The organism is Luteimonas terricola (genome assembly GCF_004352845.1).
GTDB classification, from domain to species: Bacteria; Pseudomonadota; Gammaproteobacteria; order Xanthomonadales; family Xanthomonadaceae; genus Luteimonas; species Luteimonas terricola.
On the sequence record NZ_SJRX01000001.1, the window covers coordinates 564253 to 679595 of the forward strand.

The following is a 115343-nucleotide window of genomic DNA, read 5'->3' on the forward strand; positions in this document are numbered from 1 at the left end:
CCGCAGATCCTCTGCAATTCAGAGGAACACGCACTCACCAGCCCAGCGAGACGAGGCCTGCCAAACCCCGCCAACAGACAACAAACCAAAATTCAGTCGCCTTAAGCTAGTTCTTCTGCAACCGGCAATTCATCAACACGCGGCGATATGAACGCCACGAGGTCCGTCGCAAGACCGTCGGAGATCCAAGCGCTCTCGTGATCACACGGCGAAAGGAGCCGATACCTGTCAAGGAACACCCCGCCGACAGGCACCGACTCCCGCCGAAAATCCCGCTGCTCCGCAAACGCGTAGGGCATGGCAAATCCCTTCATAGGCTTGGAACTAAAGCTAATTATCTTGGTCCACTTGAGCAGATCTGGCGTGTGTCGCTTATTAATCCAATCCGCACCCGAAGCACACTGAACCATTAAGACCGGTAGCGCAGCCTGCGCGTCTCCATACGGCCGATACGCGAGAACATCTAGCCCTATCTCATTCGCGTAAGAATCGACAAACAAATCAATCTCGCTGCTAGCGACTTCACGTAGATCGCTTATAATGCCGTCAATACTATCCTTTAATTTCACAGGATTAGTTGGAGACCAACCCACGGAGCGAACGCTCCACCCGGAGAGCATTGCGCGCATGGACTCTACGGCCAGGTGCTCAAATAGCGCGCCTTGGGCGTTGATATTTCTATAGGGCTTTAATCTTTCTGGGTAAAGATATGTGATGCAAGTTAATAGCATACAGAAGGCATATGCAGGAAATTCCCGCCAATTGCCCTCCTTGCTAAGACGACTGCCAGTTACTCTCAAACCAAGGGGAAAGCCCAAGTTTCTGTATCTACGCTTGACCACGCCCCAAGCAGTGGCTACGCGTTCAGAAGCAAAGTCTTGATCCTCGTACACCTGATGCTCGATAAGGAGATCGATCACATCGGTTGTGGACAGAGAGTCGTCCTGGAAAAGTAGTGAAGCCTCAATCCAGTCACAAAGATGATTCAGATTTACGTTGTGGACGTTCTTTGAGAACGCCATCCCTTTTTCAGGAAGCGCTAGCATCTTCGCCCCACTCCGCCAGAATCTGCTTCTTAATGGCAGGAAAGATACTAATTAGCTGCATAGCGTCAGCCCCGAGACGGGACACAGCCTTATTCAACTCATCCGACCGCCGGAACACATGAGCCTCTGCGAGAGCCTGCTGAATGTTATCAGAAGCGCGCATCACGTAATCCACGATTTGCGACTCAGCCGCCCCGGATTTGCGAAGCGCCACTTCGAAACGCGGAGTTTCGGTCCGCTCTAGATACTCAATTGCCTCAGCACTTTGAAGCACTTTTCCAAAATCATCGACGTACCGCGAATCAGTAAAGAGCGGATCAGTGTCCGCGTTTCCAAAGAGCCACTTAGCATAGTTTTCCAACTTTGGAAGGGCCGCCTCTGGAACGGGCCGCCTCGCTCGATCTGGCGACGCATCCATATCAATTTCGAGATAGGACCGCACTCCCGCGGTGCGCAAGGAAAGGTACATTACGCTAAACTTCTGTTCGACCGCATCGACGTCAATAGAGTCGTGAGCATCCATTTGGGTCAGGAGACGAAATGCAATGTAGTGCTGTCGCACAACTGGCATTTTGCTTCCGATCTTCCTACGAACCTCGTCGTAACCGAGCCCTTCGTCTTCGATCAGTTTTGCGATGTACTCAGCCTTCTCGGCTGGCTTCCACTCCTTTATCCCGGTTACGTGCCGATACCCAAGATAAGCCGAAACCTTGGCGCGGTTTTCCACCTTAATGTACGGGATAGAATCGAAAAACTCGGCTTGCAAATCCCCTGACGCAGCAATTTCTCGCCACTTTGGCGAGATGGGTTGCCCGTCCTTAGCGAGTTGTAACAGCTTGATCGCAGCGAGGCGACGATTGCCTTCAATGACTACAAGCTTGTTAGCACCGTATCGCTCCTCCTCTACTACGATAAGAGCTTCTTGCGGCCAGAAGCCACTTTCCAGAAAGGACGTTGCGAGTTCCTCGGGCGTCCAGTCCTTCATCACCTCGAGAATGGCAGCTTGACTCAAGTTCTCGCTAGCAACTCGACGGCCCAGGCGGGGATTCGCGGGGTCCAAAAAGAGTTCGTCAGCGGGGGCGTACTCAATCGGCGGGGGTGTGGGCATATTCAACTCGACCTGTTTAGAGACCAATCTAACCTAGGATTACAATTACATATTCCGCCGATACTCCCCACCCACATCGTAAAGCGCATGGCTGATCTGCCCCAGGCTATGCGTCTTCACCGCCTCCATCAGCGCCTCGAACACATTGCGCCTCTCCCGCGCCGTGTTCTGAAGGTACGCGAGGCCACGGCCGTCGTGCACCATCTCCGGCTCTTCATCCGCCGCCGCCTGATGCGCGTGTGACGTTTCGCCGGCCGGCGCCAGGGCGTTGCGCCCCTGCTGCCACAGCTCCACGTTGGCGATCTGCTGCCCCTTCTCTTCTTCCGTTGAGCGGATCAGCTCGATCTCGGTGGTCACCTCGCCCGCGTGCTCCTTTGGCAGGAAGGTGTTCACGCCCACCAGCGGCAGGCTGCCGTCGTGCTTCTTGTGTTCGTAGTACAGGCTCTCTTCCTGGATCTTTCCGCGCTGGTACATGGTGTCCATGGCGCCCAGCACGCCGCCGCGCTCGCTGATGGCTTCGAACTCCTTGTACACGGCCTCTTCCACCATGCCGGTCAGGTAGTCGACGGCAAAGCTGCCCTGCCAGGGGTTCTCGATGAAGTTGAGCCCCAGTTCCTTGTTGATGATCATCTGGATGGCCACGGCGCGGCGCACGCTCTCTTCGGTCGGCGTGGTGATGGCTTCGTCGTAGGCGTTGGTGTGCAGGCTGTTGGCGTTGTCGAACAGGGCATACAGCGCCTGTAGCGTGGTGCGGATGTCGTTGAACTGGATCTCCTGCGCGTGCAGGGATCGGCCGCTGGTCTGGATGTGGTACTTCATCATCTGGCTGCGGTCGTTGGCGCCGTAGCGCTCGCGCATGGCGCGCGCCCAGATGCGGCGGGCCACGCGGCCGATCACGGTGTACTCGGGGTCCATGCCGTTGGAGAAGAAGAACGACAGGTTGGGCGCAAAGTCGTCGATCTTCATGCCGCGCGCCAGGTAGTACTCGACGATGGTGAAGCCGTTGCTGAGGGTGAAGGCGAGCTGGCTGATCGGGTTCGCGCCGGCTTCGGCGATGTGGTACCCAGAGATAGACACCGAGTAGAAATTGCGCACGCCGTTGTCGACGAAGTACTGCTGGATGTCGCCCATCATGCGCAGGGCGAACTCGGTGCTGAAGATGCAGGTGTTCTGCGCCTGGTCCTCTTTCAGGATGTCGGCCTGCACGGTGCCGCGCACGGTCTTGAGCGTCTCGGCCTTGATGCGCGCGTAGGTCTCGGCATCCACCATCTCGTTGCCGGTCACGCCCAGCAGGCCCAGGCCCAGGCCGTCGTTGGTTGGCGGCAGGTCGCCGTGGTAGCGCGGGCGCTGCTTGCCTTCGAATACCTGGGCGAGCTTCTGTTCGGCGGCGGCCCAGCGGGCGGGGTCGGCCTTGAGGTACTTCTCCACCTGCTGGTCGACGGCGCAGTTCATGAACATCGCCAGGATCATCGGCGCTGGGCCGTTGATGGTCATCGACACGCTGGTGGTGGGCGCGCACAGGTTGAAGCCGGAGTACAGCTTCTTCATGTCGTCGAGCGTGGGCACGTTGACGCCGGAGTTGCCGATCTTGCCGTAGATGTCCGGGCGCGGCGCGGGGTCTTCGCCGTACAGTGTGACGCTGTCGAAGGCGGTGGACAGGCGCGCGGCGGGCTGGCCGACGGAGAGGTAATGGAAGCGGCGGTTGGTGCGCTCGGGCGTGCCTTCGCCGGCGAACATGCGGATCGGGTCCTCGCCGGTGCGTCGGTAGGGGTAGACGCCGCCGGTGTACGGATAGGAGCCGGGCAGGTTTTCCTTGCCGAGGAAGGTGAGCAGCTCGCCCCAGGACTTGTAGGTGGGGGCGGCGATCTTGGGGATCTTCTGGTGGCTCAGGGATTCGCGGTAGTTCTCGACGCGGATCGCCTTGCCGCGCACTTCGTATTCGGTGACGTCGTCGGTGATCGACTTCAGGCGCTGCGGCCAGGCGCGCAGCAGGTTGAGCGAATCCGGGGTGAGCGACTGGAGGGCGTCGTTGTAGCGCTGGCGCAGCGTGAGGAGTGTGCGGTCGATCTGGGTGGGAACGGCTTTTGTGGGAGCGGCTATAGCCGCGATGGGGTTCTGCGCTCCGTCAGGGATCGCGGCTGTAGCCGCTCCCACAGGAGGAACCGCGGCAGCTCCCACAGAGGTGGCAGGACCGGGCCCGAGGAGGTCTTCGCTGTTGTAGAGATCAAGGGCTTTGGGGAGCTTGTCGTCGCCGAGTTCGTGCAGGGACTGCCAGAAAGATTGGGCGCGGTCGGCGGCTTCGGCCTGCTTTTCGATGCTGGCGTTGAGGGCCCTGCCCTGCTCGGCGATCTCGGCCAGGTAGCGGACGCGGGCGCCGGGGATCAGCACGGTGGCGCGCGGCTCTTTCAGCGTGGTGTCGACGTTCGGGGTCCAGCGCTCGGCCGGCAGTGACAGCTTCTCGCGCAACAGGCGGCACAGGTTGGCGAACATCCAGCTGATGCCGGGGTCGTTGAACTGGCTGGCGATGGTGGGATAGACCGGGACGTCCTCGTCGGCGGCCTTGAACGCGACGCGGTTGCGCTTCCACTGCTTGCGGATGTCGCGCAGGGCGTCTTCGGCGCCACGCTTGTCGTACTTGTTGAGCACGATCAGCTCGGCAAAGTCGATCATGTCGATCTTCTCGAGCTGGCTGGCGGCGCCGTAGTCGCTGGTCATGACGTACATCGGGAAGTCGACCATGTCGACGATCTCCGAGTCCGACTGGCCGATGCCGGCGGTCTCCACGATCACCAGGCCAAAGCCCAGGCCGCGCAGGTAGGCGATGCAGTCCTTCAGCACCACGTTGGTGGCCACGTTCTGCCGGCGCGTGGCCATGGAGCGCATGTACACGCGGTGGCTGCGCAGCGAATTCATGCGGATGCGGTCGCCGAGCAGCGCGCCGCCGGTGCGGCGGCGGGTGGGATCCACTGAGACCACGGCGATGCGCAGCTCGGGGAAGCTGGCCAGGAACCGGTTCAGCAGTTCATCCGTCACCGACGACTTGCCGGCGCCGCCGGTGCCGGTGATGCCGATCACCGGGGCGTGCGTGCCGACGTCCCACTGCTTGCGCAGGGCGGTCAATTCGGACTCGCTGTAGGTGCCGGCCTCGATCGCCGACAGCGCGTGGCCGATGGCGACCTGGTCCGGATCCACCCGCGACGGACCGATGCGGGCGACAACGTCGCTTACCGGCGGCAGGTGCGCCTGGCCGCGCTGCTCGCGGGCGGCGGTGACGCGGGCGACCACGTCCTCGATCATCTCCACCAGGCCCAGCTTCATGCCGTCGTTGGGGTGGTAGATGCGCTCGACGCCGTAGTCCTGCAGCTCGCGGATCTCCTCGGGCGTGATGGTGCCGCCGCCGCCGGCGACCACGCGGATATGCCCGGCGTTGTGCTCGCGGAGCATGTCGACCATGTACTTCATGTACTCGACGTGCCCGCCCTGGTAGCTGGACAGCGCGATGGCGTCGGCGTCCTCCTGCAGCGCGGCGCGCACCACGTCCTCCACCGAGCGGTTGTGGCCGAGGTGGATCACCTCCGCGCCCTGCGACTGGATCAGCCGCCGCATGATGTTGATGGCGGCGTCGTGGCCGTCGAACAGGCTGGCGGCGGTGACGAAACGCAGGGGGGTGGCTTCGGCACGGGCGGTGTCGATCGGGTGGCTGGCGGGGACGCTCATCGGGCAGTTCCAGGGGCGAAAACGGAATCTGGTCGATTGTAACCCGGGTGTTTGCGGCCTCTTGGGGGGGCGGCGCGCGGGCCGCCGGGAAAAGCAACGGCGCGACGCTTTCCCTTCACCCCACCTCAGCGGTGGCAGCGGAGGGTGTGCGGGTGCGTAGCCGGCATTGGGAGCGGCTTCACCGCGACGCCGGCGGAGCACCCGCATACCCTCCGCCCCCGCCTCCGCGAAAAAATCCCCGCCACGGTGACGCTCATGCCGGACGAACCACAGGCGCCGGCTGGTCCGCCGCAGGCGCCGGCAGCAGCTGCGTGTAGACGGGCGACATGATCTGCACGCCGTGCTCGTTGAACACATCCTGGATGCTCGCATGCAGGGCGGAGTACAGGGACAGCATGCGCAGGGCGTCATCGCAGTAGGCATTGACCTCGTAGTTGGCCGAGAAATCACCGAACGAAACCTGGAGCACGAACGGTTTCGGCTCGGCCTTGAGGCCTTCGGTGCGTGCCACGGCCAGCAGCAGCATGGCTTCAACATCCCGCCACGGAACGTCGTATCCGATGCCGACCACCGTGTGCAGCACCAGGCCCTGCGAGGCCGCCAGCGTCGAGTAATTGACGACGTTGGTATTGAGGATGCTGGAATTCGGAATGACGGCGATTTCGTTCTTGGCCGTGCGGATCCGCGTGGTCATCAGCTTGATGTCATCGACCGTGCCCACGACCTCGCCGATCTTGACCAGTTCGCCCTGCTTGAACGCTCCGCGGTAGGTCATGGACAGGCCGGCGACCATGTTGGCGATGAAAGAAGAGGATCCGAGGGAGAAGATCACGCCCAGGAACAGCGATACGCCCTTGAACGCCATGGAATCCGAACCGGGTATGTAGGGATAGGCGACGACCACCGCCAAGGCAAGGATCAGGAAGCGCAGGATCTTGAAGGTGGGCGCGGCCCAGTCCCGATCGAAGTTCTCGAGGCGGATGCGCCCCAGTTCCACGCCTTTGAAGAACAGGCGGGTCAGCCTGATGATGTAACGCACCACCATGAACAGGACCGCCAGGAACACCAGGTCCGGAATCGAGGACAAAAAGCCCCGCCACAGGCTTTGCAGCGGGTCGAGCACCAGGTCGAACAGCACAGGGACGCAGGACGCGTCCAGGGAAACAGCCCCAGCACCGCGTTCAGATAGAAATAGACCAGCAGCACGACGAGCAGCAGACGGACGGCCCGCAGCAGGCCGGCAAACACGGTCCAGACCTGTTCGGCACGGATCAGCCGGTGCGCCTTGTCCTCCAGGGTCTGGATCTTTTTCCGGACCCTGCGCTGCGCCAGGCCCGTCGCCCAGCGGGACAGGCGGCCGATGGCCCAGAGCACAAGCGCCAAGACCGCTGTGGCGGCCAGCGCAAACGCGGCGTTCCGGATCAGTACCGGGCGGCTGCGGTCGCTGCGGTACTCGGCGATGGCCCGGGCGATTTTCCTGGTGAACGTGGCCGCCAGGACCTTCCTGTCGATCCCCTCGAATTCACCGTCGAGATCGACCACGCCCAGCATCAGCATCCTGCCGGCGAACACCTGCGTCTGGCCGGCCGCCTCGACCGTGTGCATGTCGGTGACCGCGATGGTCCCGTCCCTGGCCGCGGCGATGATGTTCCCGCGCACGAGGGCAGCCCGCTCCTGCGCCGGATACGACGGACTCCCGCGCACCGGGAACAGGTGGTTTCCATCGACGATGACCGGGGCGACATCCACCGGCTGGCGTGGGCCGGCGTGGTCGGACGGGGCGGACTGGGCCAAGGCCGGCTGACCGCAGCCCAGCAGCAGGGCGAGCCCCAGCAGGGCACCCCCCGCCATGAGGAAGAATCCTTTCACAAGCCCCTCGAGCGCTGCCCGGACCGGTTCAGGATACTGTGGATCCGCTGCAGGCATCGCGGCGGATCCGGTCCCTTCAGGCGATGGCGGCGCGGAAGCTCTCACGCTGCTCGCGCAGTCCCGATTCGGAGCGATGCAGCCCCACCTCCGCCGGCACCATCTTGCGGCCAAGGATCCGGGCCACCAGCGCCTGCACCGTTTCGGGATCGTCGTCGAACCCGCCGTGGGTCGAGGCGCGCGAGGCCGTGGCATCACCGGCGGGCCGGTCGTTCGGCGCCTGCACCCAGTCCAGGCGCCCGGACTTCAGCGCCTTCTGCACCCGCTCGTAGCCGAAGGCCTGGTCGGCGACGTCCTTCGCCTCGATGAAGCGCGCCATCCCCGCCAGCGGCGTGCCCTGTCGCAGGCGGCGGTCGATCCAGTTGCGCGGCTGCTGCTCGAAGGCGCGCGCCACCAGGTACAGCAGCGACTTGTTGTAGACGCGGGCGCAGTGGTCGTCCTGCTCGGCGGCGTCGGTCAGCGTGAACAGCGCCGCGCGCTCCACCGCGCGCGACTCGATCGCCGGCATGCAGGCCTGGATGAAGCTGTCCATGTCGATCGCCGGCGCCCAGAAGGTCAGGCTGGACACCTTGCCGCCCATGCCCAGCATCGCGTGCGCGGGGCCGCCGATGATCTGGCCGGGATGGGTGAGCAACTGCAGCAGCGGCGCCATCAGGATCGAACCGGCGCTGTGCCCGGCCAGGTGGATCTCGACGTCGGGATCCTCGCGCCGCCATTCGTCCACCAGCCGCGCGACCTGGGCCGCGCCGCCGTTCTCCACGAAGCCGCCGCCGACTGCCGCCGACACCGCGGTGGTGGCCAACGTGGCGTTCTCCTTCATCTCGTTCCACATCGCCCGGCCGCCGATGGCGCGGGCCAGCGGTTCGATGGTGTCGTCGATGCGGTCGAGCAGCAGGTCCTTGGCGCGTTCCACCAGGCCCTCGCTGCGCGGCCGCGCGGCGTCCTTCAGGATGTTGCCGAGCGTGGTCCAGAAGTCGGTCTTCCAGACGAAGCACAGCGGGTAGATCCCGTGGCCGAGCATGGCCTCGCGGTAGTCGGCCACGCGCTGGATGGCGGCGTCCTCCGACACCAGGCCGCCGTGGGCGTACAGCAGGATGCGCTTCTTCTTCCAGCCGGCGGTGATCGCGCGCATGTCGCGGCGGACGATGTTGCGCACGTCGTCCTTCGTGCAGGCGAAGCGGCCCTCGCAGCGCAGGGCGCCGTTGTTGCCCAGGCTGATGACGTGCGGGCGCAGGTCGGCCTGCGAATAGCCCACCGACTGCCGGCCCAGCGGCGAGTTGCTGGTCGCGGCGGATTCGGCGTTGGCCAGTTCCACCGGCACTGCCAGGCGCGCCACCCAGACGTCGGTGCCGCGTTCGAGCCATTCGTCGTAGCTCATCCAGCCGTAGCCGCCCTGCCCCCAGCCTTCGCCCCAGGAGTTCTGGATCCAGAAGCCGCCGCGGTCGTAGCCGACGACGGCGAAGGCGTGCCAGCCGATCACCGGCTGCCGCGTCCAGGGAATGCGTCCGCTGGGCGGCGGTGCGTGCCAGCCCTCGTGCACGCCGGCCGAGGCGTAGAGCACGCCGGTCTCGGCGAAAGCGGCGTGCATCGCCACCAGGTCCTTGTGGTTCACGCGGGCGTAGGCGCCCAGCGGATTGCGCAGGGCGTCGCGGGCGCGTGCGTCGGTGTAGGGCTCGAGCTGCATGCCGGGCGTGTACGGCCACAGCTCCTCGGCGCAGACGCCGTGGCGGTGCCAGGCCTTCATCGCGCCGCGGCAGCTGGAGCCGGCATAGCCCTCGCCCTCCCACTCGTCATAGCGGCGGGCCATGTCGTAGAACATGCGCGTGCTGACCCGGCCGGTGTCGGGCTCGGGGCGGCGCCGGCGCAGCAGGGCGTGGGCGACGGTGGCCAGGGCGAAGGCGGTGCAGGCGCCGTCGCTGCCCTGGTCGAGCACGGGCACGCGCTGGGCGAGGAAGTGCTCCAGCGGGGATTCGGTGGGCACGTCGACCAGGGTCGGTTCGAACATGCGGTCGCGGAAGTCGGCGGTGTCGGGGCGGGCGTCGAACAGGCGGCGGACGCCGACCTTGAAGCCGGCGATCGCGGGGGGCGGTGCGGGGCGGGTAGCGGCCATGCCGGGTTTCTCCTTGTGTATTGGAGGAAGGAACGCCGTGGCGGTGCGGGGCGGGACAGGGGGAGTCGCGAGCATCGCGCAGTCCGGGCGCGGGAACAGCGACGCAGGCTGCAAAGCCGGAGGCTACCGCCGCACGGGCGCAGCCACTACAGTGCCGCCACGTCATTCAAGCGAGGGGATCGGATGGTCGGCAGGGCGCGGCGCATCATGCTGTGGGGTGCGTTCTCGGTGCTGGTGCTGGTCGCCAGCGGCCTGCTGCTGGCCGATCACCTGACGCCGCCCAGCACCGGCGCGCCGTCGTACGCGCTGCCGCTGGCCGCCGACCACACCGCGCTCGACCGCGAGCTGGCGCCGCTGCTGGCGCGCAATCCGGGCAAGACCGGCGCGCTGACGCTGATCGACGGCATCGACGCCTTCGCCGCGCGCGCGATGTCGGCGCGGCAGGCGGGGCGCAGCCTGGACCTGCAGTACTACATCTGGCACGACGACCTCACCGGCCGCCTGCTGGCGCGCGAGGCCTGGACCGCCGCCGAGCGCGGGGTGCGCGTGCGCCTGCTGCTCGACGACATCAACTCCGGCGGCAAGGACACGGCGCTGCTGGTGCTCGACGGCCACCCCAACATCGAGGTGCGCCTGTACAACCCCTTCCGCAACCGCAGCGGCATCGCGCGGCTGCTGGAGATGCTGCAGCGCGGCTTCAGCCTCAACCACCGCATGCACAACAAGGCCTGGATCGCCGACGGCCGGGTGGCGATCGTGGGCGGGCGCAACGTCGGGCTGGAGTACTTCAGCGCCTCGAAAAGCAGCAACTTCCACGACCTCGACCTGCTGCTGTTCGGGCCGGAGGTGGCGCAGGCGAGCGCGATCTTCGATGCGTTCTGGAATTCCGAAGCGGTGGTCCCGCTGTCCGACCTCGGCGGCCTGGGCATGGACGACATCCGCGCCGTGCTCGAGGCCATCGGCGACGAGGCCCGCACGCCGGCGGCGCAGCGCTACCTGCAGCGGGTGGAGAGTTCCCCCACCGTGCGCGCCTATCTTGACGATGCGCTGGCGCCGCACTGGAGCGGGCGCATCCGCGTCATCTCCGACCCGCCGGTGAAGCGTCCCGGTGATGACAGCTCGGGCTGGCTGGTGGAGCACGTGGACGCCAGCCTCCGCAGTGCGCAGCGCGCGGCGCTGCTGGTATCGCCGTACTTCGTGCCGGGCGAGGACACCTCCGCCGTGCTCACCGGCCTGGCCGCGGACGGCGCGCACGTGGGCGTGATCACCAATTCTCTGGCCGCCAACGACGTGGTGGCCGTGCACGGCGGCTATGCGAAGTACCGCAAGCGGCTGCTGGCCGGCGGCGTGCACCTGTACGAGCTGCGCCCCGAGGCCGCCGGCGATGGCGGGACCGACACCGCCGCGGATCGCCCGCGCAGCGGCCCGATGGGCAGCAGCAGCGGCGCCAGCCTGCACACCAAGGCCTTCCTGGTGGACGAGACCCGCGGCTTCATCGGGTCCTACAACCTCGACCCGCGCTCGGCCTGGCTCAACACCGAGATGGGCGTGTTCTTCGACGACCCCGGCCTGGCGGCCGACCTGCGCGCGGAATACCTGCACCTGGCAGGGCCCGCCATCAGCTGGAAAGTGGGCCTGGACGCCGATGGGGACCTGGCCTGGCTGGACGCCGCGGGGCCGGAGCCGCGCCTGCTGCAGAGCGAGCCCGAGGCCAGCCGCTGGCGGCGCCTGCAGGCCCTGGTCTTCCGCCACCTTCCCCTCGAATCCCAGCTGTAGGAGCAGCTATAGCTGCGACCTGCCCTGTGGGAGCAGCTATAGCTGCTCCTGCAATGCTGCGCTGCCGCATGGATTCCGGCGCCCCGCCGCGGGCAATCGGACCGGGGGCGGCGTAGAATGCCGCGCCAGTCGTCCGCGCCTCGTGCCGCCGGGCGCTTCAGCAACAGAAAACCAGCCACCAATCATCAATCGCCGGCCAGACACGCGCTCCTGCGCGTGCCGATGTGCCGGCCGCGGAGTCCGGAATGATCTTCGAGCATCTCGATACCTACGGCCACGAGCAGGTCGTGTTCTGCCACAACAAGGACGCGGGCCTGAAGGCCATCATCGCGATCCACAACACCGTGCTGGGTCCGGCGCTGGGCGGCACCCGCATGTGGCCGTACAAGACCGAGGCCGACGCGCTCAACGACGTGCTGCGCCTGTCGCGCGGCATGACCTACAAGAACGCGGTCGCCGGCCTCGACATCGGCGGCGGCAAGGCCGTGATCATCGGCAACCCGGCCACCGACAAGTCCGAGGCCCTGTTCCGCGCCTTTGGCAAGGCCGTGCAGTCGCTGGGCGGCCGCTACATCACCGCCGAGGACGTCGGCATCGACGTCAACGACATGGAGCACGTCTACAAGGAGACCGAGTACGTCACCGGCGTGCACCAGGTCCACGGCGGTTCGGGCGATCCTTCGCCGTTCACCGCCTACGGCACCCTGCAGGGCCTGATGGCCGCGCTGCACGCGAAGTTCGGCAACGAAGAAGTCGGCAACTACAGCTACAGCGTGCAGGGCCTGGGCCATGTCGGCATGGAGTACGTGAAGCTGCTCAAGGAGCGCGGCGCGAAGATCTTCGTCACCGACATCAACCAGGCGCTGGTGGACAAGGCCGTGAACGAATACGGCTGCGAGGCCGTGGGCCTGGACGAGATCTACGACGTCGACGCCGACGTGTACTCGCCCTGCGCGCTGGGCGGCACCATCAACGAAGAGACCCTGCCGCGCCTCAAGGCCAAGATCATCTGCGGCTCCGCCAACAACCAGCTGGCCAACAACGCCATCGGCGACGAGGTCGAGAAGCGCGGCATCCTGTATGCCCCGGACTACGCCGTGAACGCCGGCGGCGTGATGAACGTGGCACTGGAGATCACCGGCTACAACCGCGAGCGCGCGATGCGCCAGATGCGCACGATCTACCACAACGTCAGCCGCATCTTCGAGATCGCCAAGCGCGACAGCATCCCGACCTACAAGGCCGCCGACCGCATGGCCGAGGAGCGCATCGAGGTGATGGGCAAGCTCAAGCTGCCGCTGGGCCGCACCGCGCCGCGCTTCCAGGGTCGCATCCGCGGCGGCGCGTAAACTGGCGCCACGCTGAAGACGACGGGGCCTGGCGCCCCGTCGTTGTTTCTGGACACCGCGCCGGCGCAGGACGCGCCGGTTGCCACGATGGGAGACACCGACATGCGCAGCTTCCCGCTGGGTGAAGAACTCGACGCGTTGCGCGATGCCGTGCGCCGCTTCGCGGACGCCGAGATCGCGCCGCTGGCCGAAGCCGTGGACCGCGACAACGCTTTCCCGCAGGCGCTGTGGCCGAAGCTCGGCGAGATGGGCCTGCTCGGCCTGACCGTGCCCGGCGAATACGGCGGCAGCGAGATGGGCTACCTGGCCCACCTGGTGGCGATGGAGGAGATCTCGCGCGCGTCGGGTTCGATCGGCCTGAGCTACGGCGCGCACTCCAACCTGTGCGTCAACAACCTGTACGCCAACGGCAGCGAGGCGCAGCGGGCGAAATACCTGCCGAAGCTGTGCAGCGGCGAATGGAAGGGCGCGCTGGCGATGAGCGAGTCCGGCGCCGGCTCCGACGTGGTCGGCTCGATGGCCTGCCGCGCCGAGCTGCGCGGCGATGTCTGGATCGCCAACGGCAGCAAGATGTGGATCACCAACGGCCCCGAGGCCGACGTGCTGGTGGTCTATATGCGCACCGCGGGCAAGGACGCCGGCAGCCGCTGCATGACCGCCTTCATCGTCGAGCGCGGCATGAAGGGCTTTTCCACCGCGCAGAAGCTGGACAAGCTTGGCATGCGCGGTTCCAACACCTGCGAGCTGGTGTTCGAAGACTGCGAGATCCCTGCCGAGAACGTGCTGGGCGAGGTCAACCAGGGCGTCAAGGTGCTGATGTCCGGCCTCGACACCGAGCGCCTGGTACTGAGCGGCGGCCCGCTGGGCCTGATGCAGGCCGCGCTCGACGCCGCCCTGCCCTACGTGCGCGAGCGCCGGCAGTTCGACGCCGCCATCGGCACCTTCGGGATCATGCAGGCCAAGATCGCCGACATGTACACCGCGCTGCAGTCGTCACGCGCCTACGCCTACCAGGTGGCGCGCGACTACGACGCCGGGCACAGGTCGCGCATCGATCCGGCGAGCTGCCTGCTGCATGCGTCCGAGGCGGCGGTGCAGGTGGCGCTGGAGGGGATCCAGGCGCTGGGTGGGAACGGGTATATCAACGAGTACCCGACGGGGCGGATCCTGCGGGATGCCAAGCTGTACGCGATTGGCGCCGGCACCAACGAGATCCGCCGGATGCTGATCGGCCGGGAGTTGTTCGAAGGCCGCGGCTGAGGCGCTGACGATGGGGGCTTCCCGCTGGACTGCCCCCATCGCCCCCTTAAGGGGGCAACCTCGTCGTAACGCTTCCTAGAACCCCACCGCGTACCGCAGCGAAGCCATCCGCTCGTCCCCACGCGGCCCGAAGCGCTGGTCATACCCGAACCCCAGCACCGCATTGCGGCCCACCCCGGCCTGCACGCCCACGCCGAACACGCCGCCCGAGCGCAGCGCGTCGTTCCCCGCCATCGGCGCCCAGGCATCGACGCCGACGAAGCTCGCCTGCACGTCGAAGCCGCGGGCCGACAGCGTCTGCTGCCATTCGCCGTAGCCATGCAGGTCCAGGCCCTTCCAGTCGCGCTGGAACCGCAGGCCCGCAATGGCCTGGCTGCGCTCGGCCTCCCAGGCATCGGCGCGCAGGCCGAAGCCTTCGGCGCCGCCTTCACTGAAGCCGTCGCTGCCCAGGCGCACGTGCTCGGCGCCCAGATAGGGCGACAGCGCGAAGCCGGCAAGATCCAAGCGATAGCCGGCCTCGACGCTGGCCATCGTGTAGTCGCCCGAGTAGCGGCTGGCGACGCCCGAGCTCCGGTCGCCGGCGAACAGCCGGCGCTCGATGTCGCGCTGGAAGCGGCCGGTGCCGGCCTGGCCGAGCAGGTAGGCATCGCCCTGTACCCAGCCGGCATAGGCCGTGCCCGAGGTCTGCCGGTCGTGCGAGCGGTCGCCCAGGCCGTCGACGCGGCCGTGCGCACGCGCCTCGCCGAAGGCGAAGCCGGCCACCCGCCCGTTGCCCAGCGCGCTGTCGCTGCCGATCACCCAGCCGTCGAGTGCGAAGCCGTTGCCGGCAAAGCCGCCCTCGCCGCCCCGGCCCAGGCTGCGCTTCCAGACGCCCGCGCCGTGCGTGCCGCCATCAAAGGCGTCGAAACGCGCCGACAGCGCGCGCCGGCCCATGTCGATGGTGTCGAGCGTCATCGCCACCGAATTCGCGTGCAGCTCTCCCGACAGGCTCGACAGCGCCTGGCTTGCACGCGACTGGGTATCGATGCGCTGCAGGTCGCCGGCGATGCGGATGAAGCCTTCGGTCACCGCGCCGCCGCCCCCGCGCTGCAGCCTGTCGAGCACCTGGAATGCGCGCTCCACGCGCTCGGCCGAGGCCAGCGCCGCCGGCCGGATAGCGCCGAAGCCCGCCGCGGTGGCGGCAACGTCGAGGCGGGCGATGGTGAGCCAGACCTCCTGGCTGCCGTAGCTGAGTTCGCCGGCCAGGAAGATGCTGTCGGCCCAGGTGAGCGTGTCGAAGCTGCCGTTGACGCCGCCCTCGGCCTGGATGAGCTGCTCGACGCGCTCGGTCGTGTAGCCGCTCTTGACCCCGGACACGTGCGCGTCGCCACCTTCGATGTCGACGCGACCGGAGACATCCAGCCGCTGGCCAAGCTCGATCGCGAACGTGGCGTCGTTGCGGTGCCGGTAGTCGCCGCCGAGGGTGGTGACGGTGAGCTCGCTGCCGCTTTCGGTGCCGCGCACGTCCACCCGGCCGGCATTGTCGACGTCGCCGTCGACGCCGGTGCCGAAGGCGAAGCGGCCATTCGCGTTCACCAGCACATCGCCGCTCACGCCGCCGCTCACCTCCAGTGAGCCGCCCACCACCTGCAGGCCGCCGGCGTTGCCCGCGTCCGCGTCAAGCACCAGGGTGCCGCTGCCACGCTTGACCAGGCCGCCTTCGCCGGACAGGTCGTTGCCCCAGATCGACGTGATGGCGTTGAAGCTGACGCTGAGGTCGCCCCAGTCCAGCCGTGCCGGCCCGGACACCGCCTTGCCGGCGTCGAGCGCACCGTGGCCGAAAACCTCGTCCAGGCCCGGCGCGCCAAGGTCGGTCGCGGTGCCGAGCAGGGTCTGGCGCACGGCATCGTTGTCGAAGTAGGGAAAGGCTTCCCACACCAGCGCCGCTGCACCCGACACCAGCGGCGCGGCCAGCGAGGTGCCCGCCCAGCGCCAGTACTCGGGCGCGTCGGGTGCGTCGTCGGTCCCGGTCACCACCACCGAGCCCGGCGCCACCATGCAGTAGTCCATGGCGAGGCCGCAGGCGTTCGAGTATTCGGCCAGCTGCGTCGGGTCGTCGCGGTCGAGCGCGCCGACCGTGATCCAGCCGCGCTCGAGGTCGGCCGCCGGACGGCTGCCGTTGGCGCCCGGCTGGCTGGGCAGCGCCGCCATGTCCGACGGGTCGTCGAAGCCGGAGTTGCCGCTCGCGAACACCACGAGCCCGTCGTGCTCCAGGATGAAGGGGCGGTACTCCGAAGCAATGCCATCGGTGGCGTTGGGGTTGGTCCAGTACAGGCCGCCCCAGGAGTTGTTCATGATGCGGACGCCGCGACTGATCAGGTCCTCGTGGATCGGCATGAACCCCAGCGGGCCGTCGACCTCGTTGCCCTCGCCCGAGCCATCGTCCTCCGGCGGTTCGTCGCTGATGATGCGCGCCGAGACGATCTCCGCGCCGGGCGCGATGCCCCCGGGCCACGAGCCGAAGGGCTGGCCGGCCGCCGCCTGCGCCACCGCGGTGCCGTGGCCGACCACGTCGTCCACCGACAGGTCGTTCCGTGAGCCGCTGATGTAGACCAGGTTCGACACCACGCGGTCGCCGAAGGCCGGGTGGCTGCTGTTGACGCCGCTGTCCACGATGCCGATGCGGATTCCGGCGCCGGTGAAGCCGGCGTCGTGGGCGATGTCGGCGCCGGTGAGGAGCAGATGTTCGCTGTAGGCCGGATCCGGCGCATTCACCACCGGCGGCGGAGGCGGTGGCGCCAGCGGCGGCGGGTCCGGACGGACGTTGCCCCCGCCGCCGCCCCCGCCACATGCCGCGAGAAGGGTGGCAGCCAGCGCGGCGGCCGCGAAGGCAAGGGGTTTGCGATGCGCGTGGCGCGCGGTGATCGGCGACATTCCAGCCCTCCCCGACTGGTGGTGCAAGGGGGTTGATTACGCGAAAAACGGAGCGAAGCCAAGTAGGGATGCCCCCAGAACCCCCCCGACGAACGTCCGCTGGCGCCGCCATGTTGCAGTGCGATAATGCCGGGACACATCCACTGGAGTCCTTCCCATGACCGACGTCGTCATCGTGGGTGCCAAGCGCACCGCCATCGGTTCCATGCTCGGCCAGTTCACAGGCGTGCCGACCCCCACCCTAGGCGCTGCGGCGATCGAAGGCGCGCTCGGCCACGGCGGCGTGAGCGCCGACCAGGTCGACGAAGTGATCATGGGCTGCGTGCTCCCGGCCGGCCTCGGCCAGGCGCCGGCGCGCCAGGCCTCGCGCGCGGCGGGCATCCCCGATGCCGCGGGCGCGACCACCATCAACAAGGTCTGCGGCTCGGGCATGAAGGCGATCATGTTCGCCACCGACATCATCAAGGCCGGCTCGGCCAAGGTGGTCGTGGCAGGCGGCATGGAGTCGATGACCAACGCGCCGCACCTGCTCAACGGTTCGCGCACCGGCATCCGCTACGGCAGCGCCGAGTTCCTCGACCACATGGCCTGGGACGGCCTGACCAATCCCTACGACGGCCAGTCCATGGGCGTGTTCGGCGACGCCACCTGCGCGAAGTACGACATGACCCGCGAAGCCGTGGACGCGTTCTCGGCCGAAAGCGCGCGCCGCGCGCAGCAGGCGATCGCCGACGGTGCGTTCAAGGACGAGATCGTCCCGGTGACGGTCAAGACCCGCAAGGGCGACGTGGTCTCCGACACCGACGAGGAGCCCGGCAAGATCGCGCTCGACAGGATCCCCACCCTGCGCGCGGCCTTCGGCAAGGACGGCGTGCTGACCGCCGCGTCGTCGTCGAAGATCTCCGACGGCGCCGCCGCCACGGTGCTGATGTCGGCCGACGAGGCCACCAGCCGCGGCCTGCAGCCGCTGGCCCGCATCGTGGCCCATGCCACCCACGCCCAGGCCCCCGAGTGGTTCACTACCGCGCCGGTCAAGGCGATCTCGAACGTGCTGGAGAAGGCCGGCTGGAAGGTGGAGGATGTCGATCTGTTCGAGATCAACGAAGCCTTCGCATGCGTGGCCATGGCGCCCATGCAGGACCTCGGCATTCCCCACGACAGGCTGAACGTCAACGGCGGTGCGTGCGCGCTGGGCCATCCGATCGGCGCCAGCGGTGCGCGTCTGGTGGTGACCCTGCTGCACGCGCTGAAGGCGCGCGGCGGCAAGCGCGGCGTGGCTTCGCTGTGCATCGGCGGCGGCGAGGCGACCGCGATCGCGGTCGAGCTGGCCTGAACGTTTGCCGGAGCCGTTAACGCGGCCTTTACAAGTTCGACTTCAAACTACCGCTTGACAGTCGATCGAGGCTTGTCATCATGATATCCGGCGCACTTGTGTGCGTTGACCTGATACCACGACGAGGATAAGAAACAATGAGCATGAACAAGCTGCTGATCGCGCTGGCGCTGGGCCTTGGCCTGGCCGCCTGCTCGAACCAGGACCAGGCTGCAAACGCCGCCGCCGACGCTGCCGAGGCCGCCGACCAGGCTGCCGCTGACGCCGCGCTGGCCGGTACTTCCGCTGCCGACGCCGCTGCCGAAAGCGCCGCTGCCGCTGCTGACGCCGCTGCCGATGCGGCTGCCGACGCCGCCACGGCGATCGACGGCTCGGCCGCCGACGCTGCCGCGGACGTGGCCGAAGAGGCTGCCGACGCTGCCGACGAGGCCGCCGACGCGACCGAAGAGGCTGCCGACGAAGCCGTGGACCAGTAATCACTGGGTTCCACAGGTTCGAGAGCAACAAAGCAATATCGGAGGGCCGCTGGTTTCCAGCGGCCTTTCCGTTCCTACCCCGGGCCGAGAACACGGTCCCTTCGATGACGAGGAACCACCCATGAAGATCAAGACCGCCCTCCTGGCCACCGCCTGCATCTTTGTCCTGGCCGCCTGCCAGAACGACACCACCACCGCGCAGCAGGAAGCCGCCGAGGCCGAAGCCGCCATGGAGCAGGCCGGTGACGCCGCCCGCGACGCCGCCGTTGCCGCCGGCAATGCCGCCGAGGCCGGCTGGGACGCCACTGCCGCCGCCACCGAGGAGGCTGCCGCCGAAGCCGGCGCCGCCGCTGACGCGGCTGCTACCGACGCCGAAGTCGCCGCGCAGAACGCCGCCGACGAAGTGGGCGCCGCTGCCGCCGACGCCGAGGCCCGCGCCCGCGAGGCCAGCGCCGACGCGCTGCAGAAGGCCGCCGACGCCGCCGACCGCGCCGCGGAAGACGTTCGCAACTGATCCACGCAAGCCGTACTTCAAGGGCCCGCTCCGGCGGGCCCTTTTTTTGGCTCATCTCCGAACTCCGGGGAACCGGTTCGACGAGGAGTGTCTGCTTCCTTCGCTATCCGTCGCCGTGACCTGGAGGGGCCCCGCCGCGGCCGTGAAGCCTTCGCGGCTCATGTCCCCCGGCATCCGCCTGGCGGCGGATGCCTCCTCCTTGACTTCCCCGCGAAGGCCTCACGGCCACGGCGGGGCTCGGCGTTGCTGCGGCCTCGCGGGATACCGGCTTTGCTCCTGGGGCCACCGCGTACTGCTGCGCACCGGGTGCCAAGGCCCTTGAGAGCGAAGTCAAGGAGGAGGCGATGGCCGCAGGCCAGCGCCGGGGGACATGAGCACTCAAGGGCCTTGGCACCCGGCGCCCGAGAGCATCAATGGCGCGCCATTCCCTCAGTAGGGAGATGAACCTTTTTTCGTGCCCGGCCACCCGCGGGAACGCTCCCGGTATGCTGTTGCGCCTTCCCACGCACCTGACCGGCCACCGCATGCCCGCACTTGCTTCCAGCCTCGATCCGCGCTCGCAGGACTTCCAGGACAACGTCGCCTGGCATCGCGCCCTGGTGGACGAACTCGATGCCCGCCTGGCGCGCGCCGCCGACGGCGGCGGCGACAAGGCGCGCGACAGGCACGTTGCCCGCGGCAAGCTGCTCCCGCGCGAGCGCATCGCCGCACTGCTCGATCCCGGCTCGCCCTTCCTCGAGATCGCGCCGCTGGCGGCCGAGGAGATGTACGACGGCGCGGCGCCCGCCGCCGGCATGGTCTGCGGCATCGGCCGGGTGATGGGACAGGAAGTGGTGATCGTGGCCAACGACGCCACGGTCAAGGGCGGCACCTACTTCCCGATGACGGTGAAGAAGCACCTGCGCGCGCAGGAGATCGCGCGCGAGAACCACCTGCCCTGCGTGTACCTGGTCGACTCCGGCGGCGCCTTCCTGCCGCTGCAGGACGAGGTATTCCCGGACCGCGAGCACTTCGGCCGCATCTTCTACAACCAGGCGCGGATGAGCGCGGAGAACATCCCGCAGGTCGCGGTGGTGATGGGCAGCTGCACCGCCGGCGGCGCCTACGTGCCGGCGATGTGCGACGAGTCGGTGATCGTGAAGGAACAGGGCACGATCTTCCTCGGCGGCCCGCCGCTGGTGAAGGCGGCCACCGGCGAAGTGGTGGATGCCGAATCGCTGGGCGGGGCCGACGTGCACACTGCGGTGTCCGGCGTCGCCGACCACTTCGCCGAGGACGACCGGCACGCGCTGCAGATCGCGCGCGACATCGTCGGCACCTTCAACCGCCGCAAGGTGCTGCCGGTGGCCACGCGCCCGGTCGCCGAACCGCTGTTCGCGGCCGAAGAGCTGTACGGCATCGTGCCGAAGGACACGCGGCGGCCCTTCGACATCCGCGAAGTGATCGCGCGCATCGTCGACGGCAGCGAGTTCCAGGAATTCAAGGCGCGCTACGGCAAGACCCTGGTCACCGGCTTCGCGCACCTGCACGGCTATCCGGTCGGCATCGTCGCCAACAACGGCATCCTGTTCTCGGAGTCGGCGCTCAAGGGCGCGCACTTCATCGAGCTGTGCAACCAGCGCGGCATCCCGCTGGTGTTCCTGCAGAACATCACCGGCTTCATGGTCGGCCGCAAGTACGAGAACGCCGGCATCGCCAAGGACGGGGCGAAGATGGTCACGGCGGTCGCGTGCTCGTCCGTGCCCAAGTTCACCGTGGTCATCGGCGGCAGCTTCGGCGCCGGCAACTATGCGATGTGCGGCCGCGCCTACGGCGCCCGCTTCCTGTGGATGTGGCCGAACGCGCGCATCAGCGTCATGGGCGGCGAACAGGCCGCGAGCGTACTGGCCACGGTCAGGCGCGACGGCATCGAGGCCCGCGGCGACGAATGGAGCGCGGACGAGGAAGAGGCGTTCAAGGCGCCGATCCGCGACCAGTACGAACACCAGGGCAGCCCGTGGTATTCCACCGCGCGGCTGTGGGACGACGGCATCATCGATCCGGCCGATACCCGCCGGGTGCTGGGACTGGCGGTTTCGGCTTCGCTGAATGCGCCCGTCGAGTCTGCCCGCTTCGGCGTGTTCCGCATGTAGGAGCGGCTGAAGCCGCGACCCGCGCCCTCGGCCCCGCGCTACAGCCCGGCCGCTAAGTCCTTGTCGGGCTTCGGATTTGGTGAGCCACGTCACAGGCGTGTGAAGGCGGCTGCGTGCTAATGTCGGAGTTCCCTGATCCCCCGACCGCACCGAGGAAACACCGCGACATGGCCATCTTCCCGCAAGGCTCCGCCAAGAAAGACAGCTCCCTGCCCTTCGGCAAGGATTCCACTCCGCCCGCGCGCGAGCCGAGCCCTGCCGCCGCCGACTTCCAGCCGGCCGAGGCCCCCTTCCAGACCAGCCGCCCGGCGGCCGCACCCGCGCCGGTCCCGCAGGCCAAGGAATCCGTGATCGCCTCCGACCTCACCATCGAAGGCAAGATCTCCGGCAGCGGCCATGTCCGCATCGCCGGCAAGTTCAAGGGCGACGTCAACGTCGAGGGCGACCTCACCATCGACAGCGGCGCCCGCCTCAACGGCGGCGTGCGCGCCAAGCGCGTGACCGTGGCCGGCGAGCTCGAGGGCAACATCGAGTCCGCCGACCGCGTCGAACTGCAGCCGTCCGCCGTGCTGATCGGCGACGTCAAGGCCGGCACCCTCACCGTCGCCTCCGGCTCGCGCATCCGCGGCCACGTCGAGTGCGGCTGGGACGACGGCGCCGCCCCCGGCAAGGGCAAGGACGACAAGGCGCAGAAGGACAAGGACAAGGCCGGCCTCGACCTCGTCTCGTGAGCGCACGACCCGGTGCGGCAGGTGCCACGCGCACCTGCCCGCACTGCAAGACCACGATCCTGGAGAGCGCGACGGTCTGTCCGTCGTGCCGCCACTACCTGCGCTTCGACGACAAGTCGGAGCCGGGCCAGGTCACCCGCGCGCTGCAGGTGGAGGGCGAGATCCGCCACCCCTCCGAAGGCGGCGCCTGGGAATACTCGGTGGTGCTGACCATCCGCGACGATGAAGGCACCGAGGTCTCGCACCAGGTGGTTGGCGTCGGCGCCATCCACCCCGGCGACGCCCGCACCTTCACCCTGGCCGTCGAACTGATGCCGACCAACGACATGCGACGCATGCCGAAGAAGCCGACGTCGCGGCACTGAACCGCGCCCCCGTAGGAGCAGCTATAGCTGCTCCTACGGGGTGCGCGGCTATCATCGGGTTTTCGCTGCCGGAATCGCCGATGTCCTCCAAGCTCACCGTTACCCGGCAAGGTGCGATCGCGCGCCTGTGCTTGCATCGGCCCTCCGTCCACAACGCCTTCGATGATGCGCTGATCGCCGAGCTGACCGCGGCGCTTGACGCCCTGGCCGGCGATGACGCGGTGCGCGCAGTGGTGCTGGAAGGCGCCGGCGCATCGTTCTCGGCCGGTGCCGACCTCAACTGGATGCGCGCGATGGCTTCGGCCAGCGAAGACGCCAACCGCGAGGACTCGCTGCGCCTGGCGAAGCTGATGCGCACGCTCGACGAGCTGCCCAAGCCGACCATCGCCCGCGTCCACGGCGCGGCCTTCGGCGGCGGCGTGGGCCTGGTGGCCTGCTGCGACATCGCCATCGGCGTGCCGGAGGCGAAGTTCGGCCTGACCGAAAGCCGCCTGGGCCTGCTGCCGGCGGTGATCTCGCCCTACGTCATCGCCGCCATCGGCGCGCGCAATGCACGCCGCTACTTCGCGACCGCGGAGATCTTCGACGCGGCCGAAGCCTTGCGCATCGGCCTGCTGCACGAAGTCGTGGCCGCGGATGCGCTGGATGCAGCGCTCGACCGCCAGCTCGACCTCCTCCTGAAGGCCGCGCCCCGCGCCTCGGCCGACGCCAAGCGCCTCGTCCGCACCGTTGCCGCCGCGACCGACCGCGACCGCCTCGACCACGACAACGCCGCACTCATCGCCGGCCTGCGCGTTTCCGCAGAGGGCCAGGAGGGGCTGGGGGCGTTTCTCGACAAGCGCAGGCCAGGGTGGGTGGAGTAAGGGCAAAAGCTTCTTTGGCCACGGATTTGCGCGGATTACGCGGATCAGGCTGAGGCAAGAACAGACTGGATCAGGAGGAACGCATGGATGCGGACTTGGTGGGGCTGATGCATCGGCGGGTCAGCAAGCAGGTGATCGGGACTTTTTTTGATACGTACAACGAGTTGGGGCATGGGTTCCTGGAGAGTGTGTATGAGGGGGCGCTAGCAATCAGGCTGCATGAGTGCGGACTGCGGGTAGAGCGGCAGGTACCTGTGGCAGTGCGGTTCCACAACCACGTTGTCGGCGAATTCCGTACCGATCTGCTCGTGGAGGATTGCCTCCTCGTCGAGATCAAGGCCACCCGCGCGTTGACCGACGCCCACGAAGCCCAGCTCCTCAACTATCTGAAGGCAACCGGGATCCGCGTCGGCCTTCTGCTCAACTTCGGTCCCCGTCCCGACTTCCGTCGCCGCGTTTTCTCATAGACTCCTCAGCCTGATCCGCGTAATCCGCGCAAATCCGTGGCCAAAAAAATGCTCTCCAAAATCCTCATCGCCAACCGCGGCGAAATCGCCTGCCGCGTCATCCGCACCGCGCGCCGGCTCGGCATTGCCACGGTGGCCGTGTACTCGGAGGCCGACGCCAGCGCGCAGCACGTGCGCCTGGCCGACGAGGCATGCCCGATCGGGGGGCCGCGGCCGCAGGACAGTTACCTGCGCGGGGACGCGATCATCGCGGCGGCGCTGGCCAGCGGCGCGCAGGCGATCCATCCGGGCTACGGCTTCCTGAGCGAGAACGCGGACTTCGCCGATGCGGTCGAGGCCGCGGGGATGGTGTTCATCGGGCCGAAGGCGGAGTCGATGCGGCGCATGGGCAGCAAGGCCGGGGCCAAGGACCTGATGGCCGCTGCCGGGGTGCCGGTGGTGCCGGGCTATACAGGCGAGGAGCAGGCGCCGGAGCTGCTCGCGCGCGAGGCGGAGCGCATCGGCTTCCCGCTGATGATCAAGGCCGCGCACGGCGGCGGCGGCAAGGGCATGCGCATCGCGCGCTCGGCCGAGGAGTTCCTGCCGGCGCTGGAAAGCTGCCAGCGCGAGGCGCGCAACGCGTTCGGGCGTGACCGGGTGCTGCTTGAGCGTTATATCGAGTCGCCGCGGCACATCGAGATCCAGGTGTTCGCGGATTCGCAAGGCAACACCATCCACTTGAACGAGCGCGAGTGTTCGGCGCAGCGCCGCTACCAGAAGGTGCTGGAAGAGGCGCCCTCGACCTTCCTGACGCCGGAGCTGCGCACGCGCATGGGCGACGCGGCGGTGCTGGCCGCGCGCACGATCGGCTATGCCAACGCCGGCACGGTGGAGTTCATCGTGGCGCCGTCGGGCGAGTTTTTCTTCATGGAGATCAACACGCGGCTGCAGGTGGAGCATCCGGTGACCGAGATGGTGACCGGTCTCGACCTGGTCGAGTGGCAGCTGCGGGTGGCCTCGGGCGAGCCCTTGCCGCTGGCGCAGGACGCGGTCCCGCAGCGTGGGCACGCCATCGAGGTGCGCCTGTACGCGGAGGATCCGGATGCCGGTTTCCTGCCCGGCTCCGGCCGCCTGCAGCGCCTGCGCCTGCCGGCCGCAGCCGAGGGCGTGCGCGTCGATTCGGGCGTGGTCGAGGGCGACGTGGTCTCGATTTTCTACGACCCGATGATCGCCAAGCTCATCGTCCATGCCGCCGACCGCGACGCCGCGCTGGCGCGCCTGCGCTCGGCGCTGGCCGGCTGCGTGGTGGAAGGACCGAAGTCGAACATCGCCTTCCTCGAACGCCTCGCCCGCCACCCCGCCGTGGTGGAAGGCCGCATCGACACCGGCTATCTCGATCGCCATCTCGACGAGTTCATCGGCGACAGCGATGCGCATGCGCAGGGCCATGCCGAAGCGCGCGCGGCGGCGGCGGTGGCGATGCTGCTCGGCGCCGAGGCCGAAGCCCGCTGCGCGGCCGCCGGCAGCAGCGACCCGGGCTCGCCCTGGGCGATCGCCGATGGCTGGCGACTGGGCCACGCCGGCCTGCGCCGGGTGGTGCTGGGCGAGGGCGACGCGCGTCACGTCGCGGTCGCGCACGGCGCCGGTGGCGACTACCGCATCGGCTTCGAGGACGGGGCGCCGCTGTCGGTCGAGGGCGCGACGATGGCCTCCGGAATCCTGCAAGCACGTTTCAACGGCCGGGGAATGCGCTTTCCGATCGACGCCGATGGCGGTGCCGTGCTGGTCCACGACGGTCGCCGCCGCTGGCGTTTCGAGCGCATCGCCGCCTACGAACCCACGCGCAGCGGCGAGGCCGGGGGCGGCAACCGGGTTGCGGCGCCGATGCCGGGGCGTATCGTGGTCACCCGGGTCAAGCCCGGCGACCGCGTCAGCGAGGGACAGGAATTGCTGGTCATGGAAGCGATGAAGATGGAACTCGCGCTCAAGGCGCCGCGCGACGGCGTGGTCGCTGAGGTGCTTGCCCGCGAGGGCGACTTCGTCGATGCCGACGCCGTACTGGTCATCCTGGAGGACTGAGGTGGCGCTTCCGCGGCAGGTGCGCATCGTCGAGGTCGGCCCACGCGACGGGCTCCAGAACGAATCCACGATCGTGCCCACCGCGGCCAAGATCGAGCTGATCGACCGGCTGTCCGCCACCGGTCTGCAGACAGTGGAGGCCACCAGCTTCGTCAGCCCGAAGTGGGTGCCGCAGCTGGCCGACGCCGCCGAGGTCTATGCCGGCATCGCGCGCCGCGCCGAGGTGCGCTACCCGGTGCTGGTGCCCAACCTGCAGGGCTACGAGCGCGCCCGCGCGGTGGGCGCCGACGAGGTGGCCGTGTTCACCGCGGCGTCCGAAACCTTCAACCGCCGCAACACCAACGCCGGCATCGACGAGTCGCTGGAGCGCTTCGCGCCGGTGCTCGAACGCGCGCAGGCCGACGGCGTGCGCGTGCGCGGCTACGTGTCCACCGTGCTCGGCTGCCCCTACCAGGGCGAGGTGCCGCTGGCCGACGTGGTGCGGGTGGCGAGCGCGCTGCATGCGATGGGCTGCTACGAGATCTCGCTGGGCGACACCATCGGCGTCGGCACGCCCGGCAAGGCGCGCGACATGCTGCTGGCGGTGGCCGCCGAGGTGCCGATGCCGGCACTGGCGGTGCATTTCCATGACACCTTCGGCCAGGCGCTGGCCAACGTGCTGGCCTGCCTGGGCGAAGGCGTGGCGGTGGTCGACGCCGCGGTCTCCGGCACCGGCGGCTGCCCCTACGCCCGGGGCGCCAGCGGCAACCTCGCCACCGAGGACCTGGTCTACATGCTGCACGGCCTGGGCGTGGAGACCGGCGTCGACCTCGACGCCCTGGTCGACACCGGCGCCTGGCTGGCGGGCATCCTCGGACGCGACACGGGCAGCAAGGTCACCCGGGCGCGGGCCGCGGGGTGAGCAGGTCGCTGCCGCCGGATCCACCGCTGCGGCCGTCAAGCGACGGCGACGGCGAGCGGATCCTGACGGAACTCGACGCGGCCGGCCGCGACCCCGCGTTCCCCGCATCCATGCGCGGCCTGTTGCACCAGGCCGCCGAGGCCCTGCGCACGGCGAGCGCCGACGTGCAGGACGCGCAGATGCGCTACCAGGCCCTGTTCCACGCCGTGCCCGACCCGGTGAGCGTGATCGCCGCCGACGGCACCGTGCTCGACCTCAACACGGCCGGCATGGCGGCCTATCGCCGCCCGCGCAGCGAGGTCATCGGCCAGCCCATCCACGTGCTCAATCCCGACCTGCCCTGCGACCACATGGCACCGGTGCTCGAGGCGGTCGATCGCGGCGAGACCTATGTCATCGAGGTCAGCAACATGCGCGTCGACGGCACGCGCTTCCCGGTGGAAGTGCACTCGGCCGGATTCGAGCACGAGGGCCGGCGCTGCGTCGTTGCCGTGGCCCGCGACCTGAGCCGCCGCCGCGAGGCCGAAGCGCGCTATCGCGACCTGCTCGAAGTGATCGACAAGGGCATCCTGATCCAGGACGCGGACGGTTCGCTGGTGCATGCCAACACCGCGGCGCTGCGCATGATCGGCGCCCAGCAGGGCGAACCCTCGCCGCACGGCGACGGCCTGTTCGAACACTGGATGCTGCTGCACGCGGACGGCAGTGAAATGCCGATGTCCGCCTTCCCGGCCATGCGCGCGCTGCACGAGGGCCACCAGGTGGGCGGCACCCTGGTCGGGCTGTATCACCGGGCCCGCAGGCAGCTGCTGTGGCTGTCGGTGACCTCCATCCCCCACTACGCCGCCGGAGCCGACCGTCCGGAACAAGTGCTGTCGCTGCTGTCCGATGTCACCGAGCTCAAGCGCGACAGCGCCCTGTTCGACCGCGTGCAGCTGCTGGCCAGCATCGGCGGCTGGGAGTGGGACCGCGCCAGCGGCAAGCTCTACCTCACCGACGAGGCCGCGCGGATCCTGTCCGGCGCGCAGCCGCCGGCCTCGATGGACAGCATGGCCGACTACCTGCTTCCCGCCGACCGCGCGCGCCTGCGGCAGGCGCTGGACGCGGTCGCCGGCGGCACCGGCTTCGAGCTCGACCTGCAGGGCCTGCGTGGCGACGGCCGGCCGTTCTGGGTGCGCGTGATCGGCGAGAGCGGCACCGGCGTGGCCGGCGCCGCGCGGATCACCGGCACCCTGCAGGACATCACCGTCAGCAAGCACGGCGAGCAGAGCCTGCGCGTGCTCGCGCGCAGCGATCCGCTCACCGGCCTGCTCAACCGCGACGCCATGCTGGAGGAGATCGCCAGCCGGCTCGACGCCGCGGGGGCGGCGCCGGTGGCGGTGCTGTACATCGATCTGGACCGCTTCAAGCTGGTCAACGACGTGCTTGGCCACGCCGCCGGCGACAGCCTGCTCTCGGTCGCGGCCGACCGCCTGCGCGCGTCGGTGGGCGACCAGGGGTTGATCGCGCGCTTCGGCGGCGACGAGTTCCTGGTCGCCTGCGTCTGCGGCGACGATCCCGGGCGTCCCGAGCGGCTCGCCGATGCGATCCTGGATGCCTTCTCGGTCGGCTTCGGCTTCGACAAGGACGAGTTCGTGGTGACCGCCAGCATCGGCATCGCGCGCTCGCCGCAGGACGGCTCGGACACGCAGACGCTGATCCAGCACGCCGACGCCGCCATGTACGAGAGCAAGCGGCGCACCCGCAACGGCCGCCTGGCCTACACCCCGGCGCTGGCGCAGTCGCAGCGCGAGCGGCTGCAGTTCGAGACCCAGCTGCGCCACGCCACCGACAACGGCGAGTTCCACCTCGTCTACCAGCCGCAGGTCGAGCTCGCCAGCGGCCGGGTGCTCGGCGCCGAAGCCCTGATCCGCTGGAACAACGAGCGCCTGGGCGAGATGCGCCCGGACCACTTCATCGCCCAGGCCGAGGGTACCGGCGACATCGTGCGCATCGGCGGCTGGGTGCTGCGGGAAGCCTGCCGCCAGGCCGCCGCCTGGCGCGAGCAGGGCCTGGGCATCGTGCGCGTGGCGGTGAACGTGTCCTACCGGCAGCTGCTGGGCAGCGACCTGACGGCGTCCGTGTGCAGCCTGCTGCAGGAATTCGACCTGCCCGGCGCGGCGCTGGAGCTGGAGTTCACCGAACGCGTGCTGATCGAGGACGCGCCGGAGACGCTGGGCAACTTCGCGGCGCTGCGCGCGCTCGGGGTGACGCTCGCCATCGACGACTTCGGCGAAGGCTACAGCGCGCTGAACTACCTGCGCCGGCTGCCGATCCAGGGGCTGAAGCTCAGCCAGCTGTTCGTGGCCGGCGTGCCCGGCAACCAGTCCGACGTGGCCGTCTGCCAGGCGGTGGCGGGCATCGCGCGCAGCCTCGGCCTGGGACTGGTGGCCGAAGGCATCGAAACCGAGGAGCAGCGGCGCTTCCTGCTCGAACTCGACGTGCCGGTGGGCCAGGGCTTCCTGTTCGCGCCCGGCCTGGCGCCCGACGAACTGGCGCGCCGGCTGCGATCACCCCCACCCCTGTAGGAGCAGCTACAGTTGCTCCTACGATACCGACACGGTGGCGGCGGAAAGGCGGGGCGGGGGGAAATCGGTAAAATCGCGGCTTTCCGCACTCCCGGGACCACCATGCAAGCAGACTCCATCCGCGCCCTTGTCACCGGCGGCGTGTCCGGACTCGGACTCGCCGTCGCCACCCGCATCGTCGCCGATGGCGGCCGGGTCGCCCTGTTCGACGTCAATGACGACAAGGGCGCAGCCGCCGTCGCTGCGCTGGGCGATGCCAGGGCGCGCTACTTCGCCACCGACGTCACCAGCGAGGACGCCGTGGCCACGAACGTCGCGGCCGCGAAGGAGTTCCTGGGCGGCCTGAACATGGTGGTCAACTGCGCCGGCATCCTCGGCGCCGGGCGCGTGCTCGGGCGCGAGGGCGCGATGCCGCTGGCACGCTTCCAGTCCACGGTGATGGTGAACCTGGTGGGCAGCTTCAACGTCGCCAAGGCCGGCGCCGCGCTGATGCAGGACAACGCGCCCGGCGAGGATGGCGAGCGCGGGCTGATCGTCAACACCGCGTCGGTCGCGGCCTACGAAGGGCAGATCGGCCAGGCGGCGTATTCCGCATCCAAGGGCGGTGTCGTCGCCATGACGCTTCCGATGGCGCGTGAGCTGGCCCGCTTCGGCATCCGCGTCAACACCATCGCCCCGGGCATCTTCTGGACACCGATGGTCGACGGCATGCCCGAGGACGTGCAGCAGTCGCTGTCGGCCTCGATCCCCTTCCCGTCGCGCCTGGGTCGCCCCGAGGAATTCGCCGACGTGGTCGCCTACATCGCCGGCAACCGCTACATCAACGGCGAAACCATCCGCCTGGACGGCGCCGTGCGCCTGGCACCCCGCTGAGGAACATCCGATGAAGGCTTACGACGTCAAGAAGGGCAACGTGGTCGAGCACAACGGCACCGTTTTCCAGGTGCGCGACATCGAGCGCAGCTCGCCGCAGGGCCGCGGCGGCAACGTGCGCTTCCGCTTCACCATGTACAGCGTGCCCGGCGGCAACAAGGTCGATGCCTCCTTCGACGGCGACGACGAGCTGAAGGAAGTCGAGCTGCTGCGCCGCCAGGCCAGCTATTCGTACCGGGACGGCGAGGCCTTCGTGTTCATGGACGACGAGGACTACACGCCCTACACCCTCGACGCCGACGTGGTCGGCGACGACGCGGATTACATCACCGATGGTCTGTCCGGCTGCTTCGTGCAGGTCATCGACGACATGCCGGTAGGGGTGCAGCTGCCGCAGACCGTCGCACTGGACGTGGTGGAGACGCCGCCCGAGCTCAAGGGCGGCACCGCGACCAAGCGTCCGAAGCCTGCACGGCTGTCGACGGGGCTCGAGATCCTGGTCCCGGAGTACATCGCCAACGGCGAGCGCGTGCTGGTGAACACCACCAGCGGCGAGTTCTCCGGCCGCGCGGACTGATCGCCCCAAGCGACGACACCACATACCTTCTCGCCTGGCCGCGCCGAACATCGCGTTGCTCCGTTCGATGCGCTACAGCGCCAGGCCACCCCCGGCTTCGTGCAGCTCGCGCAGGCGGGCGCCGAGGGCGGCGATATTGGCCTCGGCCTGCTCCAGCGAGGCTCTGTCCGCAGGCGGCAGCCAGTCGCGCGCGGTCGCGTGCAGGCGCGCATCCAGCGCCCGCAGGCGCGCCGCGCGTTCGCCGGCTCCGGAGCGCGCCTGCTCGCGCTCCGCGGCCTGCGGCAAGCCGTAGCCTGGCAGCGACAGCAGCCCGGATGGGCTCGCAAGTGCGCCGCCTTCGCGCAGCGCCTCTGCAAGCAGTGGCAGCAAGCCGCCGTCCGCGGCGGCAGTGACAGCGGCAGCCGAACCGCCTTCGCTGCCCTCATCGCGGGCGCTGCCGGCACCGCCGGCGCGGAACGCCAGCCGCTTGAGCGCGTCGCGCGCGTGCTGCTCCTCGCGGCGCAGCGCGGCCTCTTCCAGCAGCAGCAAGGCGGCGGATGCGCGCATGTCGGCGCGCTGCAGCCAGGGCGCACGATCCACCGCCGCCATGCGCAGCCACTCCTCGACGTCCACGGGTCCTAGCGCAAGGCGTTCGCGCGCGGTGTCGTACAGCGACTGGTAGTACGTGCTCCAGGGCTCGAAGCGATAGCCCAGGCGGAGCGCTTCGTCGGCGTCCGCCGGCACCCGGGCGTCGTCCACCAGGCCCGCGCGGCGCAGGCGCCGCAGCAATCCCTTCGGCGTGATGCTCGCCAGGCCCGCATCCGCAACGCGCGGCAGGCCGTCGTGCAGCAGCTTCCAGGTCTCGACCGCACAGTTGTTGCCGATGAAGCGATAGCGGCCGTCATAGCTCCAGTGCACCCGCGCGGCGCGCTCCAGCAACCCCCTGATCTCGCCCGCCGACAGCCGCAGCGGGATCGAGTCCAGCGGCCGCAGCTCGACGCGCGCGTACTCGTCGACCACCTGCTGCAGCGGCAGCACGAACAGCCGCGACGGATACCCGCCCGTCAGCCCGTGCCAGCTCGACAGCTGCAGGTCGTCGACGAAGGCGCGGAAGGACAGCACGCGGTGGTGCTCGAGATCGAGGCGACAGTCCGGCCCCGGCGCGCGGCCGGGCGCGCAGATCACCAGGCGCAGCATGGAGTGGCCCCACCGGCTCATCATCGCCTCGCCGTCGCCGGCCAGCAGGTAGTCGACGGCGACCACGCGCGCCGGATCGATCTCGAGCAGCGACGGCGCGTCGGCATCGGCCAGCACGCCGGCATCGACGTAAGGCAGCGTGGCGGCGCAGTCCGTCGCGTCCGGCGCCCAGCCGAAGTGCGCCGCGAAATGCGCATGCAGCGCCGGCCGCCGGCAGGCATAGCCGGGATCGAGCAGGAAGTGCTCCAGGTTCACCGCCACGAACTCGGCCGGCGAATGCAACTCGTACGCATCCGGGCTGCGCGCACTGAACGCGTTGTCGCGGCCGCGCCCGGGCCACAGCGGCCGCACCTGCCAGCCGGCGAGGTCGAGCAGCCGCGGATCGCGCGACAGGCCATGCGTGCGATCCCGGTGGTGGGCCAGTTCATGCAGCAGCGCCGCGACCGCCGCGCGCGGCGGCATGTCGGTGCCCTGCCCGCCCGCAACGTCCACGTGCTCCGTGGAGCGCCCGTCGGCGATTGCAGGCGCCTGGTCCGCGGGCAGGATTCCTTGCAGCAACACCCGCGACAGCGCGATCCGGTCGCCGCGGATGCGCCCATGCACATGCCCGGGCAAGTCGTCCCGCCACGCCAGCCGCAGCGATGCCTCCTGCGCCTGCCAGCGCGGCGGCAGGCGCGACAGCGTGTCGTCGATCAGCGCGCGGGTCGCTGCGGCTTCGCTCTCCGACAGCGCATCCGCAAGCTCGATCCGCAAGGCCACATCCGTGCGCGGATCCGCATGCACGTCCCCACCGCGAAGCCCGCTTTCAGGATCTCCGTCCGCCAGGCGAATGCCCGACTCATGCGTGAACGCCGCCTGCGCCGCCATGGCTGGCGCCATCGCCAACACGACCGTCAGCGCGATCGCGGTCGCGCGCAGCCAGGGAACGGGGCGCGTCGTCACCCGGCCCTTCCCATCCGCGTTCGGCAGAGTGCTGTGAATCGGAACCTCCTGTGTTCACGATGTCGGAGGACGCCGGGATATCGAGGGCGGAGGATGCATGGGTACGCAGCACGCATAAAGAGCAGCGCAGCTGCTCAGCGTGCGGAGTACCCAAACACCCCGCCGCACGCCGCACGCCAGGATCAACGCGCCAGGATCGCCTGTGCCAGCGCGAGATCACTGGCGTCACGCGCCTCCACCGAGTGTTCGCGCAGGTGGCGCAGTGCCGCCTCGAGCCGCGCACCGCGGATGCGGCCGTCGCTGGCGACGAAGCCCGCGGCGTCCTCGCGTGCGTTCAGCACGACCTTGTCGTTGCCGGACGTCGAACCCGACGAAGCCCCGCTGGACGCGGAACCCGCACCGGCGCTGGTGCCTGCGAAGCTGGAGGCGTGGACGGGGGCGGAGATGGCGAGCGCGAAGGCGCAGGCGATTGCAATACGGATCATGCGTGGCTACCAGGTGGGGGATCGAAGAGTTTTCCGGGGTTGAGGATACCGGCGGGATCGAGCGCCGTGCGAACCGCCCGCATGACCGCGATCTCGGCCGCGCTGCGCGTGGAGCCGAGGTAGGCCTTCTTGACCAGGCCGATGCCGTGCTCAGCGGAGATGGTGCCCGCGTGGCGCTGAACCAGGCCCGCCAGATGGGCCGTGACATCACCACAGCGCGCGACGAAGTCGTCCTGGCCGAGAGCCGCCGGCTTCAGCACGTTGATGTGCAGGTTGCCGTCGCCGATGTGCCCGAACCAGGCGACCTCGAACTCCGGGTATTCCGCGGCCAGCAGCGCCTGCGCTTCGCCCAGGAAGGCCGGCATCGCCGACACCCGCACGGCGACGTCGTTCTTGTAGGGCAGGTGCGGCGCCAGCGCCTCGGTGATGCCCTCGCGCAGGCGCCACAGCTGCGCCGCCTGCGCCTGCGACTGCGCGACCACGCCGTCCTCGACCCAGCCCTGTCCTGCGCAATGTTCGAACGCCTCGAGCAGGCGGGCGTCGTCGGGGCCGTCGGCCGCGGCCTCCACGACCACGTAGTAGGGATATGCGCGCTCGAACGGCGCCTGTGCACCGTGCGCGAGCACGTGGCGCAGGGCGACATCGGTGAAGAACTCGAAGGCTTCCAGCGACAGCCGCGTGCGCAGCGCCTGGAACACCTGCATCAGCACCTCGAACGAGGGCAGCGCGAGCAGCAGGGTGGCAGTGGGCGGCGGCGGCGGGGCCAGCTTCAGCGTGGCTTCGACCACCACGCCCAGCGTGCCTTCGGAGGCGATGGCGAGGTGGCGCAGGTCGTAGCCGCTGGAGTTCTTGACCAGGCCGCGGTTGAGGTCGAGCAGTTCGCCGGTGGCGGTGACCAGCTTCAGGCCCGCGACCCACTCGCGGGTGTTGCCGTAGCGCAGCACGCGGATGCCGCCGGCATTGGTGGCGATGTTGCCGCCGATGGTGCAGGAGCCGCGCGCGGCGAAGTCGACCGGGTATTGCAGGCCGTGGCCGCGTGCGGCGTCCTGCACGGCTTCCAGCGGCGCGCCGGCTTCGACAGTGAGCGTGCGGTCGACGGGATCGAAGGCGAGCACGCGGCGCATGCGCTCCAGGCTCAGCACGAGCTCGCCGTTCGCCGCCACGGCGCCGCCCGACAGCCCCGTGCGGCCGCCGGACGGCACCACCGCCACGCCTTCGGCGCTCGCCCAGCGCAGCACCGCCTGCACTTCGTCGACGCTGCCGGGCAGCGCGATGGCCAGCGGCGCCGGCGTCCAGCGGCGCGTCCAGTCGCGGCCGTAGTGCAGCAGCTCGTCGGGCGCGGTGGCCAGGCGCAGGCCGGGCGCTGCCAGGCGCAGGGATTCGAGTCTCGGGTCGCTCATCGCGTGGCCGCCGGGGTGGAGGCTGCAGCCTGCCAGCGGCGCCGGCCAGCGTCCAGCGCTGCAGTGCAACAACGCGCCTCCGCTGGCACACTGCGGGTCTTCCCGACTGTCGGCCGACGATGAAAACCTCCTACCCCCGCAAGGACATCCGCGTGCTGCTGCTGGAAGGCGTCAGCCCGAGCGCGGTGGCCGTGTTCCGCGACGCCGGCTATTCCAGCATCGAGACCCACGCCGGCTCGCTGACCGGGGATGCGCTGGTCGAACGCATCCGCGAGGCGCATATCGTCGGCATCCGCTCGCGCACGCAGCTGAGCGCCGGGGTGCTGGCCGAAGCGCGGCGACTGATGGCGGTGGGCTGCTTCTGCATCGGCACCAACCAGGTCGACCTCGAGGCCGCGGTGCGCGCCGGCGTGCCGGTGTTCAACGCGCCCTATTCCAATACCCGCAGCGTGGCCGAGCTGGTGCTGGCCGAGGTCATCATGCTGATGCGCGGCGTGCCTGCGCGCCACGCCGCCTGCCTGCGCGGCGGATGGCTGAAGTCGGCCACCGGCAGCCACGAGGTGCGCGGCAAGACCCTGGGCATCGTCGGCTACGGCCACATCGGCACCCAGGTCGGGCTGCTGGCGGAGGGCCTGGGCATGCAGGTGCTGTTCCACGACATCGAGGCCAAGCTGTCGCTGGGCAACGCGCGCGCGGCCACCGGGCTCGACGACCTGCTCGCACGGGCCGACGTGGTCACGCTGCACGTGCCGGAGACCGCGGCCACGCAGATGATGATCGGCGCGGCGGAACTCGCCGCGATGAAGTCCGGCGCGCACCTGGTCAATGCCTCGCGCGGCACCGTGGTCGACATCGACGCGCTGGCCGCGGCGCTTGAAAGCGGCCACGTCGGCGGCGCCGCGATCGACGTGTTCCCGGTCGAGCCCAAGGGCAACGACGAGGCCTTCGAATCGCCGCTGACCCGCTTCGACAACGTGCTGCTGACCCCGCACGTCGGCGGCAGCACGCTGGAGGCGCAGGACAACATCGGCCTGGAGGTCGCGGCCAAGCTGGTGCGCTACAGCGACAACGGCGGCACGCTGTCGGCGGTCAACTTCCCCGAAGTCGCGCTGCCCGGCCACGAGGGCAGCCAGCGCATCCTGCACATCCACCGCAACGTGCCGGGCGTGCTGTCGCGGATCAACGAATTGTTTTCGGCGGCCGGCCTCAACATCGACGGCCAGTACCTGCGCACCGACGCCAACGTCGGCTACGTGGTGATCGACGTCGGCGCCACGCCGGAGCAGGCGCGGGCGCTGCGCGCGCAGCTGGCCGAGGTGCCGGACACCCTGCGCACGCGCATCCTCTATTAGCGTTGCAGCCACTTGCGCGCCATGCGGCGCAGTGACGGGTCCATCGCGTCATCGGCAGCGATCGCCTCGACGTCGAGCCAGGCGAGGTCGTGCGATTCTTCGCCGACCACGAAGGCCTCGTCGGCGCCGGCGCGCACCACGTAGCGCACGTCGTAATGCCAGTGCCCCTGGATACCCTTGCGCTCGGGAATCCAGTGGCGGTCGAGGTCGAAGATGCCGCCTTCCAGGCGCAGGCCGGTCAGGCCGCTTTCCTCGCCGGCCTCGCGCAGCGCCACCCGCGCCAGGTCCGTGTCGCCATCGGCATGGCCGCCGGGCTGCAGCCAGCGGTCGAGCTTGCGGTGGTGGGTGAGCAGCGCGCGCCGGCCATCGGCGCCGACCAGCCACGAGGACGCGGTGAAATGGCCGTCCAGCCGCGTGCGTGCGAAGGGATCGATGCTGTCGCGCAGCAGCTCGACGCACTGCCGCGCCACGTCCGCCTCCTGCGGCCATGCCGAGGCATGGGCAGTGAATGCGGATTCGAGGGCGGCCAGCGGATCCTGTGTCATATCGCCTTGCCGCATCGCGGGCATTCCGGTCGGGGGCCACCATTATCGCTGTGTCCGCGCTGCACTGCCGCTTGTGCGCACGCAAGCGCTTTGGCAAGGTACGGCAGCGTTGCCATCGTCCGACAGGGGGCCCATTGAGCCGTAGCGACCGTCTTCACCCCCGCGGGCATCCGCACGGGGTCTTTCCGCGCACGCGTGCCTGGCCGGGTTTCCTGCCTGCCCCCATGGCCCGTCGTGCCTCGACGCCTGCGCTCGCCTCGAACGGCTCCGGCGGCCTCGACGTCAGCAACGACCGCAAGGCGCCCCAACCCGCATGAATGCACGTCCCTTGCGCGAGCCGTCGCTGTGGCAGGCGCTGCTACCGCTGTTGTTCCTGTCGGTCGCGCTGGGGCTGGCGGTGTACCTGTACAAGGACGATGCCTCCTACGGCGCCAACCAGATTTCCCTGCTGCTGGCGGCCGGCATCGCGGCGATCATCGGCCTGCGCAACGGCGTGCAATGGGACGATATCCAGGGGACCCTGGTGCACGGCGTGTCGCTGGCAGTCGTGCCGATCTTCATCCTGCTGGCGGTGGGCGCACTGATCGGGACCTGGATCCTCAGCGGCACGGTGCCGATGATGATCGTCTACGGCATGAAGCTGCTGCACCCGACGTATTTCTACCCGGCCACGTGCCTGGTCTGCGCGATCGTCGCGTTGACGATCGGCAGTTCCTGGACGGTCGCCGGCACGCTGGGCGTGGCATTGATCGGCGTGGCGCAGGGTCTCGACATGTCGTTGCCGGTCACCGCAGGCGCGGTGATATCCGGCGCCTACTTCGGCGACAAGATGTCGCCGCTGTCGGACACCACGAACATCGCCCCGGCCGCCGCGGGCAGCGAGCTGTTCGCGCACATCCGGCACATGGTCTGGACCACGGGCCCGAGCATCGTCATTGCCCTGCTGCTGTTCACCGTGCTCGGCTTTGGCGTGCGCGGCGATGGCGAAGGCGCTGCCTTCGGCGACCTGCCCGCCCTGCTCGATGCGCAGTTCACGCTGGGCTGGTACCTGCTGCTGCCGATGCTGGTGGTCTTCGCACTGGCCATCATGCGCTTCCCGGCGTTCCCGACGATCATGATCGGCGCGCTGCTGGGCGCGGTGTTCGCGGTGGTCTTCCAGCCCGACATCGTCATCGCGCTGGCGGGAAACGAGGCGCTGGCGCGGCCGATGGCGCTGCTGTCGGGCGCGTGGAAGGCGATGTTCGACGGCTACCAGGCCGCGAGCGGCAATGCCGCGCTCGATGAGCTGCTGAGCCGCGGCGGCATGTCGAGCATGCTCAACACGGTGTGGCTGGTGGTCTGCGCGATGGGCTTCGGTGCGGTCATGGAGCGTACCGGGCTTCTGGAGCGGATGATCCGCAGCGTGCTGAAGGCGGCGCGTTCGACCGGGTCGCTGATCGCCGCCACCCTGGCCACGGCATTCGGCGCCAACGTGGTGACGGCCGACCAGTACATGTCGATCGTGCTGACCGGGCGTCTGTTCCAGCCTGAATACCGCAGGCGCGGGCTGGATCCGGTGAACCTGTCGCGCGCGCTCGAAGACGCGGGCACGATGACCTCGCCACTGATTCCCTGGAACACCTGCGGCGCCTACATGGCTGCGACGCTCGGCGTCGCCACGCTCGACTACCTGCCCTACGCGTTCTTCAACCTGGTCAGTCCGCTGGTCGCCCTGGTCCTGGCCTATGCGGGGTTCAAGATCCTGCGGCTGCCGGACGCCACCCAGGCCGCGACGCCCGCGGCGGCGACGCCAGACACCTCCCCGACGCGCGGCTGACCAGGCCGCGCGCGCCCTTCGACTTTTCCGGATTCGCCCATGGACAAGACAACCTCCATCCACGGCATGTGGTCTTCCCGCCTGACGTTCATCCTTGCCGCCACCGGCTCTGCGGTCGGCCTCGGCAACATCTGGCGGTTCCCGTACATGACCTCCGACAACGGCGGCGGCGCGTTCGTCCTGGTCTATCTGGGATGCATCGCCATGGTGGGGCTGCCGATCCTGATGGCGGAAGTGCTGATCGGCCGCCACGGCCGCATGAGCCCGATCAATACGCTGCGCGGGCTGGTCCGCGACAGCGGTGTCGGCAAGGCCTGGGTCGGCATCGGCTGGATCGGCATCATCGCCGGCATCCTGATCCTGAGCTTCTACAGCGTGGTCGCGGGCTGGACGCTGCACTACGCCTGGCTCTATCTCAAGCAGCTGTTCGGTGGCGCCGGCATCACCGATCCGGCTGCGACATTCACGGCCCTGCTCGCCAGCCCGCTGGAGCTGACGTTCTGGCACGGGCTGTTCATGCTGCTGACCGTCGTGGTCGTGGCGATGGGCGTGGAGAAGGGCCTGGAGCGCGCGGTGCGCTTCCTGATGCCGGCGCTGTTCCTGCTGCTGCTGGTGCTGGTGGGCTACGGCATGAGCACGGGCTACATGGGCCAGTCGCTGACCTTCCTGTTCCGGCCCGACTGGTCCGAGATCGACGGCAACGTGTTCCTGCGCGCCATGGGCCAGGCGTTCTTCTCGCTGAGCCTGGGCATGTGCACGATGATGACCTATGGCGCCTACCTGCCCCGCGAGGGCATCTCGATCCCACGCGTCGGCATCGCGGTGGCGCTGACCGATACCACCGTCGCGCTGCTGGCCGGCATGGCCATCTTCCCGATCGTGCTGTCGTTCGGGCTCGAACCCGCCGGCGGCGGTCCCGGCCTGATCTTCACCTCGCTGCCGCTGGCATTCGAGGCCATGTCGGTGGGCGTGGTCTACGGCCTGCTGTTCTTCGGCCTGCTGGCGGTGGCGGCGTGGACGTCATCGATCTCGCTGCTGGAGCCCGCCACCGCGTTCATGGTGGAGAAGTTCGGGATCAGGCGTCGCAAGCTGGCCGCGTTGGCGATGGCCGGCCTGTGCTGGCTGCTGGGCCTGCTTTCCGTGCTGTCGCTCAACGTCTGGTCGGAGGTCCGCATCTTCGACCGCAGCATCATGGATTTCATCGAGCTGGTGGCCAATGACCTGATGCTGCCGCTCGGCGGCCTGCTGATCGCGCTGTTCACGGGCTGGGCGCTGAACCTGACCATCCTGCGCGAGCAGCTGTCGGAAATGCCCGACGGCCTGTTCACCGCCTGGCGCTGGCTGCTGCGCATCGTCGCACCGCTGCTGGTGCTGGCGGTGCTGGCAAGCGCAGTGCTCTGACCCACACCGGCATCGGGCGCGGGCGCCGGCCGGAAGGTCGGCTAGAATCGCCACATGAGCCAGCACGCCATGCCCTATGACAGCCATCGCCTGCGCGAACTCGCAGGCGAGCTCATCGTCAATATCCGCGAGCTGGCCCGGGCTGGCTGGACGCCGGCGACCAGCAGCAACTTCTCGCACCGGCTCGACGACCGCCATGCGGCGATCACGGTGTCCGGGCGCGACAAGGGCAAGCTGCGCGAGGACGACATCATGGTCGTCGACTTCGACGGCCGCGCCGTGGGCAGCGACCACCGGCCCTCGGCGGAGACGCTGTTGCACACGCAGCTGTATGCCCGCTTCCCCGATATCGGCTGCGTGCTGCATACGCACTCGCGCGCGCAGACGATCGCGTCGCGGCTGTTTGCCGGCAGCGGCCACGTCCGCCTGGAAGGCTACGAGCTGCTGAAGGCCTTCCGCGGCAACGCCACGCACGAAACGGCGATCGACGTGCCGGTGCTGCCCAACTCGCAGGACATGTCGACGCTGGCGGCCCAGGTCGACGCGCTGCTCGACGGCGGGCCGATGTGGGGCTACCTGATCGACGGCCATGGCCTGTACGCCTGGGGCAGCGACATGGCCGAGGCCCGCCGCCACCTGGACGCCTTCGAATTCCTGCTCGACTGCGAGCTGGAACTGCGCCGGCTGACCGCCGGGCATTGACCCCGCACTGGCGGACGCACTGCGTTCCGCGGGCGCAACCACAGGGCCGACGGCGGCTGCTACGCTGATCCGCCCCCACTGGAGATCCGCCATGAGCCGCCTGCGCATCTTCGCCGACGACGCCCCCGACACCGCCCTGCTCGACACCAGCGAAGGCGACACCATCGCGAGCGAACTGGGAAAGATCGGCGTCACCTTCGAACGCTGGCAGGCCAGCCGGCCGATCGCCGCAGGCGCCCCGCAGGACGAGGTCCTGTCCGCCTACCGCGAGGACATCGACCGCATCAGCGCCGAGCGCGGCTTCACCGCGGTCGACGTGGTCAGCATCGCCCCGGACAATCCGAAGCGCGAGCAGATGCGCGCGACCTTCCTCGACGAGCACTTCCACAAGGAAGACGAGGTCCGCTTCTTCGTCGCCGGCTCGGGCCTGTTCACCCTGCACGTCGACGACCGCGTGTACGAGATCGAATGCGTCAAGGACGACCTGATCGCCGTCCCCGACGGCACCACCCACTGGTTCGACATGGGCCCCGAACCCGAGTTCGTCGCCATCCGCTTCTTCCAGCAGCCCGACGGCTGGATCGGCCACTTCACCGGCACCGACATCGCAACAAAGTTCCCGCGCTACGAAAAGGGTGCGCGCTGAAGCGGGAAGCTTTAGAAGCTTTTTGCCACGGATTACGCGGATAAGAGCAGATGGGGATATGCAACACCGCCTCTTCGACTTACCTGCTTTTATCCGCGTAATCCGTGGCAAAAGCTCTTGCTCTTCGTGTTCTGTTCTTGACTCTTTATCCGCGTCCATCCGCGCAAATCCGTGGCAGAAAGGCTCTTATGAAAACCACCATCCTGACCGACATCGAAGGCACCGCAGGCAGCATCTCGTTCGTGCGCGAGGTGCTGTTTCCGTATGCGCGGCGGGCGTTGCCGCGGTTCGTGCGGGAGCACGGCAAGGAGCCGGACGTGCGGCGCTGGCTGGACCAGGTCGCGACCGAGCACGGGGCGGTGTGCGATGACGCGGTGATCGTCGAAGTGCTGCAGGGATGGATCGACGAGGATCGCAAGCACACGGCGCTCAAGGCGCTGCAGGGGCTGATGTGGTCCGAGGGCTATCGACGCGAGGACTTCACCGCGCACGTGTATCCCGATGCCGTCGAGGGCCTGCGCCGCTGGCATGCCGGGGGACATCCCCTGGCGGTGTATTCCTCGGGATCGGTGCCGGCGCAGAAGATGTTCTTCGGGCACTCCGACGCCGGCGACCTGCTGCCGCTGTTCGAGGCCTTCTTCGATACCGAGGTCGGTGGCAAGCGCGAGGCGGCGAGCTATGCGCGCATCGCCACCCGGCTGGGCCACGAGCCTGGCTCCATCCTGTTCCTGTCCGACGTGGTCGCCGAGCTCGACGCCGCGCGCGAAGCCGGCCTGCGCACGGTGCTGGTGGACCGGCTCGAGGACTATCCGCAGCCGCGCACCGGCAATGCATGCAACGGCCACCTGCGCGTGGAAAGCTTCGACGCGATCACCCCCTGACGCGGCAAGCCATGGCCGCTTCCACAGGGAGGGCCAACTCAGGGTGTATCCGGCCACTCCGCCAGCCGGTAGCTGGTCATGGCGCGCTGTTCGCCATGCCAGCGGTCGAAGACGCGCACGTCCACGCGATGTTCGCCCACATCGAGGTCCGTCGGCAGTGCGCCACGCCAGAGATGCACGGAGGGTTCGGCCTCCGGCGAGCGGTCGTAGCCGCGCAGCGCGGTGGCGGCGTCGTCGCGCGCGTTCTCGGCCAGGAGCCAGGGGTCCGGGCGCTCGACGCGCAGCATCGGCGTCCACCCGCCATCGCCCACGCGGTACTCGACGCGTGTGTCGGCCTCGCCCGTGTAGACGTTGGCGTATACCGCCCAGGCGGGATAGGCGCCGCGGCGCAGCACGCGCGGAGCATGCAGGTGCATGGCCTGCGTGCGCGCGGGATCGTCTGCCGGCAGGCGCGCGGGATGCCAGGACAGGCGATAGCCACCGTCGGCGTCGACCTGCAGCAAGGCGTGGCCATTGGGCGTGCCGTCGGCCATCGTCGCGTCGGGGATGCCCTCGGCGTCGGGCGCGCCTGACCAGAAGGCGCCGCTGGCGGCGCCGACGTTGAACTCGTGCAGCGGAGTGTCGCCATGCCAGCCCTCATCCGGCCCGTGGCGATGGTGGCGCTGCGTGTGGCGGTGGCCGCTGAGCACGAGCAGCTTCGGGACGTCCTTCAGCAGGGCGAACAGGCGCTCGCGGTCGGCGCTGCGGAAGGTTTCCGGCCGCCCCGGCGCCGCAGTGTCGAACAGCGGGATATGCACGCCCAGCACCAGCAGGCGGTCCTTGGGCACGGTCGGCAGCCAGGCTTCGAGGAAGGCGAACTGGTCCTCGCGCAGGCCACCGACGTAGGCGGGGCGCTGGCCCGGCAGCTGCACCACGTCATCGAGTACGAGGAAGGTCGCGGCGCCCGCGTGCCAGGCGAAGGTGTCGGGGCCGTAGCTGGCGCGGAAGGCGGACAGCGACGTGGCGTCGGCCGCTGCATCGGGATCGATGTCGTGGTTGCCCGGCACGTGCAGCCAGGGCACGCCGAGGCGCGTGGTGACGGCGTTGATGTGCGGGTACAGGTCGACCACGTCGTCGACGATGTCGCCCAGGCTGATCCCGAGGTCGGCGGCGGCGCCATCGGCGAGCAGCGGCGCGACGATGTCGCGCGCGTAGTAGTCGATGTCGGCCATCGACTTCACCTGGGGATCGGCAAGGACAAGCACCGACAGCGCATCGCCGCGGGGGCCGGCCTGGCGCTGCAGTGCGAAATCGCCCCGGTGGATACCGCCCCGCGGTCCCGGCGCATGCCAGGCTGCGGGCAGCCCGTCCGCGCGCAGCGCCAGGCGCCAGTCCGCGGGCTTCACCACGAACACGGGGGCATCGGCGCGCGCTTCGAGGCGGTAGCGCCCCTCCTCATCGGTCAACGCCAGGGTCCGGCCATCCGAGACCGCCACGCCGGCGATACCGGGTTCCCCGGCGCCCGCGATGCCGTCGCCGTCGCGGTCCTCGAACACGCGTCCCTGCCACTGCGCCGCGCTGGCGACCCCGGCCACGGCAAGCAGGAGCAACGCGGCAAGCAGGCGACAGGGCGTCTTCATCGGGGCTCCAGGGGCTGCGAATGGCCCATTATGCCGGCCGATCGCGTATATCCATCAGTTGCCGGCAGGCATATGATCGGGTTGGGCGATGACCGACGGGGAAGTCATGGACGCGTCTGTGGGGACGTCAGGATGAACGTCGCAAGGCCCTGGATGGCCTGGGTCACGGCTGCGTTCGCGCTGTTGCTGGCGATGCCGGCCGCGGCCGCGGTGATCGAACTCACGCCCGGCGTGGGTGAGCTGGCGCTGTCGCCGCACGTCACCTACCTCCACGACACCGAAGCCACGCACAGCGTCGACGATGCCTGGCGTCAGCTCGAAGCCGGCGGTTTCGCGCCCCTGCCCGGCGGCAATCCCGCCTTCGGCTTCCAGTCCGGCGCCTTCTGGGTGCACGCGAAAGTCGTCAACCGCAACGCGGACGAGCCGCGCTGGCTGATGGTGCAGACCTATCCGCTCAGCGACCATCTCGACGTCTACCTGCGTTACCCCGATGGCCGCATCGACCACCAGGTGGGCGGCGATACGCTGCCCTTCAGCGAGCGCGCGATCCGCTACCGCCACCCCAACTTCCTGCTCGACCTGCCGACCGGCCAGCCGGTGGACATCCTGTTCCGGGTGCAGAGCCAGAGTTCGATGCAGGTGCCGCTGGTGCTGTACACACCCGGCGCCTTCACCGAACTCTCCCGCGACGCGCAGTTCGCCATCGGCCTGTACTACGGCATCCTGCTGGCGCTGTTCTTCTACAACCTGGTGCTGTGGCTGGTGCTGCGCGACGCCAGCTACTTCTGGTACCTGTTCCACATCAGCGCCTTCGGCCTGGTGCTGTTCTGCCTCAACGGCCTGGGCTTCGAATACCTGTGGCCCGACAACATCTGGCTGGCCGACAAATCCGTGCCGCTGTCGATCAGCCTGGCGCTGATCGGCATGCACCAGTTCGCGCGCGTGTTCCTGGGCCTGGGCGACCGCTGGCCGGCGGGCAACCGCGTCAGCATCGTCGCGATCGCGGCCTTCGTCGGCTTCGGCATCGCCGCGGTCTTCGTGCCGTACCGGTTGATCACGCCGGCCGTGTCGCTGGCGGTGCTGGCCAGCATCGTGTGGATCACCATCGTGAGCGTGGCGGCCGTGCGCAAGAAATACGCGCCGGCGAAGCTCTTCCTGCTGTCGTGGGCGATGTTCCTGGCCGGCACCGCGATCTACACCCTGGTGGCCTTCGGCGTGATCCCGAAGAACTTCTTCACCGAGTACGGCGTCCAGCTCGGGTCGGCGCTGGAGATGCTGTTCCTGTCGGTCGCGCTGAGCTATCGCTACGCGTCGCTGCGCAACGAGAACGAGCGCATCGTAGGCGAGGCCAACATCCAGCTCGAGCGCAAGGTCGCGCAGCGCACGCGCGAACTGCGCAGCACCTTGGACAAGCTCGGTGAGGCGCATTCGCGCCTGCGCGAGTCCAGCCGCCGCGACGGCCTCACCGGCCTGTACAACCGCTCGCATTTCCACGACGCATTCGAGCGCCTGCTGGTGTCCTGCAACGAGGACCGGCGCCCGCTGTCGCTGCTGATGGTCGACCTGGACCTCTTCAAGTCGATCAACGACGAGCACGGCCACCTGGTGGGCGACGACGTGCTGCGCACGTCCGCGCGGCGCATCGGACAGGCGCTGCGCCCCTACGATGCGCTGCTCGCGCGCTTCGGCGGCGAGGAGTTCGTGATCGTCCTGCCGGGCACCGACCTGCGCGAAGCGGTGGCGGTAGCGGAGGAAGTGCGTCGCGCGATCTCCTCGGCGCCCTGCGAATCGCAGCACGGGCCGGACGTCCGCGTGTCGGGCAGCGTCGGGATACACACCGTGGTGCCGGGCACCATCGACGATATCGAGGACGCGCTGCAGGTGGCCGACCAGGCGCTGTATGCGGCAAAGGCGAACGGGCGCAACTGCGTTCGCACCTCCATCTCCGCCGCTTGACCACGTTCGCGGCGACTGGCTAGGCCTTGTCGCGGTGGGCGAACATCCAGGCCAGGGCGACGCCGGTGATGGCGCCGATGAGTTCCATCACCACGCGGAAGCCCAGGCCATCGGGATCGTGGATCTTCGACAGCACGATGCGGGCGTAGACGGGCGACTCCAGCTTCACCACGCCCATGTAGAACAGGTGCCAGACATCGGTGCCGGCGGCGATCGCCACGGCCACCAGGCAGGCCCAGCCGATGGCGTGGCCGGGTGTCCATCGGTTGCGCGCTCCGATGACGTGGAACAGCGCGTAGGCCAGCGCGCCGACCAGCAGCGCGATCAGCCCGGCCTCAAGTGCACCCGGCCAGCCCGGGTGCAGCGGCAGGTTCAACCGGCCTGCCCCGCGCCACGCACCGCGGCCAGCAGCACGCCGTCGCTGACCAGGCGTATCGCGGCCGCGACCTCGGCGTCCAGCGCGCGGTCGCGGTCGAGGTAAGGGATACGCTCGCGGATCACGCCGTGGGCCGCGTCCACCGCCGCGCCGGGATGGTAGGGCTCGCTTCCCGCCAGCTCCGCGCGCAGCGCCTCGACCTCGGCCATGAAGCGCGCGTGGTCGGGCGAGCCCGGCGGCGGCGCACCCTGCACCTTGGCCGCGAGCGCCACGGCGTCGCCGCGGCGCGCCAGGTCGCGGGCGGCGTTGATCATGTCGCGACGCAGGTCCAGCGCCTGGGCGGCGGTGTACAGCTCGAGCCCGAGCACCTTGCCCAGGTCGTCGGCCATGGACAGCACATGGCGGGCCTCGTTGGCGCCCATGGACACGTGGTCTTCGGCGTTGGCGCTGGTCGGTATCGAGTACACGCTGGCCGGATGGGCGCGGCTTGCAAGGTCGTTGACGATCGCCGCCGCCGTGTACTGCACGATCATGTAACCCGATTCGGTGCCGTCCTCGTTGCCGATCAGGAAGGCCGGCAGGCCGTCGCTGGTGGCCGGGTCGACGAGCTTGTTGAGGCGACGCTCGCTGATCGAGGCCAGCACCGGGACCGCGGCCTTGAGGTAGCTCATCGCCAGCGCCAGCGGCATGCCGTGGAAGTGGCCGGCGGAGATCACCGTGCTCTCGACAAACGCGCCTCCGACGTGCCCGGCCACCTTGTCGGGGAACACCAGCGGATTGTCGGTGACGGAGTTGAGTTCGATCTCGAGCACGCGCGCGGCCTGCGCGGCGGCGTCGCGCACCGCGCCGTGCACCTGGGGCACGCAGCGCAGCGAGTAGCTGTCCTGCGGCTGGTGCTTCTTGCCGCCGCGGAAGGGCTTGAAGCGCTCGTAGAACTTCTCGCGGCCGTGGCGCTGGCCGCTGGCCACCCAGTCCCAGCCGATGTCGAAGCACAGCGCCTGCGCCTCGGCGGTATCCCAGCTGTCGGGCATCCACTGCCGGAAGCGCGGCACCAGGTGGTACGGGATGTCGGCGAGCGTCGAACCCTCGAGCAGCGCGCGCAGCTGCGCCGCGGCCGCGACCTGGCCGGGATGCGGACGCAGCGCGTGCACGTCCTCGCCATAGGCGCCCAGGCGCCCGGCGAAGGCGTCGAGCGTCATCGCGGCGGCGAGGTCGGCGGTATCGAGCAGGTCTTCGAGCTTCGCCAGCGCCAGCACGCCCATCGCCAGCATCTGCGCGGTGCCGTTGTTGAGCGCCAGGCCTTCCTTGTACGAGAGCTCGACCGGCACCAGGCCGGCGCGGCGCAGGGCTTCGGCGCCGGGAACGCGCTCGCCGTCGACGAAGGCCTCGCCGCCACCCAGCAGCACGATCGCCAGGTGCGACAGCGGCGCAAGGTCGCCCGACGCACCGACCGATCCCAGCTCGGGCACCACCGGCACCACGCCGGCGTTGAGCAGCGCGGTCATCGCCTCGAGCGTGGCGACCCGGATGCCCGAATGCCCGCGCAACAGGGTGTTGATGCGGATGCACATCATCGCGCGCACCACCGGCGCCGACATCGGCTCGCCCACGCAGACCGCGTGGGTGACGATCAGGTTGCGCTGCAGCTCCGCGTGCAGCGAGCGCCCCGAAGGCGTGGCCCCCGGCAGTCCGTCGCGCAGCGGGTGCGCGCCGAGCAGCTTGTCGGCATTGCTGCCAAAGCCCGTGGAGACGCCGTAGATCGGCTCTTCGCGGCGCACCTGTTCGGCCAGGAAGTCGGCCGCGCGCGCCACCGCGCGCAGCGCGCCATCGTCCAGCGAGACCTGGGCGCCGTGGCCCACCGCCACCAGTTGGCCGCGGGTGAGCGAACGTCCGTCGAGCAGGACAGGCTTCATCGTGCACCTCCTTCGGTGGAATCGGGGGTTGGTGCCGCACCAGCGGCAGCCTCGCGCCGCGCGAGCAGTGCATCGGCCAGCCCGTCCAGCGAGACCTCGAACTGTTCGCCCTGGCGCAGGTCCTTGACCGTGGCCACGCCGCGCGCAACCTCGTCTTCGCCGCGCACCACCACGTGGCGGATCCCCGCGCGGTCGGCGTACTGGAACTGCTTGCCGAGCTTGCGCGGCTCGAGCTGGGTCTCGACCTTGAGGCCCGCTGCGCGCAGCTGCTGCGACAGCGACAGCGCGTCGTCCAGTCCGGCGTCGTCGAACAGCGCCACCAGCACGTCGACCGGACTTTGTTCGACGTCCACCAGGCCGGCCTCGCGCAGCTGCCAGAACAGGCGCGTCAGGCCGATGGAGATGCCGACGCCGGGCAGCTTCGACTTCGTGTAGTGGCTGGCAAGGTCGTCGTAGCGACCGCCGGAGCAGATCGAACCGATGTCCGGGTTCGCATCCAGCGTGGTCTCGTAGACCATGCCGGTGTAGTAGTCCAGGCCGCGCGCGATCGACAGGTTGATGGCATAGCGCGACTCCGGCACGCCCATGGCGCGGAGCGCGGCCAGCAGCGCACGCAGCTCGTCGCGACCCTCCTCGAACAGCGGCGTACCGGCACCGAGCGCGTCCAGGCGCGCAAGCGCGTCCTCGTGCCCGGTCGAGCGCACGCGCGAAAACGCCAACAGCCCATCGGCCACCTCCGGCGCGAGACCGAAGCCCTCGCCCACCAGGGTCGCGCGCACGGCGTCTTCGCCGCGCTTGTCGAGCTTGTCGATCTCGCGCAGCACCAGCGCCTGCTGGTCGCCGGCGATGCCCTGTCCTTCGAAGAAACCCCGCAGCAGCTTGCGATGGTTGAGCTGGATGGTGAACTCGCCGATGCCCAGCGCCTCGAACACGGCGTTGATCACCGCCGGCACCTCGGCCTCGAAGCGCGGCGACAGCGTGTCCTTGCCGATCACGTCGATGTCGCACTGGTAGAACTCGCGGAAGCGTCCGCGCTGGGCACGCTCGCCGCGGTAGACGCGCTGCATCTGGTAGCGGCGGAACGGGAACGCCAGGTGGTGTTCGTGCTCGGCCACGTAGCGCGCCAGCGGCACGGTCAGGTCGAAGCGCAGCGCCATTTCCGGCCGCCCCTGCCCGCCCCCGTCCTCGAGCGACTTTTCGAGCGCGCCCGTGGACTGCACGAAATACACCTGGCGTTCGGTCTCGCCGCCGGTCTTGGTCAGCAGCACCTCGGACAGCTCGAACACCGGCGTTTCCACCGGCAGGAAGCCGTAGGCCTCGAAGGTGCGGCGGATGGTGTCGAGCATGCGCTGGAAGGCGACCTGCTCGCGCGGGAGCAGCTCGAGGACGCCCGGGGGCGTGCGGGGCTTGATCAAGGCGGAACTCCGGTGCGGGACCATGGCCGGGTGGCCCGCCATTCTAGCGGCTGCGGCCGGCCTTCCCGGGTTCGGGAGCCGCAGTGCTTGCCCTTGCCGCCCCTGAGTCCCTAAAATACGCAGCTCACCTGATCGGGGTGTAGCTCAGCCTGGTAGAGCGCTACGTTCGGGACGTAGAAGTCGCAGGTTCAAATCCTGTCTCCCCGACCAATGGTGATCACGCAAAGGACCGGCCCCAGGGCCGGTCTTCTGCTTTGGCGCTTCCCGGGCGCCGGGATCGCTCGATGTCCGCACCCCGCACCGCCCGCGGCGTCCCTGCACGCACCTGGCTGCTGGCACTGGCCGGCATCACGCTGGCCGCCTTCAACCTGCGCACCGCGGTCACCTCGATCACGCCGCTGCTCGACGTGGTCGGCCGCGAGTTCGGCTTCGGCGCCACCATGGCCGGCGTCATCGGCATGCTGCCGGCGGCGGCGTTCGCGGCCTTCGGCGCCGCTACGCCCGCCCTCGCGCGCCGCATCGGGCTCGAGCGCACCGTGCTGCTGGCGATGGCGCTCGCAGCGGTCGGTCTGGTGCTGCGCTCGCTGGCCGGCGGCATGGGCCTGCTGGTCACCGGTTCGCTGGTGTCGCTGGCCGGCATGGGCATCGGCAACGTGGTGCTGCCACCGCTGGTGAAGCGCTGGTTCCCGCACCGCATCGGCACGCTGAGCGTGGTCTACATCACCGCCCTGCAGGCGGGCACCATCATGGCCGCGTTGCTCGCGGTGCCGCTGGCCAACGCCTTCGGCTGGCGCCTGTCGATGGGCGCGTGGGCGCTGACGGCGCTGGTGGCGATGCTGCCATGGCTGGCGCTGCTGCGCCGGGGAACAGACGCGGCACCGGAAACCGGCACCGACGACGACGACGATGACGAGATCCCCGCGGCGGGCGCCACCGACCTCGAGTCCACGCCCGCTTCGCGCAGCCGCGTCTGGCACACATCGCTGGGCTGGGGCATGGCGCTGATGTTCGGCATGACCTCGCTGGCCACCTACGCGATGTTCACCTGGATGCCGCGGATCTTCACCGACGCCGGCGCCTCGCCGGCTTTCGGCGGCGCGATGGTTGCGCTGTACACCGGCTTCAGCCTGCTCGGGGGCCTGGTGGTGCCGGCGCTCGCCGTGCGCATGCCCAACACTTTCGTGCTCGCGCTCGGCTGCGCCGCGGCGCAGTTCGCCGGGTTCGCCGGACTGTGGGCAGCGCCGATGGCGGCACCGTGGCTGTGGGCCACCCTGGTCGGCATCGGCGGCTGCACCTTCCCGCTCGGCCTGACCCTGATCAACCTGCGCACGCGCACGCCGGCAGGGTCCGCGGCGCTGTCGGGCTTCACCCAGGGCGTGGGCTACACGCTGGCCTGCCTCGGGCCGCTGCTGTTCGGCATCCTGAAGGACGCCACCGCTGGCCTGGCCTGGCCGTTCGCGATGCTGGCTGCGAGCGTGATCGTGATGCTGGCCGGTGCCTGGCAGGCCTGCCAGCCGCGCCATCTCGAAGACATGCCGGGCCAGCAACCGCGCTGAGACCCCGCATCTTGCCGGACGTATCTGGCACGAGTCTTGCGCCCATTCCATCCCGAATGCTCCTCACGGCTCGGGTCCAGCGAGCTTTCCCGGCCGATACAGCCACCACTTGCACGGGCGAATTGCGCAGTTCGTCACATTTTGACGGGCGGCGTCAATCGCCACACACGCAGGGAACCTCCTCAATGACCGTTCTCCAACCACTGGCGATCGACACCGGGACTGGCCATCCGGAATCCGAGCGCAAGCGCGGCTTCTATCTCTCCGTCCCGACGAAATTCTGTCTCTCGCTGCTGCTCGCCCTGGCTTGGGTGGGCATGAGCATCTGGTTGTCGCTGCCCTGGCTGGACGACCTGGGGCTTCTGATCGGTGCCCCCCTCGCGATCGCAGTGATCACCTTCATCGCCTACGTGCCGGGCTTCATGAACGCCTTCCTGATCTCGACGATCCTGCTCGACCGCAGGCCCGCCCGCCGCATCCCCGGGCACTACCCGGCCATCACCGTGCTGGTGGCCTGCTACAACGAAAGCGCGAACATCGAACACACCATCCGCAGCCTGGCGCAACAGACCTATCCCGGCGACATGACGGTACTGGTCCTTGATGACGGCTCCACCGATGACTCGGCCGAGCGCGCCGGGGCGGCGATCGCAGACGTCCAGCTGTCGCCCGGCCACGCGATCCGCCTGCTCCGCGGGGCGCACAACATCGGCAAGGCGGGCGTCCTCAACCGTGGCCTGGCACTGACCGAAGACGCCCTCGTGGTGACGGTCGACGGCGACTCCTGGGTCTACCGCGACGCGATCGCGAACCTGATCGAACGTTATCTGGCCGACCCGCCCGGAACGCGCGCCGTGGCCGGTTCGGTCCTGGTGCGCAACTCGCGGCAGAACTGGCTGACCCGCGTGCAGGAATGGGACTATTTCCACGGCATCGCGGCGGTCAAGCGCATGCAGAGCATGTACCACGGCACGCTGGTGGCCCAGGGCGCGTTCTCGGTGTACGACCGCGCGGCTCTGGAAGACGTGGGCGGCTGGCCGGAGTGCGTGGGCGAGGACATCGTGGTGTCCTGGGCGCTGCTGGAGCGCGGCCACCGCATCGGCTACTGCGAGGACGCCGTCGCCTTCACCAACGTCCCCGATCAACTGTCGCAGTTCGCCCGCCAGCGCCGACGCTGGTCCCGCGGCCTGATCGAAGCCTTCAAGCACCACCCACGACTGCTGGTGAAGCGCCGGCTGAGCCTGATCTTCATCTGGTGGAACGTGCTGTTCCTGCCGCTGGACCTGGTCTATACGCTGGTGTTCATCCCCGGCATCGTCGCCGCGCTGTTCGGCTACTACCACATCGTCGGCATCATGACCTTGCTGGTACTGCCGCTCGCGGTGGCCTGGAACGCCTTCATCTTCCGCACCCAGAGCCTGATGTTCAAACGCCAGGAGCTCAAGGTGCGCCGAAACACGCTCGGGTTCATCAACTACGTGATCGCGTACTCGCTGATCCTGCAGCCCATCTGCGTCTGGGGCTACCTGTCGGAGCTGGTCGGGCTGCGCAAGAGCTGGGGGACCAAATGAGCCGGTTCACGTGGATCGTCGCGGCGTGCATGGTGTTCGCCGCGCCCACCGCCATCGCCGCGTCCCCGGTGGCGGGCGGTACTGAAGTCTTTTTCTCGGACGATGCCGACGACACCTCGGTGCAGAAGCTCGCCGTCAGCGCATTCGACCGCTACGACGATGCCGAGCACTTCCGCGGCCTGACCCTGGAGCAGGCGCGGATCCGGCCGCTGGGCGACCGCGGGTGGACCGATCACCGCGCCTACCTGCGCCTTGCCGACACCCGCGGCGAACTGAAGTGGAACACCAAGGTCGGTACCGACGGGCACACCGTGCTCGGCAGTGCGTCCCTGGTCCGTGACCGCGCGTGGCGGCAGGAGTACTTCATCGAGCGCGACGTGCTCGAAACCCGCTCGGGACGCGAGGGGCGCTATGCCACCTTCGCCGGGGCGGCGTTCGATATTCCGCTGGATGCGCGCGGCCAGCAGCTCACCCTTCTGGGCGGCCTGCAGGAATTCCCCGGCAGCAACCTGCGCACGCACCTGCGCGCGGTGTACTCGCTGCCACTGGTGACGGACTGGGGACTGGGCCTGCAGCTGCGCGCGCGCAGCTTCCACAACAGCCACCCGCGCGAGCTGGACTACTACTCGCCGCGCCGCTTCGACGAAGCGCTGCCGCTGCTGCGGATCCGCCGCTTCCACGGCGGATGGATGTTCGCCGCCGCCGCCGGGGTCGGCCGCCAGCGCGAAGCGGACGCGGAGTGGCGCGCCGCCCGGCTCGCCGAACTGACGGTGGAAAGCCCGCGCGGGGCGAGCGACTGGTACCTGCGTGCGCACCTGCTCTACAGCAACACGCCGGTGGGCGATGGCGTCAACTACGGCTACCGGCAGCTGGACCTGCAGCTGGTGCGCGGATTCTGATCCCGCTCAGCGGAACGTCGCGATATCGACCGTCGAACGCTGGCCGATGGCGGCCGCATTGGCCTTGAGCCAGACCTGCGCGCGGCTGCGGCCGTGGTCGCGCAGGGTCTCCAGGAACGGCAGGCTGGTGGTCGACTTCGAATCGTCGTCGAGCCGCTCCATCAGTTCATCATCCGCGATCAGGTGCAGGCGCTTGCGGCGCACGGGGTGTTCCTTCACCAGCCAGGGCATGATCGAGCGGCGCATGAACTCGCGCATGCGGATCAGGCTGCGCATCTCGGCGAGGAAGGCGGCGTTGAAGGCCAGGGCCTGCGAGCGGTCGCGGATCTCGGACGCCGTGCGCGGCGTGTCGCCAAGCGTGGCCGGGCTCAGCAGCACCATCAGCACGTCCTCCACCCTGCATTCGGCCAGCAGCGGCAGCACCGGCGGGTTGGCCGCAAACGCGCCGTCCCAGTACGGCTCGCCATCGATCTCCACCGCCTTGTACAGCGCCGGCAGGCAGGCCGAGGCCAGCACTGCATCCGCGCTGACTTCCGGCGTGCGGAACAGCCGCAGGCGACCGGTGTTGGCGTGGGTGGCGGCAATGAACAGGTCGAAGCGACGCTGCGCGCGCAGGCGCTCGAAATCGATCTGCGCCTCGACGATGTCGCGCAGCGGGTCATAGCCCAGCGGGTTGAACTGCGCCGGTGCGAGGAAGCCGCTCCATTGCAGCATCAAGGAGGCCATCGGCGAAGGCCGGCCGTCGCTGGCGCCGGCGCCGGCATGCAGCAGCGATCCGTTGCCGCCAACCGCGCGCCAGAAGCGGGCCAGGGCTTCGCGCGCGCCGTCGGGGCCGCCTTCCAGCAAGCCGTGCGCAAGCACCACGGCGTTCATCGCGCCGGCGCTGGTGCCACTGGCGCCGCGCAGGTCGAAGCGGCCGTCCTCGAGCAGGGCGTCGAGCACGCCCCAGGTGAACGCGCCGTGCGCGCCGCCGCCCTGCAGGGCGAGACTGACGGGGCGGACCGCGGTGCGCTTGCGTCGCTTCGGAATGGCCGGGCTCACGTGCTGCCCATCGTGGTCTGCATGCGGGCATTCAGCCGCTCGCGCAGCGCCTCCAGGCGCAGTTCGCCCGCCGCGCCCGGCGATACCCGCGCCGCCAGGCTGGCAGCGGGATCGCCATCCGCCCAGCGCGCCGGATCGGCCGCCTGGCGATAGGCCTCGCGGAACGGCAGGCCCTCGCGCGCCATGTCGACCGCAAGGTCGGTCGCATACATCGACGGTTCCAGCGCGGCGCGCATTCGCTCCATGTCCCAGTCGAGGTTGCGCAGCAGGTCGGGCAGCAGCGCCAACGCCTGCAGGCCCTTGCCGAAGCCGTGGAACAGCGCGCCCTTCGACAGCTGCAGGTCGCGGTGGTAGCCAGAGGGCAGCGACAGCAGCTGTTCGATCTCGCAGCGCGCGGCAGCCACGCTGGCATAGGTCGCGCGCATCAGCTCGATGACGTCGGGATTGCGCTTGTTGGGCATGATCGAGCTGCCGGTGGTGTACTGCGCCGGGAGCTTCACGAAACCGGACTCGCCGGCCGTGAACAGGCTCAGGTCCCAGGCCAGGCGGCGCAGGTCGAGCATCGCGCTGGACAGCGCTTCGATCGCGGCCATCTCGAACTTGCCGCGCGACAGCTGGGCGTAGGTCGCCGCGACCTGCATGCGGCCGAAGCCGAGTGCCGCGGTGGTGTGGTCGCGATCCAGAGGCAGGTTCACGCCGTAGCCGGCGGCGCTGCCCAGCGGGTTGGCGTCGATCCAGGCCAGGGTGTCGGCGGCGCGCACGGCGTTGTCGATGAAGGCCTCGGCCCAGGCCGCCCACCACATGCCCAGCGAGGACACCACGGCGCGCTGCAGGTGGGTGTAGCCCGGCAGGGGCACGTCGGCTTCGGCCTGCGCGCGATCGAGCGCGATGCCGGCGGCCTCCACGCACAGCGCCTGCGCGCGCGCCAGCTTCTCCTTCAGCCACAGGCGCGTGGCCACCAGCACCTGGTCGTTGCGGCTGCGCCCGGTGTGGATGCGGCGGCCGGCGTCGCCCAAGCGCTCGGTCAGCCGCGCCTCGATCGCCGAGTGGCCGTCCTCGTAGCGCGCGTCGAGCACGAAGCGGCCAGCGCTGAAGTCCGCGCCCAGCGCATCGAGTTCGCGCGCGATGCCGGCGAGTTCGTCGTCGGTGAGGATGCCGATGCGCTGCAGGCCCTCGGCGTGGGCGCGGCTGGCCTGGATGTCGTGCAGGAAGAAGTCGCGGTCGAGCACCACGTCGTCGCCGGCCAGGAAGGCCTGGATGTCGGCGTCGACGCTGACGCCGGGCTTTTGCCACAGGAGGTCGGACATGTCGTTTCCAGGTCAATCCAGCGGAATGCCCTCGGCTTCGGGATAGCCGAACGCGAGGTTGAGGTTCTGCAGTGCCTGCGTGGCGGCACCCTTGAGCAGGTTGTCGAGCGTGGCCACCACCACCAGCCTGCGGCCGTCGGCCGACAGCGTGAAGCCGCCGACTTCGACGCCGTGGTGGCCGGCGATCCGGCTCACCCAGGGCGCATCGCCGGTGACGCGCAGCAGCGGCTCGTCGCGATAGCGCTCGCGGTAGCGCGCTTCCACCGCATCGCGTTCCATCGGCGTGCGCAGGTGCATGTTCGCCGTCAGGGTGATGCCGCGGAAATGCGGCGCCACGTGCGGCATGAATTCCACCGGCGTGCCGAGGTGGCGCGTGACCTCGCGCTCGTGCAGATGGTCGACCAGCGCGTAGGGCATGAGGTTGTCGCGCAGCTTGTCGGCATCGTTGCGGTCCGACGGCGCGGTGCCCGCGCCGGAGTAGCCGGAGACGCCGAAGCACTGCACCGGCCCCTCGACCAGGTCGCGCACCGGCGCGACCGCGAGCTGCATGGCGCTGGCATAGCAGCCGGGGTTGGCGATGCGGCGCTGGCCGGCATACGTGTCGCGGGTCAGTTCCGGCAGGCCGTAGTACCAGTCGTCGTCGAATCGGTGGTCGGCGGACAGGTCGACGATCACGGGCTCCGCGCCGGATTCCGCCAGCGACGCGATGCAGGCGTCGGACTTGCCGTTGGGCAGCGCGAGTACCCACGCATCAAGCCCCAGGCTGCCGAGTTCATCGTGCGCGAGGCTGGCGTAGCGCAGTTCGCCGTGGAAGCCGGACACGTGCTCGGTCACGCGCTGGCCATCGAGCTCGCGCGATGACACCGCCGCCAGTTCGAAGCCGGGGTGCGCGGCGAGCAGGCGGATCAGCTCGGCGCCGGTGTGGCCACGTGCGCCGACGATGCCGACGGTCCTAGCCATGGCTGGCCTCCTGCGTGTCCACCAGGGTCGCGGGGCGCTGCGCGCAGTGCGCGACCGCGCGCTCGATCATCGGGAATCCATCCATGCCGTACCAGAATACCTTCCACGGCCCCTGCTTCAGGCAGCCATCGGACTCTGCGTAATAGAAGGCATTGGCGCCGTTGCCATTGCGCGAGCGCCAGAAGAGCGTCGGCGTCTCCTCGCGCATCACCTGCCAGACCGCACGCCCCAGTCCCTCGCCCTGGGCGTCGTCGAGCACCGCGAACTTGTCGAGGTAAGGCACGCCATCGACCTCGGTAAGGATCACCGCGGTGCGGTAGTTCTCGCTGACATAGGCCCGCAGCAACGACGTGCGCTCGAAATAGTCCGGCAGCAGCGCGCGGCCGAAAGCCGATTCGATGAGCGCCCGCAGGCGCGGCAGGTCCAGCTCGCTCCACGAGCTGGCGCGCAGCACCCGTTCGCCCCGGCGCACCAGCGTACCGGACCCCTTGTGCGTGAACAGCTCGCGCGCCAGCTGGTCGGGGCGTGTGATCGACACCGAGGAGGAATGCGGCAGCGCCATCAGCAGGTCGTGGATCTGCTCGATCTTCACGCGCATGCCGGAATGCAGCCAGGGCTGCGCCATCAGCTCCGCGTACTCGGTGCTGAGGTTGATCGAGTCGATCACCCTGTCGTCCGGACCCAGCAGGCCGCCGGTCCCGGTGAGGAACACGATCTTGTACGGCTGCAGGGTCTTGATCAGCTCGTTCGCGGCCCAGTCGGCGTTGACGTTGACGATCTGGCCGTCGGCGGTCTCGCCGAGCGAGGTGATCACCGGGATCGACCCGGCCTTGATCGCCGCGCCGATGCCGTCGGTATCCACGCGCGCGACCTGCCCCACCAGCCCGTAGCGCGCCTGGTCGAGGAAGGCGCACTCGAACACGCCCGACTGGATCGACGTCGCACGCACGCCTTCGACCTGCAGCGCCTCCACCAGCCGCAGGTTCTGCTGCCGCATCACCCGCCGCACGATGGCCAGCCCACCGGCATCGGTGTAGCGCAGGTTGTCGACCGTCCGCTTCTCGATGCCCGCCACGCGCATGGCCTCGTCAAGCTGCGGCCCCGCCCCATGCACCACGATCGGCGTCAGCCCGACCTGCTGCAGGAACGCCAGCGAAGACGTCAGCGCCTCCAGGTCGTCGCGCAACACCGCGCCGCCGACCTTCACCACCGCAAAGCGCTTCGCATCCAGCTGCGAAAACCGCTTCAGGTACTGGCTGATCTCTTTCGCGCTGCCCATCCCCGACAACAGTCGAACAATGGTCTGGCGGGTCTGTACGTGTGCTTGCATGGGTCGGTGCTTCGTGAGGGCTGGGTGGAGAGGAAAAGAGCTTTTTTGCCACGGATTTGCGCGGATGGGCGCGGATTTACACGGATACAGCGGAAAGACGGAAAAAGCGGAGAGCACTTTTTGCCACGGATTTGCGCGGATTACGCGGATCAGGGCGAGGCCAGCCGAATCACCGCGCCCTGTTCCACAGCTGATTTTTCCTGCAAGGAGTTTCGCTTCGAATTTGCCTCGGCCAAATCCGCGTAATCCGCGCAAATCCGTGGCAAAAAGCTCTTCATCCTGTTCCTGCTCTTGGCTTTATCCGTGTAAATCCGCGCTCATCCGCGTAAATCCCTGGCAAAGCTGTTGCTGCTGTTGATGATCCGCACCACCGCCGCGGCATACGTGCGCAGCTGCTCCAGGGCGACCCATTCGTCGGCGGTGTGGGCCTGGGCGATGTGGCCGGGGCCGAAGACGATGGCGTCGAGGCCCGCGGCGGAGAAGAGCGAGGCTTCGGTCCAGAAGTCGACGGCGGCGCCGATCGGCAGCCCGAGGTCGTCGGCCAGGTCGCGCGCGGCGAGGCGGCGCTCCTCGGCGCTGGCGGTGTCGCCGGCGGGCAGCGAGGGACCGTGGAAGGTGGCGGCGTAGTCGCTGCCTTCCGGGGCCAGCGCGGCGAAGCGGGCGTGGAGGTCGGCCACGTCGTGCGAGGGCAGCGGGCGGAAGCCGAAGCGGACTTCGGCGGCGGGTGCGATCACGTTGGCCTTGATGCCGCCTTCGACGCGGCCGATGTTGAAGCGCAGGCCGGTCAGGCCGCCGAAGCGCTGGTGGGCCTCGCCTTCCGCCAGTGCCAATGCGTCGACGCCCCAACGCATCGCCTTGTGCACCGCGCTTGCCGACAGTGCCTGCGCGCCGGAGGCGTGCCCCGCCTCGCCATGGAGGCGCAGCTGCACGGCGGCGATGCCGCGGTGCGCTAGCACGGCCTCGCAACCGGTGGGTTCGGCCACCAGCACATGGCGGAAACCGTGGTCGCCGGCCAGGAACGCGGCGATGCAGCGCGGGTCGTTGGCCTCTTCGTCGCTGCTGAAGAGGAAGGCGGCGTCGCCCGACACCGCCTGCGCGGCGGCGATCAGCGCGGCCGCCGCGCCCTTGATGTCGCAGGCGCCGAGGCCGATGGCGCGGTCGTCCGTCACGCGCAGCACGTGCGGGTCCGCGGTCCACGCCGGGGAATCCGGCACGGTGTCGAGGTGCACGTTGAACAGCAGCGATGGCCGGCCGCGGCGCGCGAACAGCGACACCGCGCCGGCGCCGTGGTCGGTCACCGTCACTTCGAAGTCCGGCAGCTGGGCGCGGATGTAGTCGAAGATGCCGCCGGTGTCGATCGCCCGCGGCGGATTGCGGGTGTCGAAGGAAACCAGCGCGCCGAGGTGGCGCAGGACCGCCGTGATGTCGCAGCAAGGGTCATGGTCGCGACCGGCATCCGGCGTGCTCACGGCTTGTTGATCTCGGCCCAGAGGGTGCTGCTCATGCCGAACAGCTTGATGAAGCCCTCGGCCTCTGCCACGCCCCAGTCCGCGGACTGCGCGTAGGTGGCTCCACTGGCATTGAGGATATGCGGCGAGCGCACCGCGACGGCGTCCACGCGGCCGCCGCGGGTCTCGAGCATCACCTCGCCGTTGACCATGCGCTGCGACGAGGCGAGGAAGGCCTCGAGGTCGGTCTTGAGCGGGTCGTGGTAGAAGCCTTCGTACACCAGCTCGACCCACTTGCGGCCGACCTCGGGCTTGTAGCGGTTCTGCTGCTTGCTCAGCACTGCTTCTTCCAGCGCGCGATGCGCGGCCAGCAGCGCGGTCAGGCCGGGCGCCTCGTACACGATGCGGCCCTTCAGCCCGATGGTGGTGTCACCGGTGTAGATGCCGCGGCCCACGCCATAGGGCGCGAACATGGTGTTGAGTCGGGCCAGCAGCTGCGCGCCCGGCACCTCCTCGCCATCGAGCGCCACGGCTTCGCCACCGACGAAGCGCAGCCGGACCTGCAGCGGCTCCACCGGCCAGGCGCTGCGCGGTGCACACCAGCCGCGCGCGCCTTCGCCCGGCGCCTCCCAGCGGTCGATCTCGCCGCCGGAGAGGGTCACGCCCAGCAGGTTCTCGTTGATCGTGTAGCTCTTCTGCCGGGTCTGGACGCCGAAGCCGCGCTCCTCGAGATAGGCCTGCTCGTAGGCGCGGGTCTGGGTGTGCTCCTTCTGGATCTCGCGGATCGGCGCCACGATGCGCCAGCCGCTGCACGTGGGATGGGGGCTGGCCTTCACCGCCAGGTCGAAGCGCACCTGGTCGTTGCCCATGCCGGTGCAGCCGTGGGCGATCGCGTTCGTGCCCAGGTCGCGCGCACGCGCCAGCGCCGCATCGACGATCAGATAGCGGTCGGAGACCAGCAGCGGGTACTGGCCCTGGTAGGCCTCGCCGGCCTGCACGAAGGGCTTCACGAAGCCGTCCCAGATCGCCGGCCCGCCGTCGATGGTGACGTGGCTGGTCACGCCCAGCTCGGCGGCACGCGCCTCGATCGCCGCGCGCTCGTCGGCGCCGACGCCGCCGGTATCGGCGAACACCGTGTGCACGGCCCAGCCGCGCTCCTTCAGCCACGGCACGCAGAAGCTGGTGTCGAGGCCGCCGGAAAAGGCGAGGACGATGTCTTTGGAGTCTGAGGCGGAAGCATTCATGTCAGGTCTCTGGGGAAAAATCACTGCAGGAGCAGCTACAGCTGCGACCGGCCTTGCGAAGATCGCGGCAATGGCCGTCCTGCAGGAATCTGTGGGGGGCAATCGCGGCTATAGCCGCTCCTACAGGGTGAGGGTCGGGATCGTGGGGTAGCGGCTCAACGGGCGACCAGCGCGCGCATCACCGCCTTCTGCACGTGCAGACGGTTTCCCGCCTCCTGCACAGCGATGCAGCGCGGCGAGTCCATCACCGCGTCGCTGGCCTTGACGTTGCGCCGCAGCGGCAGGCAGTGGCTGAAGACGCCGTCGCGGGTCAGCGCCATCTTGGCTTCGTCGACCATGAAGTGTTTGTACCGGTCGCGGATCGGCTTTTCCGGCGCCCAGTTGCCGAAGTACGGCAGCGCGCCCCAGCTCTTGGCATAGACCACGTCGGCGCCGGCGTAGGCGCTGTCGATGTCATGGCTGACGGCAAGCGAACCGCCGCTCTCGATGACGTTGGCCTCGGCCCAGTCCATGTAGCGCTCGTCCAGCTGGTACTCCGGGGTCGGGCACAGCAGGGTCACGTCCATGCCCATGCGGGTGGCGATGGTCAGCGCCGAGTTCGCCACCGCCGTGTTCAGCGGCCTGGGATGGTAGGTCCAGGTCAGCACGTACTTCTTCCCGCGCAGGTCGCTGCTGCCGAAGTGCTCCTGCAGCGCCAGCACGTGCGCCAGTTCCTGGCAGGGATGGGTGATGGTCTCCATGTTGATGACCGGCACCGTGGCGTACTTCGCGAAGCCCTTGAGCACCCGGTCCTCGCGGTCGACCGACCAGTCGACGAATTTCGGGAAGGCACGCACGCCGATCATGTCGACGTACTGGCTGAGCACGCGCGCGACCTCGGCGATGTGCTCCTCGGCATCAGAGTCCATCACCGTGCCCAGGTCGAACTCGATCGGCCAGGCGTCCTTGCCCGGCTGCAGCACCACGGCGTGCCCGCCGAGCTGGAACGCGCCCAGCTCGAAACTGGTGCGGGTGCGCAGCGAGGGATTGAAGAACACCAGGGCGATCGAGCGGCCCTTGAGCGCGTCGCCGATCGGCTCGTGCTTCATGCGCGCGGCATCGGCAAGGACGGCATCGAGCCGGGCCCGGGTCCAGTCCTGGGTATTGAGGAAGTGCTGCGGTGCGGAGGTCATGGCGGAGTCCATGGAATCGAAAACGAAAAAACCCGGCTCGGGCCGGGCTTCTGAAGACGGAAAACAGGCGTTGTCCGGTCCTAACCCAGGGGAACGTGGGCTTCCGGTCGACGCGCGCGCGAGGTCATGCCAGCCGCCATGCGGGCGGACGTCAGGAGATCGTGGACGAGGGCGCGGACGTGTTGCATTGCGGCAATCTTCCCACGGAGCGATGCACCCCGCAAGCGATCCCGCGCAGGTCCCTCATTCGGCGTTGCCCTCCGGCACCACCGGCGTCACCGCCACCTTGACCCGCAGCCGGTTGCCGGGGTCCTTCGGCAGCCGCGAGCGGTACTTGACCCCGCGCACCAGGTAGTCGACGTCGTAGGCGATCGGGCGGCGGAACTCGCGCTCCACCGGCACCAGGCGGCAATCGCCCTCGCCGTCCCCGTCGACATCCGGGGCGCTGTCGCTGCGGTTCGGCGTGAGCACGTCGCGGACGGCACCGACGACGCGCGACAGGCCGCGGCGCTCCTCGCCCTCCTCCGGCCCAACCATGCTCGACTGCTCGCAGCGCTCGACCATGCTGGTGGCGCGCAGCGTCTGGTACACGGGCTCGGCACGCAGCACCTGGGCATATTCGTAGCGCACGTTCTCCGCCTGGATCACAGTGTGCTGCGCCCACGCGGGCGCTGCCACGAGCGCAGGGGCCAGGAGCAGGAGCAGCCACCGATTCGTAGGCAGGAAAGATTGCATGCGACTCGGGAGTGTAGGCGCTGGCCGTGGCGAGCGCCTGAATCGTGGCTGTCACGCCGCCCCGCCGGTAGAATCACGGCCTGCCCACGGCCTTCGAAATGACCCTCAGACTCTTCAACAGCCTCAGCCGCCGGGTCGAGGACTTCCAGCCCCGCGACCCCGCGCGCACGACCATGTACGTCTGCGGACCCACGGTCTACAACTACGTGCACATCGGCAACGCGCGCGGGCCGGTGGTGTTCGACGTGCTGGCCGGCGTCCTGCGCCGCCGTTTCGGCACCCTGGCCTACGCCCGCAACATCACCGACGTCGACGACAAGATCAACGCCGCCGCCGCCGAACAGGGCGTGCCGATCTCGACCATCACCGGCCGTTTCGCCGCCGCCTACCGCGAGGACATGGCGGCGCTGGGCGTGGCGCCGCCGGACATCGAGCCCGAGGCCACCGCGCATATCGCCGAGATCGTGGCGATGATCGAACGCCTCGTCGAACGGGGCCACGCCTACGCCGCCGAGGGCCACGTGCTGTTCTCGGTGGCGAGCTTCGACGGCTACGGCAAGCTCTCCCGGCGCGAGCTCGAAGACATGCTGGCGGGTGCGCGGGTCGACGTGGCCCCGTACAAGCGCGACCCCGGCGACTTCGTGCTCTGGAAGCCCTCCACCGGCGACCTGCCTGGCTGGGCGTCGCCCTGGGGCCTGGGCCGGCCCGGCTGGCACATCGAATGCTCGGCGATGGCCGCCGCCCACCTGGGCGAGACCATCGACATCCACGCCGGCGGCGTCGACCTGCAGTTCCCGCATCACGAGAACGAGATCGCGCAGAGCGAGTGCGCCCACGGCGGCAGGGTGTTCGCGCGCTTCTGGCTGCACAACGGCATGCTCAACTTCGGCGGCGCGAAGATGTCGAAGTCGGTGGGCAACATCGAGAAGGTGCACGACCTGGTGCGCCGGCACCCGCCCGAGGCGCTGCGGCACGCGCTGATGTCGGCGCATTACCGGCAGCCGCTGGAATGGTCGGACGGCCTGGTCGAACAGAGCGTGCGCACCCTGGACCGGCTGTACGGGACGCTGCGCGACGTCGACGCACTGGTGCCTGCGGACACGGCTCCGCAGGCTGCGATTCCCGACGCGATCGAGGGCGCGCTCGACGACGACCTCAACACCCCGCAGGCCCTGGCCGAGCTGGCAGCCATCGCCGGCAACGCGCGGGTGATGCGCAGCGCGATCGCCCGGGGCGAAGCGGCGGGTGACGGCCCGCTGCTGGCCCTGGCCACCCTTGGCGCCAGCCTGCGTGCCGGCGGCCGCGCCCTGGGCCTGCTGCAGCAGGCACCGGCGGCCTGGTTCGCACGCGGCACCTCCGATGACGACGATGCCCGCATCCTGGCCCTGGTCGAGGAGCGCACCGCCGCCAAGAAGGCGCGTGACTTCGCCCGCGCCGACGCCATCCGCGACCGGCTCGCCGCCGAGGGCGTTGTCCTCGAAGACACGCCGCAGGGCGTACGATGGAAGCGAGGCTGAGACGATGGACACCAACACCCGCTTCCCGCTTGAATCCACGCCCGCCGAGGCGCAGGCCGCGATCCGCGACGAGTTCGCCTTCTTCGGCGACTGGTCCGAGCGCTACCAGTACCTGATCGACCTCGGCCGCAAGCTGCCGGACTTCCCCGACGCGTTCCGCACCGAGGCCCACCGCCTGCACGGCTGCCAGTCGATGGTCTGGATCGTGCCCGCGGGCGACGCCGGCCGCCTGGACTTCGCCGCCGCCAGCGACTCGGCCATCGTCTCGGGCCTGGTCTACCTCGCCCTGCGCGTGTACTCGGGGCGCAGCGCGCGCGAGATCCTCGACACCGACCCGTCCTACATAGCCGACATCGGCCTGGCCAAACACCTCTCGCCGACCCGCAACAACGGCCTGGCGTCCCTGCTCGCCTTCATCCGCGACGCGGCCCAGCGCGCGCTGGCATAAGCACGGCGGCGCCCGGAACGCGCAAGCCCCAAGGGATACGCGGCTTGTGCGGACGGCCAGGAAAAAGCCCCGCATCAGCGGGGCTTTCCGGGTCTCACCGATCGGCAGCGGATCAGTCGCCCATCTGCTTCTGCAGGTGCTCCCAACGCTCCTGCTCGTCGATGGTGCGCTCGGCGGTCAGGCGCGCCTCGAGGCGTTCCAGGCCGATTTCCTCGCCGGAATCGACGCTGAAGCCGTACTCGCTGGAGTCGACGCGCTTGAGCGTGCTGTCGATCTTTCCGATCAGCTTGCGGTAGCGGTCGCGGGTGCGCAGCTCGAGCGAGTTCTCGGTCTCGCGGGTGGCGCGCTCGGCGTCGTCGCCGACGTCGCGCACTTCGTCCTTGAGGTTCTCGATGGTCTGCTTGGACTCGTCCACCAGGTCGGCGCGCCAGTCCAGCAGGCGCTGGCGGAAATACTCGAGCTGCAGCGGGCTCATGTACTCCTCGTCGGGACCCGGCTTGTAGCCCTTGGGGAGGATCGGGCGACCGGTGGCCTCGTCCGTCTTGTGCGGAATGGTCTTGTAGCGGGTCTTCGGCACCGGCGCCCGCGCCGGCCTGTTGGTCACCGCAACCGCGACCTTGCCCGCCGTGCGCGGCGGCGCCTGGCGCGTCACCGGCACCGGGGCGACCTTCGTCGACGGCTTGGCGCTGGCCTTCTTGGCCGAGGACTTCTTCGGCGCGGGTGCGGGCGCCGGCTTCGGCGCCGCTGCCTTGGCGGGGGCGGCCTTCTTCACTACGGGCTTCTTCGCAACCACCTGCCTGGTGACCTTGGCCGGCGCCTTGCCGGCGGACTTCTTCGCCACGGTCCGGGCCGGGGCGGCCTTCTTCACCGCAGCCTTCTTCGCAGGCGCCTTCTTCGCCGCGGCCTTGGCCGGAGTGGCCTTCTTCACCGCGGCCTTCTTCACCACGGCGGCCTTCTTCACCGCCGGTGCCTTGGCGGCCTTGCCGGGAGCGGCCTTCTTCGCCACTGCCTTCTTGTTCGCGGCCGCCTTCTTCGGAGCGGCCTTCGCAACCTTCTTGGCTGCGGGCTTGGCCGCCTTGGCGGCCTTCTTGACGGTCTTCTTCACTGCCACGTTCGGCGATCCTTCTTGGGAAGTGGGCGCCTGCCGCGTTGCACGCGGCCGGCCACCGTACAAGCGGTGGGAGCGGGGCATTCACAGATTCGTGGCCGCGACGCGGCGACGACTGACGTGTCCGGCCACCGGGGGCGTCCTTGCGAACGCCCTGTGGCCGGCGCCACACTCCCGTCGCTTGGACGGGAAAGCGGGGTGTTATACCCTGCCCGGACTATACCGGCAACCGCGCCGCGCTGCGCCCTCGAATCCCGCCGACGTTCCCTTGATCGATCGCACGCTCATCGCGCTGCTGCGCGGCTACAAACGCTGGCTCAGCCCCCTGCTCGGCCCGCGCTGCCGTTTTGTGCCGACCTGCTCCGAATACGCCATGCAGGCGATCGCGCTGCACGGCGCCCTGCGCGGGAGCTGGCTGGCGGCCAGGCGCGTCGGGCGCTGCCACCCCCTCCACCCCGGCGGCCTGGATCCCGTGCCGCCCCGCGACGACGGACAACCCCCACGATGACCGACACCCTCATCCTCAACGCGCGCCTGGTGAACGAAGGCCGCGAGTTCGACGCCGACCTGCGCATCCGCGGCGGTCGCATCGACGCCATCGGCAGCCTGTCTCCCGCCGCCGGCGAGGCGATCGTCGATGCCGCCGGCCGCCGCCTGCTGCCGGGGATGATCGACGACCAGGTGCACTTCCGCGAACCCGGGATGGAATACAAGGCCGACATGGCCACCGAGTCGGCCGCGGCCGTGGCTGGCGGCCTGACCAGCTTCATGGACATGCCCAATACCAGCCCGCCCACCCTCGACCGTGACGCCCTGGAGGCCAAGTACGCCCGTGCCGCCGGGCGTGCCCGCGCCAACCACGGCTTCTACATGGGCGCCAGCAACGACAACCTCGCCGCCGTGCGCGCCATCGACCCGCGCGCGACCCCGGGGCTGAAGGTGTTCATGGGCGCGTCCACCGGCAACATGCTGGTCGACGATCCGGACACGCTCGACGCCATCTTCCGCGACACCCCGGTGCCGATCATCACCCACTGCGAGGACACGCCGATGATCGACGCGGCGCTGTCGGCAGCGCGCGCGCAGTACGGCGACGACATCCCTGCGGAGCTGCACCCCGACATCCGCTCGCGCGAGGCCTGCATCAAGTCCACGCGCCTGGCGCTGGAGCTGGCGCGCCGCCATGACACCCGCCTGCACGTGCTGCACATCTCCACCGCCGACGAGCTGGCGCTGTTCGAGGCCGGCCCGCTGCTCGATGCCGACGGCAGGCTGCGCAAGCGCATCACCGCCGAGACCTGCATCCACTTCCTGCGCTTCGACCGCGCCGACTACGCCCGCCTGGGCCACCAGATCAAGTGCAACCCGGCGATCAAGGACGCCAGCGACCGCGAGGCCCTGCTGCGCGCCCTGGCCGACGACGTCATCGACGTGCTCGCCACCGACCACGCGCCGCACACCTGGGAGGAGAAGCAGGCCCCCTACCTGCGCGCGCCCAGCGGCCTGCCGCTGGTGCAGTACGCCCTGGTCGCCGCGCTGGAATGCGTGCACGAGGGCCGTTTCGACACCGCGCGCGTGGTGCAGAAGTTCGCCCATGCGCCCGCGCAGCTGTTCGACGTGGCCGAGCGCGGCTTCCTGCGCGAGGGCTACTGGGCCGACCTGGTGCTGGTGGAGGACCGTCCGTTCACGGTGCGGCGCGAGGACGTGCTGTCGAAGTGCGGCTGGTCGCCGTTCGAGGGCAGCACCTTCCGTTCGCGCATCGCCTCGACCTGGGTCAACGGCGCACTGGCCTGGGACGGTTCGAAGCTGGTCGGCGCGGCGAACGGCCGCCGCCTGGAATTCGCGCGATGAGGGTTGGCGGCATGCTGGTGGTCGGGCTGCTGTCCACCCTGCCCTGGGCGCTGGCCCTGGCCCAGGCGGTGCCCGCGATGGCATCGCCCGAAGCCGCGGCCGACATGCGCGTGGTGTTTCCGGACCGCGTGCAGCAGGGCGCCCTGGTGCTGGGCAAGGTGCCGCCCGGCAGCCGCATCGAATTCGGTGACCGCGTGCTGCGCAGCACCGGCTACGGCACCGTGGTGTTCGGCGTGGGCCGCGATGCGACCGGTCCGCTGCGGGTGGCGGTCACTCGCCCTGACGGCAGCCGCACGGACGCCAGCATCCTGGTGGATCCGCGCGACTGGCCGATGGAGCGCGTCAACGGCGTGCCGCCGAAAACCGTCGACCCGCCGCCCGCGATCGCCGAACGCATCCGCCGCGAACAGGCGCGGGTGAGCGCCGCGCGCACCCGCGACGACGACCGCGCCGACTTCGCCCAGCGCTTCATCCGCCCGGTCGAGGGCCGCATCAGCGGCCGCTTCGGCAGCGGCCGGATCTACAACGGCAAGCCGGGCGCCGGGCACTCCGGCATGGACATCGCCGCGCCCGACGGCACCCCCGTGAAGGCTCCGGCCGCGGGCGTGGTCACCTTCGCCGACCCCGGCCTCTACCTCACCGGCGGCACCGTGGTCATCGACCACGGCCACGGCGTCAGCTCCAACTTCCTGCACCTCTCGCGCATCGACGTCGCCGAGGGCGACCGCGTCGAACAGGGCCAGGCCTTCGCCGCCGTCGGCGCCACCGGCCGCGCCACCGGGCCGCACCTGCACTGGGGCATGAACTGGTTCGACGTCCGCGTCGACCCGCTGCTGGTGCTGGAGCGGCCGTGAGAGCAGAAGCGTTTTGCCACGGATTGGCGCGGATTACGCGGATCGGAGCGGGGCCAGCCGGATCAGCGTGCCCTGTTCCATATCCATGGTCTTCCTGCAGGGATTTCGGCCAGACCCTTGCCTCGGCCTGATCCGCGTAATCCGCGCCAATCCGTGGCAAATGAAAGCTTTTTCTTCCGCCTGTGCTCTATCCGCGCCTATCCGCGCAGATCCGTGGCAAAAAGGCGCTTCCTCAGCCCCTCAGCCAGCCCGCTCCATCAAGCGTCCGATGAGGGTGACGCTGGGTGAGTTGGCGAGATCCTGGGGCGAGACCAGGCGGGGGTTCGGGCGGGCCGTGAAGCCTGCGTCCGCGCCGGCGCTGCGCAGCGGGCCCTGGCCGTCCAGGCGGGCCAGGACGCGCTGGCGCGCCTGTTCCAGGGCTTCGTCGGGGATCTCACCGCCATCGCCCAGGAGTGCTTCGGCGGTGGCGTGCGCGGCGTTCGCGCTGCGTGCGGCTGGTCCGGCAAGGCCCGGAGTCGCCAGGCCGAGCAAGGGGCCGATTTCGTCGAACAGGCGCTTCCAGTCGATGGCGGGGAACGGCGCCGTGCCGCGCTCGCCCTCGACGATCCGGGGCGCCATCCTGCCCTGCGGCTCGACGGCGCATTCGGCCCAGGCGCGATAGACGACCTCGCTGCAGACCATGGCCGGCGAGTCGGTCGGCGACGCACGGTCCAGCGCCAGCCGCACGAGCCTGCGCGCCAGCGGATGCGCCGGCCATTTGCCGCGCACCGCCATGATCACGCCCAGCAGCGCCAGCTGGTCGACGGGATACGGCGCGCCGAGCATGGTCTGCGCGCGCTGGCCGACCAGCCGCCGGTCGCCGGCAGCGAAAGGACGGCCGTGGTCGTCATCCGTGCGGAAGGCATCGATGCAGTGGAAATGCTCGAACTCGGCAATGCGCCGCGCCAGCGGGTAGCGCCGGACGCCGCCCAGCGAAGCCTCGATCAGCTCGCCCTTGTCCACCACGATGGCCGCATGGCTGTAGACGCCATCGCTGGCCCACGCGATCAGCTCCGACAGCGGCCCGTCGCCCATCATCAGCAGGATGTCGCCTTCCTGCAGGCTGTCGATCGATAGAGATGTCATTGCCGTCGAATCGCCTTGTCGTTCAGGCCGTCACCGGCCGGGATTGTTCGGGCTGCGAACCGGTGACGCGGTCGCGTCCGGCCTGCTTGCTGGCATACAGCGCGGCATCGGCGCGCTCGACCAGGGTCTCGGCCGATTCGCCGGGGATGAACTCGGCCACGCCAATGCTGAGACTGCCGCCGAACCGCAGGTCGTCGATCGTCAGCGGGCGCCCATTGACCGATGCCAGCATGCGCCGGGCAACGGCCAGGGCGTCCGCCATCGGCGTGTCCGGCAGCACGGCGAGGAACTCGTCGCCTCCGTAGCGGCCAAGGATGTCGCCGCCGCGCAGCTGGTTGCGGATGCGCTGCGACACGATACGCAGGCACTGGTCGCCGATGCTGTGCCCGTGCACATCGTTGATCGGCTTGAAGTTGTCGACATCGACGAAGGCGATGCTCATCGGCGCGCCGCTTGCCGCGGCCGCCTGCAAGCTCCGTCGCAGCTCGGACTCGATGCCCGTGCGGTTGAGCAGCCCCGTCAGCTCGTCCGCGCGCGCCAATGCGCTGGCCTGGTCGCGATCGCGCCGGAGTTCCAGCAGCTTGTCGGCCAGGCCGATGGTCAGCAGCAGGCCGGCCAGCGCGAAGCTGCCCGCCAGGCCCTGCGCCAGCCATGGGGGGCCGCTCCAGAACCCCATCACCTCGGTCGCCACCAGCGTGGTGAACACCATCAGCGGCAACCACGAGGCCATCACCACGCGTCCGGCACGGTCGCCACGCAGCGCAAGCATCGTGCTTCCGACCAGCAGCAGGGCCGCCGACAGCATCAGGCCGACGTTGCCGATGCGGCTTGGCCACGCCGCGTCGAAGAAAGCGCCGCCGACGCCCGCCACCGCCGCCGCCGCGGTGCCGATCCAAAGCATCCGGTCAAGCCGGGGCAGCTTTCCGCGCAGGTCGAGGTAGGCACGCTGGAAGAGGTTGCTGCAGACCACACCGCAGCCACCGAAGATGACGTTGGCCCGGGTGCTGCTGCCGAACACGATCTCCGCGCCCGGCAGCAGGCGGGCATCGCCGCCAACGGCCACGAGGTACAACACCGCGGAGCACAGCATCGCGCCGAACCAGGCGAAGCTGGAATCACCGGTGCCGAAGCGGAAGGCGAAGGCCAGCAGCGCAAGGACCAGCAGCACGGCCAGGACGAAGGCCCGCCACGCGACATGGACCAGATCGTCGCGGTGCACCTGGTGGAGCGGCTCGATCGACACCGGCATCTGCAGCGAAGAGCCGATTTCCACGCGAAGCCACACCGCATCGCCCGCCGGGATGCCCTGTGGCAGGTCGATCACGAGCGCGCGGTGCGAATAGTTGAAATCCGCATGTTCGTCATAGAGCGCGTGGTAGGCAGGGTGGTCGCTGCCGGGCACCCATGCCTGCACGTGGTTGAGGAAGGGCGAACCCAATACCAGCTTCGGCGAACCGTCTGCGGGCAGCGGTTCGGGCGTGGTGAGCCGCCACCAGCCGACCGTGTCGCCACGGCCCTTGATCACCTGCGCCGACGGCGGTCCCAACTGGTCGTCGAACCTGCCCGCGCGCAGGTCTGCGATGTCGGCATCCCCCGGCAGCGGCTGCAGCACGAACGGGACGCTGGCCGAGGCCGATCCCACGCACAGCAACAGCAGCAGGCACAGCCAAAGGCTGCACCGCCAGGCTTGGCGCTTGGACTCCCCGGCCCCCATCGCGCATATCCTAGCCCAAGCACAAGACAGCCACGCACCGCGCCTTCACCCCCTTGCGGGGACGCGATGCGGGTGGGCGGCGAACAGGACTAAAGCCTTTTGCCACGGATTTGCGCGGATTACACGGATCTGGCCGAGGCAAGTTCCAAGCCGAAGTCCCCGTACACAAAGTTGGACGTGGAACAGGGCGCGGTGATCCGGCTGGCCTCGCCCTGATCCGTGTGATCCGTGTAATCCGCGCAAACCCGTGGCAGAAGAACGCTTTTCAGCCCCTCACGCGGGCGACGGCGTCGTGGGCGTGGAGGCTTTCGAAGTGCGAGACGGTCACGTCGAAGCTGGCGACGCGCGGGCTGGTCGAGACCACGGCCGCGACGCGGCGGGCGGCGTCTTCGCAGAACATGAGGTTGTCGGCATTGGCGCGGGCGAAGGCCTGTTCGTCCTCGCGCTTGACCGCGGTCTGCACCGGGGTGCCGAGCGCGGCCTCGATGGCGTCGATCAGCTCCAGCAGCGGAAGTGCGTCGACATCGTTGCGCAGCACCACGCGCACGTCGGCGCGGCTGCGCTGGGCGTGCGGGGTGGCGGCCATGCCGCGGCCGGAGGCGAGCCACTCGTGCATCGCGACCTTGGACGGCGCGTCGTCGTCGGCGAAGTCGGCTTCGAAACGATCGGCATTCGCGCGGCGCGACAGCGCGGCCGAGGCCGGACAGGTGCTGGAATATTCGACGCCGAAGGCGAGCACGATCTCTGCGCCCGAAGGCGACAGCGTAGCGTCGACTTCGACCGGATAGGACTTCCAGCCGGCGTTGTCGCTGGCCAGCGCGCGGCGCTTCAGCAACTGCTCCCAGCGCAGGCTCAGGCGCGCCGTGGTGGCCAGGCCCGACTGCGAGTCGATGCACTCGCGCAACAGCGTGCGCAGCGCCGACGCCGTCAGCGCGTCAGTGGAAAGCGCGTCCTGCAGCAGCAGGTACAGCCGCGACATGTGGATGCCGCGGGTCTCGGCACTGGCCAGGTCCACTCCGATGTCCGCCGAGGCCGCCACCAGCTGCGACTCTCCGCCATCACCGGCCACGCGCAGCGGCAGTGCGACCCGGCGCATGCCGACCCAGTCGAGCGGACGTGCGGCCGCGGCGAGGTCGTAGGCGACGTCGGGCAGCGCCGGAGGCGGATTGGAAGAAGTCACGCGGGAACCTGCATTTGCGAATGGCTTGCAATTCTAACCGCGCAGCCCTGCGGAGCCGGCGCAACGCTGCATGCCGGACGCATGACGTTCAGTGCCGGGTTCATCCCGCCGAGCGCGCGCCGCGCCAGGCCGCGAACAGCGCGCGCAAGGGCGGCACCGGGGCATCGGGCCGGGCCAGGCGCGCAGCGACCAGGGCCGCCTGCACGCCGCGCGGCCTGCATCCCGCACGCCCGGCGCGCATGGGCCGATCGATCCCGGCTATCGGATCCATCGCCGCTGCGCGCAGCAGGGCGCGTTCTCCGAGCAGACTGGTCAATACCGCGGACGCGGCATCGCCGTCCGGCGCGCGCCCGCCGAACAACGCGGCCTCGCAGTCGGCGACCGCGGCGGCAAATGCCATGCCCGCACCTGCGCCCTTGCCAGGCGCCGCGTCGACGGACACCGCGCCGCCGCCCTCCTCGCCACGCAGCGCACGCAGGTCCGGCAGCGCCCTGCCCAGTTGCAGCCACGGCGCAGGCTGCGGCTGCAGCAGCGCGCCCAGCGGATGGCGCCGTGCGCCCTTCGCCCACCCGCCCAGTTCCTCCTGCCACCAGGCGAGCTTGGCCAGTCCCGGCGTGGGGTCACCGCCGCCCCAGGTGGCGTCGGTGAATTCCTGCAGCAGGGTGAACCAGGCTTCGGTCAGCGGCTGCCGGTCCTTCGGCACGAACACCATCGCCACGGCCCACTCGGGCCAGCGCACGCGCCATTTGTCGATGAAGGCGGCCGCGTCGTCGCGGACGTCCACGCTCACGGCCAGGCGTCCGCGTCGAGCAGGTCGCCGGGCGTTTCGGCCATCGCATCGGCCTGCCAGGTGAGCGGGTCGTCGTGCTGCAGGCGGTAGCCCCAGAGCGCGACCAGCGAGCGCATGCCGGCCGCGCGCGCGGCAAGGATGTCGCGCTCGTCGTCGCCGACGTAGACGCAGTCTTCGATGGCGAAGCCCATCGCCTGCGCGGCGTGCAGCAGCGGCAGCGGATGCGGCTTGCGCTCGGCCAGGGTATCGCCGCCGACCAGCACCGCGCAGCGCTGCTCCCAGCCCAGCGACGGCATCAGCGCGCGCGCCAGGGATTCGGGCTTGTTGGTGACGATGCCCCAGCGCGCGCCATCGGCCTCCAGCGCGGCCAGCATCGCTTCGATACCGTCGAAGGCGGCGCCGTGGCGGCCCAGCTCTTCGGCATAGACCGCGAGGAATTCCTTGACCATTTCCGGGGGCACTTCGCCGCCGAGTTCGGGAAACGCCGCCGAGCTCATCGCGCGCGCGCCCTTGGACACGTGCCGCCGCAGCTCGGCCAGGGGCATCGGTGGCGCACCCCGGGCCGCGCGCATGCGGTCGATGGTCGCGGCCATGTCCGGCGCGCTGTCGAGCAGGGTGCCATCGAGGTCGAACAGCACGCAGCGCGGGAAGCGCCCGACGGTCCCGCTCACGATGCGTCCGGCTTGCCGGCCGCCACCAGGTAGTTGACGTCGGTGCGCGAAGACAGCCGCGCGCGGTTGGCCCAGGGCTCGTAGGCCAGGCCGGCGACGTCGTCGAGCTCCAGCCCCGCTTCGCGCAGCCAGGCCGCGAGCTCGGACGGGCGGATGAAGTCGCGGTACTGGTGGGTGCCCCGCGGCAGCAGGCGGGCGACGTACTCGGCGCCGACGATCGCCAGCGCGAACGCCGCGGGAGTGCGGTTGAGGGTCGACACGAACAGCCGACCGCCCGGCTTCAGCAGCCGCGCGCAGGCGGCGATGATCGCGCCCGGGTCGGGCACGTGCTCCAGCATCTCCATGCAGGTCACGGCATCGAAGCTGCCCGGCGCCTCGTCGGCCAGCGCTTCCACCGGCTGCAGCCGGTAGTCGACCTTCACTCCCGACTCCAGCGCATGCAGGCGTGCGACCTTGACCAGGTCGCCGGCCAGGTCGATCGCGGTGACGTCCGCCCCCGCGCGCGCCATCGCCTCGCTCAGCAGCCCGCCCCCGCAACCGACGTCGAGCACGCGGGCGCCGGCCAGCGGCTGGCGGGCGGCGACGTAGGCCAGGCGCACCGGGTTCAGCGCGTGCAGCGGCTTCTGCGGGCCCTCGGGGTCCCACCAGCGGTTGGCCAGCTCGGCGAACTTGTCGAGCTCGGACTGGCGGAAGTTGGTGCTGCTCGCGGGGGTGGTCATGACGGCCTGCTCGGGAAGGGTGGCGCGCGCCGGCGCCTTCAGTTGGCGCCGGTGCGGATGCCGGCCATGCGCGTGCGCCACTGGCGGGCATTGGCGACCACGGCCGCGGTATCGATGTCGACGAGTTCGCGCCCGCGCAGCTTGGCCACGCCGCCGATCCAGACGTCGCCGACCTGGTGTCGGCCGGCGGCATAGACCAGCTGCGAGACCACGTGATGCAGCGGCTGCGTCTCCAGGTCGCTGAAATCGAAGCAGGCCATGTCGGCCTGCTTGCCCGGCTCCAGGGAGCCCGCCAGGTGGTCGAAGCCCATCGCCTTGGCGCCGCCCAGTGTGGCTGCCCGCAGCGCGGTGAAGGCGTCGAATGCCGCGGCGTCCTGCGCCACCGCCTTCGCAAGCTGCGCCGCGGTCCGGGTTTCGCCAACCATGTCGAGGTCGTTGTTGCTGGCGCAGCCATCGGTGCCGATGGCGAGGTTGACGCCTGCGCGCTCCAGCGCACAGGCCGGGCAGAAGCCCGAGGCCAGCTTCAGGTTGGACTCGGGGCAGTGCACCACGCTCACGCCGCGCTCGGCGCAAAGGTGGATCTCGGCCTCGGTGACCTGGGTCATGTGCACGGCGATCAGGCGGTCGTTGACCAGGCCCAGGCGGTCCAGGCGCGCAAGCGGGCGCTGGCCATGCTCCTTGATCGACTGCTCGATCTCCTGCGCGGTCTCGTGCAGGTGCAGGTGCACGGGGACATCGAGCTGGTCGGCGAGCATGCGCACGCGCTCGAAGTTGGCGTCGTTGACCGTATACGGCGCGTGCGGCGCGAAGGCCATGGCGATCAGCGGATCGCCGCGCCACTGGTCGTGCACCGCCCCGGCCTTGTCGAAGTATTCGTCGTCGCCCGCCGCCCACGCGGTCGGGAAGTCGATCACCGGCAGGCCGATGCGCGCGCGGAAGCCGTGGCGCTTGTAGACCGCGGCCTGCACGTCGGGGAAGAAGTAGTTCTCGTTGCAGGAGGTCGTACCGCCGCGCACCATCTCGGCGATGGCGAGCGTGATGCCGTCGGCGACGAAGTCCGGGGCCATCACCGCGGCTTCGATCGGCCAGATGTGCTGCTGCAGCCAGACCTTGAGCGGCAGGTCGTCGGCGATGCCGCGCATCAGCGTCATCGGATTGTGGGTGTGGGCGTTGACGAAGCCCGGCACCAGCACGCCGTCGGGACGCGACACCACTTCGGCCGGCGCGAAGCGCGCGCGCGCCTCGGCCCGCGGCAGCAGCGCGACGATCACGCCGTCGCGCACGGCCACGGCGTGGTCTTCGAGCACCACGCCATGCGGCTCCACCGGGACGACGTGCCCGGCCTCGACCAGCAGGTCGCAGGCCTCGGGCACCACCTCTTGTCCCACCATTACTTGACCCGGCTGACGTATTCGCCGGAGCGGGTATCGACCTTGATCATCTCGTCCTGATTGACGAACAGCGGCACGCGCACCACGGCGCCGGTCTCGAGGGTGGCGGGCTTGCCGCCGCCGCCCGAGGTGTCGCCGCGCACGCCCGGATCGGTCTCGGTGATCTTGAGTTCGACGAAGTTCGGCGGCGTGACCTGGATCGGCGTGCCATTCCACAGGGTCACGATGCAGTCTTCCTCGCCCTTGAGCCACTTCTCGGCGCCACCCATGCCGGCCTTGTCGGCCTGCACCTGCTCGAAGTTTTCCGGGTCCATGAAGTGCCAGTACTCGCCGTCCGAATACAGGTAGCGCATATCGGTGTCGACGACGTCGGCCGCCTCCATCGAATCGGTCGCCTTCATGGTCACTTCCTGCACGCGGCCCGACTTGATCAGGCGGTACTTCACGCGCGTGAACGCCTGGCCCTTGCCCGGCTTGACGTACTCGGTGTCGGTGATGATCGCGGGCTCCGCGTTGACGAGGATCTTCATCCCGTTCTTGACGTCGTTCATGCCATGGCTGGCCATGCGTGCTCCTGCAGGTTCGGCGGTTGGGGCCGCGCAAGCGGCTAGAATGTGCGGGAAATGATACTCGCAGCCCCCCTTCCCATGCAGCCGCGTGGCTGGCAGCAGGCGTGGCGCGCCTCGGTGCGCGATCCGCGCGAGCTGCTGCGCCTGCTCGGACTGGACGCGGAGGCCGCAGCGGTGCCGGAGGCGGCGATCTCGGCCTTCGCCCTGCGCGTCCCGCGGGGTTTCGTGGCCCGGATGCGCCCCGGGGACCCCCACGACCCCCTGCTGCGCCAGGTGCTGCCGCTGGCCGACGAGCTGCGGACGGTGCCGGGTTTCGGCCTGGACGCCGTCGGCGACGGCGCCGCCAAGGTGGCGCGCGGGGTCATCCACAAGTACGCCGGCCGCGCGCTGCTGGTGGCGACCGGCAGCTGCGCGATCAACTGCCGCTACTGCTTCCGGCGCCACTTCCCCTATGCCGAAGAGACCGCGGCCGCGGGCGGCTGGGCCGCGGCGGTGGCGGCGATCGCGGCCGATCCGGGCATCACCGAGGTCATCCTGTCGGGCGGCGACCCGCTGTCGCTGGCCACGGGCAAGCTGGCCGAGCTGACCGGCCTGCTGCGCGAGGTGCCCCACGTCCGCCGCCTGCGCATCCACAGCCGGCTGCCGGTGGTGCTGCCCGAGCGCGTCGACGACGAACTCCTGGCCTGGCTGCGCGACCTGCCCTGGCCGGTGGCTGTGGTGGTGCATGCCAACCACGCCCACGAGTTCGACGCCCCAGTCGATGCCGCGATGGCCGCCCTGCGCGATGCCGGGGCCAGCGTGCTCAACCAGGCGGTGCTGCTGGCCGGGGTCAACGACTCGGTCGACGCCCTGGCCGACCTCTGCGAGCGCGGCTTCGAAGCCGGCGTCCTGCCCTACTACCTGCACCAGCTCGACCGCGTCGCCGGCACCGCACACTTCGAGGTCGGCGACGACCGCGCCCGCGCGATGCACGCGGCGCTGGTGGCGCGCCTGCCCGGCTATCTGGTGCCACGGCTGGTGCGCGAGATCGCCGGCGATGCGTCCAAGCGCCCGCTGTGACGCCCGTCGCTGCGACGGCGGACCTGGGCCCTGTTGCCGCGCCCGCACCGTGGACGCCACGCGCCGCGGCATGGCATAACGCCGCTTCCACGGAGAAACGCATGTCGAAGAGTCAGGAAAACGCGCTGCGGCTGATGATCGTCGACGACAGCCCCGAGGCCGCGGAGGCCATCGTGAGCAGCCTGCGCAACGGTGGCATCGCCGTGCGCCCCCTGCGTCCCGCCTCCGAGGAGGAGTTCGCGACCATGGTCGGAGCACAGCAGGTGGACATCGTGCTGGTCCAGCACGGCTCGGCCGGACTGCCGTTGAAAGCGGTGCTGCAGCAGATTGCGGCGACCGGCAAGGACATCCCGGTGCTGGTGGTGGCCGATAGCATCGAACACGACATTTATGTGGAGGCAAGGACCGCTGGTGCCCGCGCCCTGCTGCCGCGCGAACCCGCGTCGCTGCTGCTGGCCGTGATCCGCGACGCATGGGCCGACCTCGACGCCCGCCGTGCCCAACGCCGCCTGGAGGCGCGCCTGCGCGAGACCGAGCGCCGCTGCGACGCCCTCATCGACTCCTCGCGCGACCCCATCGCCTACGTCCACGAAGGCATGCACATCCGCGCCAACCAGGCCTACCTGGAGATGTTCGGCTACGACGACTTCGAGGACATCGAGGGCATGTCGCTGCTGGACATGGTCGCGCCGCAGCACGTCGAGGGCTTCCGGCAGCTGCTCAAGGCGCTGGCCCAGGACGAGGCGCCACCGCCGCGGCACGAGCTGCAGGCGCGCGACATCGACGGCAACGTGTTTCCCGCGGCGATGGAGTTCGTGCAGGCCCAGTACGAGGGCGAGCCCTGCGTGCAGGTGGTGATCCGCCGCCAGGAGCTCGACCCGGAGCTGGCCCACGAGATCGAGGAGCTGCGCCAGCGCGACCAGGCCACCGGCCTGTACAACCGCGCCACCTTCCTGCACGCGCTTGAGGGCGCGGTGGACACCGCCGCCCAGGGCAGCGCCCGGCACGGCATGCTGCTGGTCGAACCCGACCACTACCAGCACCTGCTGGCCGATATCGGCCTGGACTCGGCCGACAACCTGCTGGCTGCCGCCGCCAACCGGCTCACCGCCGCGGCCGAGGGCCTGGACACGGTCGCAGCCCGCTTCGGCGAGCACACCCTGGCCCTGCTGGTGCGCAACAGCGATCACGAAGGCACCGAGGCGGTGGCCAACCGGGTGCTCGCGGCCTTCGCCGCCGACCTGTTCGAGATCGGCTCGCGCTCGAGCGTGATCACCGCCAGCATCGGCGCGGTGCAGGTCGGCGAGAAGATCGCCAGCGTCAACCAGGTCCTGGCCAAGGCGACCGGGGCCATGGCCTCGGCCAGCGCCACCGGCGGCAACCGCTTCGAACTGTTCGACCCCAGCGCGGTCGACCGCGCCGAGGAGGAGCACATCCAGGCCTGGGTCACCCGCCTGCGCGACGCGCTCGACCACGAGGGCTTCGTCCTCCACTACCAGCCGGTGATCAGCCTGCAGAGCGATACCGGCGCGGTGTACGAGGCCTTCCTCCGCCTGCACGCCGCCGACGGCGAGCTGATCAAACCGCTGAGCTTCCTGCAGATCGCCGAGGAACACGGCCTGCTCTGGGAGATCGACCGCTACGTGGTCGGCCGCGCGATCGCGGTGATCGGCGAGCGCATCCGCGCCAACAAGCCCACCACCCTGCTGGTCAAGGTCAGCCAGGCCTCGCTGGCCGACGACAGCCTGCCGCGCTACATCGGCGAGCAGCTGCTGGCGCACGGCGTGCCCGGCGAATACCTGGTGATCGAACTCGCCGAGGCCAAGGTGTTCACCCACCTCAAGGCCGCGCAGGAATTCGCGGCCGCGGCCGCGCGTCTGGACTGCCGCATCGCGCTGGAGAACTTCGGCGCCGGCCTGGACTCGTTCCAGCTGCTCGCGCACCTGAAGCCGAACATGCTCAAGATCGATCCCGGCTTCATCGAGGACCTCACCGGCAACGCCGACAACCAGCAGCGCGTCCGCGAGATCGCGGCCAAGGCCCGCGAGCTGGGCATCCAGACCATGGCCGACTACGTCTCCGACGCGGCCTCGATGTCGGTGCTGTTCGGCACCGGCGTGGACTACGTGTCGGGCAACTTCCTGGCCCCGTCGGGGCCGGACATGTCCTACGACTTCGAGTAAGGGTGGCGGCGCCGCGATACGGCACCGCCGTGGGGTCAGGCCAGCAGGCCCTGGCGCAGGGCGGCCTCGCCGTCGACGCTGCCGGCCTCGAGCGCGCGGATGCGCTCTTCCAGCGGCGGGTGGCTGAGCATCAGCCGGCGCATGCCGTGGCCCATCGCACCGCTGATGCCGAAGGCCGCGACCTGCTTGGGCAGGGTGTTCTGGCCCTGGTTGAGCGACAGGCGCTTCAGCGCCGCGATCATCTTCTCCCGGCCCGCCAGCGCGGCGCCGCCGGCATCGGCGCGGAACTCGCGGTGGCGCGAGAACCACATCGCGATCATGCTCGCGAACAGGCCGAAGACCATGTCGAGCGCGAACACGATGGCGAAATAGGCCAGCCCGCCGCCACCGCTGTCGCGGCCGCCGCTGAGGTAGCCGTCGACCACCCGGCCGACCAGGCGCGCCAGCACGATCACGAAGGTGTTGAGCACGCCCTGCAGCAGGGCCATGGTGACCATGTCGCCGTTGGCGATATGGCTGACCTCGTGGGCCAGCACCGCTTCCGCCTCGTCCTGGTCCATGGAGCGCAGCAGGCCGGTGGACACCGCCACCAGCGCGTTGTTGCGGTTGGCGCCGGTGGCGAAGGCGTTGATTTCCGGCGCTTCGTAGATCGCGACCTCGGGCATGCCGATGCCGGCCGCCTGGGCCTGGCGGGCCACGGTGTCGACCAGCCAGCGCTCGACGTCGCTGCCGGGCCGTTCGATCACGTGCAGGCCGGCGGCGCGCTTGGCCACCCACTTCGACGACAGCAGCGAGATCAGCGAACCGCCGAAGCCGAACAGCGCGGCCATGACCAGCAGGCCGCCCATCGACTGCGGGTTGATGCCGAACACCGACATGATGATGCTGAGCAGGGCCAGCACCGCCAGGTTGGTACCGAGGAAGAGGACGACGCGCTTGAGCATGGCTGGAGTTTCCCGCAGGTTCGTTGCAATCCATACAAGTGTGCCCTGCACGCCTTGAATTCAAGATGACGCCAACGTCCACGCCACCGTCCGCCGGACCCCTCCCGCCACCGCCACCCCCGCGGGCACGGCGGCACGGCACGGTCCGCGGCCGCTTCGCGCCCTCGCCCACCGGCGCCCTCCATTTCGGCTCGCTGCTGGCCGCCTTCGGCAGCTGGCTGGCCGCGCGCGGCGCCGGCGGCGAGTGGTGGATCCGGATCGAGGACGTGGACGCGGCGCGCGAGGTGCCGGGCGCGGCCGCGATGCAGTTGCGCACCCTGGCCGCGTTCGGACTCGTCCATGACGGCCCGGTTGGGTACCAGTCGCGCCGCGGGCACCTTTATGCGGCGGCCCTCGCGCGCCTGCTCGACGCCGGACTGGCCTTCGAATGCCACTGCAGCCGCAGCGACGTGGCGGATGCCGGCGGCGTGCACCGCAGCTGCCGCCCCGGCGCCCGTCGCCCCGATCCCGCCGTGCGCCTGCGCGTCACCGACGGCAGCCGCGTCGCCTTCGACGATGCCGTCCACGGCCGCATCGCGCAGGATGTCGACCGCGAGGTCGGCGACTTCGTGCTGCGCCGCGCCGACGGCTGGTGGGCCTACCAACTGGCCGTAGTGGTGGACGACGCCGACCAGGGCATCACCGACGTCGTGCGCGGTGCCGATCTGCTCGACTCCACCCCGCGCCAGTTGCTGCTCCAGCACGCCCTCGGCCTGCCACGGCCCCGCTACCTGCACCTGCCCCTGGTGCTGGACGACGACGGCCACAAGCTGTCGAAGTCGAGCGCATCGCTGCCGGTGGACGCCGCCGACCCGCTGCCTGCGCTGCGCGCCGCGTGGCACGCACTCGGCCAGGATCCCCACCGGTTGCCGGCATCCGCATCGCTTGCGGCCACGCTCGCGGCGGCGGTGCGCGGCTTCGACGCCGGACGCATTCCGCGAGGGCCCCTTGCAGCCACCGCAGTGCACAATGCCCTTGCAATGCGCGACGCATAGAATCGAAGCGAGCGGACGCACGCCGCGTCCGGCCATCGGGAGCGATGACATGACGTCACGGGTTGCGTTGGTTACCGGGGGGACCGGTGGCATCGGCACCGCCATCTGCAAGCGCCTGGCGAAGGCCGGCCACAAGGTCGCGACCAATTACCGCAACGAGGAGAGGGCGCGCGCCTGGGAGAAGGCGATGCGCGAGGACGGCTTCGAGTTCACCCTCGTACCCGGCGACGTCTCTTCGTCCACCGAGGCCGAAGCCATGGTGCGCAGGGTCGAGGAGGCGCTGGGACCCATCGAGATCCTGATCAACAACGCCGGCATCACCCGCGACTCCACCTTCCACAAGATGACGCCCGAGCAGTGGACCGACGTCATCACCACCAACCTCAACGCCTGCTACAACGTCACCCGCCCGGTGATCGAGGGCATGCGCGAGCGCAAGTGGGGGCGGATCGTCCAGATCAGCTCGATCAACGGCCAGAAGGGCCAGTACGGCCAGGCCAACTACGCCGCGGCCAAGGCCGGCATGCACGGCTTCACCATTTCGCTGGCGCAGGAAAACGCGAAGCTCGGCATCACCGTCAACACCGTCTCGCCGGGCTACATCGGGACCGACATGGTGATGGCGGTGCCCGAGGCGGTGCGCGAGAAGATCGTCGCCCAGATCCCGACCGGGCGCCTGGGCATGCCCGACGAAATCGCCTACGCCGTGGCCTTTTTCCTGCCCGACGAGGCCGCCTGGATCACCGGCGCCAACCTGGCCGCGAACGGCGGCCAGTACATGGGCTGGTAGGCCCCGCGGGCCCGGTTGCAAGCGCTGTTGCGGTGCGTCATGCTGCGGTGAGTCACGGAATTCGAGCACCGCAGCATGGCCATGCGTGTCATCAAGAAGTATCCCAATCGCCGCCTGTACGACACCGAGATCTCCAGCTACATCACCATCGAGGACGTGCGCCAGCTGATCATCGACGGGGAGAATTTCGAAGTCCGCGACGCCAAGAGCGGCGAAGACCTCACCCGCCAGGTGCTGCTGCAGATCATCTCCGAGCAGGAGCAGGACGGCGAGCCGATCCTGTCGACCGAGCTGCTGAGCCAGATCATCCGCTTCTACGGCGACTCCCTGCAGGGCTTCATGGGCAGCTACCTGGAGCGCTCGATGCACACCTTCCTCGAGCAGCAGGAGCAGTTCCGCCAGCAGATGGGCAGCATGCTCGGGCAGACCCCGTGGTCGATGATGAACCAGCTCACCGAGCGCAACATGGCCATGTGGCAGGAATTCCAGCGCAACCTGGCGTCGGCCGCGAAGCCGCCGGCGTCGCCCGAGAAGCCGCGCGGCGCGGCGGGCGGCAAGCGGAAATAACAGGGCTGAAGAGCTTTTTTGCCACGGATCTGCGCGGATAAACGCGGATAAGGGCAGAAGCTTCTTTTAGGTTCATCTCCCAACTCCGGGGAAACGGTTTCGACGAGGAGTGCTGCTTCTTTCGATACGCATTGCCGTGACCTGGAGGGCCCCGCCGCGACCGGGAGGCCTTCGCGGCTCATGTCCCCCGGCATCCGCCTGGCGGCGGATGCCTCCTCCTTGACTTCCCCGCGAAGGCCTCCCGGCCACGGCGGGGCTCGGCGTCGGCTGCAGATGCGCGAGCCCGGGCTTTACTCCCGGGCCAGCGCCGGGGGACATGAGCACTCAAGGGCCTTGGCACCCGGCACCCGCGCTGATCAGTGGCGCGCCATCCGCGTAAATCCGTGGCTGAAGCTTCTGCGATCGCGGCTATAGCCGCTCCTGCAGCGCGCCCTCGGCGCAGAAGCGCTGCCGGTACTCCATCGCCTTGGGCATGAGCGACTGCAGGTTCTGGATCCGCGTGCCCGGGTTCGGGTGCGTCGACGAGAACTCGGGCTGCGACTGCCCGCCGCTGGCTGCGCCCATGCGCTCCCACAGCGGCACCGCCTCCTGCGGGTCGAAGCAGGCCGCGGCGGCCAGCATCAGGCCCACGTAGTCGGCCTCGGTCTCGTGCTTGCGCGCGTAGGGCAGCAGGTAGCCGTAGCCCATCGCCGCCATGACCATCTGCTGCTGCTGCGGATCCATGCCGCTCATCGCGCCGGCCATCTGCCCCATCTGCGACAGCTTCTGCTGGGCCATGCGCTGGGCGCCATGGCGCAGCAGCGCGTGCGCGATCTCGTGTCCCATCACCACCGCCATCGCGCTCTCGTTCTGCGCCACCGGCACCAGGCCGGTGTAGACGGCCATCTTGCCGCCGGGCAGGCAGAAGGCATTGGCCTGGTCGGACTGGATCACGTTGACGTCCCACTCGAAGGTCGAGGAGAAGCCGGTGGGCTGCGCCCCGTTCTCCGCCGCCAGCGCCGCCTCGATCTCGGGCACCTTCGCGATCAGCCGGCGGGCGATCTCGCGCACCTCGCGGGCGATCGGGGTGTTCGGATCCACCGGGCGCTCGGTCGAAAGGATTTCCTCGTAGGCCTGCAGGCCCAGCGCCTTCTCGTCTTCCACCGAGAGCGAACGGTCGATCAACACCTTTTCGCCGGTCACCGGATCGAGGGTCTGGTTGGAAAACCAGTAGTACGCCCCGTAGGCGATGAAGGCGACGAGGATCAGGATCCTCGGGTTGAAACCGCGCCTGGGCGCCGCCGCCCGCTGCTGCCGCCCGCGCCCGAAAGGATCCTGTCGCATGCCCCGCTCCTGCCTGGTTTTCAGATGTCGCGCGCAACCCGGAAGCCGACGCGCGCGTTGGTGTTGTCCACCGGCGACGGCGCGCGCCAGGAGCTGCGCGTCTGCGGCGGCGAGCTGGCCCAGGCACCGCCGCGCACCACCTGCATGCGGCAACCCGGATTGACCCAGGCCGCACCCGATGCCGGTGCCCGCCGGTAGCTGTCGTGCCAGCAGTCCGCGACCCACTCGCTGACGTTGCCTTCAAGATCATGCAGGCCGAATGCATTGGGCGTGAAGCTGCCCACCGGGGCCGGGCCCCAGTGGCCGTCGTCGTAGTCCTTGAAGGCGTTGCTCCAGCCGCGGCCGCCGGGCGAACGGTCCTTGCCGCCGGTGAGGTTGCCCGCGCTTTCAGGCGGGTCGCCCTCGCCCCAGGGATAGCGGTCCTGGCCGCCCGCACGCAGGGCGTATTCGAACTCGGCCTCGCTGGGCAGGCGGTAGCGCTGGCCGCTGACCTCGGCCAGCCAGTCGACGTAGGCCTGGGCGTCGCGGGCGCTGATGTGGACCACGGGCAGGTTGGCCGCCGCCGGCGAGCCGGCGAAGTCCGAGCGCCAGTCCACGTTGCTGCGGCGCACGAAGTTGCCGCTGCGCTCGTCGTAGGCCATCGAGAAGCCGCGGCGCTCGGCGCGCGAGCGATAAGCGGTGGCGTCCACGAAACGGCGGAACTCGCCAACGGTGATCTCGTTGAGCGACATCGCGAAGCCGCGGTCGAAGCGCAGGTTGCGTCGTGGGCGCTCGCTGTCCTCGGCATCGCGGTCGTCATCGCCAGCGCCCATGCTGAAGCCGCCGTGCGGCACCACCACCATCCGCGGCCCGCGACCGCCGGCGGCCGCGTCGGTGAAGCGCTGGCCGGGGCGGTAGTTGCCGTAGTGCACCGCGAGATCGATGCGCTCGCGCAGCTCGGTCACGGCCGCGTTGCCGGGCGCGGCCAGCACCAGCATCCGCGCGAGGATCGTGCGTGCGCGCTCGATGCCGTCGGCCTGCGAGAGCGCCGCGACGCCCTCGTCACGCAGGCGCAGGATCCATGCGCGGCGCCGCGTATCGACACGGTTGCGGGCGTCGGCCACGGTGGTGGTCCCGTCGCGCACTTCGCCGGCGTGGTCGAGCCAGGTGGCGGCGGTTTCGAAATCGCCCTCGCTCGCGGCATCCTCGGCGCGCCGGATCATCGCGCTTTCGATGGCGGCGCGGACCTGCAGCGCGCGCGGCTGCGCTTCGTCGAGGGCCAGCGCTTCGCGCACCCTGGCAAGCGCGCCGCCGCCGGACTCGCCCAGGCGGCCGGCGTCCAGTTCGGCTTCCGCGGCTCGGCTGATCTCGGCAAGTTGCTCCGCGCGATCGACGGCGGCCAGGTAGGCATGGACCTGTTCGTCCGCCGGGCGCAGGCTTCGCGCCACCGCGGCGACCTCGCGTGCACGGCGCAGCGCGGCATCGTCGTCACCCGCGCGCCCGAGCGCGTCCTTGCCCTGGACAAGCAGCGCGGCGAACGCGCGTTCGAGGCCGGCGCCGGCCGGCTCACTGTCGGGAACCCGGGCAAGCACGGCCTGGTAGAGCGGGATGGCCGACCCAGCGCCGGCGTCGAGGTCGCCCGCCTCCAGGGCCTGTCCCGCGCGCTCCAGCGCGCCGGCCACCGCGTCCTCGCCATCGGCCAGATCGGCCTGCGGCGCGCGCCAGGTGAGGCTGCCGGCCAGGCGGTCGTCGCCACTGATGGTCACGCTGCCGTCGCCGGGGCCTTGGGCAGCCCCGGTCGGCGCCCCCTCGTCGGGCGACGCATCCTCGCGCGAGCAGCCGGCCACGATCAGCAGCGCGAGCGCGGCGGCGACGGCGGCCCGGCGCGGCCAGGCCGCAGGGCTGGAAGGAGGCGGTCGGCAATGGGTCACGGGCGCCAGATTACGGCAAGCGGCCACGACCGCGCAGCCACCGCCGCGCCGGCCGGCGATTGCGGCGCGCCCGCGGCGGCCGGTACGCTGCCACCGATGGAACCCGACTTCAGCTGGCTGGCCGACCCCGCCGCCCTCCTCTCCCGCTTCGAAACCCGGCCCGACCGCATCGGCCTGGACACCGAGTTCATCCGCGAACGCACCTGGTGGCCGCACCTGGCGCTGGCGCAGCTGGCGGTCCACGACGAGATCCTGCTGGTCGACACGCAGGCCCCCGGCATGGCCCAGGCGCTGCGCGGCATCCTGCTCGACCCGGGCATCACCAAGGTGATGCACAGCGCCAGCGAGGACCTGATCGCCCTGCAGCACGCCTGCGATGCGGTGCCCGAGCCGCTGTTCGACACCCAGATCGCGGCCGCGATCGCCGGCATCGCCGCGGGTGCCGGCTACCAGCGCCTGGTGGCCGACGTCACCGGCGTGGCCCTGGGCAAGGGCGAGACCCGCTCCGACTGGACCCGACGCCCGCTGTCCGACGCCCAGCTCGCCTACGCCGCGGACGACGTGCGCCACCTGTTCGAACTCCACGACCACCTGCAGGCCCGCCTCGAGGCCCTGGGACGCGAGGACTGGCTGCGCGAAGACTGCGCGCGCATGGTCGCCAACGCCCGCGATGACGCGCTCGAGCGCTGGCCGCACCTGCCGATCCGCGCCGCCCAGTCCTTCGACCAGGCCGGCCAGCACCGCCTGCTGCGCCTGCTGCGCTGGCGCGACGCCTGGGCGCGCGAGCACGACCGCCCGCGCAGCTGGGTGCTGGACAACGACCTGGCCGCGACCATCGCCCGCACTGCCCCGCCCGACCAGGAAGCGCTGAAGACCCTGCTGGAGCGAAACCCCAAGGCCCCCCGCAAACTGCTTGCCGAGGTCTGGGCGGCGCTGGTCACGCCCCTGGCCGACGAGTCCGAGGCCCCGCCCGTGCGCACCGAAGAGCGCGACAAGCGCGCCCTGCGCCAGCTCCAGGACGCGGTGGCCACGCGCAGCGCCGAGCTCGGCCTCCCCGAGGGCGTGCTCGCCTCCCGGCGCCGGCTGGAGTCGCTGCTCGACAGCGGCGACTGGCGCGCGTTCGGCGACTGGCGCCGCGCGCAGCTGGAACCGCTGCTGGCTCCGCTGCTCGCGGAGGGCACGGGGGAATTGCCGAGCGGCCAGGCCAGCGTATAGAATGCTTCGCTTCGTGGGGCGGTAGCTCAGCTGGGAGAGCGTCGCGTTCGCATCGCGAAGGTCAGGGGTTCGATCCCCCTCCGCTCCACCACGAGAATCCCGGTAAAAAGGCACAGGGTTGGACGGGACACCGCTCCAGCCCTTTGTCGTTCTGGACACACGCGGTCCCCTGCGTCCGCATATCGTGTGGTTTTGCCCGCGGTCGACGCGGCGTGCCAGAATTGCGGGCTGCTGCCCCCGTAGCTCAGCTGGATAGAGCGTCCCCCTCCTAAGGGGAAGGTCGTGCGTTCGAATCGCGCCGGGGGCACCACGCGCTGCAGGCGGTTTTGCGCGCCGCACCCATGACTTCCAGGAGCTGTCCCCCATGACCCATCCCGTCCTCGCCGCCCTCGGCCTGTCCGCCACCGAATCCGGCACCTATCTCGGCAATGGCGAGTGGTCGTCGACCCGTGACGCCGGGACCCTGGAGCCGGTGAACCCGGCCAACGGCGAGGTGCTGGCGCAGGTGCACGCGGCCTCGGAGGCCGACTACGAGCGCATCGTCGAGCGCGCCCAGGCCGCGTTCAAGGTCTGGCGCACCACGCCCGCCCCGCTCCGTGGCGAAGCCGTGCGCCTGTGCGCCAACGCGCTGCGCGCCAACAAGGACATGCTGGGTTCGCTGGTCGCGCTGGAGATGGGCAAGTCCAAGCCCGAGGGCGACGGCGAGGTGCAGGAGATGATCGACATCGGCGACTTCGCCGTCGGCCTCTCGCGCCAGCTCTACGGCCTGACCATGCATTCCGAGCGCCCCGGCCACCGCATGTACGAGCAGTGGCATCCGCTGGGCCTGGTCGGGATCATCTCGGCCTTCAACTTCCCCGTGGCGGTCTGGGCCTGGAACGCGCTCATCGCCGCGGCCTGCGGCGACATCTCGATCTGGAAGTCCTCGGGCAAGACCCCGCTGTCGGCGATCGCTTCGATCCGCATCTGCAATGAAGCGCTGCGCGACGGCGGCTACCCGGACCTGTTCTTCCTGTTCAACGACACCGACAACGCGCTTGCCGAGCGCATGGTCGACGACAAGCGCATCGGCCTGGTAAGCTTCACCGGTTCGACGAAGGTCGGCCGCACCGTGGGCGAGCGCGTCGCGCGCCGCCTGGGCCGCTCGCTGCTCGAGCTTGGCGGCAACAACGCCATGATCGTCGACGAGACCGCCGACCTGAAGCTTGCGATCCCCGCGATCGTGTTCGGCGCCGTCGGCACCGCCGGCCAGCGCTGCACCAGCACCCGCCGCGCCTTCATCCACGAGTCCATCTACGACGACGTGCTGGCCAAGCTCAAGGCCGGCTACGCCCAGGTGGAGACGAAGATCGGCGACCCGACCGACGCCGCCAACCTGATGGGCCCGCTCAACAGCCAGTCCGCGGTCGATGCCTTCCTGGCGGCGATCGCGCAGGCCAAGGCCGCCGGCGGCACGGTCGAGAGCGGTGGCACCGCGTTCACCGACCGCAAGGGCTTCTTCGTGCGGCCGGCGATCGTCACCGGCCTGTCCAACGACGCCGAAGTGGTGCAGACCGAGACCTTCGCGCCGATCCTGTACGTGATGAAGTACTCGGAGCTCGACGACGCCATCGCGATGCAGAACGACGTGCCGCAGGGCCTGTCGTCGGCCGTTTTCACCACCAACCTCAAGCGCGCCGAAGCCTTCCTGTCGGCGGCCGGTTCGGACTGCGGCATCGCCAACGTCAACATCGGCACTTCGGGTGCGGAGATCGGCGGCGCCTTCGGCGGCGAGAAGGACACCGGCGGCGGTCGCGAGTCGGGTTCCGATGCCTGGCGCGCCTATATGCGCCGGCAAACGAATACCATCAACTATTCCGACGCGCTGCCGCTGGCCCAGGGCATCAAGTTCGATATCTGAGGACACCCATGTACGGGTTGGCGCGGCCCTTCCTGTTCGCCCTCGACGCGGAACGCGCGCACGGCCTTGGCCTGTCCTCGCTCGAAGCGCTGCACCGCCTGCGGCTGCAGCGCGTGCTGGGCGGCAGGCCGCGGCCGTTCCCGACGAAGGTGTGCGGGCTGCATTTCCCCAACCCGGTCGGCCTGGCCGCCGGGCTGGACAAGAACGGCGAGCACGTCGACGCGCTGCTGGGCCTGGGCTTCGGCTTCGTGGAAGTCGGCACTGTCACGCCGCGGCCGCAGCCGGGCAACCAGAAGCCGCGCATGTTCCGGCTTCCCGGACACCAGGCGATCATCAACCGCCTGGGATTCAACAACGATGGCGTCGACGCGCTGGTACGCAACGTCCACCGCGCGCGCCGCCGGGGCGACGGCCTGCTCGGCATCAACATCGGCAAGAACAAGGACACGCCCAACGCGTCCGCGCACACGGACTACATCCACTGTCTGGAGCGCGTGTACACGCTGGCCGACTACGTCACCGTGAACGTCTCCTCGCCCAACACCGCCGGCCTGCGCGAGCTGCAGGAAGAGCAGTCGCTTCGCCGCCTGGTGGGCGAACTGCGCGAGGCGCAGGAGCGACTGGCGGCGCGCCACGGCCACCGCGTGCCGCTGCTGGTGAAGGTCGCGCCCGACCTCAGCGACGAGGACATCGACGCCGCCGCGCGCGTGCTCGGCGACCTCGGTGTCGACGGCGTGATCGCCACCAACACCACGGTGTCGCGCATCGCGGTGCAGGACCATGCCCACGCGCACCAGAGCGGTGGCCTGTCGGGCGAGCCGCTGATGAACAAGTCCACCGCGGTGCTGCGCATGCTGCGCACCCGCCTGCCCGGCGACATCCCGCTGGTGGGCGTGGGCGGCATCCTCTCCGGCGCCGATGCCGCCAAGAAGACCGCGGCCGGCGCCTCGCTGGTGCAGATCTACACGGGCCTGGTGTACCGGGGACCCGCGCTGATCGGTGACTGCGTCGAGGCCATCCGCCGGCGCAAGGAAGCCCCCAGCCGCGGCAACCTCCCCAACCTGTGAACGCCGCGGCCATCGACACCGACACCGCCGCGCGCTGGACGCGCGACGCCGATCTGACCGGCCGCACCAGCCTGCGCGTGCCCGCGCGCGCGGCGTGGCTGGCGGAACTCGCCGATGAGGCCGCGCTGCCGTCGGTGCTTGCGGATCCACGGATCGCCGACGGCGAACTGCTGGTGCTCGGCGGCGGCAGCAACCTCCTGTTCGCCGCCGACCTCGACGGCGTTGCACTGGCCCTGACCTGCGATGCCGTGTCCGTGGTCGCCGACGATGGCGACGCCGTGATCGTGCGCGCCGGGGCCGGCCGCGGCTGGCACGACTTCGTGCTGCACACCCTGGCGCTTGGCCTGTCCGGGCTCGAGAACCTGTCGTTGATCCCGGGAACGGTCGGTGCCGCGCCGATCCAGAACATCGGCGCCTACGGCGTCGAGCTCGACCACCGCGTGCACGCGGTGGAGGCCTGGGACCGCGACGCGGGCGCCACGGTCCGCCTGGCCGCCGCCGACTGCGGCTTCGCCTACCGCGACAGCCGCTTCAAGCGCGAACCCGGGCGCTGGATCGTCACCGCGGTGGAGTTCGCGCTCACGCGCCGGCCGCGGCTGGAACTTGCCTACTCCGGCATCGGCGACGAACTGGCAGCCATGGGCATCGTCGCGCCCACGCCGGCCCAGGTGTCCGAGGCCGTCTGCCGCATCCGCAGGCGCAAGCTGCCCGACCCGGTGCTGCTCGCCAACGCCGGCAGCTTCTTCAAGAACCCGATCCTGCCGGCCGCGCAGGCCGCTGCCCTGGCCGCCGCACACCCGGGAATGCCCGGCTTCGACGCCGGCAGCCCGGGCCTGCGCAAACTGTCGGCAGCCTGGCTGATCGACGCCGCGGGCTGGAAGGGCCACCGCGACGGCGACGCCGGCGTCGCGCCCGGACACGCCCTGGTGCTGGTCAATCACGGCGGTGCCAGCGGCGCGGAGCTGCTGGGGCTGGCCCGGCGCATTGCAGGCTCCGTGCAGGCGCGCTTCGGCGTGGCGCTGGAGCCCGAGCCGCGCCTCATCGGCGCCGCCTGGTGAGCGCAGCGACCCTCAGTCCGCAGGCGCGTGCGGCGCTGTTGATGCTCGGCAGCACCAGCTTCTTCGCCGCGATGGCGGTGACCATCCGCCTGGCCTCGGCGGACCTGTCGACCTACCAGATCGCGTTCTTCCGCAACTTCTTCGGCCTGCTGTTCCTGCTGCCGTTCCTGTTCCGCGGCAGCTGGCGGCTGCCGCGCACCAAGCAGCTGCCGCGCTACGTGCTGCGCTGCGCGATCGGCGTGGGCTCGATGCTGTGCGGCTTCTGGGCGCTGGGGAACCTGCCGATGGCGCAGGCGGTGTCGCTGTCGTATGCCGCGCCGCTGTTCGCGACCGTGGCCGCGGTGTTCATCCTCGGCGAGACGGTGCGCCTGCGACGCTGGTCGGCGGTGGTGATCGGCCTGGTCGGCGTGCTGGTGATCGTGCGCCCGGGCAGCACCGACTTCAGCCTCGGCACCCTGGTGGCGCTGTCCGGCGCCCTGCTCTCGGCCCTGGTCGCGATCCAGATCAAACAGCTCTCGCGCGTGGATGCAGCCGACACCATCGTCTTCTACACCTACGTGTTCTGGGTGCCGATGTCGCTGGTGCCGGCGCTGTTCGCATGGGAGTGGCCGCAGGGCATCACCTGGCTGTGGCTGCTGCTGCTCGGCGCGTTCGGCACCGGCGGCCAGCTGCTGTGGACGCGGGCGCTGAAGATCGGCGAGGTCTCCGCGCTGCAGCCGATCAGCTTCGTGCAGCTGCCGCTGGTGGCACTGGCCGCATGGCTGCTGTTTGGCGAGGAGCCCACGCGCTGGACCCTGCTCGGTGCCGGCATCATCCTCGTCGCCAACGCCTACATCGCGCACCGCGAGGTGCAGCTGGGGCGACGCGCGGCGACTACGGCGCCCGCCGAGGCCACGAAGCCGACGGAATAGCGCGGCCGCGCGATCAGCCGCGGCGCTCGGCGTCACTCAGGTCGGCAGCAAGCTTGCGCAACGGCGGCGACAGGCGCTCCGGGTCGGCTGCCAGCAGCGGCGCGATCAGTTCCTCGCGCACCGCCCCGGCCTCGTCGGTGCGCCCGGCGTGGTCCAGCGCTTCGGCCAAATGGGCCGCGGTCCCGATCGTCATGTGGTGCTCGCCGCCGAGCGCGTCCCGGCGCTCGGCAAGAAGTTGGGCGAACGTCGTCGCGGCCGCTTCGTGGCTGCCGATCTCCGCCTGCGCTTCACCCAGTATCTGCAACGCCGCCTGCGCCTGGTGGTGGTGGCCGCCCAGGACTTCCCGCGCCAGCGGCACCAGCGGTGCAACCGTCGCCAGCGACTCTTCCGGGCGGCCGGACTGCAGCAGTGTGCCCGCCCGGTTGATCGCGATGAACACGGTGTCGGGATGTCCGGCGCCATGCAACCGGGTTCGCGCATCCAGCACTTCGGCCTGCAGGACCAGCGCACCCTCGTAGTCCCCGAGGCGCGCAAGGGCGGTGGAGCGGTTGAGCTTGGCGCGCAGCGTCGCGCGATGGCCCTGGCCATGAACGCGCTCGAGCGCCCCGATCACGTCCGCGCCCAGCCTGAGGGATTCCTCCAGCTCGCCGGCGTCGGCCATGAACGCGGCCAGGTTCTCGCGCGACGCAAGGGTCATGGCATGTTCCGCGCCCAGCTGGCGCGTGCGCAGTTCGATGATCCTGCGCTGCAGCTCGATCGCGCCTTCGCTGTCGCCGGTCATCATCCGCATCGGCGCGATGTTGTGGAGGGCATTGGTCGTCTGCTGCGCTTCGGGGCCGGACACGCGCTCGTGGATCGCCAGCAGCCGCTCCATCGACGCCAGGCCGGCCTGCGGGTCACCCATCCGCGTCTGCAGGACGGCGAGTCCATTGAGGATCGACGTGGACACGGGAGCTTCTTCGCCCAGCGCGGCGACGGCGCGCGCATGCAACGCTTCCAGCCGGCCCCGGGCCTCGGCACGGTCCCCCATCGAAGCCATGACGTCGGCACCGGTCTGTTCGATCTCCAACCGGATCGGATCGTCGACCGGCAGTGCCGCCGCAAGTACAAGCGCGTCGTCGATGACCCTGCGTGCGCCCTCGGGATCGGCCGATGCCAGCAGTGACTCGGCCTGATCGCGACGTGCGGCCAGGGTCGCCGGAGCGCCGGGGCCGAGCTCGCGCGCGCGGATATCCGCGACGCGGGCATGGCTGCGCGCTGCCGCCGCCTCAAGACCCAGGGCCTTGCGCACGCCGGCAACCGACTCGGTCAGGTCCGCATCGAGCAGTGGCTGCCCGGCGAAATCGCGCGCGATGGCGCCCTCGGCCCGGGCGAGGATGTTGCCATCCACCAGGCCTCGCGCAATGTCCGTGGTGTTGGCATGGAACAGCACCTCGTCGAGCGCCGCGGCCGCATCCGGCCCTGCCCGTCCAAGCTGCTCCCGCAGCCCCGCGGCCAACGCGCTGCCCATGGCCTCGATATCGACCTCCTCGAGCATGGACTGCTGGAACGCGGCCACTGTTTCCAATTGTGCGCTGCGCTCCTCCGCAATGGCGCGCTGCGTGCGTGCCTGCACCAGGCCGTGCACCGACATCGCCAGGCCGCCGACGAGCGCGACCACGGCCACCGCGGCCGCCGCGATGCCCGCGCGGTGCCTGCGGACGAACTTCCCTGCCACATAGCGTCGCGACGCCGGCACCGCGGCCAATGCGCGGCCATCAAGGAAGCGGCGGAGGTCGTCGGCGAAGGCCGCCGCCGAGGGATAGCGCTCACCGCGATCGTGCGCCATCGCGCGCGCGACCACCCAGTCCAGCTCGTGGCGGAGCAGGCGCCGCATCCGCGGCATGCTCACGCCCCGTCCCCGCGCCAGGCGCCGGCCCTCGGCAGGCGGCAGCGTATCCAGCTGCCGTGACGGCAGGCGCAGCGTGCGTGTCGTATCCGTCACGGTCTCGCCGGCAAGCGCCGGGCGCTGGCCGGTCAGGAGTTCGAACAGCACCACGCCCAGCGAGTAGACGTCGCTGCGGGTGTCAACGAGGGCCTGGTCGCCGGCCGCCTGCTCGGGGCTCATGTAGTCCGGAGTGCCCGCGATTTCCCGGCTCCCGGAGCCTCCGCCAACTGCTGCAGTGGCGATGCCGAAGTCGATGATCTTCGGCAACGGCCGGCCGTCGACCTCGTCCACCAGCAGATTGGCCGGCTTCAGGTCGCGGTGTATCACGCCCTTCTGGTGCGCATGCTGCACGCCTTCGCAGATGCCGACCAGCAGCCGCAACCGCTCCGCGAGCGGCAGCTGCTTTGCCTCGCAGTAGTCGGTGAGCGAGCTTCCCGCGATGAACTCCATCGCGAAGTAGGGCTGGCCGTCGGGCGTGGTGTCGGCGTCGAAGACCTGGGCGATCGCGGGGTGGCGCATCTGCGCCAGCATCTGCCGCTCGACCTCGAAATAGGCCAGGTGGCGGGCTTCCAGCCGCCGGCCGCGCATCAGCTTGAGCGCGACCGTGCGCCGCATCGGCTCCAGCTGTTCTGCGCGATACACCTCGCCCATGCCGCCGACGCCCAGCGGTTCCACGATGCGGTAGCGCCCGATGCGCGCGCCCGGTGGGAGCGTCGGGCCCGTGGCCACGCCGGCACCCTGCGTACGCGTGACCAGCAGTTCGGTGCGATCCGGATCGTCGTCAGCGTGAACCATTGTTTTCCCCCCGTTCGTGGAATCGTACCGCGTGTCCGCCTGCCGGGGCAGGCGTTACACTTGGCTGCTTATTCCAGGGGCGTCGCTATGGCGGACGACACCACCCAGCGCACCATGTTGAGCGCAGGCCCCACGCGGCCCGCGCCGCGTTCGGCGTGCCTGGTGGTGATCCACGGCGAAGGCCTGGGCCGGCGCGTCGACGTCGAGGACGCCCCGGTGCTGATCGGCCGTTCGCAGGATGCCGACCTCTGCATTGCCCACAAGAGCGTGTCCCGCGAGCACTGCAGGGTGTGGCGCGACGGCGACGCCTACCGGGTCATGGACCTCGGCGCGACCAACCCGATCCATGTCAACGATGCGCGCATCGACGAAGGCGTGCTCATCGACGGCGACCACGTCACCATCGGCGAGAGCATCCTCAAGTTCATCAGCCAGACCAGCGTCGAGGCGCGCTACCACGAAGAGATCTACCAGCTCGCCACCCACGACCCGCTGAGCGACCTGTCCAACCGCCGTCACTTCGCCGAGCTCGCCGACAAGGAGATCGCGCGCGCGGTGCGCCACGGGCGCGCGCTGGCGCTATGCATCATCGACGTCGACCTGTTCAAGCCGGTAAACGATCGCTACGGGCACATCGAGGGCGACGCCGTGCTGCGCAGGCTGGCAGCGGTGATCCGCAGCCATGTGCGCGACGACGACGTCGCCGCACGCATCGGCGGCGAGGAGTTCGCGGTGCTGTTGTGCGAATGCGACATCGAGGCAGCGGCGACCTTTGCCGAGCGCCTGCGGCAGGCGGTGGCGGCGACCCGGTTCCACCCCGGCGGCGACCCGCAGCAGATCACGGTCAGTATCGGCATCGCCACGCTTGCACCGGGGCGCGCGAGTCGCAGCAGCCTGATGGCCGCCGCCGATGCCGCGCTCTATCGCGCCAAGAACGAGGGCCGCAATCTGGTCCGCGTCGAGGACTGAGCGCTCAACCCGCCGGGGTCTTCGCTGGCCCGTGCACGCGGGTGCGGCCACGAACGCCGCCTGCGAACACCGCCATCGGAAGCAGCACGCCAAATATCAACGGAACGGCAGGGCGGTCGCGATGTGGCGACGCCCTGGCGACAGTGCGTTCGCCGGGCCGGAGCTCCGCGGAATCCTCAGTCGGCACGCACGGCCGCGCCGTAGCGGCGGTCGACATAGGCATCGACCAGGGCGACGAATTCATGCGCGATGTTGTCGCCGCGCAGCGTCACCGCCTTCTCGCCGTCGATGAACACCGGAGCCGCCGGCGCCTCGCCCGTGCCCGGCAGCGAGATCCCGATGTCGGCATGGCGCGATTCGCCCGGCCCGTTGACGATGCAGCCCATCACCGCCAGCGTCATGTGCTCGGCGCCGGGGCGGGTGACCTTCCACTCCGGCATCTTCGCGCGCACGTGCTCCTGCACCACCTTGGCCAGCTCCTGGAAGAACTCGGACGTGGTGCGGCCGCAGCCCGGGCAGGCGGTGACCATCGGCGTGAACGCGCGCAGGCCCATGGTCTGCAGCAGCTCCTGCGCCACCACCACTTCCTGCGTGCGCGGCGCGCCCGGCTCGGGCGTGAGCGAGATGCGGATGGTGTCGCCGATGCCTTCCTGCATCAGCACCGCCAGCGCCGCGCTGGAGGCAACGATGCCCTTGCTGCCGATGCCGGCTTCGGTCAGGCCCAGGTGCAGGGCGAAGTCGCTGCGCAGGGCGAGGTCGCGGTACACCGCGACCAGTTCCTGCACGCCGCTGACCTTGGCCGAGAGGATGATCCTGTCGCGCCCGAGGCCGAGTTCGACCGCGCGCTCCGCGGACTCCAGTGCCGAACGGATCAACGCTTCGCGCAGCACGCGGCCGGCGTCGCGAGGTTCGGCGCGCGCGGCGTTCTCGTCCATCAGCGCCGTCGCCAGGGCCTGGTCGAGCGAGCCCCAGTTGGCGCCGATGCGCACCGGCTTGCCATGCTTCATCGCAAACTCGATCAGCTGCGCGAACTGGGTGTCCCGCTTCCTGCCGAAACCGACATTGCCGGGATTGATGCGGTACTTCGCCAGCGCTTCGGCGCAGGCCGGCTCGCCGGCAAGCAGTTGGTGGCCGTTGTAGTGGAAGTCGCCAATGATCGGCACCTCCAGCCCCATCATCGCCAGCTTCTCGACGATGCGCGGCACGGCGGCGGCGGCGGCGGGATTGTTGACCGTGACCCGCACCAGCTCCGAACCCGCGCGCCAGAGCGCGGCGACCTGTTTCACGGTGCCGTCGATATCGGCGGTGTCGGTGTTGGTCATCGACTGCACCACCACCGGGGCGTCGCCTCCGACGGCGATCTTGCCCACCAGTACCTGGCGCGTGGCGCGCCGCGGCGCCGGGCCAAACGCCCATTCTTCGAGAGTGTGGGCGGCGTCCGCGTGGCGGGTGTCGGGGATGGCGTTCATCGTTCCATTTTAGGCCCCGCCGTGACGGTTGTTACCACGCGACTGTCCCCCAGTTCATTTATGACCCCACGACAAGGCCACGCCATGCCCGTTTTCACCGCCACCGCCACCATCGCCACCGCCGACGCCAGCCGCCTGATCAAGCGCCTGTGCACGCACTGGGCGCACAAGCTGGAGGTCAGCTTCGACGAAACCCAGGCCCGGATTGCCTTCGATGCGGACACCGTCGCGCACCTGGCCGCCGGACCCGCCGCCCTGGACGCCCGCATGGAGGCGCCCGACGAGGCGCAACTCGCCCGGATCCAGGAGGTGGTCGCCTCGCACCTTGAACGCATGGCCCGAGGCGAAACCCTGGAAATCAGCTGGCAGACGGCGCAGGGGGCCAGCTGAAGGGCTGGTGCGGAGTCCGCCATCGATCCGGCAGGGCTATAGCCGCTCCCACAACCGCCGCTATGGCTGCGAAGGTGTCCCCATGGCGGGTTGATGGGTACGGAGTGGGCATCAAGAGCAGCTCCGCTGCGACGCCCACGGAGTACCCATCGACCCGCCACTCCGCGACGCCAATCCGCGACACCACATCGCAGCGCCACAGCCCACGCCGCCCGCCCCCCGCGACACCGGTATCCTGACGGCATGCCCGCACCGCCTGCCGAGAACGTCCTCAGCCCCAGCCAGCTCAACGCCCTGGCGCGCAGCCTGCTGGAGGACGCCTTTCCTGTGGTGGTCGTCGAAGGCGAGCTCGGCAACCTGTCGCGCCCTGCGTCGGGGCACCTGTACTTCACGCTCAAGGACGCGCGCGCCCAGGTCCGCTGCGCACTGTTCCGGTCCAGGAGCCAGGGGCTGCGCTTCCAGCCGCGCGAGGGGCTGCGCGTGCTCGCGCGCGGCCGGCTCACGCTTTACGAGGCCCGGGGTGACTACCAGCTGATCCTCGATTCGCTGGAAGAGGCCGGGGAAGGCGCGCTGCGCCGCGCGTTCGACGAACTCAAGGCGAAGCTGCAGGCCGAGGGCCTGTTCGACGATGCGCGCAAGCGTCCGCTGCCGGCGTACGCGCGGCGCCTGGGCATCATCACGTCACCCTCCGGTGCCGCCGTGCGCGACGTGCTGAGCGTGCTTGCGCGGCGCTTCCCGCTGGTCGAGGCCGACGTGTTGCCGGTGCCGGTGCAAGGCGATGCCGCGGCGGCGCAGATCCGCGGCATGCTCGAGCGCGCGGCGGTCAGCGGCCGCTACGACGTGCTGGTGCTGGCGCGCGGAGGTGGCTCGCTGGAGGACCTGTGGGCGTTCAACGACGAGGCGCTGGCGCGTGCCATCGCGGCCTGCGAGGTGCCGGTGGTGTCGGCGGTCGGGCATGAGACCGACTTCACACTGGCCGACTTCGCGGCCGACCTGCGCGCACCCACGCCTTCGGTGGCGGCGGAGCTGGTGGTACCCAACGCGGTCGATGTGGGCACGCGGGTGCGCGGGCTGCAGCAGCGCCTGGGCGCGCTGCACCTGCAGCGCATGCGCGACCGGATGCAGCGCGCGGACCGGGCCTCACTGCGGCTGCAGGCGCTGGCGCCGCAGGCGCGGCTGAGCGCGCTGGGCGAGCGTCAGCTGCAGGCGCTGCGGCGACTGCACTCGGCCTGGCAAGCGCGCGATGCCGCGCTGCGCGCCCGCCTGCGCCATGCGGACGCGGTGCTGCGCGCGACCCGCCCGGAACGGCGGCTGGCGGTTCTGCGCGAGCGGCTGGCAGCGCTCGGGCCGCGCCCGCAGGCCGCGGTCGCGCGGCGCCTGCAGGCCGACACCCTGCGCCTGCGCGGCCTTGCGCGCTCGCTGCAGGCGGTGAGCCCGCTGGCCACCGTGGCCCGGGGCTACGCCATCCTGCAGCACGACGATGGCCGCGTGGTGCGCGGCACCGGCGATGTGGCGCCCGGGGACCGGCTCTCCGCGCGCGTGGGCGACGGCAAGCTGCGCCTGCGGGTGGAGCCTGGGGACAGCTGAGTCGCGCTGCACCGGTCCGCCCAGCGGGTGGCGCCACCGCGGCGCATGCCGGCCCGCAACCCCACCCGCCGTCGGTGGGCGTTGTCGCTCCCGTCCACCGACGGAGTCCACCATGAACCGCCACGCTTTCGCCGCCGCGCTCGCGGCCTGCCTGCTGCTTGCCGCCTGCCAGACTTCCCAATCCACGGCCGACAAGGCAGCCGACGCATCCGGCCCCACCCCGACCGCGCCCCGCCCGCCGGCCCCACTTGCCCCGCGCGCGCAGGAGCATGCGGCGATGCTGGATCGCGTCGAAATCAGCGGCGCACGCCAGCGGCTCATGGCCACGGCCCCGTCGCCGGCCATCATGCCGCCGCGCCCCTGGCCGCCGAACGATCCCGCCAACCGGGAGGAATACGCCGACACCGACGACAACCCGGTACGCCGCGCCTCCGAGCACCCCGTGTCCACGTTCTCCGTCGACGTCGACACCGGCAGCTACAGCAACGTCCGCCGGATGCTGCGCATGGGCGTGCGACCGCCTCCGGATTCGGTGCGCGCGGAGGAGTTCATCAACTACTTCAGCTACGGCCATCCGGCGCCCACGTCGCGCGACGTGCCGTTCCGCGTGACCACCGAGATCGCGCCTTCGCCGTGGGACTCCAGGCGCCATCTGCTGATGGTCGGCATCAAGGGCTACGACGTACCGAAAGCCGAGCTGCCACCGGCCAACCTGGTGTTCCTGGTCGACACCTCGGGCTCGATGCATTCGTCCGACAAGCTGCCGCTGCTGCGCAAGGCCTTTGCCGCGCTGACCGGGCAGCTGCGCGCGCAGGACAAGGTCTCGATCGTGGCCTACGCCGGCTCAGCGGGACTGGTGCTGCCGCCGACGCCGGGCGATCGCAAGGGCGAGATCCTGGCCGCACTCGAGCGCCTGCAGGCGGGCGGCAGCACCAACGGCGGCGCCGGCATCGAACTGGCCTATGCAATGGCGCGCCAGGGCTATGTCGAAGGCGGCGCCAACCGCGTGATCCTGGCCACCGACGGCGATTTCAACGTCGGCACCGTGGACCGCAAGTCGCTCGAAGCCCTGGTTGCAGACCAGCGCGGGTCGGGCATCGCGCTCACCACGCTCGGTTTCGGCACCGGCAACTACAACGACGCCATGGCCGAACGGCTGGCCGACGCCGGCGATGGCAACCACGCCTACATCGACACCCTGCTCGAAGCGCGCAAGGTGCTGGTGGAAGAGATGTCGGCAACGCTCCTGACCATCGCCCGCGACGTGAAGATCCAGGTCGAGTTCAATCCGGCGGTGGTCACCGAGTACCGCCTGGTCGGCTACGCCAACCGCATGCTGCGGGACGAGGATTTCGCCAACGACCGCGTCGACGCCGGCGACATCGGTGCCGGCCACGAGGTCACCGCGCTGTACGAGGTCGCGCTGGCCGGCTCGGGGGGCGAGCGCCTGCCCGCGCTGCGCTACGGCGGCAGTGCACCGACGGTCGCGCACGGCAGCGAACTGGCGCACCTGCGCATGCGCTACAAGCAGCCCGACAGTGACGGCAGCCGGCTGATCGAGGTGCCGCTGCCGTGCAGCGCGATCCGTGCCGAAGCCGGCCCTGCCTTGCGCTTCGCCGCCACCGTCGCGGCGTTCGCGGACGCCCTGCGCGGTGGCCACAACCTCGGCGAATGGGACTGGGATGCGATCGCCGCCGGTGCGCGCGCCAGCCGCGGCGACGATCGCTGGGGCCTGCGCGGCGAGTTCGCCGAGCTGGTCGAAGCCGGACGCGCGGCCACCCGTGGCGATGCCGCCCGCGACGGCAACTGACGCGATGGCCCTGCCCCGCCACCGCTCAGGCCGCGCCGCGGCGCTCGGCGGCGGGTGCGGGCATCGGCCGCCCGAACAGGAAGCCCTGGCCCATGGTGCATCCAAGCTGGCGCAGGATCGCGGCCTGGGCCTCGGTCTCCACGCCTTCGCCGACGCTGTCGATGCCCAGCGTGCCGGCCAGCGCCAGGATCGCGCGCACCAGGGCCAGGCTCTCGGGATGCAGGTCGTCGCCCAGACCGGCGACGAAGCTCTGGTCGATCTTCAGCGCGTGGATCGGGAAGCGGTGCAGGTAGGACAGCGCCGAGAAGCCCGTGCCGAAATCGTCGAGCAGGGCGAAGATGCCGCGCGAGCGCAGGGTCTTGAGCATGCGCAGCGCGCGCGGGGCATCGTCGAGCAGGGCGACTTCGGTGATCTCGATGCGCAGCCGCGCGGGCTCGGCTCCGGCGTCAGCGAGCATCTGCAACAGGCGTTCGGCGAAGTTGTCGGAGCGGAAATGCCGCGGCGACACGTTGATCGACACGTAGCCCTCGCGGTGGCGGGCCATCCACTCGAAGGCGCGCCGGTAGACCAGCCAGTCGACCTGTTCGATCAGGCCGCTGTCCTCGCCCACGCCGATGAACTCGCCCGGCGGCAGCGGGCCCCGCAGTTCGTGGTTCCATCGCAGCAGCGCCTCGTGGCCGACCACCTGGCCGGTGGCGAGGTCGACGATGGGCTGGAACCAGGGCTCGAAGTCGTCGGCAAGGATCGCGCGCCTGAGGTCGGCCTCGAGGTCGAGCAGCCGCGTGGCCTCGGCGCGCATCTCTTCGTCGAACAGTTCGCTGCGGTCGCGGCCGCTGGCCTTGGCGCGGTACATGGCGGCATCGGCGTCGCGCAGCAGGTCCTCGCCGTGGTGGTAACGCGGCTGCCACATGGCGATGCCCACCGAAGCCGAGGGAAACAGCTCGCGCCCCGCGATCCACATCGGCTTGCCCAGCTCGGCGAGGATGCGCGCCGACACGGCCTGGGCGGTCGCGTCGTCGCCGGCTTCGCCAAGCAGCACCGCGAATTCGTCGCCGCCCAGGCGCGCGACCACGTCGCCCTCGCGCAGCATCCGTGCGATCCGGCGCCCGGCCTCGATCAGCATCTCGTCTCCGGCGGCATGGCCGGCGCTGTCGTTGACCAGCTTGAAGCGGTCGAGGTCGAGGAACAGCACCGCGAACGGCCCGCGTTTCTGGGCCCGGGTCTCGGCGATCGCCGCATCGAGGCGGTCGAGCAGGTGGATGCGGTTGGGCAGCCCGGTGAGGTGGTCGTGGCGCGCCTGGTCGATCAGGCGCTGTTCGGCGCGCATGCGTTCGGAGACCTGCGCACGCAGCTCGCGGTTGGTCTCCTCCAGCTCCCGCGTGCGCGCGTCGACCCGGTCTTCGAGCTCGGCATGGGCGGCCTTGAGGTGGTCCTGCGACCGCTTGCGCGCAAGCGCGCCGCCGATGTGGTGCGCGACGAAGGTCAGCAGCTTCTGGTCCTGCACGGTAAAGGCGATGTGCGGCGAATAGCTCTGCACCGCGATCACGCCCACCGCCATCCCGTCGCGCAGCAGCGGCACGCCCAGCCAGCAGTGCGCCAGCGTGCCGTGGTGCTGGAGCTCGCCCGCGGCCTCCAGGCGCGCGATGACCACGCGGTCGGCCAGCAGCGCGCGGCCGCTGTTGATCACGTACTCGCTGAGCCCGCGGATCATCCGCCGCGGCTTGCGCGCGATGTCGCGCTCGTCCACCGAGTACGGGAACTCGATGTGGCTGCCATCGCCGGAGACCATGGCGATGTAGAAGTTGCGCGCATACAGCAGCTCGCCGACCACTGCGTGCAGGTCGCCATAGAAGCCCTCGACGCTGCCCGCGGTGAAGGACAGCTCGCTGATCCGGAACAGCGCGCGCTGCAGGCGCTCGGCGCGCTGGCGCTCGATGATCTCCGCCTGCAGCACCTCGTTGGCCTGCTGCAGCTCCCGCGTGCGCGCGACCACGCGGCGTTCGAGCTCGGCCTGGGCGTGCTTGCGGTCGAGCGCGGTGAGGATGTGCTGGGCCACGAACTCGAGCAGCGCGCGGTCCTCGTCGGTGTAGCAGTCGGGCTGCTCGTAGCTCTGCACCACGATCGCGCCGCTCACGCGCCCCTCGCGGCGCATGGGCACGCCCAGCCAGTCCGCGGCGTCGGGGCCGTGGGCGCTGTCGAGTTCGACCGCGAGGTGGTCCCGGATCAGTTCCGAAGGGCCGCGCAGCGGCTGGCCGTGCCGCAGCAGCGCCACGGTCAGGCTGTTGGGCATCGTCCCTACCGGCGTCTCGATGGCCGGCTGAGCGATCCAGGGGTCGAGGCGGTCGGCGAAATACAGGAAGCGCACGGTGCGGCGCACGTCGTCGTACAGGACGATGTAGAAGTTCGCGGCCGACATCAGGCCGCCGACCACGCCGTGGATGCGCTTGAGCATCTCCTCCATCTCGAGGCCCGAGCCCGCGAGGTCGGCGATCTCGTAAAGCGCCTGCTGCAGCCGCTCCGATTTGCGCAGCGAATCGATCCGGGCCTCGGCCTGCGCCGAGGCGATGGTGGCCGACACCAGCCGGCGTGCCAGGGCCCGCCACGCTTCGCGCGAGCCGGGCGTGAGCGGCTCGGGCAGGCGCGCGGCGATCGCGATCCGGGCCTCGCCCTCGGTCCAGGACTCGTCGATCAGCGCGCCGTCGGCATCGGCGTGCGCGCGTTTGCCGGACATGAGGTCACGGGCCCGCGTGCGCAGGGCCTCGGCCGCGCCTTCGACCTCGGAACTGCCGGCACCCAGGCGCTCGTCGTCCCAGCACACCACCACGCCCGACCCCGTGGGAAGGGATTGCGCCAGCATGCCCGCCAGCCCCGCGAGGTCGACCTCGCGCGGCGGCGCCAAAACCGGGATGTCCAGCATTGCCTGCACGCGCCGCGTCCCTTTGTCCAAACCTGTCCCACGGGCACAACGGCGGATCCGGCCGCACGCGGCAAGCAACCGCGGCCTCCCCATGCGACCCCGACCGACATGATGCCCGTCGCGACGCCCGCACGCACGGGCTTCCCGTGCCCACGCGCAACGCTTAACCTCGTGTGGATGGACACCCTGCCACCCCGCGAACACGCCGGTACCAGCGATGACGCGCTGATGCTGGCCTGGACCGGGGGCGACGTGGCCGCGTTCGAGGCTCTGTACGGGCGCCACCGCGAACGCCTGCATCGCTTCCTGCTGCGCCAGCTTCGCGATCCGGGCGTGGCCGACGAGGTGTTCCAGGACACCTGGCAGCGAGTGCTGGCGGCAGGCCGCGACTGGCGCCCGGAGGCCGCCTTCGCCACCTGGCTGTACCGGATCGCGCGCAACCGCATCGCCGACCACTGGCGCGCGCGGCAACACCGCCCGCCCGCGCCCGCCGATGCCGATGAACGCAGCCTCCGGATCGAGGACCCGGATACGCCCGAGCTGCGCATGCACGCCTTCCAGCGCAGCCGCGACCTGCAGCAGGCGCTCGACGCCCTGCCCGACGACCAGCGCGAAGTGGTGCTGCTGCGCCTGGAACAGGAGCTCACCCTGGAGGAGATCGGCGACATCACCGGCGTCGGCCGCGAAACCGTGAAGTCGCGCCTGCGCTACGCCATGGACAAACTGCGGGCCGCGCTGGCCGACCGCGACGCCGCCGTGGCCACCACCGGGGAGGCGACACCGTGACCCGGCAGAAACGACCCGACCCGCTGGAGCCGGTGGAACGCGAGCTGGCCGAGGCCCTTGCGCGCGCGGCGCCGCCGTCCGGTCCTTCGGCCGGGCTGGATGCGACGATTCTCGCAGCCGCCCGCAAGGTCGCCGCGGAGCGCGTGGACGACGCGGGCCGCGCAGGCGAAGGCAGCCCTGCGGCTGCAACAGCGCCGCCAGCCGCCGGCATCGGGCATCGCCGCCGCCGGCGGAGTCCGGCCTGGCTTCGCGGCGGCGCACTCGCTGCAACGGTGGTACTCGCCGTCGGCGTGGCCTGGCAGCTGCGGCCGCAGCTCGAGGTTGCCGGGCTGGGAGACGAAGCACCCGCTGCCACGGCGACGCCGGTTCCCGTCCATCCGGCCCCGGCCAATGATGCCGCTGGAGCGCCTGCCAGCGCGCGAATGCTCCGCGAACCGGCCCCGCCCGTCGCGCCGCCGCCTGCAGAGCAGCCTGCACCTTCCACGGAGCGCGCGGTCGTGACGCCGCAGGCCGTGGAGACGGTTGCTCCGCCATCGCCGGCCGTGGCGGCTCCCGCTCCCGCAGCCGACGTGTTCTTCGATCAGCCAGGCCGCCAGCCGGCGGCAGCGCGCGAAGCGGCCGCCACCGCCGTGGACAAGGCGGCGTCCGAACGCGCCGTGAAGTCCTCCCGCCCGGCCCCCCCGGACACCTCGGCTGCCCAGTCCACGGGTCCCGCACCCGCACCACCGGCACCACCGGCACCGCCCGCCCCACCCGCTGCGCCCGCTCCCACGCCGCTGAGGTTCCTGCAGGCCCTGCCGCCGCCGGAGCCCGCACCCGCTCCGGAAGCCGCCGAACGCGCGCGGTCCGCGGACCCGCAGGCCGGCCCGCAGCCGGTCGACGCCGAAGCGACGCACGACGAAGACTGGCTCGACCAGCCGCTGGACGACACCCCGCCGGCCTCGGTGGACTCGCCCCCGGTTCGAGAGGCCTGGCTGGCACGCATCCGCGAACTGGTCGCTTCCGAACGCTACGAAGAAGCACGCGCGAGCTTCGCGGAGTTCCGGCGTCGCCACCCCGGGGCCGCTGTGCCGGACGAGCTGCGCACGCTGCTGGGCGAGGAGTGAGCACCACCCTCGCCGCCCCGGCGGCGCACGAACTCGTGGTCAAGCACAGCCGTTTCCTTGCCAAGGCCGCGCCGGTGGAGGACACCGATGCCGCCGCAGCCTTCATCGCCTCGGTGTCCGTGCCCGACGCCACCCACAACTGCTGGGCCTGGCGCATCGGCAGCGACTACCGCTCCAGCGACGACGGCGAGCCCGCCGGCACCGCCGGCCGCCCGATCCTCGCCGCCATCGACGGCCAGGGCCTCGACGGCGTCGTGGTGGTGGTGACGCGCTGGTACGGCGGCATCAAGCTCGGCGCCGGCGGCCTGGTGCGCGCCTACGGCGGCACCGCGGCCGAGTGCCTGCGCACCGCCGAGCGGCGCGAGGTGGTGGAGATGGCCGAGATCGAAGTCGAATGTCCGTTCGCCGACCTCGCCGCCGTGCACGCAGCGCTGCCCGTCTTTGGGGCCGAGAAGCTGGGCGAGGACTTCGCCGCCGACGGCGTCCACTTCCGGCTGCGCCTCCCGGCCAGCCAGCTGCCGGCGCTGGCCAGCCACCTGCGCGACGCCACGCGCGATCGCGCGCGCGTGGGCGAACCATAGCCGCAAGGCATGGGCGACAATGGCCGGATGGCCCAGTTCGCGAACACCCCCACCCCGCCGCCGCCCGATGCGCGCGGCGGCGATCCCGCCGCCAAATCCAGGGTCCCGCTGTCGACGCTGCGTCCGCTGTGGCCCTTCCTGGCCCGGCACCGGGGCCTGCTTGCGGCTTGGCTGCTGGCGCTGCTGGCGTCGAGCACGGCGACCCTGAGCCTGCCGCTGGCCGTGCGGCGGATGATCGACGACGGCTTCGCCAGCGGCGCCGGCATCGACGCCGCCTTCGCGCTGCTGTTCCTGGTGACCTTCGCCCTGGCCATCGCCACCGCGGCGCGCTTCTTCTTCGTCTCACTGCTCGGCGAGCGCGTGGTCGCCGACCTGCGCACGCAGTTCTTCGGGCACCTGGTGGGCCTGGACCAGTCCTTCTTCGAACGCAGCCGCACCGGTGAGCTGGTCTCGCGCCTGACCGCGGACACCGAGCTCCTGCGCGGCGTGGTCGCCACCAGCATGTCGGTGGCCCTGCGCAGCGTGGTGATGGTGCTGGGCAGCGTCGCCATGCTGGTGGTGACGAGTCCGCGGCTGGCGGCCTGGACCCTGGTCGGCATCCCGCTGGCGGTGCTGCCGCTGGTGCTGGGCGGCCGCCGCCTGCAGCGCATCTCGCGCCAGAGCCAGGACCGCGTGGCCGATGCCAACGCGCTCGCCACCGAAACCCTGGGCGCAATCGACACCGTGCAGTCGCACGCCCGCGAGGGGCATGAGCGCGTCCGCTTCGGCGACGCCGTGGCGACGGCGGTGGCGGTGGCGCGCAAGCGCATCGGCGTGCAGGCACTGGTGACCGCGGTGGCGATCTCGGTGATCTTCGGCGCCATCACCATGGTGCTGTGGCTGGGCGCGCACGACGTCGCCGACGGCCGCATGAGCGCCGGCACGCTCGGCCAGTTCGTGCTCTACGCGATGTTCGGCGCCGGCTCGGTCGGCGCGCTGGCCGAGGTGTGGAACGAGCTGCAGAAGGCCGCCGGCGGCATGGGCCGGATCGGGGAGCTGCTCGACGAGCAGGCGACGGTGGTGGCTCCGAAGACGCCAAGGACCTTGCCGATGCCTGTGCGCGGCGCGGTCACGCTGCGCGACGTGGTCTTCCACTACCCCACCCGCCCGGACGCCGCGGCGCTGGAAGGCTTCACCCTGGACGTCGCGCCGGGTGAAACCGTAGCCCTGGTGGGGCCGTCCGGCGCAGGCAAGAGCACGGTGTTCGCGCTGCTGCAGCGCTTCCGGGACCCGCAGGCGGGCAGCGTATCGCTGGACGGCATCGACCTGCGCGAACTCGACCCCACCGCGCTGCGCGAGGCCATGGCCCTGGTGCCACAGCGTCCGACGATCTTCGCCGCCAGCGCCGCCGACAACATCCGCTACGGCCGCCTGGACGCCAGCGACGCCGAAGTCGAAGCCGCCGCGCGCGCGGCGGAGGCGCACGAGTTCATCAATGCCCTGCCCGAAGGCTATGCGTCCGAGCTTGGAGAGCGCGGTGCCCGTCTCTCCGGCGGCCAGCAGCAGCGGGTGGCGATCGCCCGCGCCCTGCTGCGGGACGCCCCCGTGCTGCTGCTCGACGAAGCCACCTCGGCGCTGGACGCCCAGAGCGAACGCGCCGTGCAGCACGCGCTCGAACGCCTGATGGAAGGCCGCACCACGATCGTGGTCGCGCACCGCCTGGCCACCGTGCTGCGCGCGGACCGCATCGTCGTCATGGACCACGGCCGCATCGTCGCCGAAGGCACACACTCCCAACTGCTGGCGCAGGGCGGTCTGTATGCCGAACTCGCGCGGCTGCAGTTCCTGGATGCCGCGCCCGTGGTTGAGAGCTGATTTTTGGCCACGGATTTACGCGGATTACGCGGATCTGGCTGGGGCAAGATTGTTGCCAACAACCAATCTAAAAACTGGTGCAGGGCGCGGTGACAACACTGGCCTCAGCCAGATCCGCGTAATCCGCGCAAATCCGTGGCAAAAGCTTTTACCCCGCCCCCCTGACCATGATCGAACCGTCGTCGAGGTCGGTAGGAAGCGTACCCAGGGCGAGGCCATGGTCGGCACCGAGGCGGCTGCGGCAGAAGGCTTCGGCGATGGGGCTGCCGGCACGCAGGAGCACCGAGGCCTGGAGGGCGAGTGCCAGGCGTTCGACAAGCATTCTGGATCCGGCTTCACTGGCGGCTGAAAGCATGTCCGGCAGCCCAGCGACCAGAGCGTCGAACGCGGGGTGCAGGCCGTTCGCAGCATCGAACTCCACACGCAGCGCTTCGGCAGTTTCCGGCTCCCGCGACAGCGCGCGCAGGACATCGAGGCACTGGATGTTGCCGCTGCCTTCCCAGATGGAGTTCAGCGGCGCCTGGCGGTAGAGCCTCGGCAGCAGCGATTCCTCGATGTAGCCGGCGCCACCGAGGCACTCCTGCGCCTCGTTGACCACCGCCGGGGCGCGGCGGCAGATCCAGTACTTGCCGATGGCGGTGGCGATGCGTGCGAACGCGGCCTCGCGCGGATCGTGCGTGGCGGCGTCGACCGCACGCGCCACGCGCATCGACAGCGCCAGCGCCGCTTCGGCCTCGATCGCGATATCGGCCAGGACGTTGCGCATCAGCGGCTGGTCGGCGAGCCGCTTTCCGAACGCGCTGCGATGGCGGCAGTGATGCAGCGCCTGCGACAGCGCCATCCGCATCAGCCCCGCCGAGCCCAGCATGCAGTCCAGGCGGGTGAGCATCACCATCTGCAGGATGGTGGCGACACCGCGGCCCTCGTCGCCCACGCGCCAGGCCATTGCGCCCTGGAACTCGACTTCGCTGGAGGCATTGGACCAGTCGCCGAGCTTGTCCTTCAGCCGCATCAGGGTGAAGGCGTTGCGGTCGCCGTCGGGCAGGCGGCGCGGCATCAGCAGGCAGGTGAGGCCGCCCGGCGCCTGCGCCAGCACCAGGAAGCCGTCCGACATCGGCGCCGACATGAACCATTTGTGCCCGACGAGCGTGTACGCGCCTTCGTCCGCGCTGGGCGTGGCCGTGGTCTCGTTGGCGCGCACGTCGCTGCCGCCCTGCTTCTCGGTCATGCCCATGCCCAGGGTCACGCCGGGCTTGTCGCCGATCGCCACGTCGCGGGCGTCGTAGCGGCAGGCGGCGACCTTGTCCGCCCACTCGCGCAGAGCGGGTGCCTGGCGCAGCACCGGCATCGCGGCGTGGGTCATCGTCAACGGACAGCTGCTGCCGGGTTCGGCCTGGTAGTGCAGGTAGGCCAGCGCCGCGCGCGCAACGTGTGCGCCGGGTTCTGGCCGCGCCCACGACAGGCCGGCCACGCCGTGCGCGATGGCCAGCTCCATCACCCGGTGGTACGCGGGATGGAACTCGACGCGGTCGATGCGATGCCCGGCGGCGTCGTGGCTGCGCAGGCGCGGGCGATCCCGGTGCGCCTCGTGCGACAGCGCCAGCAGCTCGCCACCGGCCAGCGCGCCGTAGGCCGCGACTTCGGACCGGAAGCCATCCCCGCCCTCGCGCACCAGCGCCTCCCGCAGCGCCACGTCATCCCGCCAGAGATCCCGCCCCCCAAACTCCGGCGGCTGATTCAACACCTCATGCATGCCGAACACCTCGGTCCCGCTCCTTTCCAGGCCCACGCCGCATTCTTACCCGATTGCCCGATCCACCCCAAGAAAGATCCGTGCAATCCGTGGCAAAAAAGAAGGTTCTTCTCCCAAGGCCGGAGCCGGGGGACATGAGCGGCAGCAGGCATCGTGCCGCACCGCCGCCAAGCGCCCCGCGCCCGCCTCCCGCTTCACGGAACCAGTACGAAGCGCGACCCCTCACTTGGGAGATGAACCAAGAAAAAGGGCCCCGGAAACCCCGGGACCCTGGAACAGGAAATACTGTAACTGCGTACCGCTTACGCGACAGCCGCAACCCCTGCGGCCTGCGCGCCCTTCGGGCCCTGCGTGACTTCATAGCTGACGCGCTGGCCTTCCTGAAGGCTGCGGAAGCCCGTCGAATCGATCGCCGAGTAGTGCACGAACACGTCCGCGCTGCCGTCTTCGGGAGCGATGAAGCCGAAACCCTTGGCGTCGTTGAACCACTTCACTGTGCCGTATTGCATGACTCTTTCCACCTCGTCTGGATACGATTGCGCATGCCGACCTGCAAGGGACCGGGCATACGCTGCCCGAGTATGCAAAGGCTTCGGGCGGGGCGCAATCACCCCGCCAGCATCGCTCCGACCAGGTCCGGCAGGCCCGAAGACGCCGCGGCGACGTTCGCGAGCACGTCTTCCAGCGTGATCACCTCGTCGACCTGCGGCCCCGCGCCGGCCGCCCAGTTGGCGACAACGGCCAGGCAGGCGTAGTCCAGTCCAAGCTCGTGGGCGAGCCCTGCCTCGGGCATTCCGGTCATTCCGACGAGGTCGCAGCCGTCGCGGCGCATGCGCGAAATCTCCGCGCGCGTCTCCAGTCGCGGGCCCTGCGTCGCGCCGTAACAGCCGCCGTCGACCAGTGCCACGCCGGCGGTCGCCGCCGCATCGATGATCCGGCGGCGCAGCGACGGCGTGTAGGGATCGCCGAAGTCGACGTGCAGCACTTCGGTCCCCGGCTCTTCGCAGAAGGTCGAGATGCGGCCCCAGGTGTAGTCGATGAGCTGGTCCGGACAGGCGAGCACCCGCGGCCCGAAGTCCTCGGTGATGCCGCCCACGGTGTTGAGCGCGAGCACGCTGCTGGCGCCAAGCGATTGCAGCGCGGCGAGGTTGGCGCGGTAGTTCACGAGGTGCGGCGGCACCGAATGGCCCTCGCCATGGCGTGCCAGGAAAGCAACGCGGTGACCGGCGATGCGGCCCACGCGCACCGGGCCGGACAGCGCGCCGTAGCGCGTGACCGGCTGGTGGGTCTCGACATCTTCCAGCCCGGCCAGCTGGTACAGGCCGGTGCCACCGATCACCGCAAGGGCGACGGGTTCATCGATATGCGTGGACACGGCGGTCTCCCGGTGCGTGCGCGGCTCAGTCGGCCAGCGCGTAGATGGCGGGCAGGTTGCGGCCCTGTTCGTTGTAGTCCATGCCGTAGCCGAAGACGTAGCGGTCGGGCACGTCCACGCCCGACCAGTCGGCGCAGACGCCATCCACGCAGCGGTCGTGGACCTTGGTCGCCAGCACCGCCACGCGCACGTCGGCCGCGCCTTCGTCCTCGCACCAGCGGGTGACCGCCTTCAGCGTGTGGCCCTCGTCGAGGATGTCGTCGACCAGCAGCACGCGGCGGCCGCGCATCGGCGTGGCCGGGCGGTGCAGCCAGGCCAGGCGCGAGCCGCTGGTGCTGCCGCGGTAGCGGGTGGCGTGCAGGTAGTCGAACTCGAGGTCCAGCCCGCGGTCGCCCAGCGCGAACGCGAGCTGCGTGGCGAAGGGCATGCCGCCGTTCATGATGGTCACGTACAGCGGCGGGCGTTCGTCGTCGGCGTATTCGGCCTGGATGGCGTCGGCCATGTCCTGGATCGCCGTTTCCAGCGTGGCGCGATCGTGGATGACGTCGGCATCGGCCATGACGGCCGCGAGCGTGGGCGCGCTCATGCCGCCGCCCCGCCGCCGTGGCTCGCCGCGGCCCTGCCGTGGCGCGCGTCGGCCAGCAGTCCGTCCCAGCCCAGCGCGCCGCGACCCATCAGTCCGGCGAGCGCCATGGTGTTGAGGCTGCGGCCCTCGACCGCGACCAGAGACTCTTCGACCAGCTCCGGATGGCAGACCAGCACCACGTCGCAGCCGGCGTCGAGGTGCGCATCCACGCGCGCCTTGATGCCCCCCACGCCGTGCGCGGCGGCCATGCCGATGTCGTCGGAGAAGACCACGCCGCGGAAGCCCATGTCGCGGCGCAGGATGTCCTTGACCCAGCGCGGCGAGTACCCGGCCGGCTCCGGCGCAACCTGCGGATAGACCACGTGCGCGAGCATCACGGCGTCGGCGCCGGCTTCGATGCCTGCGGCGAAAGGCACGAGGTCCTCGGCGCGGATCACGTCCAGCGGACGGTCATCGACGGCATCGTCGAAGTGGGTGTCCTCGCGCACCGAGCCGTGTCCGGGGAAGTGCTTGAGGGTGGCGGCCATGCCGGCATCGTGCATGCCCTCGACGTAGGCGCGGGTGAACGCGGCGACGATGGCCGGATCATCGGAGAAGGCGCGGTCGCCGATCGCCAGGTTGCCGCGCCCCAGGTCGACCACCGGTGCGAAGCTGAGGTCGACGCCCGAGGCGCGGACTTCGCTGGCCATCAGCCAGGCGTGCTCGCGGGCGCGTTCAAGCGCGCCGTCCCGATCGCGCGCGTAGTCGCGGCCGAAGACCTCCAGCGGCGGCAGTGCGCTGTAGCCCTCGCGGAAGCGCTGCACGCGCCCGCCCTCCTGGTCGACGCAGACCAGCTGCGGACGCGGCGCGGCCTCGCGGATCGCCGCCGACAGTTCGGCCACCTGCGCGCGCGAAGCGAAGTTGCGGGTGAACAGGATCACGCCGGCGCAGGCATCGTGCTGCAGCCAGTCGCGCTCCCGGGCGGTGAGTTCGGTACCGGCGATGCCGATGACGAGCATGGACTTTCTCCTTCAGGCCGGTCCCGCGCGTTCCGCCCCGCTCCACTGCGAGTACGGCCGCGCGGCCAGTGCCAGATTGTAGTAGCGCGGGCAGTCGGTGGCCTCCACCCCCAGCCAGTCGGGGCGCTCGAAGTCCTCGTCGGCGCTTTCGAGCTCGATTTCGGCCACCACCAGGCCGGCGTTGTCACCGAGGAACTCGTCGACTTCCCAGAGATGGCCGCCGTGGCGCACCAGGTGGCGGCGCTTTTCGACCAGCCCGCCGACGCACAGCGCGAGCAGGTCGCGTGCCTCGCCCACGGGCAGCGGGTATTCGAACTCCTGCCGGGTGTGGCCGATCTCGCGCGACTTGATGTTGAGGAAGGCGCCGTCCCCTTCAAGGCGCACGCGCACCGATGCGCGCTGGCGGCCTTCGTCCATGGACGACTGGTCGTTGAGGTAGCCCTGGGCCATGGGCACGACGGCGTGGGCGGCGGCGCGCCAGCCGTCATCCGCCACCAGGAATTTCCGTTCGATCTCGATGGCCATCCAGAAATCCTACAGGGCCGGCAGGGCGGGGTCGAAGACGGCGATCGACTCGACGTGGGCGGTGTGGGGGAACATGTCCATGACTCCCGCGGCGCGCAGGTACCAGCCGCGCTCGTTGACGAGGTACGCGGCGTCGCGCGCCAGCGACCCGGGATGGCAGCTGACGTAGACGATGCGCTTGATGCCTTCCAGCGGCAGCTGCTGCAGGACTTCGAGCGCACCGGCGCGGGCGGGATCGAGCAGCAGCCTGTCGAACCCCGCGACCATCCATGGCTCCTGCGACAGGTCGGTAGCCAGGTCGGCGACGTGGAAGCTGACGTGGGCCATGCCATTGCGCACGGCGTTCTCCCGCGCGCGCGCCACCAGCCCGGCGTCGCCTTCGACGCCCACCACTTCCGATGCGGAGCGCCCCAGCGGCAGGCTGAAGTTGCCCAGCCCGCAGAACAGGTCGAGCACGCGCTCGCCCGGCTGCACGTCGAGCAGTTCCAGCGCGTGGGCGATCATCTTCGCGTTGAGCCCGGCGTTGACCTGGATGAAGTCCAGCGGCTGGAACTCCAGTTCGACGTCCCAGGGCGCGAGGCGGAACGACAGCTTCGGATCCGGCGGCCACAGCGGCGCGACCGAGTCGATGCCCTTCGGCTGCAGGAACACGGCGAATCCGTGCTCCTGCGCGAACGCGACGAGCGCCGCCTGGTCGCGATCGCCCAGCGGCTCGAGGTGGCGGACGACCAGCGCGATGGCATCGTCGCCGGCGGCGAACTCGATCTGCGGGATGGCCGCCCGCGCGTCCATGCCATCGACCAGCGTCGCCAGCGCCTGGATGCGGCTGCCCAGCGCCGGGATCACGGTGTGGCACTCGCGCAGCTCGGCGACGAAGCGCGCGTCGCGCTCACGGAAGCCGACCAGGGTCTTGCCCTTCTTCTCCACCCGGCGCACCGAGAACCGGCCCTTGCGGCGATAGCCCCAGGCCGTCCCGGTGAGCGGCGGCAGCCAGGCCTCGGGACGGACCGGGCCGACGCGCTCGAAGTCGTCCGCCAGCACGCGCGCCTTGGCGACGATCTGCCGGT

General features: G+C 70.0%; 94 protein-coding genes and 3 tRNA genes (1 of these 97 running past the window's edge). 52 read left to right on the forward strand and 45 right to left on the reverse strand.

Going from position 1 to position 115343, the window contains the following annotated elements; translation table 11 throughout:
• Positions 1–101: 101 nt before the first annotated feature.
• The 6 genes from E2169_RS02615 to E2169_RS02635 form a co-directional block, all read right to left on the reverse strand.
• Positions 102–1046, reverse strand: a complete 945-nt coding sequence (locus E2169_RS02615) for a hypothetical protein (protein ID WP_132985041.1) — start codon at positions 1044–1046, stop codon at positions 102–104.
• A complete protein-coding gene (locus E2169_RS02620; protein ID WP_132985042.1) occupies positions 1030–2154 on the reverse strand; it encodes a ParB N-terminal domain-containing protein in 1125 nt (374 codons plus the stop codon). Before E2169_RS02620 ends, E2169_RS02615 begins: the two co-directional genes overlap by 17 nt.
• Before the next feature lie 45 nt (positions 2155–2199).
• A complete protein-coding gene (locus E2169_RS02625) occupies positions 2200–5871 on the reverse strand; it encodes a methylmalonyl-CoA mutase family protein (RefSeq protein WP_132985043.1) in 3672 nt (1223 codons plus the stop codon).
• Between the two features lie 253 nt (positions 5872–6124).
• Positions 6125–6994 (reverse strand): mechanosensitive ion channel family protein, encoded by an 870-nt coding sequence (locus E2169_RS02630; RefSeq protein WP_165942314.1) that lies wholly within the window; start codon positions 6992–6994, stop codon positions 6125–6127.
• Positions 6889–7722 carry a hypothetical protein gene (locus E2169_RS14205; RefSeq protein WP_165942315.1) on the reverse strand — a complete coding sequence of 278 codons (834 nt, stop codon included), beginning with the start codon at positions 7720–7722 and terminating at the stop codon, positions 6889–6891. The genes E2169_RS02630 and E2169_RS14205 overlap by 106 nt, the downstream gene beginning before the upstream one ends.
• Before the next feature lie 94 nt (positions 7723–7816).
• Positions 7817–9907 (reverse strand): C1 family peptidase, encoded by a 2091-nt coding sequence (locus tag E2169_RS02635; protein ID WP_132985045.1) that lies wholly within the window; start codon positions 9905–9907, stop codon positions 7817–7819.
• Between the two features lie 183 nt (positions 9908–10090).
• Here E2169_RS02635 and E2169_RS02640 point away from each other — a divergent pair, with 183 nt between their 5' ends.
• From E2169_RS02640 to E2169_RS02650, 3 genes are all read left to right on the forward strand, one after another.
• Positions 10091–11683, forward strand: a complete 1593-nt coding sequence (locus E2169_RS02640) for a phospholipase D family protein (RefSeq protein WP_132985046.1) — start codon at positions 10091–10093, stop codon at positions 11681–11683.
• A 245-nt stretch (positions 11684–11928) separates the two neighbouring features.
• Complete coding sequence (locus E2169_RS02645) at positions 11929–13032, forward strand: Glu/Leu/Phe/Val dehydrogenase dimerization domain-containing protein (protein ID WP_132985047.1); 1104 nt, start codon at positions 11929–11931, stop codon at positions 13030–13032.
• Positions 13033–13134: 102 nt separating this feature from the next.
• Positions 13135–14292 carry an isovaleryl-CoA dehydrogenase gene (locus E2169_RS02650; RefSeq protein WP_132985457.1) on the forward strand — a complete coding sequence of 386 codons (1158 nt, stop codon included), beginning with the start codon at positions 13135–13137 and terminating at the stop codon, positions 14290–14292.
• Between the two features lie 75 nt (positions 14293–14367).
• Here the strand turns inward: E2169_RS02650 and E2169_RS02655 are convergent, their stop codons facing one another.
• The gene (locus E2169_RS02655) at positions 14368–17205 is read right to left on the reverse strand and encodes an autotransporter serine protease (RefSeq protein WP_132985048.1); all 2838 of its coding nucleotides are present in this window, start codon (positions 17203–17205) and stop codon (positions 14368–14370) included.
• Between the two features lie 157 nt (positions 17206–17362).
• Here E2169_RS02655 and E2169_RS02660 point away from each other — a divergent pair, with 157 nt between their 5' ends.
• The 13 genes from E2169_RS02660 (at position 17363) to yeiP (ending at position 31062) form a co-directional block, all read left to right on the forward strand.
• The gene (locus E2169_RS02660; protein ID WP_132985049.1) at positions 17363–18538 is read left to right on the forward strand and encodes a thiolase family protein; all 1176 of its coding nucleotides are present in this window, start codon (positions 17363–17365) and stop codon (positions 18536–18538) included.
• A gap of 137 nt (positions 18539–18675) precedes the next feature.
• Positions 18676–19014, forward strand: a complete 339-nt coding sequence (locus E2169_RS02665; RefSeq protein ID WP_132985050.1) for a hypothetical protein — start codon at positions 18676–18678, stop codon at positions 19012–19014.
• 121 nt (positions 19015–19135) lie between these two features.
• The gene (locus E2169_RS14515) at positions 19136–19528 is read left to right on the forward strand and encodes a hypothetical protein (RefSeq protein WP_132985051.1); all 393 of its coding nucleotides are present in this window, start codon (positions 19136–19138) and stop codon (positions 19526–19528) included.
• A 524-nt stretch (positions 19529–20052) separates the two neighbouring features.
• Positions 20053–21660, forward strand: a complete 1608-nt coding sequence (locus E2169_RS02675; protein WP_132985052.1) for a carboxyl transferase domain-containing protein — start codon at positions 20053–20055, stop codon at positions 21658–21660.
• Between the two features lie 167 nt (positions 21661–21827).
• A complete protein-coding gene (locus tag E2169_RS02680; protein ID WP_132985053.1) occupies positions 21828–22391 on the forward strand; it encodes a bactofilin family protein in 564 nt (187 codons plus the stop codon).
• Entirely contained in the window at positions 22388–22756 is a 369-nt protein-coding gene (locus E2169_RS02685; protein ID WP_132985054.1) for a hypothetical protein, read from the forward strand. Before E2169_RS02680 ends, E2169_RS02685 begins: the two co-directional genes overlap by 4 nt.
• Positions 22757–22836: 80 nt before the next feature.
• Positions 22837–23619, forward strand: coding sequence for an enoyl-CoA hydratase-related protein (locus E2169_RS02690; RefSeq protein ID WP_132985055.1), 783 nt, complete (start codon positions 22837–22839; stop codon positions 23617–23619).
• A gap of 83 nt (positions 23620–23702) precedes the next feature.
• Positions 23703–24086 (forward strand): GxxExxY protein, encoded by a 384-nt coding sequence (locus tag E2169_RS02695; protein ID WP_132985056.1) that lies wholly within the window; start codon positions 23703–23705, stop codon positions 24084–24086.
• 48 nt (positions 24087–24134) lie between these two features.
• Positions 24135–26144 carry an acetyl/propionyl/methylcrotonyl-CoA carboxylase subunit alpha gene (locus tag E2169_RS02700; protein WP_132985057.1) on the forward strand — a complete coding sequence of 670 codons (2010 nt, stop codon included), beginning with the start codon at positions 24135–24137 and terminating at the stop codon, positions 26142–26144.
• A 1-nt stretch (position 26145) separates the two neighbouring features.
• The gene (locus tag E2169_RS02705; protein WP_194461755.1) at positions 26146–27045 is read left to right on the forward strand and encodes a hydroxymethylglutaryl-CoA lyase; all 900 of its coding nucleotides are present in this window, start codon (positions 26146–26148) and stop codon (positions 27043–27045) included.
• Positions 27042–29612, forward strand: coding sequence for a sensor domain-containing protein (locus tag E2169_RS02710; RefSeq protein WP_229659104.1), 2571 nt, complete (start codon positions 27042–27044; stop codon positions 29610–29612). Before E2169_RS02705 ends, E2169_RS02710 begins: the two co-directional genes overlap by 4 nt.
• Before the next feature lie 102 nt (positions 29613–29714).
• On the forward strand, positions 29715–30485 hold the full coding sequence (locus E2169_RS02715; protein WP_132985059.1) for an SDR family NAD(P)-dependent oxidoreductase: 771 nt from the start codon (positions 29715–29717) through the stop codon (positions 30483–30485).
• Between the two features lie 10 nt (positions 30486–30495).
• Complete coding sequence (gene yeiP, locus E2169_RS02720; RefSeq protein WP_132985060.1) at positions 30496–31062, forward strand: elongation factor P-like protein YeiP; 567 nt, start codon at positions 30496–30498, stop codon at positions 31060–31062.
• Between the two features lie 72 nt (positions 31063–31134).
• Here yeiP and E2169_RS02725 read toward each other — a convergent pair whose 3' ends face one another.
• The 3 genes from E2169_RS02725 to E2169_RS02735 all read right to left on the reverse strand — a co-directional run bounded on the left by E2169_RS02725 (position 31135) and on the right by E2169_RS02735 (position 35065).
• The gene (locus E2169_RS02725) at positions 31135–33180 is read right to left on the reverse strand and encodes a DUF7844 domain-containing protein (protein WP_132985061.1); all 2046 of its coding nucleotides are present in this window, start codon (positions 33178–33180) and stop codon (positions 31135–31137) included.
• 182 nt (positions 33181–33362) lie between these two features.
• Entirely contained in the window at positions 33363–33665 is a 303-nt protein-coding gene (locus tag E2169_RS02730; protein ID WP_132985062.1) for a DUF2388 domain-containing protein, read from the reverse strand.
• Complete coding sequence (locus tag E2169_RS02735; RefSeq protein ID WP_132985063.1) at positions 33662–35065, reverse strand: FAD-binding oxidoreductase; 1404 nt, start codon at positions 35063–35065, stop codon at positions 33662–33664. The genes E2169_RS02730 and E2169_RS02735 overlap by 4 nt, the downstream gene beginning before the upstream one ends.
• Positions 35066–35184: 119 nt before the next feature.
• Here E2169_RS02735 and serA point away from each other — a divergent pair, with 119 nt between their 5' ends.
• Positions 35185–36417, forward strand: a complete 1233-nt coding sequence (serA, locus tag E2169_RS02740; protein ID WP_132985064.1) for a phosphoglycerate dehydrogenase — start codon at positions 35185–35187, stop codon at positions 36415–36417.
• Here the strand turns inward: serA and E2169_RS02745 are convergent.
• Positions 36414–36962 (reverse strand): NUDIX hydrolase, encoded by a 549-nt coding sequence (locus E2169_RS02745; protein ID WP_132985459.1) that lies wholly within the window; start codon positions 36960–36962, stop codon positions 36414–36416. The genes serA and E2169_RS02745 overlap by 4 nt on opposite strands.
• A gap of 313 nt (positions 36963–37275) precedes the next feature.
• Here E2169_RS02745 and nhaC point away from each other — a divergent pair, with 313 nt between their 5' ends.
• The 5 genes from nhaC (at position 37276) to mtnC (ending at position 42408) form a co-directional block, all read left to right on the forward strand.
• Positions 37276–38778 (forward strand): Na+/H+ antiporter NhaC, encoded by a 1503-nt coding sequence (gene nhaC, locus E2169_RS02750; RefSeq protein WP_132985065.1) that lies wholly within the window; start codon positions 37276–37278, stop codon positions 38776–38778.
• 39 nt (positions 38779–38817) lie between these two features.
• Entirely contained in the window at positions 38818–40179 is a 1362-nt protein-coding gene (locus tag E2169_RS02755) for a sodium-dependent transporter (RefSeq protein WP_132985066.1), read from the forward strand.
• A 54-nt stretch (positions 40180–40233) separates the two neighbouring features.
• A complete protein-coding gene (locus E2169_RS02760) occupies positions 40234–40881 on the forward strand; it encodes a methylthioribulose 1-phosphate dehydratase (protein WP_132985067.1) in 648 nt (215 codons plus the stop codon).
• A gap of 91 nt (positions 40882–40972) precedes the next feature.
• Positions 40973–41527: a 1,2-dihydroxy-3-keto-5-methylthiopentene dioxygenase gene (locus tag E2169_RS02765; protein ID WP_132985068.1), complete on the forward strand. Its 555-nt coding sequence runs from the start codon at positions 40973–40975 to the stop codon at positions 41525–41527.
• Positions 41528–41715: 188 nt separating this feature from the next.
• Positions 41716–42408 (forward strand): acireductone synthase, encoded by a 693-nt coding sequence (gene mtnC, locus E2169_RS02770; protein ID WP_132985069.1) that lies wholly within the window; start codon positions 41716–41718, stop codon positions 42406–42408.
• A 38-nt stretch (positions 42409–42446) separates the two neighbouring features.
• Here the strand turns inward: mtnC and E2169_RS02775 are convergent, their stop codons facing one another.
• Positions 42447–44027, reverse strand: a complete 1581-nt coding sequence (locus tag E2169_RS02775; RefSeq protein WP_132985070.1) for a calcineurin-like phosphoesterase C-terminal domain-containing protein — start codon at positions 44025–44027, stop codon at positions 42447–42449.
• 132 nt (positions 44028–44159) lie between these two features.
• On the opposite strand from E2169_RS02775, the gene E2169_RS02780 reads away from it, so the two are divergent.
• Entirely contained in the window at positions 44160–45983 is a 1824-nt protein-coding gene (locus E2169_RS02780) for a sensor domain-containing diguanylate cyclase (RefSeq protein ID WP_165942316.1), read from the forward strand.
• 19 nt (positions 45984–46002) lie between these two features.
• On the opposite strand, the gene E2169_RS02785 is transcribed toward E2169_RS02780, so the two are convergent.
• Genes E2169_RS02785 through hisS form a run of 3 tightly spaced genes read right to left on the reverse strand, consistent with a single transcriptional unit; the run spans position 46003 to position 49687 of the window.
• A complete protein-coding gene (locus tag E2169_RS02785; RefSeq protein ID WP_132985072.1) occupies positions 46003–46359 on the reverse strand; it encodes a hypothetical protein in 357 nt (118 codons plus the stop codon).
• Entirely contained in the window at positions 46356–48272 is a 1917-nt protein-coding gene (locus E2169_RS02790; RefSeq protein WP_132985073.1) for an HAL/PAL/TAL family ammonia-lyase, read from the reverse strand. Before E2169_RS02790 ends, E2169_RS02785 begins: the two co-directional genes overlap by 4 nt.
• Positions 48269–49687 carry a histidine--tRNA ligase gene (gene hisS, locus E2169_RS02795; protein ID WP_132985074.1) on the reverse strand — a complete coding sequence of 473 codons (1419 nt, stop codon included), beginning with the start codon at positions 49685–49687 and terminating at the stop codon, positions 48269–48271. The genes E2169_RS02790 and hisS overlap by 4 nt, the downstream gene beginning before the upstream one ends.
• A gap of 133 nt (positions 49688–49820) precedes the next feature.
• Here hisS and E2169_RS02800 point away from each other — a divergent pair.
• The 4 genes from E2169_RS02800 to E2169_RS02815 all read left to right on the forward strand — a co-directional run bounded on the left by E2169_RS02800 (position 49821) and on the right by E2169_RS02815 (position 53713).
• Positions 49821–49897: transfer RNA gene (locus E2169_RS02800), tRNA-Pro, on the forward strand.
• A 74-nt stretch (positions 49898–49971) separates the two neighbouring features.
• Positions 49972–51243, forward strand: coding sequence for an MFS transporter (locus E2169_RS02805; RefSeq protein WP_132985075.1), 1272 nt, complete (start codon positions 49972–49974; stop codon positions 51241–51243).
• A gap of 185 nt (positions 51244–51428) precedes the next feature.
• Positions 51429–52814, forward strand: coding sequence for a glycosyltransferase family 2 protein (locus tag E2169_RS02810; protein WP_132985076.1), 1386 nt, complete (start codon positions 51429–51431; stop codon positions 52812–52814).
• Positions 52811–53713 (forward strand): hypothetical protein, encoded by a 903-nt coding sequence (locus E2169_RS02815; RefSeq protein WP_132985077.1) that lies wholly within the window; start codon positions 52811–52813, stop codon positions 53711–53713. Before E2169_RS02810 ends, E2169_RS02815 begins: the two co-directional genes overlap by 4 nt.
• Positions 53714–53719: 6 nt before the next feature.
• Here the strand turns inward: E2169_RS02815 and E2169_RS02820 are convergent, their stop codons facing one another.
• The 8 genes from E2169_RS02820 to E2169_RS02855 all read right to left on the reverse strand — a co-directional run bounded on the left by E2169_RS02820 (position 53720) and on the right by E2169_RS02855 (position 62950).
• Entirely contained in the window at positions 53720–54754 is a 1035-nt protein-coding gene (locus E2169_RS02820) for a patatin-like phospholipase family protein (RefSeq protein WP_207918353.1), read from the reverse strand.
• Positions 54751–56061, reverse strand: coding sequence for an argininosuccinate lyase (argH, locus tag E2169_RS02825; RefSeq protein WP_132985078.1), 1311 nt, complete (start codon positions 56059–56061; stop codon positions 54751–54753). The genes E2169_RS02820 and argH overlap by 4 nt, the downstream gene beginning before the upstream one ends.
• Before the next feature lie 12 nt (positions 56062–56073).
• Positions 56074–57021 (reverse strand): N-acetyl-gamma-glutamyl-phosphate reductase, encoded by a 948-nt coding sequence (argC, locus tag E2169_RS02830; RefSeq protein WP_132985079.1) that lies wholly within the window; start codon positions 57019–57021, stop codon positions 56074–56076.
• Positions 57014–58351, reverse strand: coding sequence for an acetylglutamate kinase (locus tag E2169_RS02835; RefSeq protein WP_132985080.1), 1338 nt, complete (start codon positions 58349–58351; stop codon positions 57014–57016). The genes argC and E2169_RS02835 overlap by 8 nt, the downstream gene beginning before the upstream one ends.
• 317 nt (positions 58352–58668) lie before the next feature.
• The gene (locus tag E2169_RS02840; RefSeq protein ID WP_370465142.1) at positions 58669–59775 is read right to left on the reverse strand and encodes an acetylornithine deacetylase; all 1107 of its coding nucleotides are present in this window, start codon (positions 59773–59775) and stop codon (positions 58669–58671) included.
• A 41-nt stretch (positions 59776–59816) separates the two neighbouring features.
• Positions 59817–61043 carry an argininosuccinate synthase gene (locus tag E2169_RS02845; RefSeq protein WP_132985082.1) on the reverse strand — a complete coding sequence of 409 codons (1227 nt, stop codon included), beginning with the start codon at positions 61041–61043 and terminating at the stop codon, positions 59817–59819.
• Positions 61044–61198: 155 nt separating this feature from the next.
• The gene (locus E2169_RS02850) at positions 61199–62215 is read right to left on the reverse strand and encodes an N-acetylornithine carbamoyltransferase (protein WP_132985083.1); all 1017 of its coding nucleotides are present in this window, start codon (positions 62213–62215) and stop codon (positions 61199–61201) included.
• Positions 62216–62458: 243 nt separating this feature from the next.
• Complete coding sequence (locus E2169_RS02855; protein ID WP_132985084.1) at positions 62459–62950, reverse strand: hypothetical protein; 492 nt, start codon at positions 62948–62950, stop codon at positions 62459–62461.
• A 98-nt stretch (positions 62951–63048) separates the two neighbouring features.
• Between E2169_RS02855 and cysS the strand changes: the two genes are divergently transcribed.
• Together cysS and E2169_RS02865 are read left to right on the forward strand one after the other, a co-directional pair.
• On the forward strand, positions 63049–64467 hold the full coding sequence (cysS, locus tag E2169_RS02860) for a cysteine--tRNA ligase (protein ID WP_132985085.1): 1419 nt from the start codon (positions 63049–63051) through the stop codon (positions 64465–64467).
• Between the two features lie 4 nt (positions 64468–64471).
• Positions 64472–64915 carry a SufE family protein gene (locus tag E2169_RS02865; protein ID WP_132985086.1) on the forward strand — a complete coding sequence of 148 codons (444 nt, stop codon included), beginning with the start codon at positions 64472–64474 and terminating at the stop codon, positions 64913–64915.
• Positions 64916–65027: 112 nt separating this feature from the next.
• Here E2169_RS02865 and dksA read toward each other — a convergent pair whose 3' ends face one another.
• Positions 65028–66026 carry an RNA polymerase-binding protein DksA gene (dksA, locus tag E2169_RS02870; protein ID WP_132985087.1) on the reverse strand — a complete coding sequence of 333 codons (999 nt, stop codon included), beginning with the start codon at positions 66024–66026 and terminating at the stop codon, positions 65028–65030.
• 265 nt (positions 66027–66291) lie between these two features.
• Between dksA and yidD the strand changes: the two genes are divergently transcribed.
• The 3 genes from yidD to E2169_RS02885 are packed head-to-tail and all read left to right on the forward strand — an operon-like array spanning position 66292 to position 68728.
• Positions 66292–66531, forward strand: a complete 240-nt coding sequence (yidD, locus tag E2169_RS02875) for a membrane protein insertion efficiency factor YidD (RefSeq protein WP_132985088.1) — start codon at positions 66292–66294, stop codon at positions 66529–66531.
• Positions 66528–67874, forward strand: coding sequence for a dihydroorotase (locus E2169_RS02880; protein WP_132985089.1), 1347 nt, complete (start codon positions 66528–66530; stop codon positions 67872–67874). Before yidD ends, E2169_RS02880 begins: the two co-directional genes overlap by 4 nt.
• Positions 67862–68728, forward strand: a complete 867-nt coding sequence (locus tag E2169_RS02885) for a M23 family metallopeptidase (protein WP_370465140.1) — start codon at positions 67862–67864, stop codon at positions 68726–68728. Before E2169_RS02880 ends, E2169_RS02885 begins: the two co-directional genes overlap by 13 nt.
• A gap of 240 nt (positions 68729–68968) precedes the next feature.
• Here the strand turns inward: E2169_RS02885 and E2169_RS02890 are convergent, their stop codons facing one another.
• The 8 genes from E2169_RS02890 to efp form a co-directional block, all read right to left on the reverse strand.
• A complete protein-coding gene (locus E2169_RS02890) occupies positions 68969–69853 on the reverse strand; it encodes a C40 family peptidase (RefSeq protein ID WP_132985090.1) in 885 nt (294 codons plus the stop codon).
• 22 nt (positions 69854–69875) lie between these two features.
• Positions 69876–71567, reverse strand: a complete 1692-nt coding sequence (locus tag E2169_RS02895; protein ID WP_132985091.1) for a GGDEF domain-containing protein — start codon at positions 71565–71567, stop codon at positions 69876–69878.
• A 265-nt stretch (positions 71568–71832) separates the two neighbouring features.
• The gene (gene folE2, locus E2169_RS02900) at positions 71833–72747 is read right to left on the reverse strand and encodes a GTP cyclohydrolase FolE2 (protein WP_132985092.1); all 915 of its coding nucleotides are present in this window, start codon (positions 72745–72747) and stop codon (positions 71833–71835) included.
• Between the two features lie 100 nt (positions 72748–72847).
• On the reverse strand, positions 72848–73537 hold the full coding sequence (locus tag E2169_RS02905) for an isoprenoid biosynthesis enzyme family protein (RefSeq protein WP_132985093.1): 690 nt from the start codon (positions 73535–73537) through the stop codon (positions 72848–72850).
• The gene (gph, locus tag E2169_RS02910; RefSeq protein WP_132985094.1) at positions 73534–74208 is read right to left on the reverse strand and encodes a phosphoglycolate phosphatase; all 675 of its coding nucleotides are present in this window, start codon (positions 74206–74208) and stop codon (positions 73534–73536) included. Before gph ends, E2169_RS02905 begins: the two co-directional genes overlap by 4 nt.
• Positions 74205–74927 carry a bifunctional 2-polyprenyl-6-hydroxyphenol methylase/3-demethylubiquinol 3-O-methyltransferase UbiG gene (gene ubiG, locus E2169_RS02915; RefSeq protein WP_132985095.1) on the reverse strand — a complete coding sequence of 241 codons (723 nt, stop codon included), beginning with the start codon at positions 74925–74927 and terminating at the stop codon, positions 74205–74207. The genes gph and ubiG overlap by 4 nt, the downstream gene beginning before the upstream one ends.
• A 38-nt stretch (positions 74928–74965) precedes the next feature.
• Positions 74966–76318, reverse strand: a complete 1353-nt coding sequence (locus tag E2169_RS02920; RefSeq protein ID WP_132985096.1) for a TRZ/ATZ family hydrolase — start codon at positions 76316–76318, stop codon at positions 74966–74968.
• Positions 76318–76884, reverse strand: coding sequence for an elongation factor P (gene efp / locus E2169_RS02925; RefSeq protein ID WP_132985097.1), 567 nt, complete (start codon positions 76882–76884; stop codon positions 76318–76320). The genes E2169_RS02920 and efp overlap by 1 nt, the downstream gene beginning before the upstream one ends.
• A 57-nt stretch (positions 76885–76941) precedes the next feature.
• On the opposite strand from efp, the gene epmB reads away from it, so the two are divergent.
• Together epmB and E2169_RS02935 are read left to right on the forward strand one after the other, a co-directional pair.
• Complete coding sequence (epmB, locus tag E2169_RS02930) at positions 76942–77946, forward strand: EF-P beta-lysylation protein EpmB (protein WP_132985098.1); 1005 nt, start codon at positions 76942–76944, stop codon at positions 77944–77946.
• Positions 77947–78047: 101 nt separating this feature from the next.
• Positions 78048–80129, forward strand: coding sequence for an EAL domain-containing response regulator (locus E2169_RS02935; protein WP_132985099.1), 2082 nt, complete (start codon positions 78048–78050; stop codon positions 80127–80129).
• A 35-nt stretch (positions 80130–80164) separates the two neighbouring features.
• On the opposite strand, the gene htpX is transcribed toward E2169_RS02935, so the two are convergent.
• Positions 80165–81073, reverse strand: a complete 909-nt coding sequence (gene htpX / locus E2169_RS02940) for a protease HtpX (protein ID WP_132985100.1) — start codon at positions 81071–81073, stop codon at positions 80165–80167.
• 65 nt (positions 81074–81138) lie between these two features.
• Between htpX and gluQRS the strand changes: the two genes are divergently transcribed.
• The 3 genes from gluQRS (at position 81139) to phaR (ending at position 83464) form a co-directional block, all read left to right on the forward strand.
• Positions 81139–82107, forward strand: coding sequence for a tRNA glutamyl-Q(34) synthetase GluQRS (gene gluQRS, locus E2169_RS02945; RefSeq protein ID WP_132985101.1), 969 nt, complete (start codon positions 81139–81141; stop codon positions 82105–82107).
• Between the two features lie 49 nt (positions 82108–82156).
• Complete coding sequence (gene phbB / locus E2169_RS02950; RefSeq protein ID WP_132985102.1) at positions 82157–82897, forward strand: acetoacetyl-CoA reductase; 741 nt, start codon at positions 82157–82159, stop codon at positions 82895–82897.
• Positions 82898–82972: 75 nt separating this feature from the next.
• Positions 82973–83464, forward strand: a complete 492-nt coding sequence (phaR, locus tag E2169_RS02955) for a polyhydroxyalkanoate synthesis repressor PhaR (RefSeq protein WP_132985103.1) — start codon at positions 82973–82975, stop codon at positions 83462–83464.
• Between the two features lie 408 nt (positions 83465–83872).
• Here phaR and E2169_RS02960 read toward each other — a convergent pair whose 3' ends face one another.
• Together E2169_RS02960 and E2169_RS02965 are read right to left on the reverse strand one after the other, a co-directional pair.
• Positions 83873–84787, reverse strand: a complete 915-nt coding sequence (locus E2169_RS02960) for a M48 family metallopeptidase (RefSeq protein ID WP_132985104.1) — start codon at positions 84785–84787, stop codon at positions 83873–83875.
• A gap of 20 nt (positions 84788–84807) precedes the next feature.
• Positions 84808–86697: an SUMF1/EgtB/PvdO family nonheme iron enzyme gene (locus E2169_RS02965; RefSeq protein ID WP_132985105.1), complete on the reverse strand. Its 1890-nt coding sequence runs from the start codon at positions 86695–86697 to the stop codon at positions 84808–84810.
• A 96-nt stretch (positions 86698–86793) separates the two neighbouring features.
• Here E2169_RS02965 and rnd point away from each other — a divergent pair, with 96 nt between their 5' ends.
• The 7 genes from rnd to E2169_RS03000 all read left to right on the forward strand — a co-directional run bounded on the left by rnd (position 86794) and on the right by E2169_RS03000 (position 92848).
• Positions 86794–87912, forward strand: coding sequence for a ribonuclease D (gene rnd / locus E2169_RS02970; protein ID WP_132985462.1), 1119 nt, complete (start codon positions 86794–86796; stop codon positions 87910–87912).
• A gap of 15 nt (positions 87913–87927) precedes the next feature.
• Positions 87928–88003: transfer RNA gene (locus tag E2169_RS02975), tRNA-Ala, on the forward strand.
• A gap of 142 nt (positions 88004–88145) precedes the next feature.
• Positions 88146–88222 (forward strand) — tRNA-Arg (locus E2169_RS02980).
• 54 nt (positions 88223–88276) lie between these two features.
• Entirely contained in the window at positions 88277–89812 is a 1536-nt protein-coding gene (gene amaB / locus E2169_RS02985) for an L-piperidine-6-carboxylate dehydrogenase (protein ID WP_132985106.1), read from the forward strand.
• Between the two features lie 8 nt (positions 89813–89820).
• On the forward strand, positions 89821–90879 hold the full coding sequence (locus E2169_RS02990) for a quinone-dependent dihydroorotate dehydrogenase (protein ID WP_132985107.1): 1059 nt from the start codon (positions 89821–89823) through the stop codon (positions 90877–90879).
• A complete protein-coding gene (murB, locus tag E2169_RS02995) occupies positions 90876–91937 on the forward strand; it encodes a UDP-N-acetylmuramate dehydrogenase (RefSeq protein WP_229659102.1) in 1062 nt (353 codons plus the stop codon). Before E2169_RS02990 ends, murB begins: the two co-directional genes overlap by 4 nt.
• 41 nt (positions 91938–91978) lie before the next feature.
• Positions 91979–92848: a DMT family transporter gene (locus E2169_RS03000; RefSeq protein ID WP_132985464.1), complete on the forward strand. Its 870-nt coding sequence runs from the start codon at positions 91979–91981 to the stop codon at positions 92846–92848.
• A gap of 13 nt (positions 92849–92861) precedes the next feature.
• On the opposite strand, the gene E2169_RS03005 is transcribed toward E2169_RS03000, so the two are convergent.
• Positions 92862–95570, reverse strand: coding sequence for a serine/threonine-protein kinase (locus E2169_RS03005; RefSeq protein ID WP_132985108.1), 2709 nt, complete (start codon positions 95568–95570; stop codon positions 92862–92864).
• An 87-nt stretch (positions 95571–95657) separates the two neighbouring features.
• On the opposite strand from E2169_RS03005, the gene E2169_RS03010 reads away from it, so the two are divergent.
• The gene (locus E2169_RS03010; RefSeq protein WP_132985109.1) at positions 95658–96539 is read left to right on the forward strand and encodes a GGDEF domain-containing protein; all 882 of its coding nucleotides are present in this window, start codon (positions 95658–95660) and stop codon (positions 96537–96539) included.
• A gap of 176 nt (positions 96540–96715) precedes the next feature.
• Here the strand turns inward: E2169_RS03010 and ispG are convergent, their stop codons facing one another.
• Positions 96716–98008: a flavodoxin-dependent (E)-4-hydroxy-3-methylbut-2-enyl-diphosphate synthase gene (gene ispG / locus E2169_RS03015; RefSeq protein ID WP_132985110.1), complete on the reverse strand. Its 1293-nt coding sequence runs from the start codon at positions 98006–98008 to the stop codon at positions 96716–96718.
• An 84-nt stretch (positions 98009–98092) separates the two neighbouring features.
• Here ispG and E2169_RS03020 point away from each other — a divergent pair, with 84 nt between their 5' ends.
• The 3 genes from E2169_RS03020 (at position 98093) to E2169_RS03030 (ending at position 101795) form a co-directional block, all read left to right on the forward strand.
• Positions 98093–98398, forward strand: coding sequence for a DUF2218 domain-containing protein (locus E2169_RS03020; RefSeq protein WP_132985111.1), 306 nt, complete (start codon positions 98093–98095; stop codon positions 98396–98398).
• A 243-nt stretch (positions 98399–98641) separates the two neighbouring features.
• Positions 98642–99985: an exodeoxyribonuclease VII large subunit gene (xseA, locus tag E2169_RS03025; protein WP_132985112.1), complete on the forward strand. Its 1344-nt coding sequence runs from the start codon at positions 98642–98644 to the stop codon at positions 99983–99985.
• A gap of 112 nt (positions 99986–100097) precedes the next feature.
• Positions 100098–101795, forward strand: coding sequence for a vWA domain-containing protein (locus E2169_RS03030; protein WP_132985113.1), 1698 nt, complete (start codon positions 100098–100100; stop codon positions 101793–101795).
• A 25-nt stretch (positions 101796–101820) separates the two neighbouring features.
• On the opposite strand, the gene E2169_RS03035 is transcribed toward E2169_RS03030, so the two are convergent.
• A complete protein-coding gene (locus E2169_RS03035) occupies positions 101821–104712 on the reverse strand; it encodes an EAL domain-containing protein (RefSeq protein WP_132985465.1) in 2892 nt (963 codons plus the stop codon).
• A 177-nt stretch (positions 104713–104889) separates the two neighbouring features.
• Here E2169_RS03035 and E2169_RS03040 point away from each other — a divergent pair, with 177 nt between their 5' ends.
• From E2169_RS03040 to E2169_RS03055, 4 genes are read left to right on the forward strand one after another with little or no spacing between them, the layout of a single operon-like run.
• Complete coding sequence (locus tag E2169_RS03040; RefSeq protein ID WP_165942317.1) at positions 104890–105498, forward strand: RNA polymerase sigma factor; 609 nt, start codon at positions 104890–104892, stop codon at positions 105496–105498.
• Positions 105495–106604 carry a hypothetical protein gene (locus E2169_RS03045; protein WP_132985114.1) on the forward strand — a complete coding sequence of 370 codons (1110 nt, stop codon included), beginning with the start codon at positions 105495–105497 and terminating at the stop codon, positions 106602–106604. The genes E2169_RS03040 and E2169_RS03045 overlap by 4 nt, the downstream gene beginning before the upstream one ends.
• Positions 106601–107185 (forward strand): IMPACT family protein, encoded by a 585-nt coding sequence (locus E2169_RS03050; RefSeq protein WP_132985115.1) that lies wholly within the window; start codon positions 106601–106603, stop codon positions 107183–107185. Before E2169_RS03045 ends, E2169_RS03050 begins: the two co-directional genes overlap by 4 nt.
• 27 nt (positions 107186–107212) lie before the next feature.
• On the forward strand, positions 107213–109039 hold the full coding sequence (locus E2169_RS03055; protein WP_132985116.1) for an ABC transporter transmembrane domain-containing protein: 1827 nt from the start codon (positions 107213–107215) through the stop codon (positions 109037–109039).
• A 148-nt stretch (positions 109040–109187) separates the two neighbouring features.
• Here the strand turns inward: E2169_RS03055 and E2169_RS03060 are convergent, their stop codons facing one another.
• From E2169_RS03060 to rlmD, 7 genes are all read right to left on the reverse strand, one after another.
• The gene (locus E2169_RS03060; protein WP_132985117.1) at positions 109188–110792 is read right to left on the reverse strand and encodes an acyl-CoA dehydrogenase family protein; all 1605 of its coding nucleotides are present in this window, start codon (positions 110790–110792) and stop codon (positions 109188–109190) included.
• Positions 110793–111094: 302 nt separating this feature from the next.
• Positions 111095–111301 (reverse strand): cold-shock protein, encoded by a 207-nt coding sequence (locus E2169_RS03065; RefSeq protein ID WP_132985118.1) that lies wholly within the window; start codon positions 111299–111301, stop codon positions 111095–111097.
• A 98-nt stretch (positions 111302–111399) separates the two neighbouring features.
• Positions 111400–112155: an S-methyl-5'-thioinosine phosphorylase gene (locus E2169_RS03070; RefSeq protein WP_132985467.1), complete on the reverse strand. Its 756-nt coding sequence runs from the start codon at positions 112153–112155 to the stop codon at positions 111400–111402.
• 37 nt (positions 112156–112192) lie between these two features.
• Positions 112193–112753, reverse strand: a complete 561-nt coding sequence (locus E2169_RS03075; RefSeq protein WP_132985119.1) for a hypoxanthine-guanine phosphoribosyltransferase — start codon at positions 112751–112753, stop codon at positions 112193–112195.
• A complete protein-coding gene (gene nagZ / locus E2169_RS03080) occupies positions 112750–113751 on the reverse strand; it encodes a beta-N-acetylhexosaminidase (protein ID WP_132985120.1) in 1002 nt (333 codons plus the stop codon). Before nagZ ends, E2169_RS03075 begins: the two co-directional genes overlap by 4 nt.
• Positions 113752–113763: 12 nt before the next feature.
• Entirely contained in the window at positions 113764–114276 is a 513-nt protein-coding gene (locus E2169_RS03085; protein ID WP_132985121.1) for a CYTH domain-containing protein, read from the reverse strand.
• A 9-nt stretch (positions 114277–114285) separates the two neighbouring features.
• On the reverse strand, positions 114286–115343 hold the 3' portion of the coding sequence (gene rlmD, locus E2169_RS03090) for a 23S rRNA (uracil(1939)-C(5))-methyltransferase RlmD (protein WP_132985122.1). The gene runs 286 nt beyond the window's last position; the window shows 1058 of its 1344 coding nt (coding positions 287–1344); its start codon lies beyond the right edge, outside the window; the stop codon is at positions 114286–114288.

Bases quoted from the DNA above. Each gene is read 5' to 3' on its own strand.
- epmB (WP_132985098.1), top strand. From the start codon at position 76,942: ATGATACTCGCAGCCCCCCTTCCCATGCAGCCGCGTGGCTGGCAGCAG.
- E2169_RS02680 (WP_132985053.1), top strand. From the start codon at position 21,828: ATGGCCATCTTCCCGCAAGGCTCCGCCAAGAAAGACAGCTCCCTGCCC.
- E2169_RS03000 (WP_132985464.1), top strand. From the start codon at position 91,979: ATGCTCGGCAGCACCAGCTTCTTCGCCGCGATGGCGGTGACCATCCGC.
- E2169_RS02920 (WP_132985096.1), bottom strand. From the start codon at position 76,318: ATGGTGGGACAAGAGGTGGTGCCCGAGGCCTGCGACCTGCTGGTCGAG.
- nhaC (WP_132985065.1), top strand. From the start codon at position 37,276: ATGAATGCACGTCCCTTGCGCGAGCCGTCGCTGTGGCAGGCGCTGCTA.
- E2169_RS02625 (WP_132985043.1), bottom strand. From the start codon at position 5,871: ATGAGCGTCCCCGCCAGCCACCCGATCGACACCGCCCGTGCCGAAGCC.
- yeiP (WP_132985060.1), top strand. From the start codon at position 30,496: ATGAAGGCTTACGACGTCAAGAAGGGCAACGTGGTCGAGCACAACGGC.
- E2169_RS03030 (WP_132985113.1), top strand. From the start codon at position 100,098: ATGAACCGCCACGCTTTCGCCGCCGCGCTCGCGGCCTGCCTGCTGCTT.
- E2169_RS02730 (WP_132985062.1), bottom strand. From the start codon at position 33,665: ATGATCCGTATTGCAATCGCCTGCGCCTTCGCGCTCGCCATCTCCGCC.
- E2169_RS03060 (WP_132985117.1), bottom strand. From the start codon at position 110,792: ATGCATGAGGTGTTGAATCAGCCGCCGGAGTTTGGGGGGCGGGATCTC.
- E2169_RS02690 (WP_132985055.1), top strand. From the start codon at position 22,837: ATGTCCTCCAAGCTCACCGTTACCCGGCAAGGTGCGATCGCGCGCCTG.
- E2169_RS02855 (WP_132985084.1), bottom strand. From the start codon at position 62,950: ATGCAATCTTTCCTGCCTACGAATCGGTGGCTGCTCCTGCTCCTGGCC.
- E2169_RS02650 (WP_132985457.1), top strand. From the start codon at position 13,135: ATGCGCAGCTTCCCGCTGGGTGAAGAACTCGACGCGTTGCGCGATGCC.
- nagZ (WP_132985120.1), bottom strand. From the start codon at position 113,751: ATGCTCGTCATCGGCATCGCCGGTACCGAACTCACCGCCCGGGAGCGC.
- E2169_RS02805 (WP_132985075.1), top strand. From the start codon at position 49,972: ATGTCCGCACCCCGCACCGCCCGCGGCGTCCCTGCACGCACCTGGCTG.
- E2169_RS02615 (WP_132985041.1), bottom strand. From the start codon at position 1,046: ATGCTAGCGCTTCCTGAAAAAGGGATGGCGTTCTCAAAGAACGTCCAC.
- E2169_RS03085 (WP_132985121.1), bottom strand. From the start codon at position 114,276: ATGGCCATCGAGATCGAACGGAAATTCCTGGTGGCGGATGACGGCTGG.
- E2169_RS02890 (WP_132985090.1), bottom strand. From the start codon at position 69,853: ATGACATCTCTATCGATCGACAGCCTGCAGGAAGGCGACATCCTGCTG.
- E2169_RS14515 (WP_132985051.1), top strand. From the start codon at position 19,136: ATGAAGATCAAGACCGCCCTCCTGGCCACCGCCTGCATCTTTGTCCTG.
- efp (WP_132985097.1), bottom strand. From the start codon at position 76,884: ATGGCCAGCCATGGCATGAACGACGTCAAGAACGGGATGAAGATCCTC.
- E2169_RS02665 (WP_132985050.1), top strand. From the start codon at position 18,676: ATGAGCATGAACAAGCTGCTGATCGCGCTGGCGCTGGGCCTTGGCCTG.
- ubiG (WP_132985095.1), bottom strand. From the start codon at position 74,927: ATGACCACCCCCGCGAGCAGCACCAACTTCCGCCAGTCCGAGCTCGAC.
- htpX (WP_132985100.1), bottom strand. From the start codon at position 81,073: ATGCTCAAGCGCGTCGTCCTCTTCCTCGGTACCAACCTGGCGGTGCTG.
- E2169_RS02960 (WP_132985104.1), bottom strand. From the start codon at position 84,787: ATGCGACAGGATCCTTTCGGGCGCGGGCGGCAGCAGCGGGCGGCGGCG.
- E2169_RS02635 (WP_132985045.1), bottom strand. From the start codon at position 9,907: ATGGCCGCTACCCGCCCCGCACCGCCCCCCGCGATCGCCGGCTTCAAG.
- E2169_RS02990 (WP_132985107.1), top strand. From the start codon at position 89,821: ATGTACGGGTTGGCGCGGCCCTTCCTGTTCGCCCTCGACGCGGAACGC.
- E2169_RS02775 (WP_132985070.1), bottom strand. From the start codon at position 44,027: ATGAAGACGCCCTGTCGCCTGCTTGCCGCGTTGCTCCTGCTTGCCGTG.
- xseA (WP_132985112.1), top strand. From the start codon at position 98,642: ATGCCCGCACCGCCTGCCGAGAACGTCCTCAGCCCCAGCCAGCTCAAC.
- E2169_RS02745 (WP_132985459.1), bottom strand. From the start codon at position 36,962: ATGACACAGGATCCGCTGGCCGCCCTCGAATCCGCATTCACTGCCCAT.
- E2169_RS03055 (WP_132985116.1), top strand. From the start codon at position 107,213: ATGGCCCAGTTCGCGAACACCCCCACCCCGCCGCCGCCCGATGCGCGC.
- E2169_RS02695 (WP_132985056.1), top strand. From the start codon at position 23,703: ATGGATGCGGACTTGGTGGGGCTGATGCATCGGCGGGTCAGCAAGCAG.
- serA (WP_132985064.1), top strand. From the start codon at position 35,185: ATGAAAACCTCCTACCCCCGCAAGGACATCCGCGTGCTGCTGCTGGAA.
- E2169_RS02810 (WP_132985076.1), top strand. From the start codon at position 51,429: ATGACCGTTCTCCAACCACTGGCGATCGACACCGGGACTGGCCATCCG.
- E2169_RS03040 (WP_165942317.1), top strand. From the start codon at position 104,890: ATGGACACCCTGCCACCCCGCGAACACGCCGGTACCAGCGATGACGCG.
- E2169_RS02645 (WP_132985047.1), top strand. From the start codon at position 11,929: ATGATCTTCGAGCATCTCGATACCTACGGCCACGAGCAGGTCGTGTTC.
- phaR (WP_132985103.1), top strand. From the start codon at position 82,973: ATGGCCATGCGTGTCATCAAGAAGTATCCCAATCGCCGCCTGTACGAC.
- E2169_RS14205 (WP_165942315.1), bottom strand. From the start codon at position 7,722: ATGGCGGGGGGTGCCCTGCTGGGGCTCGCCCTGCTGCTGGGCTGCGGT.
- E2169_RS03065 (WP_132985118.1), bottom strand. From the start codon at position 111,301: ATGCAATACGGCACAGTGAAGTGGTTCAACGACGCCAAGGGTTTCGGC.
- E2169_RS02655 (WP_132985048.1), bottom strand. From the start codon at position 17,205: ATGTCGCCGATCACCGCGCGCCACGCGCATCGCAAACCCCTTGCCTTC.
- cysS (WP_132985085.1), top strand. From the start codon at position 63,049: ATGACCCTCAGACTCTTCAACAGCCTCAGCCGCCGGGTCGAGGACTTC.
- mtnC (WP_132985069.1), top strand. From the start codon at position 41,716: ATGAAAACCACCATCCTGACCGACATCGAAGGCACCGCAGGCAGCATC.
- ispG (WP_132985110.1), bottom strand. From the start codon at position 98,008: ATGAACGCCATCCCCGACACCCGCCACGCGGACGCCGCCCACACTCTC.
- E2169_RS02880 (WP_132985089.1), top strand. From the start codon at position 66,528: ATGACCGACACCCTCATCCTCAACGCGCGCCTGGTGAACGAAGGCCGC.
- E2169_RS03005 (WP_132985108.1), bottom strand. From the start codon at position 95,570: ATGGTTCACGCTGACGACGATCCGGATCGCACCGAACTGCTGGTCACG.
- E2169_RS02715 (WP_132985059.1), top strand. From the start codon at position 29,715: ATGCAAGCAGACTCCATCCGCGCCCTTGTCACCGGCGGCGTGTCCGGA.
- E2169_RS02780 (WP_165942316.1), top strand. From the start codon at position 44,160: ATGAACGTCGCAAGGCCCTGGATGGCCTGGGTCACGGCTGCGTTCGCG.
- E2169_RS02835 (WP_132985080.1), bottom strand. From the start codon at position 58,351: ATGCAAGCACACGTACAGACCCGCCAGACCATTGTTCGACTGTTGTCG.
- phbB (WP_132985102.1), top strand. From the start codon at position 82,157: ATGACGTCACGGGTTGCGTTGGTTACCGGGGGGACCGGTGGCATCGGC.
- gluQRS (WP_132985101.1), top strand. From the start codon at position 81,139: ATGACGCCAACGTCCACGCCACCGTCCGCCGGACCCCTCCCGCCACCG.
- E2169_RS02865 (WP_132985086.1), top strand. From the start codon at position 64,472: ATGGACACCAACACCCGCTTCCCGCTTGAATCCACGCCCGCCGAGGCG.
- E2169_RS02620 (WP_132985042.1), bottom strand. From the start codon at position 2,154: ATGCCCACACCCCCGCCGATTGAGTACGCCCCCGCTGACGAACTCTTT.
- amaB (WP_132985106.1), top strand. From the start codon at position 88,277: ATGACCCATCCCGTCCTCGCCGCCCTCGGCCTGTCCGCCACCGAATCC.
- E2169_RS03020 (WP_132985111.1), top strand. From the start codon at position 98,093: ATGCCCGTTTTCACCGCCACCGCCACCATCGCCACCGCCGACGCCAGC.
- E2169_RS02660 (WP_132985049.1), top strand. From the start codon at position 17,363: ATGACCGACGTCGTCATCGTGGGTGCCAAGCGCACCGCCATCGGTTCC.
- rnd (WP_132985462.1), top strand. From the start codon at position 86,794: ATGGAACCCGACTTCAGCTGGCTGGCCGACCCCGCCGCCCTCCTCTCC.
- E2169_RS02815 (WP_132985077.1), top strand. From the start codon at position 52,811: ATGAGCCGGTTCACGTGGATCGTCGCGGCGTGCATGGTGTTCGCCGCG.
- E2169_RS02935 (WP_132985099.1), top strand. From the start codon at position 78,048: ATGTCGAAGAGTCAGGAAAACGCGCTGCGGCTGATGATCGTCGACGAC.
- E2169_RS02895 (WP_132985091.1), bottom strand. From the start codon at position 71,567: ATGGGGGCCGGGGAGTCCAAGCGCCAAGCCTGGCGGTGCAGCCTTTGG.
- argC (WP_132985079.1), bottom strand. From the start codon at position 57,021: ATGGCTAGGACCGTCGGCATCGTCGGCGCACGTGGCCACACCGGCGCC.
- argH (WP_132985078.1), bottom strand. From the start codon at position 56,061: ATGTCCGACCTCCTGTGGCAAAAGCCCGGCGTCAGCGTCGACGCCGAC.
- E2169_RS02640 (WP_132985046.1), top strand. From the start codon at position 10,091: ATGGTCGGCAGGGCGCGGCGCATCATGCTGTGGGGTGCGTTCTCGGTG.
- E2169_RS02755 (WP_132985066.1), top strand. From the start codon at position 38,818: ATGGACAAGACAACCTCCATCCACGGCATGTGGTCTTCCCGCCTGACG.
- E2169_RS02765 (WP_132985068.1), top strand. From the start codon at position 40,973: ATGAGCCGCCTGCGCATCTTCGCCGACGACGCCCCCGACACCGCCCTG.
- E2169_RS03075 (WP_132985119.1), bottom strand. From the start codon at position 112,753: ATGAGCGCGCCCACGCTCGCGGCCGTCATGGCCGATGCCGACGTCATC.
- E2169_RS02700 (WP_132985057.1), top strand. From the start codon at position 24,135: ATGCTCTCCAAAATCCTCATCGCCAACCGCGGCGAAATCGCCTGCCGC.
- E2169_RS03010 (WP_132985109.1), top strand. From the start codon at position 95,658: ATGGCGGACGACACCACCCAGCGCACCATGTTGAGCGCAGGCCCCACG.
- E2169_RS02675 (WP_132985052.1), top strand. From the start codon at position 20,053: ATGCCCGCACTTGCTTCCAGCCTCGATCCGCGCTCGCAGGACTTCCAG.
- E2169_RS02845 (WP_132985082.1), bottom strand. From the start codon at position 61,043: ATGAATGCTTCCGCCTCAGACTCCAAAGACATCGTCCTCGCCTTTTCC.
- E2169_RS02850 (WP_132985083.1), bottom strand. From the start codon at position 62,215: ATGACCTCCGCACCGCAGCACTTCCTCAATACCCAGGACTGGACCCGG.
- E2169_RS02760 (WP_132985067.1), top strand. From the start codon at position 40,234: ATGAGCCAGCACGCCATGCCCTATGACAGCCATCGCCTGCGCGAACTC.
- E2169_RS02790 (WP_132985073.1), bottom strand. From the start codon at position 48,272: ATGAAGCCTGTCCTGCTCGACGGACGTTCGCTCACCCGCGGCCAACTG.
- E2169_RS02735 (WP_132985063.1), bottom strand. From the start codon at position 35,065: ATGAGCGACCCGAGACTCGAATCCCTGCGCCTGGCAGCGCCCGGCCTG.
- E2169_RS03035 (WP_132985465.1), bottom strand. From the start codon at position 104,712: ATGCTGGACATCCCGGTTTTGGCGCCGCCGCGCGAGGTCGACCTCGCG.